The 115343-nt window shown below is 59.1% G+C and carries 100 protein-coding genes (2 of these 100 cut by a window edge); 71 read left to right on the top strand and 29 right to left on the bottom strand.

Annotation, left to right across the window (positions count from 1 at the left end; all coding sequences use genetic code 11):
• Positions 1 to 581: the 3' portion of a tRNA (guanosine(46)-N7)-methyltransferase TrmB gene (gene trmB / locus ACSEXW_RS02980; RefSeq protein ID WP_438444610.1), read on the top strand. It extends 127 nt beyond the left edge of the window; 581 of the gene's 708 nt are visible here — the last part of the coding sequence; the start codon falls outside the window, past its left edge; the stop codon is at positions 579 to 581.
• A gap of 76 nt (positions 582 to 657) precedes the next feature.
• Here trmB and ACSEXW_RS02975 read toward each other — a convergent pair whose 3' ends face one another.
• Positions 658 to 1179, bottom strand: a complete 522-nt coding sequence (locus tag ACSEXW_RS02975) for a phosphatase PAP2 family protein (protein ID WP_438444609.1) — start codon at positions 1177 to 1179, stop codon at positions 658 to 660.
• Positions 1180 to 1421: 242 nt separating this feature from the next.
• Between ACSEXW_RS02975 and ACSEXW_RS02970 the strand changes: the two genes are divergently transcribed.
• From ACSEXW_RS02970 to rplT, 5 genes are all read left to right on the top strand, one after another.
• The gene (locus tag ACSEXW_RS02970; RefSeq protein WP_438444608.1) at positions 1422 to 2600 is read left to right on the top strand and encodes a glycosyltransferase family 4 protein; all 1179 of its coding nucleotides are present in this window, start codon (positions 1422 to 1424) and stop codon (positions 2598 to 2600) included.
• Between the two features lie 417 nt (positions 2601 to 3017).
• Positions 3018 to 4250 carry a glycosyltransferase family 2 protein gene (locus ACSEXW_RS02965; RefSeq protein ID WP_438444607.1) on the top strand — a complete coding sequence of 411 codons (1233 nt, stop codon included), beginning with the start codon at positions 3018 to 3020 and terminating at the stop codon, positions 4248 to 4250.
• Between the two features lie 298 nt (positions 4251 to 4548).
• Positions 4549 to 5040 carry a translation initiation factor IF-3 gene (infC, locus tag ACSEXW_RS02960; protein ID WP_438444606.1) on the top strand — a complete coding sequence of 164 codons (492 nt, stop codon included), beginning with the start codon at positions 4549 to 4551 and terminating at the stop codon, positions 5038 to 5040.
• A gap of 127 nt (positions 5041 to 5167) precedes the next feature.
• A complete protein-coding gene (gene rpmI / locus ACSEXW_RS02955) occupies positions 5168 to 5368 on the top strand; it encodes a 50S ribosomal protein L35 (RefSeq protein ID WP_438444605.1) in 201 nt (66 codons plus the stop codon).
• Positions 5369 to 5419: 51 nt separating this feature from the next.
• Positions 5420 to 5779: a 50S ribosomal protein L20 gene (rplT, locus tag ACSEXW_RS02950; protein WP_438444604.1), complete on the top strand. Its 360-nt coding sequence runs from the start codon at positions 5420 to 5422 to the stop codon at positions 5777 to 5779.
• Positions 5780 to 5863: 84 nt separating this feature from the next.
• Here rplT and ACSEXW_RS02945 read toward each other — a convergent pair whose 3' ends face one another.
• The gene (locus tag ACSEXW_RS02945) at positions 5864 to 6898 is read right to left on the bottom strand and encodes a LacI family DNA-binding transcriptional regulator (protein ID WP_438444835.1); all 1035 of its coding nucleotides are present in this window, start codon (positions 6896 to 6898) and stop codon (positions 5864 to 5866) included.
• A gap of 244 nt (positions 6899 to 7142) precedes the next feature.
• Here ACSEXW_RS02945 and ACSEXW_RS02940 point away from each other — a divergent pair, with 244 nt between their 5' ends.
• From ACSEXW_RS02940 to ACSEXW_RS02895, 10 genes are all read left to right on the top strand, one after another.
• Positions 7143 to 9866: a GH36-type glycosyl hydrolase domain-containing protein gene (locus tag ACSEXW_RS02940; RefSeq protein WP_438444603.1), complete on the top strand. Its 2724-nt coding sequence runs from the start codon at positions 7143 to 7145 to the stop codon at positions 9864 to 9866.
• A 32-nt stretch (positions 9867 to 9898) separates the two neighbouring features.
• On the top strand, positions 9899 to 10807 hold the full coding sequence (locus tag ACSEXW_RS02935) for a hypothetical protein (RefSeq protein ID WP_438444602.1): 909 nt from the start codon (positions 9899 to 9901) through the stop codon (positions 10805 to 10807).
• A gap of 583 nt (positions 10808 to 11390) precedes the next feature.
• The gene (gene ilvB / locus ACSEXW_RS02930) at positions 11391 to 13136 is read left to right on the top strand and encodes a biosynthetic-type acetolactate synthase large subunit (RefSeq protein ID WP_438444601.1); all 1746 of its coding nucleotides are present in this window, start codon (positions 11391 to 11393) and stop codon (positions 13134 to 13136) included.
• On the top strand, positions 13133 to 13624 hold the full coding sequence (gene ilvN, locus ACSEXW_RS02925) for an acetolactate synthase small subunit (RefSeq protein WP_438444600.1): 492 nt from the start codon (positions 13133 to 13135) through the stop codon (positions 13622 to 13624). Before ilvB ends, ilvN begins: the two co-directional genes overlap by 4 nt.
• Before the next feature lie 645 nt (positions 13625 to 14269).
• Complete coding sequence (gene ilvC, locus ACSEXW_RS02920) at positions 14270 to 15262, top strand: ketol-acid reductoisomerase (RefSeq protein WP_438444599.1); 993 nt, start codon at positions 14270 to 14272, stop codon at positions 15260 to 15262.
• 136 nt (positions 15263 to 15398) lie between these two features.
• Positions 15399 to 16946 carry a 2-isopropylmalate synthase gene (locus ACSEXW_RS02915; RefSeq protein ID WP_438444598.1) on the top strand — a complete coding sequence of 516 codons (1548 nt, stop codon included), beginning with the start codon at positions 15399 to 15401 and terminating at the stop codon, positions 16944 to 16946.
• Between the two features lie 264 nt (positions 16947 to 17210).
• The gene (bcaP, locus tag ACSEXW_RS02910; protein ID WP_438444597.1) at positions 17211 to 18626 is read left to right on the top strand and encodes a branched-chain amino acid transporter BcaP; all 1416 of its coding nucleotides are present in this window, start codon (positions 17211 to 17213) and stop codon (positions 18624 to 18626) included.
• Positions 18627 to 18795: 169 nt separating this feature from the next.
• Positions 18796 to 19878: a 3-isopropylmalate dehydrogenase gene (leuB, locus tag ACSEXW_RS02905; protein ID WP_438444596.1), complete on the top strand. Its 1083-nt coding sequence runs from the start codon at positions 18796 to 18798 to the stop codon at positions 19876 to 19878.
• Positions 19879 to 20699: 821 nt separating this feature from the next.
• Positions 20700 to 21248: a peroxiredoxin gene (locus tag ACSEXW_RS02900; RefSeq protein ID WP_438444595.1), complete on the top strand. Its 549-nt coding sequence runs from the start codon at positions 20700 to 20702 to the stop codon at positions 21246 to 21248.
• A 145-nt stretch (positions 21249 to 21393) separates the two neighbouring features.
• Positions 21394 to 21711: a glycine cleavage system protein H gene (locus ACSEXW_RS02895; protein ID WP_438444594.1), complete on the top strand. Its 318-nt coding sequence runs from the start codon at positions 21394 to 21396 to the stop codon at positions 21709 to 21711.
• An 87-nt stretch (positions 21712 to 21798) separates the two neighbouring features.
• Here ACSEXW_RS02895 and ACSEXW_RS02890 read toward each other — a convergent pair whose 3' ends face one another.
• From ACSEXW_RS02890 to ACSEXW_RS02880, 3 genes are all read right to left on the bottom strand, one after another.
• Entirely contained in the window at positions 21799 to 23799 is a 2001-nt protein-coding gene (locus ACSEXW_RS02890) for a glycoside hydrolase family 15 protein (protein ID WP_438444593.1), read from the bottom strand.
• 133 nt (positions 23800 to 23932) lie between these two features.
• Positions 23933 to 26926 (bottom strand): 1,4-alpha-glucan branching protein domain-containing protein, encoded by a 2994-nt coding sequence (locus tag ACSEXW_RS02885; protein WP_438444592.1) that lies wholly within the window; start codon positions 26924 to 26926, stop codon positions 23933 to 23935.
• A 19-nt stretch (positions 26927 to 26945) separates the two neighbouring features.
• Positions 26946 to 27455 (bottom strand): DUF4912 domain-containing protein, encoded by a 510-nt coding sequence (locus ACSEXW_RS02880; RefSeq protein ID WP_438444591.1) that lies wholly within the window; start codon positions 27453 to 27455, stop codon positions 26946 to 26948.
• A gap of 197 nt (positions 27456 to 27652) precedes the next feature.
• Here ACSEXW_RS02880 and ACSEXW_RS02875 point away from each other — a divergent pair, with 197 nt between their 5' ends.
• The 3 genes from ACSEXW_RS02875 to ACSEXW_RS02865 all read left to right on the top strand — a co-directional run bounded on the left by ACSEXW_RS02875 (position 27653) and on the right by ACSEXW_RS02865 (position 31017).
• Positions 27653 to 28078: a hypothetical protein gene (locus tag ACSEXW_RS02875; RefSeq protein WP_438444590.1), complete on the top strand. Its 426-nt coding sequence runs from the start codon at positions 27653 to 27655 to the stop codon at positions 28076 to 28078.
• 163 nt (positions 28079 to 28241) lie between these two features.
• On the top strand, positions 28242 to 29135 hold the full coding sequence (locus ACSEXW_RS02870) for a YitT family protein (protein ID WP_438444589.1): 894 nt from the start codon (positions 28242 to 28244) through the stop codon (positions 29133 to 29135).
• Between the two features lie 127 nt (positions 29136 to 29262).
• Complete coding sequence (locus ACSEXW_RS02865; RefSeq protein ID WP_438444588.1) at positions 29263 to 31017, top strand: methyl-accepting chemotaxis protein; 1755 nt, start codon at positions 29263 to 29265, stop codon at positions 31015 to 31017.
• Positions 31018 to 31100: 83 nt separating this feature from the next.
• Here ACSEXW_RS02865 and ACSEXW_RS02860 read toward each other — a convergent pair whose 3' ends face one another.
• The gene (locus ACSEXW_RS02860) at positions 31101 to 31313 is read right to left on the bottom strand and encodes a cold-shock protein (protein WP_438444587.1); all 213 of its coding nucleotides are present in this window, start codon (positions 31311 to 31313) and stop codon (positions 31101 to 31103) included.
• A gap of 83 nt (positions 31314 to 31396) precedes the next feature.
• Positions 31397 to 31597 carry a cold-shock protein gene (locus tag ACSEXW_RS02855; RefSeq protein ID WP_438444586.1) on the bottom strand — a complete coding sequence of 67 codons (201 nt, stop codon included), beginning with the start codon at positions 31595 to 31597 and terminating at the stop codon, positions 31397 to 31399.
• A gap of 279 nt (positions 31598 to 31876) precedes the next feature.
• On the opposite strand from ACSEXW_RS02855, the gene ACSEXW_RS02850 reads away from it, so the two are divergent.
• A complete protein-coding gene (locus tag ACSEXW_RS02850) occupies positions 31877 to 32509 on the top strand; it encodes a LysE family translocator (protein WP_438444585.1) in 633 nt (210 codons plus the stop codon).
• A gap of 73 nt (positions 32510 to 32582) precedes the next feature.
• Here ACSEXW_RS02850 and ACSEXW_RS02845 read toward each other — a convergent pair whose 3' ends face one another.
• On the bottom strand, positions 32583 to 33080 hold the full coding sequence (locus ACSEXW_RS02845) for a hypothetical protein (protein WP_438444584.1): 498 nt from the start codon (positions 33078 to 33080) through the stop codon (positions 32583 to 32585).
• A gap of 191 nt (positions 33081 to 33271) precedes the next feature.
• Here ACSEXW_RS02845 and ACSEXW_RS02840 point away from each other — a divergent pair, with 191 nt between their 5' ends.
• The 6 genes from ACSEXW_RS02840 (at position 33272) to ACSEXW_RS02815 (ending at position 38650) form a co-directional block, all read left to right on the top strand.
• Positions 33272 to 33562: a hypothetical protein gene (locus tag ACSEXW_RS02840; protein ID WP_438444583.1), complete on the top strand. Its 291-nt coding sequence runs from the start codon at positions 33272 to 33274 to the stop codon at positions 33560 to 33562.
• A gap of 26 nt (positions 33563 to 33588) precedes the next feature.
• Positions 33589 to 33912 (top strand): hypothetical protein, encoded by a 324-nt coding sequence (locus tag ACSEXW_RS02835; RefSeq protein ID WP_438444582.1) that lies wholly within the window; start codon positions 33589 to 33591, stop codon positions 33910 to 33912.
• Between the two features lie 15 nt (positions 33913 to 33927).
• Entirely contained in the window at positions 33928 to 34734 is an 807-nt protein-coding gene (sigI, locus tag ACSEXW_RS02830; protein WP_438444581.1) for an RNA polymerase sigma factor SigI, read from the top strand.
• Positions 34731 to 36098, top strand: coding sequence for an anti-sigma factor domain-containing protein (locus ACSEXW_RS02825; protein WP_438444580.1), 1368 nt, complete (start codon positions 34731 to 34733; stop codon positions 36096 to 36098). Before sigI ends, ACSEXW_RS02825 begins: the two co-directional genes overlap by 4 nt.
• 189 nt (positions 36099 to 36287) lie before the next feature.
• Positions 36288 to 37601 carry an ATP-binding protein gene (locus tag ACSEXW_RS02820; RefSeq protein WP_438444579.1) on the top strand — a complete coding sequence of 438 codons (1314 nt, stop codon included), beginning with the start codon at positions 36288 to 36290 and terminating at the stop codon, positions 37599 to 37601.
• 32 nt (positions 37602 to 37633) lie between these two features.
• Positions 37634 to 38650, top strand: coding sequence for an aldo/keto reductase (locus ACSEXW_RS02815; protein WP_438444578.1), 1017 nt, complete (start codon positions 37634 to 37636; stop codon positions 38648 to 38650).
• Positions 38651 to 38679: 29 nt separating this feature from the next.
• Here the strand turns inward: ACSEXW_RS02815 and ACSEXW_RS02810 are convergent, their stop codons facing one another.
• On the bottom strand, positions 38680 to 39237 hold the full coding sequence (locus tag ACSEXW_RS02810) for a hypothetical protein (RefSeq protein ID WP_438444577.1): 558 nt from the start codon (positions 39235 to 39237) through the stop codon (positions 38680 to 38682).
• 152 nt (positions 39238 to 39389) lie between these two features.
• Here ACSEXW_RS02810 and ACSEXW_RS02805 point away from each other — a divergent pair, with 152 nt between their 5' ends.
• Positions 39390 to 40334, top strand: a complete 945-nt coding sequence (locus tag ACSEXW_RS02805; RefSeq protein ID WP_438444576.1) for a Gfo/Idh/MocA family protein — start codon at positions 39390 to 39392, stop codon at positions 40332 to 40334.
• On the opposite strand, the gene ACSEXW_RS02800 is transcribed toward ACSEXW_RS02805, so the two are convergent.
• Complete coding sequence (locus ACSEXW_RS02800) at positions 40313 to 41344, bottom strand: helix-turn-helix transcriptional regulator (protein ID WP_438444575.1); 1032 nt, start codon at positions 41342 to 41344, stop codon at positions 40313 to 40315. The two genes, ACSEXW_RS02805 and ACSEXW_RS02800, sit on opposite strands and share 22 nt — an antisense overlap.
• A 132-nt stretch (positions 41345 to 41476) precedes the next feature.
• On the opposite strand from ACSEXW_RS02800, the gene ACSEXW_RS02795 reads away from it, so the two are divergent.
• Both ACSEXW_RS02795 and ACSEXW_RS02790 read left to right on the top strand, forming a co-directional pair.
• On the top strand, positions 41477 to 42364 hold the full coding sequence (locus ACSEXW_RS02795; RefSeq protein ID WP_438444574.1) for an SDR family oxidoreductase: 888 nt from the start codon (positions 41477 to 41479) through the stop codon (positions 42362 to 42364).
• A 78-nt stretch (positions 42365 to 42442) separates the two neighbouring features.
• Positions 42443 to 43030, top strand: a complete 588-nt coding sequence (locus ACSEXW_RS02790; RefSeq protein ID WP_438444573.1) for a sulfite oxidase-like oxidoreductase — start codon at positions 42443 to 42445, stop codon at positions 43028 to 43030.
• A gap of 55 nt (positions 43031 to 43085) precedes the next feature.
• Here the strand turns inward: ACSEXW_RS02790 and ACSEXW_RS02785 are convergent, their stop codons facing one another.
• Entirely contained in the window at positions 43086 to 44336 is a 1251-nt protein-coding gene (locus ACSEXW_RS02785) for a S41 family peptidase (RefSeq protein ID WP_438444572.1), read from the bottom strand.
• Between the two features lie 176 nt (positions 44337 to 44512).
• Here ACSEXW_RS02785 and ACSEXW_RS02780 point away from each other — a divergent pair, with 176 nt between their 5' ends.
• The 4 genes from ACSEXW_RS02780 to ahpF all read left to right on the top strand — a co-directional run bounded on the left by ACSEXW_RS02780 (position 44513) and on the right by ahpF (position 49702).
• Entirely contained in the window at positions 44513 to 45811 is a 1299-nt protein-coding gene (locus tag ACSEXW_RS02780) for a hypothetical protein (protein WP_438444571.1), read from the top strand.
• A gap of 57 nt (positions 45812 to 45868) precedes the next feature.
• On the top strand, positions 45869 to 47023 hold the full coding sequence (locus ACSEXW_RS02775; RefSeq protein ID WP_438444570.1) for an oxalate decarboxylase family bicupin: 1155 nt from the start codon (positions 45869 to 45871) through the stop codon (positions 47021 to 47023).
• Between the two features lie 543 nt (positions 47024 to 47566).
• The gene (ahpC, locus tag ACSEXW_RS02770) at positions 47567 to 48130 is read left to right on the top strand and encodes an alkyl hydroperoxide reductase subunit C (protein WP_438444569.1); all 564 of its coding nucleotides are present in this window, start codon (positions 47567 to 47569) and stop codon (positions 48128 to 48130) included.
• A gap of 42 nt (positions 48131 to 48172) precedes the next feature.
• On the top strand, positions 48173 to 49702 hold the full coding sequence (gene ahpF, locus ACSEXW_RS02765; RefSeq protein WP_438444568.1) for an alkyl hydroperoxide reductase subunit F: 1530 nt from the start codon (positions 48173 to 48175) through the stop codon (positions 49700 to 49702).
• Positions 49703 to 49797: 95 nt separating this feature from the next.
• On the opposite strand, the gene ACSEXW_RS02760 is transcribed toward ahpF, so the two are convergent.
• On the bottom strand, positions 49798 to 51396 hold the full coding sequence (locus ACSEXW_RS02760; RefSeq protein ID WP_438444567.1) for a DUF5050 domain-containing protein: 1599 nt from the start codon (positions 51394 to 51396) through the stop codon (positions 49798 to 49800).
• Positions 51397 to 51534: 138 nt separating this feature from the next.
• Here ACSEXW_RS02760 and ACSEXW_RS02755 point away from each other — a divergent pair, with 138 nt between their 5' ends.
• Positions 51535 to 51687, top strand: coding sequence for a hypothetical protein (locus ACSEXW_RS02755; protein ID WP_438444566.1), 153 nt, complete (start codon positions 51535 to 51537; stop codon positions 51685 to 51687).
• 314 nt (positions 51688 to 52001) lie between these two features.
• On the top strand, positions 52002 to 52673 hold the full coding sequence (locus ACSEXW_RS02750) for a C40 family peptidase (protein WP_438444565.1): 672 nt from the start codon (positions 52002 to 52004) through the stop codon (positions 52671 to 52673).
• 222 nt (positions 52674 to 52895) lie between these two features.
• On the opposite strand, the gene ACSEXW_RS02745 is transcribed toward ACSEXW_RS02750, so the two are convergent.
• Positions 52896 to 53513 carry a nitroreductase family protein gene (locus tag ACSEXW_RS02745; RefSeq protein ID WP_438444564.1) on the bottom strand — a complete coding sequence of 206 codons (618 nt, stop codon included), beginning with the start codon at positions 53511 to 53513 and terminating at the stop codon, positions 52896 to 52898.
• A 291-nt stretch (positions 53514 to 53804) separates the two neighbouring features.
• On the opposite strand from ACSEXW_RS02745, the gene ACSEXW_RS02740 reads away from it, so the two are divergent.
• Positions 53805 to 54470, top strand: a complete 666-nt coding sequence (locus ACSEXW_RS02740; RefSeq protein WP_438444563.1) for a TVP38/TMEM64 family protein — start codon at positions 53805 to 53807, stop codon at positions 54468 to 54470.
• Between the two features lie 63 nt (positions 54471 to 54533).
• Here the strand turns inward: ACSEXW_RS02740 and ACSEXW_RS02735 are convergent, their stop codons facing one another.
• Positions 54534 to 56273: a glycoside hydrolase family 2 protein gene (locus tag ACSEXW_RS02735; RefSeq protein ID WP_438444562.1), complete on the bottom strand. Its 1740-nt coding sequence runs from the start codon at positions 56271 to 56273 to the stop codon at positions 54534 to 54536.
• A 148-nt stretch (positions 56274 to 56421) separates the two neighbouring features.
• On the opposite strand from ACSEXW_RS02735, the gene ACSEXW_RS02730 reads away from it, so the two are divergent.
• The gene (locus ACSEXW_RS02730) at positions 56422 to 57261 is read left to right on the top strand and encodes a helix-turn-helix domain-containing protein (RefSeq protein WP_438444561.1); all 840 of its coding nucleotides are present in this window, start codon (positions 56422 to 56424) and stop codon (positions 57259 to 57261) included.
• A 17-nt stretch (positions 57262 to 57278) separates the two neighbouring features.
• Here ACSEXW_RS02730 and ACSEXW_RS02725 read toward each other — a convergent pair whose 3' ends face one another.
• Positions 57279 to 58511: a multidrug effflux MFS transporter gene (locus ACSEXW_RS02725; RefSeq protein ID WP_438444560.1), complete on the bottom strand. Its 1233-nt coding sequence runs from the start codon at positions 58509 to 58511 to the stop codon at positions 57279 to 57281.
• A gap of 61 nt (positions 58512 to 58572) precedes the next feature.
• On the bottom strand, positions 58573 to 59073 hold the full coding sequence (queF, locus tag ACSEXW_RS02720) for a preQ(1) synthase (protein ID WP_438444559.1): 501 nt from the start codon (positions 59071 to 59073) through the stop codon (positions 58573 to 58575).
• A 163-nt stretch (positions 59074 to 59236) separates the two neighbouring features.
• Between queF and ACSEXW_RS02715 the strand changes: the two genes are divergently transcribed.
• Positions 59237 to 61282 (top strand): molybdopterin-containing oxidoreductase family protein, encoded by a 2046-nt coding sequence (locus ACSEXW_RS02715; protein ID WP_438444558.1) that lies wholly within the window; start codon positions 59237 to 59239, stop codon positions 61280 to 61282.
• Between the two features lie 117 nt (positions 61283 to 61399).
• Here the strand turns inward: ACSEXW_RS02715 and ACSEXW_RS02710 are convergent, their stop codons facing one another.
• A complete protein-coding gene (locus ACSEXW_RS02710; RefSeq protein ID WP_438444557.1) occupies positions 61400 to 61537 on the bottom strand; it encodes a hypothetical protein in 138 nt (45 codons plus the stop codon).
• 182 nt (positions 61538 to 61719) lie between these two features.
• Here ACSEXW_RS02710 and ACSEXW_RS02705 point away from each other — a divergent pair, with 182 nt between their 5' ends.
• The 6 genes from ACSEXW_RS02705 (at position 61720) to ACSEXW_RS02680 (ending at position 66556) form a co-directional block, all read left to right on the top strand.
• Positions 61720 to 62877 carry a metallophosphoesterase gene (locus ACSEXW_RS02705; RefSeq protein ID WP_438444556.1) on the top strand — a complete coding sequence of 386 codons (1158 nt, stop codon included), beginning with the start codon at positions 61720 to 61722 and terminating at the stop codon, positions 62875 to 62877.
• A 28-nt stretch (positions 62878 to 62905) separates the two neighbouring features.
• Entirely contained in the window at positions 62906 to 63886 is a 981-nt protein-coding gene (locus ACSEXW_RS02700) for a 2-hydroxyacid dehydrogenase family protein (RefSeq protein ID WP_438444555.1), read from the top strand.
• Positions 63887 to 63977: 91 nt separating this feature from the next.
• A complete protein-coding gene (thyX, locus tag ACSEXW_RS02695) occupies positions 63978 to 64670 on the top strand; it encodes an FAD-dependent thymidylate synthase (protein WP_438444554.1) in 693 nt (230 codons plus the stop codon).
• 22 nt (positions 64671 to 64692) lie between these two features.
• Positions 64693 to 65178 (top strand): dihydrofolate reductase, encoded by a 486-nt coding sequence (locus ACSEXW_RS02690; RefSeq protein WP_438444553.1) that lies wholly within the window; start codon positions 64693 to 64695, stop codon positions 65176 to 65178.
• A gap of 248 nt (positions 65179 to 65426) precedes the next feature.
• Positions 65427 to 66293 carry a YitT family protein gene (locus ACSEXW_RS02685; RefSeq protein WP_438444552.1) on the top strand — a complete coding sequence of 289 codons (867 nt, stop codon included), beginning with the start codon at positions 65427 to 65429 and terminating at the stop codon, positions 66291 to 66293.
• Between the two features lie 92 nt (positions 66294 to 66385).
• Positions 66386 to 66556, top strand: coding sequence for a hypothetical protein (locus ACSEXW_RS02680; protein ID WP_438444551.1), 171 nt, complete (start codon positions 66386 to 66388; stop codon positions 66554 to 66556).
• 111 nt (positions 66557 to 66667) lie between these two features.
• Here the strand turns inward: ACSEXW_RS02680 and ACSEXW_RS02675 are convergent, their stop codons facing one another.
• From ACSEXW_RS02675 to ACSEXW_RS02640, 8 genes are all read right to left on the bottom strand, one after another.
• Positions 66668 to 67780 carry a Ger(x)C family spore germination protein gene (locus ACSEXW_RS02675; protein ID WP_438444550.1) on the bottom strand — a complete coding sequence of 371 codons (1113 nt, stop codon included), beginning with the start codon at positions 67778 to 67780 and terminating at the stop codon, positions 66668 to 66670.
• Complete coding sequence (locus tag ACSEXW_RS02670; RefSeq protein WP_438444549.1) at positions 67777 to 68862, bottom strand: GerAB/ArcD/ProY family transporter; 1086 nt, start codon at positions 68860 to 68862, stop codon at positions 67777 to 67779. Before ACSEXW_RS02670 ends, ACSEXW_RS02675 begins: the two co-directional genes overlap by 4 nt.
• Before the next feature lie 42 nt (positions 68863 to 68904).
• A complete protein-coding gene (locus tag ACSEXW_RS02665; RefSeq protein ID WP_438444548.1) occupies positions 68905 to 70245 on the bottom strand; it encodes a spore germination protein in 1341 nt (446 codons plus the stop codon).
• 133 nt (positions 70246 to 70378) lie between these two features.
• Positions 70379 to 71335, bottom strand: a complete 957-nt coding sequence (locus ACSEXW_RS02660; protein ID WP_438444547.1) for an NAD-dependent epimerase/dehydratase family protein — start codon at positions 71333 to 71335, stop codon at positions 70379 to 70381.
• Positions 71332 to 72567 (bottom strand): MerR family transcriptional regulator, encoded by a 1236-nt coding sequence (locus ACSEXW_RS02655; RefSeq protein ID WP_438444546.1) that lies wholly within the window; start codon positions 72565 to 72567, stop codon positions 71332 to 71334. The genes ACSEXW_RS02660 and ACSEXW_RS02655 overlap by 4 nt, the downstream gene beginning before the upstream one ends.
• Before the next feature lie 142 nt (positions 72568 to 72709).
• Positions 72710 to 73462: a MerR family transcriptional regulator gene (locus ACSEXW_RS02650; protein ID WP_438444834.1), complete on the bottom strand. Its 753-nt coding sequence runs from the start codon at positions 73460 to 73462 to the stop codon at positions 72710 to 72712.
• A gap of 91 nt (positions 73463 to 73553) precedes the next feature.
• Complete coding sequence (locus tag ACSEXW_RS02645) at positions 73554 to 75266, bottom strand: NAD(P)H-hydrate dehydratase (RefSeq protein ID WP_438444545.1); 1713 nt, start codon at positions 75264 to 75266, stop codon at positions 73554 to 73556.
• Positions 75267 to 75284: 18 nt separating this feature from the next.
• Positions 75285 to 76052, bottom strand: a complete 768-nt coding sequence (locus ACSEXW_RS02640) for a sulfite exporter TauE/SafE family protein (protein WP_438444544.1) — start codon at positions 76050 to 76052, stop codon at positions 75285 to 75287.
• Between the two features lie 76 nt (positions 76053 to 76128).
• Here ACSEXW_RS02640 and map point away from each other — a divergent pair, with 76 nt between their 5' ends.
• The 7 genes from map to ACSEXW_RS02605 all read left to right on the top strand — a co-directional run bounded on the left by map (position 76129) and on the right by ACSEXW_RS02605 (position 84619).
• Positions 76129 to 76875 (top strand): type I methionyl aminopeptidase, encoded by a 747-nt coding sequence (map, locus tag ACSEXW_RS02635; protein WP_438444543.1) that lies wholly within the window; start codon positions 76129 to 76131, stop codon positions 76873 to 76875.
• Between the two features lie 99 nt (positions 76876 to 76974).
• Positions 76975 to 78606, top strand: coding sequence for a sensor domain-containing diguanylate cyclase (locus ACSEXW_RS02630; RefSeq protein WP_438444542.1), 1632 nt, complete (start codon positions 76975 to 76977; stop codon positions 78604 to 78606).
• A gap of 155 nt (positions 78607 to 78761) precedes the next feature.
• Positions 78762 to 80576 carry a sensor histidine kinase gene (locus ACSEXW_RS02625; RefSeq protein ID WP_438444541.1) on the top strand — a complete coding sequence of 605 codons (1815 nt, stop codon included), beginning with the start codon at positions 78762 to 78764 and terminating at the stop codon, positions 80574 to 80576.
• Between the two features lie 25 nt (positions 80577 to 80601).
• Positions 80602 to 81369, top strand: a complete 768-nt coding sequence (locus tag ACSEXW_RS02620) for a response regulator (protein ID WP_438444540.1) — start codon at positions 80602 to 80604, stop codon at positions 81367 to 81369.
• Between the two features lie 154 nt (positions 81370 to 81523).
• The gene (locus ACSEXW_RS02615) at positions 81524 to 82870 is read left to right on the top strand and encodes an ABC transporter substrate-binding protein (RefSeq protein ID WP_438444539.1); all 1347 of its coding nucleotides are present in this window, start codon (positions 81524 to 81526) and stop codon (positions 82868 to 82870) included.
• A 27-nt stretch (positions 82871 to 82897) separates the two neighbouring features.
• Positions 82898 to 83779 (top strand): carbohydrate ABC transporter permease, encoded by an 882-nt coding sequence (locus ACSEXW_RS02610; RefSeq protein ID WP_438444538.1) that lies wholly within the window; start codon positions 82898 to 82900, stop codon positions 83777 to 83779.
• Positions 83780 to 83791: 12 nt separating this feature from the next.
• A complete protein-coding gene (locus tag ACSEXW_RS02605; protein ID WP_438444537.1) occupies positions 83792 to 84619 on the top strand; it encodes a carbohydrate ABC transporter permease in 828 nt (275 codons plus the stop codon).
• Positions 84620 to 84712: 93 nt separating this feature from the next.
• Here ACSEXW_RS02605 and ACSEXW_RS02600 read toward each other — a convergent pair whose 3' ends face one another.
• Both ACSEXW_RS02600 and ACSEXW_RS02595 read right to left on the bottom strand, forming a co-directional pair.
• Positions 84713 to 85492: a helix-turn-helix domain-containing protein gene (locus ACSEXW_RS02600; RefSeq protein ID WP_438444536.1), complete on the bottom strand. Its 780-nt coding sequence runs from the start codon at positions 85490 to 85492 to the stop codon at positions 84713 to 84715.
• A 30-nt stretch (positions 85493 to 85522) separates the two neighbouring features.
• A complete protein-coding gene (locus tag ACSEXW_RS02595; protein WP_438444535.1) occupies positions 85523 to 86320 on the bottom strand; it encodes a helix-turn-helix domain-containing protein in 798 nt (265 codons plus the stop codon).
• Positions 86321 to 86593: 273 nt separating this feature from the next.
• Here ACSEXW_RS02595 and ACSEXW_RS02590 point away from each other — a divergent pair, with 273 nt between their 5' ends.
• Complete coding sequence (locus ACSEXW_RS02590; protein WP_438444534.1) at positions 86594 to 89677, top strand: S-layer homology domain-containing protein; 3084 nt, start codon at positions 86594 to 86596, stop codon at positions 89675 to 89677.
• A 262-nt stretch (positions 89678 to 89939) separates the two neighbouring features.
• Positions 89940 to 91421 carry an ATP-binding protein gene (locus ACSEXW_RS02585; RefSeq protein ID WP_438444533.1) on the top strand — a complete coding sequence of 494 codons (1482 nt, stop codon included), beginning with the start codon at positions 89940 to 89942 and terminating at the stop codon, positions 91419 to 91421.
• Between the two features lie 73 nt (positions 91422 to 91494).
• On the opposite strand, the gene ACSEXW_RS02580 is transcribed toward ACSEXW_RS02585, so the two are convergent.
• Both ACSEXW_RS02580 and ACSEXW_RS02575 read right to left on the bottom strand, forming a co-directional pair.
• On the bottom strand, positions 91495 to 91803 hold the full coding sequence (locus ACSEXW_RS02580) for a dehydrogenase (protein ID WP_438444833.1): 309 nt from the start codon (positions 91801 to 91803) through the stop codon (positions 91495 to 91497).
• An 88-nt stretch (positions 91804 to 91891) separates the two neighbouring features.
• A complete protein-coding gene (locus ACSEXW_RS02575) occupies positions 91892 to 92344 on the bottom strand; it encodes a cupredoxin domain-containing protein (RefSeq protein ID WP_438444532.1) in 453 nt (150 codons plus the stop codon).
• 148 nt (positions 92345 to 92492) lie between these two features.
• On the opposite strand from ACSEXW_RS02575, the gene ACSEXW_RS02570 reads away from it, so the two are divergent.
• From ACSEXW_RS02570 to ACSEXW_RS02485, 18 genes are all read left to right on the top strand, one after another.
• Entirely contained in the window at positions 92493 to 93458 is a 966-nt protein-coding gene (locus tag ACSEXW_RS02570; protein ID WP_438444531.1) for an aldolase catalytic domain-containing protein, read from the top strand.
• Positions 93459 to 93637: 179 nt separating this feature from the next.
• Entirely contained in the window at positions 93638 to 94237 is a 600-nt protein-coding gene (gene uptA / locus ACSEXW_RS02565) for an undecaprenyl phosphate transporter UptA (RefSeq protein WP_438444530.1), read from the top strand.
• Between the two features lie 152 nt (positions 94238 to 94389).
• Positions 94390 to 94785 (top strand): GntR family transcriptional regulator, encoded by a 396-nt coding sequence (locus ACSEXW_RS02560; protein ID WP_438444529.1) that lies wholly within the window; start codon positions 94390 to 94392, stop codon positions 94783 to 94785.
• Positions 94786 to 94787: 2 nt separating this feature from the next.
• Positions 94788 to 95501, top strand: coding sequence for an ABC transporter ATP-binding protein (locus ACSEXW_RS02555; protein WP_438444528.1), 714 nt, complete (start codon positions 94788 to 94790; stop codon positions 95499 to 95501).
• Positions 95498 to 96292: an ABC transporter permease subunit gene (locus tag ACSEXW_RS02550; RefSeq protein WP_438444527.1), complete on the top strand. Its 795-nt coding sequence runs from the start codon at positions 95498 to 95500 to the stop codon at positions 96290 to 96292. The genes ACSEXW_RS02555 and ACSEXW_RS02550 overlap by 4 nt, the downstream gene beginning before the upstream one ends.
• Positions 96293 to 96304: 12 nt before the next feature.
• Positions 96305 to 97225: an ABC transporter ATP-binding protein gene (locus ACSEXW_RS02545; RefSeq protein ID WP_438444526.1), complete on the top strand. Its 921-nt coding sequence runs from the start codon at positions 96305 to 96307 to the stop codon at positions 97223 to 97225.
• Positions 97226 to 97305: 80 nt separating this feature from the next.
• Positions 97306 to 98448 carry an ABC transporter permease gene (locus tag ACSEXW_RS02540; protein ID WP_438444525.1) on the top strand — a complete coding sequence of 381 codons (1143 nt, stop codon included), beginning with the start codon at positions 97306 to 97308 and terminating at the stop codon, positions 98446 to 98448.
• A gap of 169 nt (positions 98449 to 98617) precedes the next feature.
• Positions 98618 to 99184, top strand: a complete 567-nt coding sequence (locus tag ACSEXW_RS02535) for a thioredoxin family protein (protein WP_438444524.1) — start codon at positions 98618 to 98620, stop codon at positions 99182 to 99184.
• Positions 99185 to 99216: 32 nt separating this feature from the next.
• A complete protein-coding gene (locus ACSEXW_RS02530) occupies positions 99217 to 99843 on the top strand; it encodes an MBL fold metallo-hydrolase (protein ID WP_438444523.1) in 627 nt (208 codons plus the stop codon).
• Positions 99844 to 100044: 201 nt separating this feature from the next.
• Positions 100045 to 100305 (top strand): hypothetical protein, encoded by a 261-nt coding sequence (locus tag ACSEXW_RS02525; protein ID WP_438444522.1) that lies wholly within the window; start codon positions 100045 to 100047, stop codon positions 100303 to 100305.
• A gap of 92 nt (positions 100306 to 100397) precedes the next feature.
• Positions 100398 to 101714: an erythromycin esterase family protein gene (locus ACSEXW_RS02520; protein WP_438444521.1), complete on the top strand. Its 1317-nt coding sequence runs from the start codon at positions 100398 to 100400 to the stop codon at positions 101712 to 101714.
• A 220-nt stretch (positions 101715 to 101934) separates the two neighbouring features.
• Positions 101935 to 105165, top strand: a complete 3231-nt coding sequence (locus tag ACSEXW_RS02515; RefSeq protein ID WP_438444520.1) for a glycosyl hydrolase — start codon at positions 101935 to 101937, stop codon at positions 105163 to 105165.
• A gap of 18 nt (positions 105166 to 105183) precedes the next feature.
• Positions 105184 to 106173: an ABC transporter permease gene (locus tag ACSEXW_RS02510; protein WP_438444519.1), complete on the top strand. Its 990-nt coding sequence runs from the start codon at positions 105184 to 105186 to the stop codon at positions 106171 to 106173.
• 13 nt (positions 106174 to 106186) lie between these two features.
• Positions 106187 to 107053, top strand: a complete 867-nt coding sequence (locus ACSEXW_RS02505) for a carbohydrate ABC transporter permease (protein ID WP_438444518.1) — start codon at positions 106187 to 106189, stop codon at positions 107051 to 107053.
• Between the two features lie 138 nt (positions 107054 to 107191).
• Positions 107192 to 109492 (top strand): helix-turn-helix domain-containing protein, encoded by a 2301-nt coding sequence (locus ACSEXW_RS02500; RefSeq protein ID WP_438444517.1) that lies wholly within the window; start codon positions 107192 to 107194, stop codon positions 109490 to 109492.
• Positions 109493 to 109668: 176 nt separating this feature from the next.
• Entirely contained in the window at positions 109669 to 111237 is a 1569-nt protein-coding gene (locus tag ACSEXW_RS02495) for an extracellular solute-binding protein (RefSeq protein ID WP_438444516.1), read from the top strand.
• A gap of 731 nt (positions 111238 to 111968) precedes the next feature.
• On the top strand, positions 111969 to 114155 hold the full coding sequence (locus tag ACSEXW_RS02490) for a glycoside hydrolase family 88/105 protein (RefSeq protein ID WP_438444515.1): 2187 nt from the start codon (positions 111969 to 111971) through the stop codon (positions 114153 to 114155).
• Positions 114148 to 115343, top strand: the 5' portion of a protein-coding gene (locus tag ACSEXW_RS02485; protein ID WP_438444514.1) for a glycoside hydrolase family 28 protein. It continues 178 nt past the right edge of the window; only the first 1196 of its 1374 coding nucleotides appear in the window; it begins with the start codon at positions 114148 to 114150; the stop codon falls past the right edge of the window. Before ACSEXW_RS02490 ends, ACSEXW_RS02485 begins: the two co-directional genes overlap by 8 nt.

The following is a 115343-nucleotide window of genomic DNA, read 5'->3' as shown; positions in this document are numbered from 1 at the left end:
CGGAGCTTGGCATGGGCAAGGGGCGTTTCATTAGTGAATTGTCGGTCCGCAACCCGGACGTTAATTATATCGGAGTGGATATGTTCGATGAGCTGATCAGAAGAGGAGCGGAGAAGGCGCGGCTGGCTCATGGAGACCTGCCCGAGGGAGCCGGGATTCCCAATCTGCGGCTAGCCCGCTTCAATATCGAATATATCGAGGAGATGTTCGCCACCGGCGAGATCGAGCGGATCTATCTGAACTTCAGCGATCCCTGGCCCAAGAACCGGCACGCCCGCCGGCGTCTGACCCATATGAATTTCTTAAGAAAATACAAAGAAATTCTGAATTCCAGGGGAGAGATCCACTTCAAGACCGACTCCCGGTCCCTGTTCGAATTCTCCTTGAATTCCTTCGCGGACGAGGGGCTCCGCATGCGGGACATCTCCCTCCATCTGCACCAGGACGGACTGCGGGAAGACATGGTGCAGACCGAATATGAGCTGAAATTTTATGAGCAGGGCATGCCGATTTACCGCTGCGAGGTTGTGGTGGGGGAAGAGGCGCTGCGGGACCATCTGGCCGTTCTAGGCAAACGCTAACATCTTAAACTTTCCTTAAACGAGACGAGAGCGGCTTTTAATAAAGCCGCTCTCTTGGTAATATATTGGAATCAGCTTAGATTACCGTGCAGCTCAGCAAAGCGGCCAAAGTTCCGAGGAAGGCTCCCGCGGCGCAGTCCGAGGGATAGTGAAGCCCCAGATACATCCGGGACAGGGCTACGGTTAAGGCCAGCGGCAGCAGAACGAGGGACAAGACCGGAGCGGCGGCCATGAAGGGCACCGTTACGGAGAAGATGGCTGTGGTATGGCCGGAAGGAAATGAATGATCGGTCAGCGGTTTTTTGCATATATTGGTGTCAGGAAGGACAAGGTAGGGCCGCAGCCGTGGATACTTCTTCTTAATGACCGCCACCGGAATATGGCTCAGGGCCAGCGCGATGAAGCTCTGCATGGCGACGACATTCCAGGGCTCGCTTGCGAAGATCGACAGGCATAACGTAATGAGCAGCGTGGCCGTCGCTCCGCCCAGATGGGTGATGCGGTTCAGCCACCAGTCCAGCCACCCGCGGGGACGGCCGTTCACGTAGTGGAATACGGCAAGCTCGCGATATTGCAGCCAGGTCACGACTCGGCTCATGCTATGAACCTCCTTCTTTTGTCTTATACGGGACTTCAGGCATTGATGCCGTTGGATATTTTCATGATAGCGGGTTAATGTTATAGCAATATCAACGCAAGCAGGAGGAATTGTTAAGATTTCTTCTATGGATCTTCATGCCCGGTTTATAGACGGTTTACACAACAGGGATACAATGGTCGTGCGAATGGCAATAAGGGCGGGATCTTGCTGGTACATACCAATCAAAGGGGGTAGTGCTCTTGAAGGTCGCAATATTTACGGATACCTTTCTCCCGGATGTGAACGGAGTGGCTCGGACGCTCGGCAAGTGGGTACGGTATCTGGAGAGCCAAGGCGCGACTTGCCGTGTATTCGCACCCCAGAGTGAAGGCGGAGCAGGAACGGATTACAACAACACCATGGTGGAACGGTTTTACAGCATTCCCTTTTTATTGTACCCGGAGTGTAAGTTGGCTATCCCGAACCCGATTACGATCAAGAAGACGCTGATGGAATTCAAGCCCGACATCATTCACTGTGCGACGCCCTTCAACCTGGGGCTGTACGGACTGCATTACGCGAAGAAGCACAAGATACCGGTCGTCGCATCGTATCATACGCATTTTGACCAATATCTGCAGTATTACAAGATCCAGTGGGTGGAAGGGATGCTGTGGCGTTACTTGGGCTGGTTCCATCAGACCTGCCGCAGAATCTACGTCCCGTCCATGTCCACCCTCCACTATCTGGAGGAGCGGGGCTTCCATAACCTGGAGGTTTGGAGCCGCGGCGTGGATGTGAGCCGGTTTCATCCCGATGTGGACCGCCAGGCTGTCCTGGAGAACGCCGGCGCCGATCCTGACAAGTTTACGATGCTTTATGTCGGCCGTCTGGCTCCGGAGAAGAGCGTGGATGTGCTGATCGACGCCTACAACAGGCTGCCGGACCGGATCCGGGAGCAATCGCAGATCATTCTGGCCGGCGACGGACCCTTATTCAAGGAGCTGACCGAAACCTATAAGGACCGGGCCGATATGAAATTCCTCGGATTCGTGCAGGGACAGGAGCTCAGCAATCTGTACGCCGCATCCGATCTGTTCGTCTTCCCCTCCGCCACCGAAACCTTCGGGAACGTGGTCCTGGAGTCCATGGCGTCCGGCACGCCCGTGATCGGAGCTGCAGCAGGCGGCGTTCAGGATACGGTCAGGCACATGCAGACGGGCTGGCTGTGTCCCGTAGGGGATGCCGAGGCCTTCGCAGGCGCCATCGAATCCCTATTCGACAACCCCGGACTCCGCAGCAGCATGGCCAAGGCCGGGCGGGAATACAGCCTGCTTCAATCCTGGGACTCCATCTTTTCGCGGCTCTTGGACAGCTATAGACAAGTTTTGCCCGTCACCCGGGAGATGTCGAAGCCCGAGTTGGCCGCCGCGAAGTAGGGCGAAGCTCCTATGTTCGGGATTGATGATGTGCCACCCCGCAACAATTCGACGCCGGTCCGTCCGTTCCATTATCATCGTGGAGCGGGCGGGACCGGCGGATTTGTGTCACGGGTACCGATAACTTATAATGGGAATCGGGACTGGCAAATCGGTCCAAGCCCTGTGCCCTCGAATGAAACAGGGCGGAAGACGAAGAAACTAGAGAAAAGTGCGTCCCGATGCGAATGCCGGAGGTTTTTCCCATTTGTATTCCCTTTATTGCTCCTATATCGGCTATAAGGAGTTTTAATGGGTTTTTACAAATCTCTGCAAAGAGAGGAAAATCATTAACGGCGTAGCGTCAGACGGATTAGCCATGACCCACTATATAGAGATAGCAATGGGGCTACACCAAAAAAAGGGGGATTTACCGAAGTGGACCGCATACTGTATGTAACACAAATCGTTTTGGCGTTAATCGGCTTGTACCAATTGCTCCTGACTTTCTTCGGATGGTTCCGCAAGAAAACGAAGAAGTCCTTCGCTCCCCAAAAGTCGTTCGCCGTACTCGTAGCGGCCCACAACGAAGAACAGGTCGTTGGCGCGCTGATCGAGAACCTGAAGAACCTGAACTATCCGAAAGAGCTCTATGACATCATGGTCATCTGCGACAACTGTTCCGACGGTACCGCAGACATCGCCAGAAGCATGGGCGTCATGGCCTTCGAGCGCCGCAACCCGAATCTCCGCGGCAAGGGCTATGCTATCGAATGGATGCTGAAGGAGCTGTGGAAGCTTCCGAAGAGCTACGACGGCGTGGTCATGTTCGATGCCGACAACCTGGTGGAACAGGACTTCCTGATTCACATGAACGATGATCTGTGCTCCGGTTACCGTGTGGTTCAAGCTTATCTGGACACCAAGAACCCCCACGATTCGTGGATTACCTCGGCTTACGCCATTTCTTACTGGTACTGCAACCGCCTGTGGCAGCTGCCCCGCACGAACCTGAAGCTGGCCAACTATCTGGGCGGAACCGGCATGTGCTTCGAGACCGACCTGCTGCGCGAGATGGGATGGGGCGCTACCAGCCTCGTAGAGGACCTGGAGTTCACCATGCGCTGCGTGAAGCAGGGGATCTACCCGTACTTCGACTATGACGCCAAGGTCTACGACGAGAAGCCGCTGGGCTTCAAGGCCTCCGCTCGCCAGCGTCTGCGCTGGATGCAGGGACACTTCGACGTAGCCCGCCGCTACTTCTTCCCGCTGCTCTGGCAGGGACTGAAAGAGGCCAACTGGGCCAAAACCGATACCGCCATCTATGCGCTGAACGTGTACAACTTGTTCCTGGGCGGCTTGATCACCATCGTTCTGTATGCCGACCAGTTCCGTCCTGGCGACCCATACTTCACTTCTTTGTTCGAGAATGCGCCCTGGTTCTTCGGCGTCCTGTATGCCATGAACCTGCTGGTGTTCCCGTTGTCCCTCCTGATGGAGAAGGCGCCCAAGAAGATCTGGAGGTCGCTCATCACCTTCCCGGTATTCCTGATCTCCTGGTATCCGGTGACCTTCTATGCCTTCTTCACCCAGAACAATAAGCAGTGGAGCCACACCCAGCACACCCGCGTTATCCGTCTGGAGGAAGTGCAGAGCAAGCAGGCAAGCTGATTCCAAACAGCATTCCGGTTTGGCAAATCTCATGTTTGACATCCAGATGTGCATGTGGTAAGATCTTATAGTGCTATTCAAGAAGAAGCGCCCGCTTCTCACCTGACCGACACGAGGTGAACACCCCGGAACGTTGGCTGGTTCTTAGTCACTTAAGTTAACGACATGTACGTTACTTATGACATAAGACAGGATGTGGGCGGATTACGGCCCGCATCCTTTTTGTTTTGTACAAACCAGGTTAACCCAGATTTAGGTGAGAATTAATCGGAGGTGGAAGGTTATTAGCAAGGAGCATATGGTTAACGAAGAGATCCGCGCCAAGGAAGTTCGATTGATCGGATCTGAAGGTGAACAGCTGGGTATCAAGCTTTTCCGTGAAGCTCTTCAGATGGCGCAGGACGCGAATCTCGATCTTGTGAATGTCGCCCCTACCGCCAAGCCCCCGGTTTGCCGGATCATGGATTACGGCAAGTTCCGGTATGAGACACAGAAGAAAGAGAAGGAAGCTCGTAAGAATCAGAAGGTGGTTGACCTGAAGGAAGTTCGCTTCAGCGCCACCATCGATGAGCACGACTTCCAGACCAAACTCCGCAACGTCCTGAAGTTCCTGGAAGAAGGGGACAAGGTGAAGTGCAGCGTACGTTTCCGCGGCCGGGAGATCACCCACTCGGAGATCGGCCTGCGCGTACTGGAGCGTGTCGCGGCGGAAGCCGAATCTCTCTGTGTTCTGGAGCGGAAGGCGAAGCTGGAAGGCCGGAGCATGATCATGATCCTGGCGCCGAAGTGACCGCAAGGTTCCAGTGCGGCGCTTAGCGTTCCTAGCGGAACGGGATGAATGACCGATGCACGAGCAAAAAACCGGGAAACGCCAGTTCCGACTGACTGGCCAATAATTTGTAGGAGGACTTACGCACATGCCTAAGATGAAAACACACCGTGGCGCCGCCAAGCGTTTCACAAAAACCGGTACCGGTAAAATCAAGAGAAACAAGGCCTTCAAACGCCATATCCTCGAGAAGAAGAGCTCGAACCGCAAAGCTGGTCTGGGCAAATCTGCCATCGTTTCCAAGGGCGACGCTAAGCGGATCGAGCAGCTGCTCGTTTACGTGAAGTAATTCCCGCATTCTTCGTACCAACGTACTTAATCATTTAGGAGGCTGACCACTATGGCAAGAGTCAAGGGCGGGTTCGTCACCCGTCGTCGTCATAAAAAAGTTCTGAAATTAGCGAAGGGCTACTTCGGCTCCAAGCATCGTCTGTTCCGCACCGCGCACGAGCAAGTTATGAAGTCCCTGATGTACGCGTTCCGGGATCGCCGTCAAAAGAAACGCGACTTCCGCAAGCTGTGGATCGCCCGGATCAACGCCGCTTCCCGCCAGAACGGCTTGAGCTACTCCAAGTTCATGCATGGCCTGAAGCTGGCCGGCATCGATGTAAACCGCAAGATCCTGGCCGAGCTGGCCGTTACGGATGCCAAAGCATTCGCAGACCTGGCTGCAACCGCCAAGACCAAAATCAACGCTTAAGATTCCTTAAGCGCCATAAGAGACAGGCAGGGAGTTCGCTCCCTGCCTGTTTTTTTATTTGGATCGCAGCCGGCAAAGGAATCATCAGGACCGCTCGGAGCCGGCCGGCCGGCCGCCTCCGCAGGATCCGCGCACGATCAGCTCCGGCTCCACCACCACGGCACTGGCGCTGATCTGCCCATGGATCAGGTCGTAGAGCATCATGGCGGCCAGCTTGCCGATCTTGTCCTTGTCCTGCTTGACGGTGGTCAGGGCAGGCGAGGTATAGCGCGACGCCTCAATGTCGTCACAGCCGATGACGGCCATATCCTCCGGCACCCGGAGGCCCTTCTCCTTCAGCGCACGGATGACTCCAAGCGCAAGCAGGTCGGAGGCGGCGAACAGCGCCCGCGGCGCCGGCCCGTTCTCCAGCATGCGCTTCATCGCGCAATAGCCGCTTTCCTCGTAGAAATCGTCCCCCCTGATGAACCACTCCGGACGGACTCCGAGTCCCCAGCTTTCCAGTGCCTTCACTAAACCGGTTTCTCGCATTCTGGAGATCTCTGACTGAGACGTGCTCCCGATATAGCCGATGTCCCGGTAGCCCAGCATGTAGAAGTGCTCCACCACCTTGGCCGCAATCTTCTCGTTATCCGACATGATATGGCCGGAGGAGGCGCCGGTCAGCACCAGATCGACGCCGATACAGGGAATGCCGCTCCGGTCCAGCTCCCCGATATCCGGCTCCAGGTTCTGGCCGGAGATGATGATGCAGCCGTCCACATGGAAGTGCCGGCACCGGGCCAGATAGTCCTCCCCCTTGGGGTGGAACTTCTCGTTGGAGAAGAAGAGCAGATCGTAGCCCAGAATCCCCATCTGCTTCTTGAAGGCGTTCAGCACCTCCACGAAGAACGGGTGGGTGAAATCCACGTTCAGCTTGCCGGCGAAGATGACGCCGATCAGATTGGAGCGCTTGGTGGCCAAGGTCTTGGCCGTATTGGAAGGGATGTACCCGTTCTCCTGCATGATGGCATGGACCTTGCTCTTGGTCTCCTCCGAGATGTCGCTGTAATTGTTGATGATCTTGGAGACGGTGGAGACGGAGACGCCGGCCAGCTTGGCGATGGTTTTGATGTTCATGGTCATGGGGGTCACCTGCTTGATAGGAAATGAATAGCTCCAGTTTACGAAAATTTTCGTAAAAGAGCAAGCGTTTCCGCTACTATCCGACAACGACCTACTCCAGAGAATCAGATGGAAAGTCCCATTTTTCGCATTTTATCGAACTTTTCATCGTTCATACAATGGCTTCTTTACAAAAACAGGGTCCGTAAAGCATAATAGGATTACGAAACCGGTTTAGTAAATAGGAGGAGAAGAGACGATGAATCAACCGAAAGGCTGGACCTTTATGAACGAAAACGGGAGCTTTGCCCTCCGGACGCCGCAGGACACCCAATACTTGTATTTCCCGCTGGTGAACGAAGCAGGGATGATGTCTTCGGTGACCCCGACCCTGCACGGGGATGCGAAGACCGGACACAACACTTTCCTGACGCCCCCGGTATCCGTGGAGGATCTGCATAATTCCCGGGCGTCGCGGAATTTCTGGGTCCATATCGAAGGAGAGGAGGTCTGGTCCGCCGCCGGCAGCTCTCCGAAGCAGCACGCGGAAGCCTTCAGCGGGAAACGGGAGGATACGCTGCTTGAAGCCGGCTTCCTGTGGCACAAGATCACCCGCACCCACCCTGCACTGGGGCTGACCGCCGAGATCACCAGCTTCGTGCCGAATACGGACGATGCTGTGGAGTACATGCGGGTGAAGCTGACGAACGGCGGCAGCCGGACCCTGACCGTCACGCCGACAGCAGCCATCCCGATGTATGCCCGCTCGGCGGATGACCTGCGGGACCACCGGCACGTCACGTCCCTGCTGCACCGCATTGCGGTCGGCGAATACGGCGTCCATGTGCAGCCCTCCCTGTCCTTCGACGAGCGGGGGCACCGGGTGAACCGCGTGACCTACAGCGTCCTCGGAGCGGAGGGGGATGGGACGGCTCCGGTAGGATTCTTCCCGGTGCTGGAGGATTACATCGGCGAGGGCGGCAGTCTGGAATGGCCGAAGGCTGTGGTGACCCATGCCAAGCCCCATGCGGCCGCAGGCGATTCCGCCGAAGGGTACGAGTCCGTGGGGGCGCTCCGGTTCCGGGAAGCCGATCTGGCGCCGGGAGAGTCCCGCACCTATGTCCTGGCTCTGACCGTGGAAGAGGACCGTCCCGACGAGACTCGGCTGGCCCGGGACTATCTGTCGGAGGCCCGGTTCGGGCAGCTCCTGGAGGAATCCGTCGTCTATTGGGAGGCGAAGCTGGGCAAGCTGGCGTTCCGGTCCGGTGACCGGGACCACGACCTGTGGATGAAGTGGGTCACGCTCCAGCCGGTGCTCCGGCGCCTCTTCGGCAACTCCTTCCTGCCCTATCATGATTACGGGCGAGGCGGCCGGGGCTGGCGGGATCTGTGGCAGGACTGCCTGGCCCTACTCTTCACGGAGCCGGCGGAGGTCCGCCACCTGCTCCTGAACAATTTTGCAGGGATCCGGATGGACGGCAGCAACGCCACCATTATCGGCAGCAAGCCGGGCGAATTCATCGCCGACCGGAACAACATTCCGCGCGTATGGATGGACCACGGGGCATGGCCCTTCCTGACCGTTCTGCTCTATCTCCACCAAAGCGGGGATTTGGGCTTTTTGTTGGAGGAGCAGCCGTATTTTAAGGACATCCACATCAAGCGGTGCAAGGACAAGGACCTGGAGTGGAAGCCTCTGGACGGAAGCGTGCAGCGGACAGCGGACGGGGAGATCTACCGGGGAACCGTGCTGGAGCATCTGCTGCTGCAGAACCTGGTTCCGTTCTACCACGTGGGCGAGCACAACATCATCAAGCTGGAGGGAGCCGACTGGAACGACGGGATGGACATGGGGACGAAGCGCGGAGAGAGCGTGGCATTTACCGCCTTCTATGCCAGTAACCTGATGGAGCTCGGCAAGCTGCTGCGGGAGCTGGAGAGGAGAACGGGGCTTGCGGAGATTCAGGTCTCCGAGGAGATGGTCCTGCTCTTCGATACGTTATCGGCCCCCATCGACTACGGCTCCATCGGGGAGAAGCACCGGCTGCTGGACGCTTACTATGAACGGACCGGGCATACCGTGAGCGGTCGCAGAACGGCCTTGAAGATCGGAGATGCGGCCCGGGACCTGGAACAGAAGGGCCAATGGCTGGCTCGTCATCTGCAGGAGCAGGAGTGGATCGCCCAGGAGGAGGGCATCGGCTGGTTCAACGGTTATTACGACGACGACGGAAACCGGGTCGAGGGGGTAACGCCGGATGGGGTGCGCATGACCTTGACGGGGCAGGTCTTCCACCTGATGGGGGGGACGGCGACGGAGGAGCAGGCGGCGCAGATGGCCGCAGCGGTGAACCGGCATCTGAAGGATCCCCGGATCGGCTACCGTCTGAATACGGACTTCGGCGGCATCCGGCAAAATCTGGGCCGCGCCTTCGGCTTCGCGTTCGGGCACAAGGAGAACGGAGCCATGTTCAGTCACATGGCCGTGATGTATGCCAATGCGCTGTACAAACGGGGCTTCGTCCGCGAGGGACATGACGTGCTGGATTCCATTTATCGGCTGAGTGCGGATTTTGAGAGGAGCCGCATGTACCCCGGGGTGCCTGAATATATCAACGAGAGAGGGCGGGGCATGTACCCGTACCTGACCGGCTCGGCCAGCTGGCTCCTGCTGACGGAGCTGACGGAGGTATACGGCGTGAAGGGCGGGTATGGCGATCTGCTGCTGGACCCCAAGCTGCTTCGCACCCAGTTCGATGCGGAGGGCAAGGCGGGGGTCGTCACCCTGTTCGCGGGCAAAATGCTTCGGATTGTCTACAGCAATCCGAATGGGGCCGATGCCGGCGCCTATACCGTACGGTCCGTCCGGCTGAACGGATCGGGGGTGGAGACGGAGCAGCGTCCCGAGGGCTGCGCGGTCAAGCGGGAGACGCTTCTCGCGGCAGGGGGAGAAGCCGTTGACGTGGAGGTTGAGCTGATCTGACAGCCGGCATGAGCCGATAAGGAGGAAGCGGGATGAGAGTATGGCAGGAGAGAGCGTGGAACGGACCGCGGCATGTGCTGTCAGGCGGGGGACTGATCGTGGAGCTGGCGCTGCCTGGAGCTTATCGGCGTCCGCGGTTTGACCGAAGCGGCTTCATCACCCAGGTGACGGAGGTGAAGTCGGGCCGGCGCTACTGCGCCTACGAGACCAATGACGGCAGCCTGGAGCGAGGAGGGGCCGGAATCTGCAGCGAGTTCGGCATCTTCGAAGCCCTCGGGTATGAGGAGACCCGGCCGGGAGAGTGGTTTCCCAAGCTGGGTGTCGGTCTGCTTCAGAAGCAATCGGAGGAGCCGTATTCCTTCGCGGGAGATTATCCGCTTCAGCCCTTCCATTGGACCGTGCATGCGGAGACGGAGCGGATCACCTTCGAGACGGAGCCTGTGGAATGCCGGGGCTATGCCGCCGGGTATAAGAAGACGGTGTCGGTGCTGGACTCCGCCCTGCGGATAGAGTACGAGCTGCGCAACGCCGGAGCCCGCCCCATTCATACCTGCGAATACGCCCATAACTTCCTGTCTCTGGACGGCTTGCCCGTAGGGACGGCATATGAGCTGGAGCTGTCCTTCCCCCTGGAAGTGACGTTGATGGAGCCGGATTATTCTCCGGTCATCCTACGGCCGGCCGCTAGCGGAATGCGCTGGAACGGAACGCCGGAGCAGGAATTCTACTGCAGGCTGGGCGGTATGGAAGGACGGTCTCCGGTCGGCTGGGAGCTTCGTCATGCGGAGACGGGTGCCTGTGTCGGGGAGGAATGCGATGCCCCCGCAGCCATGCTGGCCTTATGGGGGACGGCCCACACCGTATCCCCCGAGCTGTTCGTGGAGCTGCGGCTGGAGCCCGGTGAGACTGTCCGGTGGACACGGACGTACCGCTTCGGTTAAGCTCCATGCTGAAGGGACGGATTCTCCAGATCCGAAGGGGGACTTCACATAGCGGGGGCGGATTTCTTGAGATTTGTCCTTGTGTAGTGGACGAACGTCTTTGTTTCGAAACGGTTTCATAAAATGTTTAACAGAGAGTATTGACTTGCTCTCGAAAGATGCATATAATAATCAACAAATCTTTCGAAAACAGGAACATGGCAATGATGAGGACGAAGTGATAAGGGCTCTTATGTCCAGAGAGCAGCGGGCTAGCTGAAACCAATGCCTTAATCCCTTATTAACGAGCTCACCTCGGAGCTGTTTCCCTGAACAGCATGTACGGAACATTCACCGGGCATGGTTAGTAGGGGAAAACGGATGGACACACGTTATCGTGTCGAAGTATAAGGATCTGTAGCATGCACAGATCCCGTACTTGCTAAGGCCGCCATCGCGAGATGAGCGGCAAACCCTGGGTGGTACCACGGAAGTTAACCCCTTTCGTCCCTTGAACGGCATTATTGCGCGTTCGGGACGGAAGGGGTTTTTTGGTTATGATCGAAGAAACCAGCTTGCTCCACAATTTGAGGGGAGGATCACTATGAGTATCGAGAATCCGACGAAGGTGCTGAAGGATGAACTGAGAGAACGGCTGCTGAAGCCGGACGTGATTTCCGGATCGGAAATCCTGCTCCGCTGCCTGCTGCTCGAAGGTGTGGAATGCGTCTTCGGTTACCCCGGAGGAGCCGTTCTATACATTTATGACGCCATGCACGGCAATCCCGACTTCCATCACCTGCTGACCCGCCACGAGCAGGGCGCCATCCATGCCGCCGACGGCTACGCCCGCACCACCGGCCAAGTAGGCGTGTGTATCGCCACCTCGGGCCCGGGAGCCACCAACCTGGTCACCGGCATCGCCACGGCGTTTATGGACTCGGTTCCGCTGGTCGTTATTACCGGCAACGTAGCCACCTCGCTGATCGGCACCGACGCCTTCCAGGAGGCGGACATCACCGGCATCACCATGCCGATCACGAAGCACAATTATCTGGTCCGCGACGTTAAGGACCTGCCGCGTGTGATCCACGAGGCTTTCCATATCGCCAATACCGGCCGCAAGGGTCCCGTATTGATCGACATTCCGAAGGACGTATCCGCCCATATGGCCGAGTTCAAGCCTGCGGACGCCAAGGTCAATATCCGGGGCTATAACCCGACGACGGACCCGAACAAGAAGCAGGTGGACAAAATTCTGTCCGCCATCGAGCAGGCGGAGCGCCCGGTCATTCTGGCCGGCGGCGGCATCGTCTACGCCGATGCTTCGGCCGAGCTGCTGGAATTCGTCAACAAGACGCGTATTCCGGTGACGACGACCCTGCTGGGTCTGGGCGGCTTCCCCAGCGGCCATGAGCTGTGGATGGGCATGCCGGGCATGCACGGTACCTACACGGCTAACATGGCGATCCAGAACTGCGACCTCCTGATCTCCATCGGAGCGCGCTTCGACGACCGGGTGACCATGAAGCTGGAGGGCTTCGCGCCGAAGGCCAAGATCGCCCACATCGATGTGGATCCTGCCGAGATCGGCAAGAACGTCCCCACCGACATTCCCTGTGTCGGTGACGTGAAGTACGTGCTGCAGTACGCCAACACCAAAGCGAAGGCGGCCAACTCCCAAGCCTGGATCGAGGAGATCCAGAAGAACAAGACGGAAGTGCCGCTGCGATACAAGGATTCTGACGAAGAGCTGAAGCCCCAATGGGTCATTGAGCTGCTGAATGAAACCACCAAGGGCGACGCCATCGTGACCACCGACGTAGGCCAGCATCAGATGTGGACGGCGCAGTATTACAAGTTCAACCGTCCGCGGTCCTTCGTCACCTCGGGCGGTCTGGGGACCATGGGCTTCGGCTTCCCATCCGCCATCGGCGCCCAGATGGGGAACCCGGATACGCTGGTCATCTCCATCAACGGAGACGGCGGCATGCAGATGTGCTCCCAGGAGCTGGCCATCTGCGCCATCAACAAGATTCCGGTCAAGATCGTCGTCATCAACAACCAGGTGCTGGGCATGGTCCGCCAGTGGCAGGAGATCATCTACGAGAATCGTTACAGCCACATCGACCTTGCCGGAAGCCCGGACTTCGTGAAGCTGGCGGAAGCCTACGGCGTGAAGGGCCTTCGGGCGTCGAACAAGGAAGATGCACGCCGGGCATGGGAGGAAGCGATGGCCACGGACGGACCGGTACTGGTGGAGTTCGTCGTCCGCAAGCACGAGAACGTGTATCCGATGGTTACGCAAGGGAAGACAATCGGCGAGATGTTAATGGGGGATGAGGAATGAATACGACCAAGCATACCATATCCGTCCTGGTCAATGACCAACCCGGAGTCCTGCAGCGGGTCTCCGGCCTGTTCGGCCGCAGAGGCTTCAACATCGAGAGCATCACCGTAGGCGAGTCCGAGGAAAAAGGCCTTTCCCGTATGGTCATCGTGACCACGGGAGACGATAAAACGTTGGAGCAGATCGAGAAGCAATTATACAAAATCGTCGATGTCATCAAAGTGGTGGACCTGTCGTCCAACCCGATGGTGGCCCGGGAGCTGGCGCTGATCAAGATCAGTGCGGAGCCAGCCGTCCGTCCGGAGATCGTAAGCATCGTCGAGACCTTCCGCGCTTCCGTCGTGGATATCGGCCCGAACAGCATGATCGTCCAGGTCGTCGGCGATACGGAGAAGATCGACGCCATGGTCGAGGTGCTGCGGCCATACCGGATCCGGGAGCTGTCCCGTACCGGGGCCACCGCCATGATCCGGGGCTCGGCGAAGTAATACGAGCGAAGCTTGAAATAACCGAAAGTGGAGAGCGGGCGTAAGGCTCAGCGAAACGCGTTAGGTTATAGGGTTTGGGTTTTGAGGTTTTGGTTTTGAGGTTTTGGTTTTGAGGTTTAGGTTTTATGGTTTGAGGGATTGAGGATATGCGGGGGAGAGCGGGCGTAAGGCTCAGCGTCTACCCCGCCCAAGAACAAGAGCTTCACGCGGCAACGCGTGAGGCGGCTCACAGCAGGCAGTACCACCCCAACCTCGAGAGTAGCAGGCAGCAGGGGCACCACGTAGAGGGAGAACGCAAAGGTTAAGCGGGTCTCCACCCCGAACCTGGCCGCCGCCGGCAGTCGGCAGCCAGGTTCCGGATGGGGACGACAAGCGAGGTCAGCGCCAACCCCACCTTCGAAGACGGCCCAGGTCACGCCAACGCAACGTTTCCGGGGAGCCGGGGCGGGTGAGCGCCCGGCACCTCCCCCTTGGCCAAGGGGGAATGAGGGGGATCGAAAAAACTGCTTTAACGCTTTACATGATTAGAGTATAATAAAAAAAAAGCATCCTGTCCGGAGCGGACGCTTGAGAGGACGGAAACGCCCTGCTCCGCTTCTGAAGCGCCCGCTTCGGAGGGACCCAATTATAAGGAGGAACTACCCCATGGCAGCAAACATCTACTACGAAAAAGACGCAGATCTTAGCTATCTTCAAGGCAAAACCATCGCCATCATCGGCTACGGCAGCCAAGGCCATGCCCAAGCCCAAAATCTTCGCGACAGCGGCCTGAAGGTCGTCATCGGCATTCGTCCGGGCAAATCCGCCCAGACCGCCCAGAACGACGGCTTCGAGGTGCTGAGCGTATCCGAAGCAGCCCGCATCGCCGACGTCATCCAGATCCTGCTGCCGGACGAGACCCAAGCGAAAGTCTACGCCGAAGAGATCGAGCCGAACCTGAAGCAAGGCGCGGCCATCATGTTCTCCCACGGCTTCAACATCCACTTCGGCCAGATCGTTCCGTCCGCCGACAAGGACGTCTTCCTGGTCGCTCCGAAATCCCCGGGCCACATGGTGCGCCGTACTTATGTGGAAGGCTTCGGCGTACCGGGCCTGATCGCGGTATACCAAGACGCTACCGGCAAAGCCAAGGAAATCGGCCTTGCTTACGCCAAGGGTATCGGCTGTACCCGTGCCGGCGTTTTCGAAACCTCCTTCCGTGAAGAGACCGAGACCGACCTGTTCGGCGAGCAAGCCGTTCTGTGCGGCGGCACCTCTGCACTGGTCAAAGCAGGCTTCGAGACTCTGGTTGAAGCCGGCTATGCTCCGGAGATGGCATACTTCGAGTGCCTTCACGAGCTGAAGCTGATCGTCGACCTCATGTACGAGGGCGGTCTGGCGGCTATGCGCCACTCCATCTCCAACACCGCGGAGTACGGCGACTACGTAACCGGCCCCCGAATCGTAACCGAAGAGACCAAGAAGGAAATGAAGCGCGTGCTGTCCGACATCCAGCAAGGCAAGTTCGCCCGCGACTTCATCCTGGAGAACCAGTCCAACCGCGCATTCCTTACTGCGATCCGCCGTCAAGAGTCCGAGCATCAGATCGAAACCACCGGCCGCCAGCTGCGTGAAATGATGCATTGGATTAAGAAGTAATCCGCAGGATTGCACCTGTGATTACTAATTGAAGAGGGTTTAAGCAATGAAGGCTTCGGGTCGGTGGCGAATCGCGCAGATTTCCACCGGTCCGGGCATTTTGCTTTTCACCCTCCAGACCCGGAGGTGAATTGGGATGAGAAAAATCTATATCTTCGATACGACCCTGCGGGATGGCGAGCAGTCTCCCGGCGTCAACCTGAACACCCAAGAAAAGGTGGAGATTGCGCTCCAGTTGGAGCGCCTGGCGGTAGACCGCATCGAAGCCGGCTTCCCCGCGGCGTCGCCCGGTGACTTGGCCGCGGTCAATGCCGTAGCCCGCGCCGTGAAGAATTCAACGATCATCGGTCTCTCCCGTTCCCGGGAGCAGGATATCGATGCCGCATGGGAGGCGCTGAAGGACGCGGAGGACCCGTGCCTGCACCTGTTCCTGGCGTCCTCGCCCATCCACCGGAAGTATAAGCTCCGGATGGAGAAGCACCAGGTGCTGGAGACCGCCGAGGCGGCCATCAAGTATGCCAGCCGATATTTCAGCAAGATCGAATTCTCTCCGGAGGACGCCGGCCGGACCGAGCTGGACTTCCTGTGTGAAGTGACCGAGATGGCCATCCGCGCGGGGGCTACCGTGGTGAACATCCCGGACACCGTAGGCTACCTGACGCCATCCGAGTTCGGCAACATTTTCAAGACGCTGAAGCAGCAGGTGCCGGGCATCGAGAAGATCCAGCTGTCCGCCCACTGCCACGACGACCTGGGCATGGCGACGGCTAACGCCCTGGCTGCCGTGCTGAACGGAGCCGATCAGATCGAAGGCACCATCAACGGCATCGGCGAGCGCGCCGGCAACACCGCGCTGGAGGAAGTGGCCATGGCGCTGGAGACGCGCCAGGACTTTTTCCAGGCCAAGACGGGACTTGTGCTGAGCGAGATCGCACGGACCAGCCGTCTGGTCAGCAAGCTGACCGGCATGGTTGTGCCGGGTAACAAAGCCATCGTCGGCGCCAACGCCTTCGCGCATGAATCCGGCATCCACCAGGACGGCATGCTGAAGGAGAAGACCACCTACGAGATCATCTCCCCGGAGACCATCGGCCTGAAGGAGAGCAAGCTGGTTCTGGGCAAGCACTCCGGCCGCCATGCCTTCCGCGAGAAGCTGGTGGACCTGGGTTACGAGCTGAACGAGGAGGGCGTCAACGCCGCGTTCGCCAAGTTCAAGGATCTGGCCGATAAGAAGAAGGAGGTAACGGACGAGGACATCCGGGCCCTCTTGGAGGAGAAGATCGTCTCTACCCCCGAGATGTTCGCGCTGGAAACCATCCAGGTCTCCTACGGCAACCAATCCGTCCCGACGGCGACGGTCCGCATCCGTACCCTGGACGGACAGACGCTGGACGAGGTGGCCATCGGCAACGGCTCCGTAGACGCCATCTACAAGGCCATCGATAAGGTGACCAAGGAAGAGGTGGAGCTGGACGATTACTCCATCAAGTCCGTCTCCCACGGCAAGGATGCCCTGGGTGAGGTGCACGTTGTGCTGAAGCAGAACGGGCTGTCCATGAAGGGACGAGGCATCAGTACCGACATTCTGGAGGCCAGCGCCAAGGCTTACATCCATGCGGTGAACCGCCTGATCGACAAGCGCAGCAACCAGACGGCCAACCGCAACAACGTCAGTCTCATCTAATCGGGCTTCGGCTCATGAAAAGACGCTCTTTTGTCCATGATAGGACAGAAGAGCGTTCTTTTTTTGCGGGCAGGAAATCAAATCCAATAAATTAACCGTGGAATTGACCATTGAATTAACAATCTGTGAATTAATGGTGAAAAATGTCGACGGTATGATTTATATCACTGTATCAATGGAGGCAATCTTAGAAAATAGCATCATACCAATTGACGGTTTAATGCGATACAGCATCAAAACGTTGAACGAACAGGGGAGACATTCATGAATTTATTCCGCAGAAAAAGCATCGAGGCGCTGATCGGAGGAGGGGATGGCAAGACCTCGCTGAAGAAGGCGCTGGGCGCCATGGACCTGACTCTTCTCGGTGTAGGCGCCATCATCGGAACAGGCATCTTCGTTCTGACCGGCGTGGCCGCGGCCAAGCATGCCGGACCGGCTCTCGTCTTGTCCTTCATTCTCGCAGGCATCGCTTGTGTATTCGCAGCGCTGTGCTATTCCGAATTCGCTTCTTCCGTTCCCGCATCGGGCAGTGCCTATACGTACAGCTATGCCGCCTTCGGAGAGATGCTGGCCTGGATTCTAGGCTGGGACCTGATCCTGGAGTACGGAGTGGCGTCATCGGCCGTCGCCATCGGCTGGTCCGGTTATTTCCAGAGTTTATTGAATGGATTCGGCATCCATCTGCCCCATGCGCTAACGAGTGCTTATGACAGCGCAGCGGGAACCTACTTCGATCTCCCGGCAGCCGTCATCGTTCTTCTGATCGTCCTCCTGCTGACCCGCGGGGTCCAGAAGACCGCCAAGTTCAACTCGCTTATGGTCGTCATCAAGCTGGCCGTGGTGCTGCTCTTCATTGGAGTCGGCGTATGGTACGTCAAGCCGGAGAACTGGACGCCGTTCATGCCGTTCGGCTTCGATGGAGTAGCTTCCGGCGCCAGCGCCATCTTCTTCGCCTACATCGGCTTTGACAGTGTCTCCACCGCGGCGGAGGAAGTCCGCAATCCGCAGCGCGACGTGCCCATCGGCATCATCAGCTCGCTGGCCGTCTGTACGCTTCTGTATGTTGTCGTTTCCTTCATCCTGACCGGCCTGGTTCCCTACAGCCAGTTGAATGTGAAGGATCCGGTTGCCTTCGCCCTGGAATTCATCGGCCAGGATTGGGCGGCTGGACTCGTCTCCCTGGGAGCTATCGCGGGGATCACCACCGTGCTGCTGGTTATGCTGTACGGCCAATCCCGCCTGTTCTTCGCCATGTCCCGTGACGGACTGCTGCCGAAGGTGCTCTCCAAGGTCAACACGAAGACCCAGACTCCGGCCATCAACACCTGGATCATCGGCGGGATCGTCACCTTTATCGCGGGCTTCATGCCGCTCGGCAAGCTGGCTTCTCTGACAAGCATCGGCACCCTGTTCGCATTCGCCACCGTATCCTTGGGCGTTCTGGTCATGCGTTATACCCGTCCGGATCTGAAGCGAGCCTTCCGCGTGCCTGCAATATGGTTCGTCTCCTTGGCCAGTGTGGTTTCCTGCGGCTACCTGATGCTGCAGCTGGAGGCCTTTACCTGGAAAGCCTTCGTGGTATGGCTGATCATCGGCCTGATCATCTACTTCGCCTACGGCTACCGCAACAGTGTGCTGAACACGCCGGAAGGCCAAGCGACTCTCGAATCGAAATAGGAACCTTTCAAGCCCGGCTGCATACAGCCGGGTTTTTGTCATATCGTTCTATAGGTATAGCCTATAGAAATCATAGATATCATATCTTTGTAAACGACAGGATCTTGTGCCACAATAGAAGGAAGATCAAGACCATTGAGCAAGTGACGAGAAGAGGAGTGTTCCAACCATGGCGGAAGTCAAAAAGATTGCCGTAATCGCAGGCGACGGGATCGGCCCGGAGGTTATTGCGGAAGCGGAGAAGGTATTGAAGAAGACAGAGGAGCTGTTCGGCTACCAATTCGAGACCGAGCACGGCTTGTTCGGCGGGATCGCAATTGACGAGCGGGGAACTCCATTGCCAGAGGATACTCTGGCGATGTGCAAAGGCGCAGACGCCGTCCTTTTGGGCGCCGTAGGCGGACCGAAGTGGGACAACAACCCGAAGGAGCTGCGTCCTGAGACCGGTCTGTTAGGCATCCGCAAGGCTCTGGGCCTGTTCTCCAACATCCGCCCGGCGGTCATCTTCGACTGCTTGAAGGATGCGTCCACCCTGAAGCCTGAGGTGCTGGAAGGCACCGACCTGATCGTGGTCCGCGAGCTGACAGGGGGCATCTACTTCGGAGACAAGCTGCGCCGCGAGGGCCCTAACGGCCAAGAAGCCGTCGACACCTGCGTGTACAGTGTGAAGGAAGTGGAGCGCATCGCGCGCCAAGCCTTCGAGATCGCCCGCAACCGCCGCAAGAAGGTGGCCTCCGTCGACAAAGCCAACGTGCTGGAGACCTCCCGCTTATGGAGAGAGACCGTCATCCGCGTTGCAGCCGACTACCCGGACATTGAGCTGGAGCACGTGCTCGTCGACAACTGCGCGATGCAGCTTCTCCGCCGTCCGTCCAGCTTCGACGTCATCGTCACCGAGAACATGTTCGGCGACATCCTGAGCGATGAGGCAGCCATGCTGACCGGCTCCATCGGCATGCTCTCCTCCGCCTCCCTGGGCGAAGGAAGCTTCGGCCTGTACGAGCCGATTCACGGCTCCGCGCCGGACATCGCCGGCAGAGGCATCGCCAACCCGATCGCCACCATCCTGTCCGTGGCCCTGATGTTCCGACTGACCTTCGGCTACCACGACGCGGCGCAAGCCATCGAGACTGCCGTCAAGGAAGTGCTGGATGCCGGCCACCGGACCGGGGACATCGCCACCGACAAGTCCAAGGCCATCGGCACCACTGCCATGGGCGATCTGATTGTTGCAGCGATCCGCAAAGCGTAAGCATGCAGTTAATCCCGAGGGGAACGCCCCTCGGGATTTTTTTGGGTTGTGGTGGGATCCGTACCTAGAGCGAAGAACCCACGTATGGGGTCCGGCGTTGAACCAACGGCGAATCTGCCGTTGGTTTACTCGAACAGCCCAGTGAGTGCGTATGCTCCACCAACCAACGGCATAAATGCCGTTGGTTTCCCCGCGTATGGGGCCCGGCGTTGAACCAACGGCGAATCTGCCGTTGGTTTGCTCGAGCGGCCGGGAGAGTGCGTATGCTCCACCAACCAACGGCATAAATGCCGTTGGTTTCCCCACGTATGGGGTCCGGCGTTGAATCAACGGCGAATCTGCCGTTGGTTTTACTGGAGCGGCCGGGAGAGTGCGTATGCTCCTCCAACCAACGGCATAAATGCCGTTGAATTCGCAGCGTATGGGGCCCGGCGTTGAACCAACGGCGAATCTGCCGTTGGTCTAATCGGCTTAGTGGTAGATGGTAGATATCCTGCTGAGATCATTGAAGGAAATCGGAGCCGATTTTCTGGCTGTATTCTGGGCGTGATCTGCACTTAAGGGCGGAGACGGAGAAGCTAGCGGTTAGACGAGAAACTAACTGTGACCAATTTCACAAACGGTCACAGTTTATTCACAATTTAATAATAATTATAAATAAATACACGCTACTTGAATTGACTTTCTACATTCTGAGTGATAGGATTTGAAATGTAAACGGCAATGTACATATTTTCCCATGCAGCCTCTAAGGGACGCTAATGAAGCCGGCATTTATATGCAGGCACACATCATCTTATATTATCAGGAGGTTATTCAAAATGGCAGAACGTTTGGTAGGCAAGCAAGCACCGGATTTCACTATGGCAACCGTGGACGGCAGCGGAGAAAGCTTCGGCAAGGTATCCCTGTCCGATTATAAAGGCAAGTGGCTGGTCCTCTTCTTCTACCCGCTGGACTTCACCTTCGTATGCCCGACCGAGATCACTGCGATCTCCGACGCGGCTGACGAGTTCAAGAAGCTGGACACCGAGATCCTCGGCGTCAGCATCGACAGCGTCCATTCCCACAAGGCGTGGATCAAGACCGCCAAGGAAGACAACGGCCTGGGCAAGCTGAACTTCCCGCTGGCCTCCGACATCACCAAGTCCGTCTCCAAGGACTACGGCGTCCTGATCGAAGAAGAAGGCATCGCCCTGCGCGGCCTGTTCATCATCAACCCGGAAGGCGAGCTGCAGTACCAAGTGGTGCACCACAACAACGTGGGCCGCAGCGTCGAAGAAACCCTCCGCGTGCTGGAAGCTCTCCAATCCGGCGGCCTGTGCCCGATCGGCTGGAAGAAGGGCGACAAGCACCTGGTTGCGAAGTAAGAATCTTGCCCATAATCAAACGGTTGGACCGGATACCCGGCCAACCGTTTTTTTCTGTCCAATTCGGTCCTGAGGTTGCGTCCGGTCATGGAACCTGCTAGGCTCATACTAAAAAAAGCAAAGGATAAAAGGAGGAAGATTCCCTATGGAGAGTCAGCTTGCGGGCAAGCTGTGGGTGCGCCGGGAGGGTGGCCGGGCCGTAATCGGCTTGACGGAGGCCGCGGCGGATGATTTTGGCATGATCCTCTACGTGGAGCTGCCGGAGCCCGGTGACCGGATCCGGGAAGGACGGCCGTTCCTGCTGGTGGAGACGGCTTCCATGGAGGAGGAGCTGTCCGCTCCCTTGACCGGTACGGTTGTGGAGGTGAACCGGCAGACGGAGGCCCAGCCGGACCTGATCCACCGTTCGCCGGAGGCTCAAGGCTGGCTGGTTACGATTGAGACGGACGGAGAGCGTGCTTGACGCTGCCTGCGGCGGAATTACCGAAGCCGCACGCCAAAAGCAGCCGACTCCTCCGAACAGGAGCCGGCTGCCGGTGCCTCCCGGAGATCAGTTGAAGCCGGGGCGGGTGGGGGATGACGTATCCTTCAAGCCGCTTAGCTGAAGATACTTATTCACGTACTTGACCACCGTCAGAACGAAGGTGGCATGGGACCAGGTCAGAGGAGCAACGGAAACGGGGCCCCCGTCGAAGGGATCCAGCTGCTCGGGAAGAATGCCGCTCTCCATGGCGTGGGCCACGGTCCATTCCAGCGTCCGGCGCGGGCTCTCCAGATCCTTGATGGACTTGGCCGTCTCGATCTCCCACTCGGCGGTCCACAGGGTGCAGATGATCCACGGATTGCCCGGCACCCGGTCGATGTCCGAGCTCCGCTGGAAGTAGTAATCGTGGTGGTAGCGGGCGATGCCGCCCACCTCGGTCTTGATGCGAAGCCCTTCCTTGATGGACGTCATGGTCCGGACCACCCGCTCGTCGTTCGCTGGCAGCACGCCGAATTCGAAGATGCCGTAGATGCTGCTCTCGAGAGTAGGGTCCTTCACCCAGCGGCCGTCCTCCCGGTACAGGCCCCGTACGAAGCGGCCCAGCTCCTCGTCCCACAGATGCTCCAGCATGGCGGCCTTGATCTTCTCCGCCGCTTCGATGAAGCGAACGCTCCGGTCATCATCGCCGAAGAGGCTGCAGAACTTGGAGGCCGCAACCAGCCCTCCGTACACGGCGGAGCAGGTGAAGGTGAAGATGCCGTAGCGCTCCTCCCACAGATCATAGCTCGGCTTGGGCAAACCCAGCTCCGGTTCGATGAAGGAAGCCAAGAAGCGGGCGGAGCGCCGGATGAGAGTACGGAACAGGGATTGGGGCAGCTCGATGTTCCCGTGCTTGGCGAAATCCTGCCAGAGGGCGAACAGGACCAAGGCCGTCTCGTCCTCTTGGATCGGAAGCCGGGTCTCCCCTTCATAGATGTAGGGATGCCAGCTGGAGCCTACCGTGCCGTCCGGGTTGTACTTATGATGGAGATAGCCCTCCGGTGACAGGGCATCCGAGCAGAATTGGAAGAAGGGCGCCACCATGCCCGAATACCCCGCCATGGACATGGAATAGGCGACCAAGGCGCCGTCCCGCGGCCACATATAACTGTAGTGGTCCCGGTTGTGATGCAGAATGTCCGTGTCGTTGGCCGCAATGATGGCCCCTCCGGCATCCATCTGGGTCCGGACGATCAGGAGGCTCGTCTTGAACAGCTTGGCGATGTCGGGGCCCAGGTCTGCATAGAAGCGCTCCGACTTGTTGACCCAGCGCTGCCAGTAGATCTGTACCCGGTCCAGCAGCTTGCCCGGATGGTTGTCCTTCACGTACTTGTCCAGTTTCTTGACCTCTTCCAGCGTCTTCCCCGCACTCATCCAGTAATAGAGAACCGCCTCTCCGCCGGCCGGCACCATGGTTCGGAAGCTGATAGTACTGTCCACCGAGCCTTGGGAGATGGGATTGCCGGAGAGGGCCCCGTCCTCCGCATCCCTCCAGGTGCCCTCGGCACCGTGGAATCTTTTGACCCCCGTCGTGTATTGATAGATCCCCTCCGACCCCGTCAGTCCGTTAAACATGAAGTACCGGTCCTTCTTGTAGTGAAAGACCGTGTTGTTGGGCGGATAATAGGCGGCCGTATCCCCGACCTCCGTCTCATTGATCATCATGTCCTGCTGGAAGAAAAACCGGATCTCCCGTTCGGTATCGAGAAGGTTCGAGATCACGATCCTCTTCATGTAGAGGCTCTCGCGCTGATGCACTCCGTCGTGGATGGTGAGCGAGATTCCCAAGCCGTCGTGGACCGCCTGCATCTCCGTCACCAGCGAATCCTCCGTGTAGGAGTGACGCTTCCGCCATTCGGGGGCCGACAGCCAGGCGAATTGTCCGTCCACCCACATGCCCGTCCTGCACTGGTAACCGCCAACATGGTTAAGCTGGCCCACATACGGATAATAGATGTCCCGGATGTAGGAATGATGGTCGAGATTGATCAGAAAATGTCCGTTGCCGATCGCATATTGTCTGGGCATGTCGTCACATCCTTTCTATGAATCTACTATGACTCAGGATGGACTGGAATTGCAAGAAAAATCCGACGTTTCCCACAAAATCATCCATGGGAAACGCCGGATGGCGTTGGGGAGCCGGCAGGTGGCTCCCGAATTACCGATAGGCCGGGGCGGAACGGTTCTCCGGCTGGTTCTCTGTCTCCGTGAAGCCGATCGGCTCGTTGGCGTAGACGAAGGGCTCCGGAACGTGATGCAGGCTGCGGTATACCTCCCGGATCTCCCGGGCGATGGTGGGCCAGGCATATTGCTTATGCAGCTTGGAAAGCGCGCGCTCCGCCATCCGCTTGCCCAGCTCCGGCGAGAGGAGCAGCTCCGAGACGTGGTAAGCCAAGGAATCCACATGGCCCGGAAGTGCCTTGTAGCCGTCTTCACCATGGTCGATGATCTCGGCCAAGCCTCCCGTGTCGGAGACGATCAAGGGTTTGCCGTATCTCATGGCTTCCAGGGCGACGATGCCGAAGGGCTCATAGTGGCTCGGCACGACCACCACATCGGAGGCCGCATACAAGGTGTCCTTCCAGTCGTTATCCACGAAGCCGACAAAGCGGACCCGATCCCCCAAGTGGGCGGCCATCTCTTGGAGCTCGTCCTGCATGGGACCGGACCCGGCGATGATGAAGAGGGCGTCCGGCACCCGGGACAGGATGGAGGGAGCGGCGTGCAGCAGAGTTTGGACCCCCTTCTCATGAACCAGACGGGCAATGCAGAACACGGTCTTGGCATGGGTGACACCGGCCGCTTCCTTGGCCCGGCGGATCTCCTCGTCTCCGAGAAGCCGTTCGGGTAAATCTTGATCGACGCAAGCGCCGTTCGGATAGACAAGCAGCTTGTCCTCCGGCAGGCGGAAGACCTGCTCCAGCTCCCGCTTCATATACTGGCTGCATACGAATACCTTCGAAGCCTCGTAGGTAAGATGCCATTCGATGCTGTGGATGCTTTGCTGGAGCGGGTTGTTCAGCCTGCCGTGGTTGCGGCCCCACTCGGTGGCGTGAATGGTGGCGATGAGCGGAATCCCGAAGGAATACTTGATCTCCCGTGCGGTATGGTACACCATCCAGTCGTGGGCGTGCAGCAGGTCGATCCGCCCGCCGCTCTCCCGGTACCGGACCAGATAGTCCGTCATGGCCAGGTTCATCTCGAAGGTCCAATGGTAGAAGTCCGTGTCCCCCGACCAAGCCGGCAGCACCCGGTGGATGAACACGCCGTCCTTCTCCTCGAAGAAGGGGGCTCCGTAATGGGAGGTGGTGATCACATGGACCGCTTCTCCCAGATCAGCCAAGGTCCGGGACAGATCATGGACCGCACGGGACAAGCCGCCTACGTTCTTCGGCGGGTATTCCCAGGCCAGCATGAAGATATTGGCCCGGTCCCGGGTACGCTCCATCAGTGCTTCCCAATCGGCCCTGCTGCCCAGATGAGGAACCGGCGCAAATTCGAAGACGGACACGTAGTCAGCGTAATCGATGGCGGGGAAGCAGTTGTCCTTCTCCTCCAGCCGCTTCAGGAAATCCTCGTCCACCTTGCCCTGCTCGATCATGCCGCAGAGCGTATGGAAGCAGCCCAGATGGTCCTTGGTTCTTCTGCAGGCGTATTCCACCACGGTCTTGGAATCCATGATGAAGGCCCAATCGCTGCTCTGGGCCAAGAGCAGCTCCCGCGCGGCCTGGTTCAAGGCCCGCTTCAGCCGCGCCGTGGGAAGCTGCCGGGTACCGTGCAGCTGCTGGTGCCGGGTGGCCAGCCGGATCATCCGTTCCTCCGCCTGATGCAGATGGCGGTAGATCCAGTCGTTGTTGCCCTGAAGCCAGACCTCGTAGCTGGAGTTCCGCCCCCAGCTGCTGGCGGCCGGCTGCCCGGTGTCGGCTACCGGATATTCCTGCAGATACTCCGACGGCGTGATCATCTGAATGATGTCCTGGTCGAAATGGATCTTGCGGCACAGGAATTCGATGAACATCGGTCCCTCGTACCACCAATGGCCGAACAGCTCGGCATCGTAAGGAGAGATGACGATAGGCTTGCGGTCTAGGTGGTAGTTCCAATGCTCGGCCTGCTTCTGCCGGTTGAACAGGAAGTTGTCCGCGTGCTGGCCGGCCCGTTCGGCGGCCCATTCGGGATTGTACGGCTCCCGCTGCTGTGTGTCCCGACCGGTAATGCGATGGTACTTGATGCCAGTGTTCACCCGCTCGAACGTCGGCAGGACGTGCGGGCGGATATGCTCCCATTCCTTCAGGTCGTTCCAGCCCAGATCCCAGCCGATGTCGCGGTAATATTCCCGGTAATTGAAGTCTCCCGGGTATCCGGTCTGCGAGCTCCATACCTGCTGGGAGGACTCCGGATCCCGGGCGAAGGCCGACACGCCGTACGGCGTCAGGAGCGGAGCATACACCTCGCGGTTGGCCCGGGGAGAGGCATGCTGGAGCGCGGTGGTATCGGTGAAGAAATATTCGATGCCGCAGGACTTCAATATCCGGTCGATCCCCGGAGCGTAGGCGCACTCCGGCAGCCAGATGCCGCGGGGCGGACGGCCGAAATGCCGTTCGTAATCCGTCACCGCAGTGGTGATCTGCGCCCGGATGGCCTCTTCATGCTTCATGAGCGGCAGGAAGCCGTGGGTGGCGCCGGAGGTCACGATCTCGAGGACACCCAGCTCCTGGAACTGCCGGAAGCGGGAGATGACATTCCGCCCGCAGGCATGGAAGACCGCGCGCAGCTCGCGAAACCGGACCGCATACATATGGGCGAGCGGGAGATACGTATAATTCCGGCGAAGCCGCAAAATCTCTCCATCCGCCAAATCGATCAGCTTGTTCAAATGCTTCTCGTATCGCTCCTGCATCAGAGGATCGGACATGAGGGAGAGCAGCGTGGGGGTCAGCGACATGGTGATGCGGAAGTGAACCCCGTCGTTGACGAGACGGTCGAACGCTTCGATCAGCGGGAGGTAGGTCTCCGTCATCGCCTCATAGAACCAGCGTTCCTCCATAACGTCATCCCGGTCGTGATGCCGGATGTATGGCAAATGGGCATGAAGCACCAAAGCCAGATACCCTTTGGGCTCCTGCTTCCAATGGTCAATGTTGGCGTTCATATAAAGCCTAGCCTCCCGGTCACTTGGCGTATTCTTCGTAAATGCTGAAATTCTCATGGAAACGGGGCATAATGCGTCTGCCGCGGTGAATCCCGTCGCGAGCCTCCTCTATGACCGGTAGGATCGGTTCGCCGTAGACTGCCGAGTAATCACGGGGAGTGATGACGGGGGCCGAACGGAGCAGGGGGATGAACTGCCGCTCCCAGGTGTAGACGCCGAAGTCTGCTATGTAAGTGGCGTTGGCGTTCAGATTGTGCATGTACCAGCTGGAGGACTCCGGGTTCGTTTCGATATCGAAATGTCCGTTGTCGTTGCTGCCGTTGAACATCACACAGGTGACGTCATACAGGCGAATGACCTTGGGCAGTGTGCCCCAATCGCAGCCAAAATGCTGGGAAGCCATCCACCGCTTCCGGTCGCTGACCTCCCAATACACATACAGGGTATGGGCGTCTACCGCCATCAGCTGCAGCAGGTCCTTGTTCAGACGGTCATGGACCTCATAACCTTCTGTTGGAATACGGGACATCGTTCGGATCACCTTCTTCCTTTCAAACGTTTTCATGGATAGCCTTGGATACAACCCTATTAGAGTTTACAAATTTCGAGCATCTTATTCCTCCGGACAGGGAAGTTTTGCCGGAAGGAATTACAGGAAGCCGGCACGAATACATATGGGCAAAAGAGTGATCCGTCATAGGGGCTTTTGAAACGGAGGGGAACACGATGAGCTTTTGCTGCGGCGCCAGCATGATCGGAACCAAAGGAACCTTGAAGCATATCCGGACCCGGATCCACAACGTGCCCATCCTGCTCTGTCCGGTCTGCAGCCGGGTGGATGTTCACTATCTGGCCTGGCAGGAATACGAGATCCTGGCGGAATACGCCCATGGAGACGGAGCCCTCGATGTGGACTTTGAGGACTATACCGAGATGCTGCCGCCTGACCTGCTGTACGCCAACTGCGTCAGCAACGAGGAAACGGAGTCCCCGCAGGACGTGGTCCGGGGGCAGATCGACAATGCGCTGGACCTGCTGGTCTTAAGCGCCCGCACCGGCGATGCGGAGTGGAGCGAGCAGCTTCGAAGAAGGCTGAAGATCCTTGGCCAACGGGCCGCCAGACTGCAGAAGAAGGCCGGACGGGCGGAATAGCCCCGATAATAGCTGCCGAAGCTTCAATATCCTTAAGATCACCCCCATTCGGACGGAATGTCCGTACAGGGTGATCTTTTTTTGTCGCTGCCCATAAACTGTACTATACTTATGGGAACAGATGGGTCCGTGCGTCGGTCCATCAGAGAGAGGGGGAACCCATATGATCAAACCGGCGGTAAAAGCTCGGCCCCCGGTCCAGCACAGACGCTTGACCCGGGCCAAATTCCTAAGGCGCGCCGTCTTTGTCACGATCGGCTCGGCATTGGTGTCGGTTGGCCTGGAGCTTTTTCTCGTGCCCAATAACATCATTGACGGAGGCGTCGTGGGGATCTCTATCATCCTGGCGTATCTGACCAAGCTGCCCATCGGGCTCTTCCTGCTGCTTCTGAATCTTCCGTTCCTGTTCCTCGGCTACAAGCAGATCGGCAAGACCTTCGCCCTCTCCACCCTGTACGGGGTTACGGTCATGTCCATCGGCACCTATTATCTGCACCCGGTGGAGGTGCTCACCACCGATCCGCTGCTCTCAGCCGTCTTCGGCGGCGTCATCGTAGGCATCGGCGTTGGCCTGGTCATCCGCTCCGGAGGCTCGCTGGACGGAACTGAGATCGTGGCAATCCTGTTCAGCAAGAAGACGCCGTTCTCCGTCGGCGAGATCGTCATGTTCTTCAACCTGTTCATTCTGGGCAGCGCCGGGTTCGTGTTCACGCTGGACCGGGCCATGTATTCCTTGATCGCCTACTTCATCGCCTTCAAGATGATCGACATCACCATCGAGGGCTTCGACGAATCCAAGTCCGTCTGGATTATCAGCGACCGCAGCAAGGAGATCGGGGATACCATCCTGAGCCGTCTCGGCCGGGGCGTGACCTATCTGAAGGGCGAGGGCGGATTCACGGGGGACGGCAAGAAGGTCATCTTCTGCGTCATCACCCGTCTGGAGGAAGCCAAGCTGAAGGCCATTGTGGAGGAAAAAGATCCCGCCGCCTTCCTAGCCGTCGGCAACATCCATGATGTCAAGGGCGGGCGCTTCCGCAAGAAGGATATCCACTAATCGTACATAAAGTGACACGATTCGACGTTTTTTAAGCGTCCGCTAAACGGGGGTTCAGGTATCCCTCAGCTTCCCCCATTATGCTTATACCCATGAGATCAGCATGAGGAAACGGGGGATTCAGGGTATGAGGATGGGATTGCGGAATTGGAAAACGGCTTACAAAATGGGACTGTTGGTGAGCATCCTGGTGGCGCTGAACCTGCTGACGGGAGTCCAGAGCTTCCGGCAGCTGGATGCGGCGGTGAGCGACGTGGATAAGATGTACCAGGACAGCGTGCTGCCGATCAGCTCGCTGAACAAGCTGCAGAATGCCAGCCGGGTCATGGAGAAAACCTTCATGGAATTCGGGCGGCCGGGGGCGGCGGCAGATCTGTCGAAGCTTCAGAAGGAGCTGGAGACCCAGCAGACGGAGCTGAGCGAATTGCTTCAGGAGGTGGGAGGATCGGGACTGGACACCAAGGAGGAGGAGCTGGTGAAGACCATGCGCGACTCTCTGGAGCAGTACGCCACCACCATGGTGCCGATCATCCAGCAGAACGCGCAGAATAACGCCGGCGGAACGCAGACTGGCGGGGTGCCCGGTGCGCAAGGGGACAGCGGCTCCAATCCGTTCGAAGCGGGGGAGGAGATCCTGGCCAAGCTCTCGGATGCCATCGTGGAGATGACCGAATATAACGCCTCCAAGGCGGATGCGGCGGCAGAGGACATCCGGATCCACACCGCCGATGCGTCCCGGAAGAGTCTGATCATCACCATCGCTGGGGTCTTGGCGGCCGTGGCGGCGGGCTGGTTCATCTCCCGTCAGATCTCGGATCCGATCCGCCGGATCAACCGGGTAGCCAACCGGGTGGCCAAAGGGGATTTGCGCACGGAGAAGCTGAAGCTTGACCGCAAGGATGAGCTGGGCGAGCTGGCCGGCTCCATCGACACGATGGTGGACTCGTTGAAGGACCTCCTGCAGAGGCTGGACGGTTCGACGGATGTGGTGGGCGGCATGTCCCGCAAGCTGCAGGAGCAGGCGATCCGCACGGAGAGGGCGGGAGCCGCCATCTCGGATTCCGCACGGCTCACCGATCAGGGCTCCCAGGAGCAGAACGTGAAGATCCGGTCCATGGTCTCGACGCTTCAAGAGATGGCGGCCGCCATTCGGATGACGACGGCCACCGGCGAGGAAGCGGCTACGGCTGCCACCCGTTCCGCCGAAGCTGCTGCCAAGGGACTTCAGGTCATCGGCCAGTCGGTGAACGATATGGAGGAGGTCAGCCGGGATATCCGGCACGCCTCCGACCGCATGTCGGAGCTTGATAGGGAAGCGGGGAAGATATCGGAGATCGCAATTCTGATCTCGGAGATCGCCAATCAGACCAACCTGCTGGCCCTGAATGCCTCCATTGAAGCGGCCCGGGCCGGAGAGCATGGGCGCGGCTTCGGCGTGGTGGCGGCGGAGGTCCGCAACCTGGCGGAGCAGGCGAAGGTATCGTCCGAGCATGCGGCGGAAGCCGTGAAGCTGCTGCAGAAGGGCACCCGCCAAGCGGCGGCCGATATGCGCAAGCATGCGCAGAAGGCGGAGCATGGGGTGATGGCGGCGCGGGAGGCTGGAGCCATGTTCCGCGAGATCGCGCAGGAGGTGGACGCCGTCACCGAACGGATGACGGATCTGTCCGCCGCCATGGAGCAGGCTTATGCCGGCTCCGAGGAAATCGTCAGCTCCGCGGAGAATCTGGGAATCCTCGCGTCCCGGTCCGCCATCCAGTCGGAGCAGGCGGCCGGACAAGCGGAGGAGACCGTTGCCGCCATGAAGGAGATCCGGAGCTTCTCCGAGCAGCTGAAGGAGGAATCTGCTGAACTCGAGCGGCTAATGAAGAACTTCGCGCTATAAGGCCGCCTGCACGTATCGGACGGCGTCCAAAAAAGAAGCACGGCTACCCAGGGATCTGCCCGGGAGCCGTGCTTCGTTTTGGTTTACTGCTTCTTTTGAAGGGGACTTGTATTCTCCACGATGGAAAGCATCCGTTGGCTCTTCGACATGATAGCGTGGCATTGGGGGCACGTCGGGGTAATTCGGAATGCGAAGTTATCCCGCATCCACCCGTTGCAATTCTCATTGCTGCAAGACCAGATGTCCGTGATCTCCTCCGGAACATTCTCGAGCGGCCTTTTCCGTGAATGGTACAAGTTGCATCCCTCTTTCTCCTGCGGATTGGCGGTGCGTATAAGAAAAGCCCCAAACGCGATGTTTGGGGCTTGGGTGGATGATATTACAGCTTAACTACGTTAGCTGCTTGCGGTCCGCGGTTGCCTTGAACCACTTCGAACTCAACGCGTTGGCCTTCGTCCAAAGTCTTGAAGCCGTCGGTTTGGATCGCGCTGAAGTGTACGAATACGTCGTTGCCGCCTTCCACTTCGATGAAGCCGAAGCCTTTCTCTGCGTTAAACCATTTCACTGTTCCTGTTTGCATGGGTGTAGCCTCCAAATAGTTATTTATATGACCTTTATTCTGTGTAGAAAAAGAAATCACATATTGTACAAGGTTATAACACTGAAAATCATAACCCTCTACAATATGTGAGTTCAGGTCAAAATTTCATTAAGGTAACTTTATCACATCCGAAGGATCAATGCAAGCTGCATGTGAAGAAAATGCCACAATTTTTTGGCTGGATGGGTAAAAAAGGGTGTGATAAGATGTAGGGAAAAAAACGGGCGGTCCGAATGGGCGGGCGGGGAGGCTGATCTGATGCTGGGCATCGAACACTACGGTTTATTCTTGGTATCGGGGATTCTGTTGAACATTACGCCGGGAAGCGATACGCTGTACATCTTCGGAAGATCGCTGTCCCAAGGGAAAGCGGCGGGGATGATGTCCGTGTTCGGCATCATCTCGGGGGCGATGCTCCATACCCTGTTCGCGGCCCTGGGGCTGTCGGTGATCCTGATGCACTCGGCGGTCGCCTTCTCCGTGATCAAATGGGCGGGGGCGGCCTATCTGGTCTATATGGGCATCAAAGCGGTCCGTTCCAAGACGCCGATCGGCGGGGTGAGCGAGGGCAGGCCTAAGGAGGAGCTGCGTAGAATCTACCTTCAGGGGCTCCTGACCAATCTGCTGAATCCCAAGGTCGCCCTGTTCTATCTGGCCTTCCTGCCGCAGTTCGTCAGCCCCGGCCATGGCTACGGCCCCCTGCCCTTCCTCCTGCTGGGCTTGACCTTCATTACGACGGGCACGCTCTGGTGCAGCTTCCTGGTGGTCGCTTCCGACTTGGCCCGGCGGCATCTCCTGAAGGGCAAGATCAGCCTCTATCTGAACAAGGTGACGGGGCTGATCTTCATCTCCCTCGGCATCAAGCTGCTGAGTGCAACCCGCAACGGCTGATCCGGCCGCCGCGTCTAGAGCCTCCAGTCTGCCGCTTAACGGCAGGCCGGAGGCTCTTGTGACATCGGGGCCACTAGCAGCCGCAGCCTGTGCCCGGAAGTACTCCTGCGGCCAGGTAGGGCTTAGGCAGCCTGGAGCCGGCCGGACCGGCGGTCCACCGGAAGCTGCGGATGATCCGGGGAGCGTCCTCGTTCACCATGCGCTTCATCAGCCGGATCTGTTCTCCATACTTCTCCGTGTCATAATCCCCCGTGTCGGGATCCACGAAGGCGTAGGGGAGCTCCTCCGGCAGCATGCAGGCCGCCACCAGGCCGCCGCGTGCGCCCAGAAGGAGCAGGGGGGAATCGGCGTAGAGCCGCTTCCAGCGCTTCGTGGACATCCGGAAGACCAGCACCGTAAGCACGTCTCCGTAGCGGATGCCTTTGTAGCGGAAGATCAAGTGCAGAGCGTACTCCGCTCCCATCTGTTTCCCGGAGCTTCTAACGGTCAGGTAAGGCTTCCACCAGGCGGGAAGACGGAGGGAAAATCCGAATGTCCGGTCCCGGTAGACCATAAAATCTTGGGGAGGCATGATCCATCCACTCCTTTTTTTGCCATAGGCTCCTTACCAGGCTATTCGGCATTGGAGGGAGGGGTGACTTAAAGCGGCAGGTCCCACCAAATTTTAACAAAAACCGCTTCCATGGAGCACCACCCTGACCTGTGGTATAATGAGTACTTGACATGCCAAATCTTAAGGACCTGTCTATGGGAGGGATATCCATGCCCTATGTTCTTCAACATAAGGATACGGGAGAGCTGTTCTCCTGTTTTTTGACCAATATCTACGATTTTCGCTATTACGGTGTGAAGGTATGGGAGGACCGGGAGGCGGCGCAGGCCGAGCTTGGGACCATTACGGCGGAGCACGGCTATGACCAGCCCTGGGAATGGGAGCCCGTCGAGCTTGGCGAAGACCGGGTGAAGATGGGCAACGTCAAGCTGAACAACAACCCGGACAAGCGCATTTATCTGACCCCGGAGGGCAAGCTGGAAGCGAGAAGCGCTACATAACGCATCTGATGAAGGAGAGGACGAACATGACCTACGAAGAATTCGTGACCGAATACTTGGAGCTCCTGCGCGAGCTTCCGGACGATAGTGAAGAATCCATTATGGTGACCGGCTTCCTGAACGAACAGATGGCGGTGAATGATTTCAAGGTTCCCCTGGAGGAGCTGATGGTGGTGCTGAAGGCGGTCCGTCCGGCCATCGCCGGCTATCTGGACCTGATCGGCTCCCGCGATTTCAAGAAGCTTCTCCGCTCCGAGATGCCCCTGGAGGAGGCCTTGGCCCGTCTGGGGAAACCCAAAGATTATTTCGACTTACCCCCGCAATCCGATGGGGTAGAGCGAACCCTTTAGTGTGAGGTGGAACTTTTGATATTAGTTCTCTTAAAGCGTTTCTTGGGCAAAAGCCATTCTCACCGTTCTGATGCTTACCCAGGCTTGACTCCGGAGGAACTGGTGCGGCAGATTCAACAGGGCGACATTCGATTGCGCAACCATTTCATTACCGAATACCAGCCTTATGTGGCCAAAGTGACGAGCCGGTTCAGCAAGCGGTACATCGATCCGGCCCGGGACGATGAGTTCGCCATCGCGCTGGCGGCGTTCAATGAAGCGATCAACCAGTTCTCGGCCCAATCGGGCCGGTCCTTCCTGAGCTTCTCCGAGACCGTCATCCGCCGCCGGCTCATCGACTACGTCCGCAAGGAGCAGCGGTTCTCCCAACAGGTGCCGTACAGCTCCTTCGAGGTGGAGGACGACGAGGAGAACATCGTTAACCCCGTCGAGGTCCACCAGGCCATCCGCCAGTACGAGCTGCAGAAGGGCATGGAGGAGCGGAGAAGCGAGATTCTGGAGCTGAACCGGGTGCTCTCGGACTTCGACATCAGCTTCTCCGATCTGGCCGATTCGTCGCCCAAGCATTCCGACTCGCGGGAGACGCTTATCGGCATCGGGATCATGCTCTCCAACGACAGTCAGATGATGCGGACCCTGCTGGGCAAGCGCATGCTTCCGATCAAGGAGCTTCTGGAGGTGGCCGACGTATCCAGGAAGACCCTGGAGCGGAACCGGAAATACATCATTGCGGTAGCCATCATTCACAATGGGCCTTATCCATACTTAAGAGATTATCTGCGCATTACCAAGGCGGAGCAAGAGGGGAGAAACGATTCATGAACAAGGGCGTCGTGATGGAAAAAACCGACAAATCAATCATCGTAATGACGCCGTCCGGAGAGTTCGAGCGGATTCCGGCCAAGAACCGGAACTGCCAGGTCGGCGAGGAGATCCTGTATGCCGCCCGCCCGTCCGGTGCACGCCAGCCCGCCTTCGCCGCCATGTCCGTCTTCGTGGCCGCCGTTGTATTCTGCATGATGCTGTTCACCGGCATCCCGGCCGCTTTTGCAGATAAGTCGGTGGTGGCATACGTCTCCATCGACATCAACCCCAGCGTGGAGCTGGGGATCGACAAGCACGAGAAGGTCCGCGAGATGCGCGGTCTGAACGACAAGGGGCTGGAGGTGGTCCAGGGCCTGAACTACAAGGGCAAATCCTTGGATGATGTAGCCGACAAGCTCCTTCAGAAGGCAGAGGAGATGAACATCTTCACCCAGGGCGAAGGGGACATCATCATCGCCAGCACGACGGTGAAGGAGACCTCCGCTCTGACGGACGAAACGGTCAGCGAGCAGCTGAAGCAGCAGGTGCTGGCCCACGTGGTGGCGAAGCATCCGGATACGGCGGACAAGATCGAGGTCACCGCGTTCTCGGCTCCTGCAGAGGTCCGGGAGACGGCTAAGGATACCGGCTTGTCCGTGGGCAAATACAGCGTGTATCTGAACGCCAAGAGCACCGGACGAGACGTGAAGGTGGAGGATCTGAAGCAGGACTCCATCCACAACCTGGCCAAGGAAGCCGGCGGATTGAGCAAGCTGGTGGATGCCACGAAGCTGCAGAAGGACAGCATCAAGGAGCTGCTGCAGGAGGAGAAGAGCGGCAGTCTGGATAGGAAGGTGCAGGACAAGAAGAAGGAGGACGAGAAGAATAAGAACTCCTCCGTCAAGCCGTCGGGCAAATCCGGCAGCACGCCGGGCAAGTCCTCCGCCACACCGACGCCTTCGAAGCAGGCTCCCACTCCGACTCCCAAGCCGTCCTTGAAGCCCAGCGATGCCTCCAAGGCGACGGACAGGAACGATGACAGGAAGAATCAGGATAAGCCCAAGGATCCGAGGGGCGACGATAAGAACAACGGAGATTCCAAGGACGATAAGACCGGTAAACCGGGATCGTCCTCGGCTCCTTCTCCGGGAAGCGGTTCCGATCACGGCAAGGGCAAGGATCAGGATCCGGGGAAAACCAAGGATGAGGACCGCAGAACCGGCGGTCCTTCGGCGGATTCCAAAGCCCCGACTCCCAAGCCGGACAACGGCAACGGAAAAGACAAGAAGGATAACAAGGACGACAAGGATAACAAAGATCGTAAGGACCTTAAGGATAAGGATAAGGATAACAAGGACGACGACAGGAAGGACAGGAACTGATCCATATGTGATTCATCGATCCCAGGAGAACCATCCTGGGATTTTTTGCGAGATTTAGTAGATTTTCTTGAAAAATCGGTGAGATTAAAATCGAAATCTCTTAACAACTATGCTAAAATCAACAATTGGAGGGCCTGAACGCGAGATTAACCGGCCAGCCGGCTGGCCGCCGGAGAAGGGGAATCCCACATGTCGATTGCAGAGGAACTCTACTTGGAAGCTCTAGCAGATTATGTCTTGCAGGATCATTCTCAGAATAAGATGCCGGATCCCGGGTTGACGGAGCGGTTCTCCTCGGTTTCCGTGACGGACATTGTGGAGCTGCACCGGGTCTCGACCCGCCGGATCGCGGAAGGCAAGCCGGAGGACCAGGCGCTTCGGATCTACGATGCGTCGCTTCGGTTCCTGACCGATTTTCTCGCCCATTGCAACAAATCCGTATATGCTGCACCGTCCTCTTTGGTGCTTCTCAAGAATAAATATGAGAATGTCCTGCAGCATATGGACAGCGGCATCGCATTATTCAACGAATCCGGGCGTTTGACGTTCATCAACATGAACATGGCCCGGCTTATCGGGCTCCCCCGCAAGGCGCTGATCGGATTCCGTCTCATCGATGTCATGCGCAACCGCATGGTCCCCCGGAAGATCCGCAAGTCCATGCTGCATCTCTACCGGGAGATGGTGGATTATCGGACTCCATACCATGAGATCACCACCGGACAGGGTAGGCATCTCCTGGTGACCGTTACATATGAGAATGAGCTGGACGGCGACGTCCTGATCAGCGTGAAGGACGTGACCGAATACAAGAGGATCGAGCAGGCGGCGTACCAGAACGACAAGCTGGCCATCCTCGGCAAGATCTCTGCGGCCATCGCCCACGAAATTCGGAATCCGCTTACTTCGATCCGCGGCTTCGTCCAGTTCCTGAAGCCGGAGCTGACCCGGATGGGCAAGCATGAGTATGCCGACATTATTCTGGATGAGATCGACCGGGCCAATTCCATCATTCACGAGTTTCTGAATTCCTCCAAGCCTACGGCACCTCTGAAGAAGCCGGTGCTGGTCCATGCCTTCATCAAGGACGTCATGCTCCTGTTCGAAAGCGACGCGCTGCTGCACCAATGCAGGATCGAGGTCGGCCCCATCGACCAGACTCTGACGGTGGCCGTGGATCTCAAGCAGGTGAAGCAGGTGCTCATGAACATCGTCAAGAATGCGGTGGAGGCGGTGGCGCAGAGCCGCGGGCCTGAGGGCCGGATCCAGATCCTGGCGGTGCATGAAGCCCCCTGGATCAAGATAACCGTCTCGGACAACGGGGACGGCATGGATGCGGATACGGCAAGCCGGCTGTTCGACCCGTTCTTCACTACGAAGGAGGCCGGCACCGGATTGGGACTGTCCGTCAGCTACCGGATCATCAAGAACCACGGGGGGAAGATTGACGTCAGAAGCCGGCCCGCACAGGGCACCACCTTCAGCATCTGTTTACCGGAGTAACCTACATCTGAAGAACGAGAGGGGCATGCACGATGAGATACCGGGAGTTTGGAGCCATAGGCTATCGCGTTTCCGCATTGGGCTTCGGAGCCATGAATTTGCCGGGCGTGCCTTATGAACAGGCGGAAGCGGCGCTGAATTACGCTCTGGATCAGGGCATCAACTATATCGACACGGCTGCTGGCTACCGAAACAGCGAGGAAATTCTGGGCCAGGCGGTCTCCCACCGCCGCAAGGATTTTTTCCTGGCCACCAAGACGGCCCAACGAAGCTACGATGCCGCCAAGGCGGAGATCGAGCGGAGTCTGGAGCGGATGAAGACCGATACCATCGACCTGCTCCAGATCCATTACGTGAACTATCCTCAGGAATACCAGAGCGCCATGGCGGAGGACGGCGCCTACCGGGCGGCCGAAGAAGCCAAGCGGCAGGGTATGGTTCGCCACATCGGCATCACGGGCCATAGGCCGGAGCTCTTGGCCAAGTGGGTCCGTTCCGGCAAGTTCGACCAGACTCTGTTCCATCTGAATCTGGGCCAGCCCTTTGCCGCCAGGGATCTGATCCCGGCTCTGAAGGAGATGAATATGGGCCGCGTTGCCATGAAGCCCCTATCCGGCGGCTTCTTCCAGCCTGTAGAGAAGGCGCTGCGCTATCCCTACAGCCAGGACGTGCACGTGATCATCTCGGGCATGGTTAGTGTGGAGGAGGTCCGGATGAATCTGGCTGCCTTCGAGCAGGAGGTGGAGGAGGCGGAGCGGCTGGAGCTGGAGGCTCTGGCCGGACAGCTGGGAGCCCACGACTGCCGGCGGTGCAATTACTGCACGTGCCCGATCGGGATTCCGATTCCCGACGTCATGATCTCCAGCCGGCTTCGGGAAGTATACGGCCTCCTGCCGAAGGGAGACGGCTTCTACCAGAAGCATAAGGACAAATTCTTCTCCTGCGCCGATTATGAGCCGTGCCGGGAGAAGCCCCTCTGCGAGGAGAAGTGCCCGTACCATCTGCCGATGGCGACGGTGGTCCGGGATGCGGTTGGCTACTTCAAATAAAGGGAAAAAAAGGACTGTCAGCCTGTTGATCAGGCTTCCAGTCCTTTTCGTACTTGGGTGGTTCGGGGTGCTTGAAAGGCGGGATCCAGGGTGGAGAGATCCTCCATCCGGATGACCAGACGGGTAACCTCGTCGGTCGTGTAGGACAGGCTGCTGACCCGGTCCTTCAGATGAGCAAGCTCGATGGCGAACCGGCTCTTCTTGCGTCCGTGCTTGCTCAGGTCGTAGAGCAGAACGGTCAAGGCGGCGGACGAGGCGGGAAGCGGGTCTCCTGTATGAACGGGAACCCCTTCCAGGGAGAACAGCAGCTTGCGCTTGTTCCATTGAATCGCGCCGGGGTCGGCTTCGATCACCAGGAATCCTTCGCCTTCTTCCTGAGCGGTCCGATAGAGACGGACCTTGGAGGTGCGGCGTCCGGGCCGCAAGGTCTGGGTGGAAGACCAATCGGGCAGGAAGGGAACCAGCAGGATCGGGACCGCCGTAGCGGCGTACAGCAGGTATGCGGATTGCAGCAGAATAGCCAAGCCTATGAGCAGTACGAAGATGATGAGTCCAACCATAACGGCTAAGCCGTTCTTGCTTTTCATGTATGTGGGCCTCCCCGTGTGCGTTAACGACAGACGATAAAATTATTTTAGCACATGCCGACCCCTGTTTAAAGCTGTTGAATGTTGTCAATGGGTCCGTTGTCATAATCCCGGCACTCGAATGGCCGGTTTATTGGAAGGAGAGGGAACGTATGGGTAAGATCAGAATCGGAATCGTCGGGCTGGGGGATATTGCGGAGAAGGCATATCTGCCGGTCCTGGCCTCCCACGCGGGTGTGGAGATTGCGGGTGTGGCCAGCCGGTCGGAATCGACGGTGGAGCGGGTGGGTGCCCGCTACCGGATTGAGAACCGGTACACGGAGCTTGACAAGCTCCTGGCCCTGGAGCCGGAGGCGGTATTCGTCCACAGCCCCACGGAGACCCACCACGAGATTGTTCTCCAGTGTTTGCGTGTGGGAGCGGCCGTGTATGTGGACAAGCCGCTGTCGTATGAGATTGGCGAATCGGAGGCCATGGCGGAGTACGCAGACAAGACCGGCCGGCTGCTGGCGGTAGGCTTCAACCGGCGGTTCGCTCCTCTGTACCGGCAGGCCAAGGAATATCTGGACGAAGCGGGAGGGTTCGAGCTGTGCGCCGCGGACAAGCATCGGCCGAGGAAGCAGAAGGGCACGGCCAAGGTCACCTTGTACGACGACCTCATCCACATGGTGGATCTGGTGTCCTGGCTGTGCGGCAGTCAGGACCGGCTGGAGGAATACCGTCAGTCGGTGGACGGAGACGGTCGGCTGGTCTATGCGGCGGGCCGCGTACCCGACGCTTCCGGCAGCGGCAGCGCCTCCTTCAGCATGGCCCGCGGCGCCGGGCTGGACCTGGAACGGCTGGAGCTGCACGGCGGCGGCCGGAGTGCCCAGGTGGTGAATCTGGAGCGGGCGGTGTTCGCCTCCGCAGCCGAGGGAACCCGGGAGACCGGCTTCGGCAGCTGGGACTCCGTCTCGTACCGGCGGGGGTTCACCGGAGCCGTGGAGCACTTCCTGGCTTCGCTGGCCCGTCCGGAGACCTGTGAGCTCCGAGCGGACCGGGTGATGGCGTCCCACCGGCTGGTGGAGCGTATGCTTCAGCGCGCCGGGCTGTCGTAAGCGGCCAGAATGGAGGCGGCCGCCTCCCGAATCCGGGTGCGGAGCTCCTCGGGCTCCAGCACCCGCACTTCCCCGGCGAAGGGGAGCAGGATGGAGGCGGCCGATTCCAGCGTATGAAACCGGACATGGATTCGAAGGAATCCTTGTCCGGTTTCTTTCGTTTCGGCCACCTGCAGGAAGCGGGCGGCCCGAAGCCGGGGAAGGAGCGAAGCGTCGGCCTGCAGCACGGCGGGGTAGACCGGCAGCTGCTCCTTGAAGCGGACGACGGACGCGTCCCAATAAGCTGCCAGGTCGAAATCCTCCGGGGGGCCGGAGGCGCTCTCCGCCAGCAGGGCGGCTTCGCGGATACGGGACACCCGGTAGGTCCGGACGGCGGAGGCTGCGGGAGCGGGCGCCTGAGCTTGGGCCTGGGCCTGTGCCGGCAGGTCCGGATCCTCCACATAAGCGACCAAGTACCAGATGGTGCCCTTGATGACAAGCCCCCAGGGGTGAAGGATCCGTTCCGACGCTTCCGCCTGTTCCGTCCCGTAGCGGATCCGGACCTTGCGCCCGGCCCAGATGGCCTCCTGAAGCAGCCGGAGGAATGCGGCGGCATCGGACGGCATGGCTCCGTCATACCAGCCGGCCCCGTCCACGTGAATTCTTCGCCGGACCTCCTCGGCTTCCTTCCGCCAATCGGCGGGAAGAGCCGCCAGCAGCTTGCGGGAGGCCCGGGCGAAGGCCTCGCTCCAGGCCGGATCGCTTGACGGACCGGCCAGCTGGGGGAGCAGCAGCGTCCGGACATCGTCCTTGTTGATGCCGGTCAAGAGGGATCTGTACCCGGGGGGCAGGTACCAGCCGCCGCCGGTTCCGCGGTCGGCCATGACCGGGATGCCTGAAGCGGACAAGGCCTCCATATCCCGGTGGATGGTCCGCTCGGAAACCTCCAGACGACTAGCCAGCTGGCGGGAGGTGCAGCGGTCGGACTGCTGGAGCAGCATAAGCAGATGAAGAAGCCGGTCGGCGCGCATTAGGGTTTCTCTCCTATAGGGGATCATGATGCTGTTATCTTACCATACGAATATGACAAAAGGTGTCATGAACTCATGATAAAGTGATCTTGTTAGAACTTCTAACCCAACACTTGAACGGAGGCGGTAAGAATGAAGCCCTTAGCAGGACAAGTCGCAGTGGTGGCGGGAGGAACCCGTGGAGCGGGCCGGGCCATCTCGTTGGCATTAGGTGAAGCGGGAGCTACGGTGTACGTGGTGGGACGAAGCACACGCGGAGCCCCGTCCCCGATGAACCGGCCGGAGACCATCGAGGAGACGGCCGAGGGAGTGACGGCCCGCGGCGGCGTCGGAATTGCCGTCCGTGCGGATCTGACCGTAGAGGAGGAGGTGCGGGCCCTGTTCGACCGGGTGCGGGAGGAGCAGAACGGCCGCCTGGACATTCTGATCAATGACCTCTGGGGAGGCGACCCGCTGATGGAATGGGGCAAGCCCTTCTGGGAGCAGAAGCTCGGCAACGGGCTGCAGATGCAGCGGCAGGGTGTCCAATCCCGCCTGATGACCAGCTACTACGCCGCTCCGATCATGATAGCCCGGGGGAAGGGACTTCTCATCGAAGTGACGGACGGAGTAGGCTACGGCTTCCGGGGCAGCTTGTTCTACAGCCTGGCCAAGATCTCCTCCGTCCATCTGGGGGAGGCACTGGCCGCCGAGCTGGGCCCCCATGGGATCACAGCTCTGTCGATTACCCCTGGCTTCCTCCGGTCGGAGGCTATGCTGGAGCACTTCGGCGTGACCGAAGAGAACTGGCGGGACGCGACGGAGAAGGAGCCCCACTTCATCGCTTCGGAAACGCCGGTGTATATCGGCAGGGCCGTGGTGGCCTTGGCAACCGATCCGAAGGTGGCCGAAAAGGCGGGCCGGTCGCTCAGCACCTGGGGATTGTCGGAGGAATATGACTTCACCGATGCGGACGGAAGCCGGCCTCATTGGGGCAATTATTTCAGGGCGACTTTCCCGGGGGAGAAAGGCAACATTTGACAGATACTTCGGATGCGATCTCACGGGCAGAGGGTTATAATACCAGTAGAATCGTTTGTCGGGAGGGGAGCCTGAAGCATGCTGGATCATACGACGAAGGACAAGGACCGTGTACCGCCGGGGCAGCGGCTGACCGAAGGGTTTCCGGTGCTCCATTACGGGGAGGTCCCTTACTACCGGGACATGAGCAAGTGGGATTTCCGCGTGTTCGGCCTGGTGGAGGAGGAGCTGACGATCTCCTACAAGGATTTTATGGTGCTGCCGCGGCAGGCGTTCAAGAATGATATTCACTGCGTAACCACCTGGTCCAAGCTGGACAATGTGTGGGAGGGTGTGGCCGTTTCCACGGTGATGGAGAAGGTGAGGCGGAAGCCGGAGGCCCGCTATGTCATGCTGCACGCTGAGGGAGGCTGGACGACCAATCTGCCGCTTGAGGATTTCCTGGCGGAAACCAGCTTTTTCGGGATCAAGCATAACGGAGAGCTCCTGACTCCCGAGCACGGGTATCCCGTCCGGATGGTCGTCCCACACCTCTATTTCTGGAAGAGCGCCAAGTGGCTCCGCGGGGTGGAGCTGATGGCTCATGACAAACCGGGCTTCTGGGAACGCAACGGCTACCACATGTACGGAGATCCGTGGCGCGAAGAGAGATATGATTTTGATTGAATGACAATAGAGCAGAAGGCCCGGGGATACCCCTGAGCTTCCTGCTCTATTTTTGTTAAAGGGGTGCCTGGATAACATATTCCAAGCTAAAATCCCGTCCTTCGATCCATTCTTGAATACTAGGTTCGATGAGGACATTCGGCATCAAGGAGGAGGGATCGCCCTCCGAATTTCGAAAGTACTTGGTTGAATATTGACCATGAAGGCCGGAGTATGGCAATTCGAATACTTCGATTTCTCCATAGGAATTCGGCTTGCCTCCGGTTGGTTCTCCGATCAGGATGGCGTTGACCCGTTTGCTAAGATCTATGGCATTCAACATTCCGGAAGAAAAGGTGCTTTTACCGATGAGGACGAATAGACTCCCCGGTTTGGTAAATCCATATGTTAGAAGGGTATCCATCAACGGAGCCATCACACTCGAATTTCCTCCTGAGTTATTGCGTAAATCAATGATGATTTTATCCACTCGGCCATTGTTGAGTGTCTGTTGTACCGATTGATTGAAGTCCTGCATCGTTTGATCCGGACTATTCCGGCAATGATTATACTGGATGTATAGGACCCGGTCCTCATCTCTGAGCTCATACCAATAATCGCGATGGTTATTGATGTAATTCAAAGGGTAATGATTGCTTTTGCTCTTGTACACGGCATAAGCGTTGGTTTCATTCTGGATGGGAACCGAGCTTCGCACATCTAGATTCAAGATATGTCCATCTCCACTTTCAAGGGTGAATACGGCGGTACTAGGATGTTCGATTATCGAAAGCCCATACATGAGTGAGCTGTTGCGAAGAAATTCGGGAACCTTGGATTTTACCCATTGTTCGTTCTCATGCGGGATAACCGTCCTTAATTTGGTTATAACTTCATCGATAGGTTTCCCGTCTATGGCAACAAGCTTGCTGCCGAGCAGTTCCTTTTTATCCTCCGGTACACGAAGCAGGTAGATTCCCTCTTTTAACCACAGGAAATAAAGCTGAAAGGATTCGGTCTCCATCGGATACAAGGCGGTGTGAGCATCGCCGATGGAGGCAGTCAACATCATAAGTGCCGCCATCCTTTGGCTTTCATTCATATCAGACAGGGTATCTCTTATTTGAGCGGCTTTTTCCAGAAAGGACTGCTCGGAGATGTTTTGAAAAGGAAACCGATGTTGTTCTTTGATCGTGGATACTAACAGGTCTAAATCATCCCGCCAAGAGGATTTGTTCCAATCCTGAGATGGATTCAGGGGTAAGGAGCTTCCACTGCAGGCAATAAGTAGAAGGATCATTATGAATCGAACCCATACCTTTTTCATGACTTGACTCCTCAATAAGATCACTTATCCATATGCCTATATCTTACATCATCATCAAGTAACATATATTGGATTTATTGTGAATATGAAGATGGGATTTCTGCAGAATGATAAGGCAGCAAGGAATTGGAAATAGTAGAGGGTAATCCAAGAAATACCGGGAGGATACCCATACCATGCCGCATCGGAAGTTCCAGTCCCGTGACATCCGTCCCCGTTATGCCAAGGGGCAGATCTCCGTATTCGGGATCAACTCGGTCTATCCCCGCACACCTTGGATTGCCGCTTGGTGGTCGGCGGCCTTTCCGGGATTCGGTCACATGTTCATCGGGAAGTATCTGCACGGCTTCGTGCTGATCCTCTGGGAGCTTGTGGTGAACAGCCAATCCCAGCTCAATATGGGCATCGCCCTATCTTTCCTGGGCCGGTTCGAAGAGGCGCGGTCCCATATCAATCAGGAATGGGGACTGCTGTATATCGCCGTATATGCCTATAGTATCTGGGACAGCTACCGCAGCGCGGTGGAGATCAACAAAAGCCACATCCTGGCCGAGGTCGAGGATGCGCCGATCGCCCCTTCGGATGTCAGCTTTTTTGAAGTCAGCATCCTGGATAAGAAGAAGCCCTGGGTAGGCATGCTCTGGTCCGCCTTGTCGCCCGGGTTGGGCCAGTTGTATGGCGGCAGCACGATAGTCGGCACCTTCATCTTGGCCTGGTGGATCTATATCTGCTATAAGGCTCAGGCCGTCCGAGCCCTGCTCTACTCGTTCCTGGGGGATTTCGCCAGCTTGAAGGACTTGGTGGACTGGCAGTGGTTTCTGTTCCTGCCTTCCATGTACGTTTTCGCCATCTACCAGGCCTATGCAGCGGTCAATGAAAACAATACGTTATTCGACATCGAGCAAATCCGGTATCTTAGAGTGAGGGCTGCACACATGGAACAGCTAGACCGCAAGGAAGGTCCCACCGTACAGATCATTGCCACATTCGAGCATTCCCCCTTTGTGGAGATGGCCATCCATGATCTCGAAAAGCTGGGGGTGCCGCCGGAACATATCGTTGCGCTGCCTATGGAGAACCTGGAATCGGAGACGCATGTCATTGACTCGATCCACCGGGTCGACGGGAGAAGCATTCTGGACGGGGCGATGATGACCGGAACGATCTTTGCGGTTCTGGGCGCCATATACGGATTCGTCTGGTACTGGGGGCCGATCATCTGGGGGCTGCTGGGCTTGGCGGGCGGCTTTCTCTTGGGCTTGGGTATGGAACTGGCACTCTCCAAAAAGAAGATCCGCGTCTTCGCGAACCGGAAGAGTGAGGTGGTGCTGCAGATCACCAGCACGGCTGCTCTGCAAAACCGCCTGATTCAAGTTTTGAAATCCCGGAAGGCCAACGGGTTCGTGGTTATGCCACGCGAATTGCCAGACAGGGCCGATTCTGCTCATGCCGAAGCTCTTTCTCTCATACCCTGATTCTAGGCACGATTACGATGCGTGATCATGGAAGGGACCGGAGAAGGGGAGGATTGGATGAATCAGGACGGTTGGAAAGGACCCATCCCGCAGCCCATTCGGAAGGACGGCGCCGGCTGGTGGGATCTGGGACCGCGGGATGTGATGAGGGACCTGGAGAACCCCGACATGCTGGTTTCGCCGGCCACGGATGCGGGGATGCTTCCGAATCTGAAGTTTTCGTTCTCGGATACCAACATGCAGCTGAACCACGGAGGCTGGTCGCGGGAGGTGACCGTCAGGCAGCTCCCCGTGGCAACCACGCTTGCAGGAGTCAATATGGCGCTGACTCCCGGCGGGGTGCGTGAGCTGCATTGGCATCAGCAGGCGGAATGGGCGATCGTGCTTGTAGGGAGCGCGCGTGTGACGGCCGTCGACCAGAATGGAAGGAACTTTATTGCCGACGTGGGGGTCGGGGATTTGTGGTATTTTCCTCCCGGAATCCCGCATTCGATTCAGGGGTTGGCGGAAGGCTGCGAGTTTCTGCTCGTCTTCGACGACGGGAATTTCTCGGATCTCCATACGCTGTCGCTCTCCGATTGGTTCGCACACACGCCTACGGAGGTGGTAGCGTCCAATTTCGGCGTGCCGGAGCAGGCTTTCGCCCAGCATCCGAAGGGGCAGCGGTATATTTTCCAAGCTCCTGTCCCCGGTCCGCTGGAATGCCAGGCGGTGGAGGACCCGAATGGAACGGTCCCCCTAAGCTTCACCCACAAGCTGCTTGCGCAGGAGCCGATTATCGCTCCGGGAGGGACGGTTCGGATCGTGGATTCATCCAACTTCCCCATATCGACCCGGATCGCCGCGTCCCTGCTGGAAATAAAGCCGGGCGCCATGCGGGAGATGCACTGGCATCCCAACAATGACGAATGGCAGTATTACATCTCGGGCAAGGGGCGCATGACCGTATTGGCCCCCGAGGGCACGGCCCGCACCTTCGATTATCGTGCCGGGGATGTGGGCTATGTGCCGTTTGCATTCGGGCATTATATTCAGAATACGGGAGACCAGAGCCTGTGGGTGTTGGAGATGTTCCGCAGTGACCGATTTGAGGACGTCTCGCTGAACCAGTGGCTGGCTCTTACTCCGCATGATCTTGTGCAGAACAACCTTCATGTTGGTTCGGATTTCACGAACGCCCTGCATAAGGCGAAAAGGTTCATCGTCAAATAGCAGCAGCCGGAAGCCGGAGCGGGGCTCCGGTTTTTCTATACATGGAAGTTCACAAAATGTTCACATATGAGGAGGTTTTCCCGGTCCCTATAATGACGTAGAATCAGGGTGCGTGGTGATTGAAGGCCATGGATGGCCCTATGATCCACCGTGCAGCTGAAGACGGAATGATAGGCTAATATTGGCCTTGAATGACGCTTCAGGGGCTATTACCGGTTGAGCGTGGGGAATGAGGGCCATGGAGGGCCCTTATTCCACCATGCAGCTGGCGATTCTACATAACCGTTATCGCATAAGCGTGTCCCGGGAGGTATGAAATCTGTCCCGATTAGGCCAGATTATAACGTGGCGGATCCTCGCACCGGACGCGGGCGTTGGGGCATCTTTTTCATCCAATCTTCATAAAACCTTCATGAAGGTTTTATCGTCTCTTCATGGGAACTTCATGAACGGACGTAAGTCCCGATGGTATCATCATCTACATAAGCAAGCGCAACAAGAACCTGCTTCCCAACAAACCCACTTTTGAGGAGGAAATGTAACATGTCTCTGATCGGAACCGAAGTACTGCCCTTTAAAGCACAAGCCTACCACAACGGCAAATTTATCGAAGTCACGGAAGCGGATCTGAAGGGGAAATGGAGCATCGTCTGCTTCTACCCGGCGGACTTCACCTTCGTCTGCCCGACGGAGCTGGAGGATCTGCAGAACCAGTATGAGACTCTGAAAGGTCTCGGCGTGGAGGTGTACTCCGTGTCGACGGATACCCACTTCACCCACAAGGCATGGCATGACAGCTCCGAGGCCATCGGCAAAATCACCTATGTGATGATCGGTGACCCCTCCCATACGATTTCCCGCAACTTCGATGTGCTGATCGAGGCGGAAGGACTTGCCGACCGCGGCACATTCATCATTGATCCGGACGGCATCATCCAGACCGTGGAGATCAACGCCGGCGGCATCGGCCGCGATGCCAGCACCTTGGTAAGCAAGGTGAAGGCCGCTCAGTACGTCCGGAACCATCCGGGCGAGGTATGCCCCGCCAAGTGGCAGGAAGGGTCCGCCACACTGAAGCCGAGCCTGGATCTCGTCGGGAAGATCTAAGGGACCAGAAGAGAAGACAAGAAGGCAAAGGAGCATGGAACTATGGTACTGGACGAAGAGATTAAGGGACAACTAAACCAATATCTTCAGCTCATGGAAGGCGACGTGAGAATCAAGATCAGCGCGTCGGACGATGCGGTTTCGGCCGAGATGCGGGCCTTGGTCCACGAACTCTGCGCCATGTCGTCCAGGATCACCGCCGAGGAGGCTAATCTGCCGAGAACGCCCAGCTTCAGTGTGAGCCGACCAGGGGAGGAGACCGGCATTACCTTCGCCGGGGTTCCCCTGGGCCATGAGTTCACCTCTCTGGTGCTGGCCCTGCTGCAGGTCAGCGGCAGAGCGCCCAAGGTGGATCCGGACGTGGCCGAGCAGGTCAAGCGCCTCCGCGGCGAATTCCGCTTCGAGACCTATGTCAGCCTGAGCTGCCATAACTGCCCCGATGTGGTTCAGGCGTTGAACGTGATGAGCGTTCTGAATCCGGGTGTGTCGCATACCATGATTGACGGCGCCGCGTATCAGGCCGAAGTGGAGAGCAAGAGCATCCTTGCGGTTCCGGCGGTTTACTTAAACGGCGAATTTTTCGACAGCGGCCGGATGACGCTGGAGGAGATTCTGGCGAAGCTGGGTACGGCTCCCGATGCTTCGGAGTTCGAAGGCAAGGAACCGTATGATGTTCTCGTCATCGGAGGCGGTCCGGCCGGCGCCAGCGCGGCGATCTATGCGGCGCGCAAGGGGATCCGGACGGGTCTTGTCGCCGAACGCTTCGGCGGACAGGTGATGGATACGGTGGGCATCGAGAACCTGATCGGGGTCAAGTATACCGAAGGACCCAAGCTGGCTGCCAGCCTGGAAGAGCACGTGAAGGAATATCCCGTGGACATCATGAAGCTTCAGCGCGCCAAGCGTCTGGAGAAGAAGGAACTGATCGAGATCGAGCTGGAGAACGGAGCGGTTCTGAGGAGCAAGACCGTAATCCTGTCGACCGGCGCACGCTGGCGCAATGTGGGCGTACCCGGAGAAGCGGAGTTCAAGAACAAGGGGGTTGCTTACTGCCCCCATTGCGACGGGCCGTTGTTCACCGGGAAGGATGTAGCAGTCATCGGAGGAGGCAACTCGGGGATCGAGGCGGCTATCGATCTGGCCGGTATCGTCCGTCATGTCACGGTAATGGAATTCATGCCGGAATTGAAGGCGGATGCCGTCCTGCAGAAGCGTCTGTACAGCCTGCCCAACGTCACGGTCTTGAAGAACGTGCAGACCAAGGAGATTACGGGAACCGACAAGGTCAACGGCATCTCATACACCGAACGAGATACGGGTGAGGTTCGGCACATCGAGCTGCAAGGGGTGTTCGTGCAGATCGGTCTGGTACCCAACACCGACTGGCTGGGGGATACCGTGGAGCGGACCCGTACGGGTGAGATCGTCGTCAATTCGCAAGGGGCCACGAATGTACCCGGAGTGTTCGCGGCAGGCGACTGCACGAACAGCCCCTACAAGCAGATCATCATCTCGATGGGCTCGGGGGCCAATGCCGCTCTAGGCGCATTCGACTATATGATCCGGAATTAATCGCATATTCGCCAAAAAGCTGCCGGCTATCCTTATAGCGCGGCAGCTTTTTAAACCGAAGAACGAGGCCGTACATGGCCTCGTTTGGCGTTTTTTTAGGGCAAATAGAGGAGAGAGTGATCTCTCGCGGACCGAAGCAGCAGGGCACCGTCGGTGGGCAGGAGCTGCGCTATGGGATCGCTGACAGACAAGAGCAGCCGGCCTGTGGCGTCGAGCACCTGAAGGCCGTAAGCTTCCTCCTGATTCAAGCGGCAGACCAGCTTGCCTCCGGCCGTCTGTACCTCGTCCAGCAGCGCTTGGAGGATTAACGGGTCCTGACGGTCCGGATCCGCCTGATACAGGCGGTACTTCCTACTGTTCGTTTCAACCGGAGTGGTGTAATAGACGCTGCCGTCCAGTACATCGAACCAGGCAACGGGCAGTTCGGACAGCTTACGTTCTCCCGTTCCGTCCAGGCCGGAGGAGTAGAGGGCATGGTCCCCATCCTTGACGTAATACAACCTGCCGCCGCTGATTCGGAACTGGCTGACCTCGGTATCGACCAGCTTGACCGTCTCATTTGTCTTCAGGTTGATGCGGATGATGCGGTTCGGATCGTCATAGCTTCCGGATGCGGCAGAGGTCGCGAGGATGTACGCCTCCTCGCCGATAACGGTGGTGGAGGAGCTGCCTCCGACCGATACGCTGGTGCTGGTCTTCGTGACGTGCCTTCCATACATCAATCCGGACCGCCCGGCCGGCAGGGCGGAAGCTCGGTCCTTCCCCGGCGGGATCAGAGTCAGGTTGTTCCCGGAGGGCGGGACGGCAAGGCTGGTCATGAGTGTCCCGTATGGCGTCGTCCGAAAATCCAGATAGCCCGCATATTTCTCCTCGGCCTTCCCGTCCTCTCCGATCCGGACATAGACGTCGTTCCCCATGGTGGCTCCGCCATGATGGTAGACGAACCAGAGACCGTCCTCGCGAAGCTGGAACGAATGGGCCTTGATGATCCCGTAAACGGAGGCCATGTCATAGGAATAGAGCGGCTCTTTGGCGGCAGGCTCGAGGACGGGGGATCGGTAGAGCTGATTGACGGCGCCCGAAGCTTCCGTGAAGTAGAGATAGCCCCGGTAGAAGGCCGCATGGGATTCAGCCGTCTCGGCGGGAAGCTCCAAGGGCTTCAGCTGGGGATTATGGGAGGTAATCGCCAGCCCGGTGTCATCGCTCCACTCATAATTCCATCCGAAGGAATCGTGGGCGAACCGCCAGGTCAGCGGGAAGTAGGTGACATCCCGGAAGCTCAGCAGCGGATAAGGCTCCGAAGCATTGTCGACGGTAGTACCGTTCACCTTCACCGGGAAGTCCGAAACCTCCGCTGTGTAGGTGCTCTTGTTCCGGCTTTCGGTCTGATCGGCCTGGTAGGAGGAGGTTACTTGCGCCTCTTGAATGCGGAGCCCATCCTCCGTAGACCATACCGTTTCCAGCCCCAGCAGCCGGGAATCGTACCAGGTCATTGGCACATAAGTGATCTCATTGTAGACCAGGAGCGGGTATTTCCGGTACCGGTTATCGACCGTATGCCCGTTCAGCGTCACGGTGTATTCCGGAAGCGTAACTTTCACCGTCCTTGCAGCCGCATGGCCCCATTCTCCCGGCGTGAGCAGGCTGATGCCGAGAAGAACGGTCATGGCTCCTCCGGCCAGCATCTTGCGCATGGGGTTCATCTCCTCTCATTGGTTGGTTACGAAACCTATAGACGCGATTTTCCAGAATATTGTTTCAGTGTAAACGGATGCGGCATAGGAGAAACTATACGGGAAGTTATGCCCCAAATCCGGAGGTCCGACAATCCGATGAAGATTGAAACGAACGATTACCAGATTGCCCCCCTGGCCGCTTCGCAGGAAGCGGTCGAGGTTATCCGGGAAGCGGAGGATGTCATAGCCCAACTGACGGGAAACCGGGTGACCCTCATCGCTTACGAAAAAAGGGAGGAGACGGAGTAAGCTACGACCCTCTCCGCATAGAAAAAGGGAAACGGCGCTACCTCGGATCCGGGGTAGCGCCGTTTCGTGACGGAATTGTGTCCACATTTGTCCACAGGGTTATCCACAGCTGAGGATGAATTTCAACAGGATCCGCCTGGATTCTACAAAACATGCCCCTTTATTCACAAATGGGTTATCCACAATCCTGGAAGATCGTCCATCCTTATTCATTCGTGACGGACCGGTCCTATAAGTCCATAGGGCGATTGGGAATAATTACTCGCTGAAATGGCTCCCTCCATTAGGTATACTTGGCATACAGGAGGGATTCTATGAATAAAAAGCTAATCTCGCTATCTGTTGCCGCTATGCTCACACTCGGAGGATCCGCTTCCGCCTTCGCCTCCACAGGCACTGTGGAGCGCGGTGTCAATTTCCGCTCCGCCCCGTCTACGTCCAGTACCGTATATAGCTTATTGCCCGCAGGAACGCAGGTCAACGTCATCGAGAAGGTGAACGACTACTGGTTGAAGATCAGCTACGGCGGGAAGACCGGCTATGTTTCGCCTTCATACATAACCTACTCCGCGCCGGCACCAGCACCAGCACCATCCACGGACAGCAGTACGACCGCAGCGAAAGTCATTGAGCGGGCCAAGAGCCTGACCGGCATCACCCACTACGAATACGGGGTGAACCAAGCGCCGACGCTGATGGATTGCTCCGCCTTCACGAAGTATGTCTTCGGGCAGGAGGGGATTACCCTCCGTTGGGGAACGGCCTACCAGAAGGATGCCGGCGTCTATGTGTCCAAGAGCAATTTGAAGCCGGGCGACCTGGTCTTCTTCCGGGTCGGCAGCTCCACCTCCATCGGACATGTGGGCATCTACTTGGGCAATGGTCAAATGATCCACAACTCTCCGTCTGCCGACGGCGTGCAGATCATCTCCATCACCTCCGGTTATTGGGCCGACCGCTATGTGACGGCTCGCCGAGTGCTCTAACGGAATAAAAATAGGACAAGACCCGGAGCATCCGCTCCGGGTCTTGTCCGTCTGGAGAGCCGCTTCCCGCGCGGTGCTCCGGATTGTATCCACAATTGTCCACAGACTTCTCCACAAGCGGACAGGGATGATGTGCAGTGAAACGCTAGGTTTGGCCGCGTTATACACATGCCCACAAGGCGGTCCATACACATGGAACCGGAGGATGCGCTTCCTCTTGTATCAGAGGAACCGGACGAATTCTCCCAGGGGCTTGCGGTATCCGCGGGGGCGAAGCTGCTTCTTGCTGTCCTTGCCGATGGTGATCAGCATGACGGGAACCAGGTGCTCCGGAATGTCCAGCGCCTGGCGGAGCGCCTCCGGATCGAAGCCGATCATGGGGCACGTGTCCCAGCCCTTGTCCTTGGCGATCAGCATGAATTGCATGGCAGACAGGGAAGCATTGCGGATGGCCTCATCCCGTTGAAAATCCTCCCGGCCCTCATACATGGACCGGATCATCTCCACCGTCTCATCGAATTCCTTCTGATCGATGACGCCGAGCGTGAGCAGCCCTTCGTAGATGGTGGCGGCTTGACGGTAGGCCAGCTTGTCCCCCAGCACGGCGATGACGGCGGAGGCCGTATGGACCTTGTATTGGTTCCAGGCGGCTTGGCGAACGGCTTCCTTCTTGTCCGGGTCGGATACGCTCCAATAATGGGCATGCTGCAGATTGAAGGCCGATGGGGCAAGACGGGTCAAGGTGAACATATCCTCCAGCTCGGATGGGGGCAGCTCGATTCCCTCCTGGAAGTTCATAGCGGACCGGCGGGATTGGATCAGATCGGTAAAGGCGCTCATAAGATATCCTCCTGTTGATAAGTTCCATTATGATAATAACTTTTAAAATGTTTACAACTAATTAAAAGTAAGTTATTTAGGAATACTATACCACCCGCATCCGGAAGAGTCAAGAAGTTGTCTCCCCCGATGAATGGATGAGGGGCTCCCTGTGATGGTATGATGGAGATACGGGGCTGGATGAACGTCGCGCATAATGCGCCGGAGGCCCGCATATGATCAAGTTACCCTGCGGCGGCACGGTGTCCGGAGTGACCCGGCGGTCCGCCCTTCACGAAGAAGGTGAAGACGTTGAGAAAGCACCTGAAGTGGATCACGTTCCTGGCGGTCTTGGCGCTTCTTCTGCTTCTGTTCCGGTCCGGGACCTTGTCCCGGCTGCTGACTGCGGACCCCGAGGTGCTGAAGGAGCAATCCCAGGGCAGCACGCTGATGCTCCTGGCGATTACCCTGATGCTGATGGTGGTTCAGAACCTTTTTACGGTGATCCCGCTGTTTCTCCTGGTTACCGTCAACATCACCTTGTTCGACTTCACACGCGGTTACATGTGGAGCTGGTTCACCAGCATTGTGGGGGGGCTGGCAGCCTTCTATATGACCCGGTACTGGGTGCACGAATTTTTGACCCGGCTGGTCAATGAGCGGATGCGGCAGGCCATCGAGGAGAACGGCTTCTGGATGGTTCTGGTCGGACGGCTGCTTCCGCTGCCCTCCAGCGTGGTCAACGTTGCGGCCGGCATCAGCAGCGTGGGCTGGAGAAGCTTCCTGTACGCCACCGTGATCGGGAACATGGTGTATATCTTCACGCTGTCGTTCATCTCGGAGAGGATTTTGTCCATTCCCCTGGAGGGAGGGACCTATGCGGCGGGGGGCGTGATTCTCGTAGCTCTGATCGTTTACCGCATCTGGAAAAGAAGAAAGCGGAAGTCCCTTTCGACTTCCGACGATGCTCCGGCATGACACAAGCACAATGAAGCACCGCACGGGACATGGCGTCCGTGCGGTGCTTCGTGTTTAGAGGCATTAGATCAGGGTGGAGCCCCAATCATAGTGATCCGTCCGTCCGGTATAGATTCCCTTGACCACCCGGTAAGCCAGCTTGGGCTTGCGGTATTCGTTGACGAGCCCCTTGTTGTTGAAGCTGCGGGCCCGGTCCCGGAAGTAGCTCCTGTCGCTGCGGACATCGCCCCGGATGTCTGCGAACTGCCAGATGTAGGTGCCGCTGACCAACGGATCGGCTCGGAAGATCTGCAGGGCCCGGCTGACGATATGGGCCTGGTAGTCCTCGCTGAACAGCCGGGGCTCCCAGCCCGTGTCCCCGTAGATGCCGGCGCCGCCGAATTCGGTCATCAGCACTGGCGTATCCTCGGCGCCGTACTCCCGGCAGCGCTCGTGGAAGGCTTCCAGCAAGCCGGCGAACCGGTCCACATGGCCCTGGTACCAGCCGTTGTAATAGTTGATCCCGATGACGTCGAACAGACCGAGGCAGATGTCCTCCAGCGGGTGCATGGTGGCGTAGGTTACGGGGCGGGAACGGTCCTTGCAGCGGACCAGACCGGTCAGCTTCACCGACAGATCGTAGGCCTCCTGCGAACGGGTGTCGATCTCGTTGTGAACGGACCAGAACAGGATGCACGGATGATGCAGATCCCGCTCGATCATCTCGTCCATCATGGTCAGCGCCCGCTCCACCAGGATGGGATCGGCCGTGTCCACCTTGGGCAGGAAGGCGCCCCAGATGGGAATCTCGCTCCAGAAGAGGACTCCGCGCTCGTCGAGGAGATCCAGCCAATACTCGCTCTGCGGGTAGTGGGATCCCCGGATCGTGTTGCAGCCCATCTGCAGGATGATGTCCAGGTCCTTCGTCATCAGCTTGTTCGGGAAGGCGAAGCCCCACTCCGGATGCTCCTCGTGGCGGTTGACCCCCTGCAGGTACAGCTCCTTGCCGTTGAGCAGGATCTTCTTGCCTTTGGTCTCGATGGTCCGGAAGCCGATGCGGTCCGTCCAATCGTCTGTTCCGGCGACGGCCCGGATCAGGTAGAGCGCCGGGGCGCTTGCCTCCCAACGCCGCAGGCCGCTCCACTCCTGGGAGACCTGAAGCGTTGCGGTTCCGCCGGCCGGGAGCGTCACCGTCTCCGAATGGAAGGCGGCTCCATCGCGGAACAGAGTGACCGGCACCTCCGCCGATGCAGCCGAAAGCGATTGCAGGGACACGCTCACCTGGACCTGTGCTGTGCTCTCCCCCGTCATCTCGTAGGTGATGCGGAGTCCGCCGATGGACACGTCCGGAAGCTGCTGGAGCTCCACAGGCCGGATGATACCGCCGTAGTGGAACCAATCCACCGCATGGGTGGGCAGCGTGTTCTTCTCCAGGGTGCTGTCCGTCCGGACGACCAGCTCGTGCTCGCCGGCCTCTTCGTTCGGCATGGTGAATCCGAAGGGCGTGTAGCCTCCGAAGTGGTGGCCCAGATGCCGCCCGTCCCAATACACATCGGCGTGGCCCATGACGGCGTGGAAGATCAGACGCAGGTGGCCGGCCTCCTCGCAGGTGACCCGGGTGCGATACCAGGCCACACCCTCGTAGTCGTACTTGCCGAGCTCATTATTCCAGCAGGCCGGGACCGGCATCCGGTCTGCGCCGCCGGGAAACCGCTCGTGCCAGCCCTCGGCCAAGCCTACATTGCTCTTGTCAAAAACGAAGTCCCACAAGCCGTCGAGCAGCCGGCTCGAACGAAGCCGGTGCTGCTGAAAGGTCCGGATCATCGCATTCATCTCCCGTAAAGTCGTGGTCTCGTGCGCCGACAGGCTCACGTACACTTGGAGTGTAGCATTGGCAGCATGGAGGGACAATGGTAAAATGAATCCGGAATGTTTGTCAAAAACGCTTCTGTGAATGGGAGGAAACGCCAGGATGGACAAGGACTATTCCCGGGGAAATCTGGTTGCGCATATCCATTGGGTGCTGGCTAAGCCGCCGGTTCCCGGCTGGGAGGATATCCGGCAGAACACCGCCGGCCATACCTTCTACTACATTCACAGCGGCAGGGGCGTGTTTACGAGGGGAGAGGACGAGTATCCGGTTGAAGCGGGGATGACGGTCTACATGTGGCCGGGCCTGACTCTCTCTATGCGATCCTCGGAGGCTCAGCCGCTGCGGATCACCATGCTGCTCTTCGACTGCGTCACGCTGAGGATGGAGGAGGGAGGAAGCTGGGGGCCACCGGAGCCGGTGGGCCGGCTGGCCCTTCCCTTCCTGAATCTTCTACGGGGGGAAGCAGTCCCGCGCACTGGAGGGCTTTTCCAGGAGGCAGAGTCGTATTGGGTGCCGGGAGACCCGGGCAAGGAGGGATACGTGAAGTCCATCTGGCTTCGGGTGGTTCAGGAGCTGCATGATGCGGCCGAGGCGGGGAGGGACGAAGGACGGGAGGCGGGGCTAACCGGCGTGCTTCAGCAGGTCAAGGAGCACCTGGACCGTCATTATTCTGCGGATCTGCGCATCTCATCGTTGTCGAAGCTCTACGGCTTGTCTCCGGCCTACCTGCGCCGGACCTTCGCGGAGCGGTACGGCGCCAGTCCCAAGGAATATCTGGACCGGCTCCGGAACGAGCATGCTCTCCGGCGGCTCCGGTACACCGGCGATTCCGTCTCGGAGATTGCGCGGGCCTGCGGATATCCGGACGTGTACCAGTTCAGCAAGGCCTTCCGCAAGCGGAACGGCATGCCGCCGACCGAGTGCCGGAGGGAGCGGTAAGCTGGCGCCGCACGGACTTAGCGTCTGCGCAGGGTGAAGAGGGCGCTCCCTACGGCCAGGCTCTCCGCCGCCAGGATGATGACGGCCATGGGCCAGGCGGTGTCCTCTCCCCATAGACCGACCAGGGGGCTGACCAGCCCCCCGATGATATAGGAGAGGACCCCGAGCAGGGCCGAGGCGCTGCCGGCGGAGCGGGCGTAGCGCTGGAGCGCCAGCGAGGTGCCTGCTGCTGCGACGACGCCTACGCTCCCCACGGCCAGGAAGAGGGCAGGGAGGATCAGCGGCAGCCCCGCGCCGGTCCAGAGGGCGGCCGTCAGCAGGATGCCGCCGCAGAAGGCCAGGCCGATGCCCGCCGACATGAGCCGGGACTCCTCGATGCGGCGGACCAGCCGGCCGGTCAGCTGGCTGGCGGCGATGATGCCGAGCCCGTTGGCGGCGAAGATCAGGCTGAAGCCCTGGGGCGATACGCCGTACAGCTTCTGCAGCACGAAGGGGGAGCCGGCGATGTAGGCGAACATGCCGGCATAGACCATCCCCTGGGAGACGGCCAGCCCCATGAACCACCGATCCGCCGCCAGGCTGCGGAAGGCGGCCAGCGTGCTGCCCAAGCCGGCGGGGGTCCGTTTATCCGGTGACAGGGACTCGGGCAGCAGGAGAGTGACGGCCGTCATCATGGCGCCTCCGATGAGCGTCAGCGTCACGAAGACCCCCCGCCACGACACCCAGTTCAGCAGCTGCCCGCCGAAGACGGGGGCCAGGATGGGCGCCGCCCCGTTCACCAGCATGAGCAGGGACAGGAAGCGGGTCAGCTCCTTGCCGGCGTACAGATCCCGGGCCACGGCCCGGGACAGCACGATGCCGACGGCGCCCGACAGGCCCTGGATGAGCCGAAGGGCCAAGAGCACCCAGATGCTGGGGGCGAAGGCGCACAGCATCGAGGACAGGGTGTAGGCGGTCAAGCCGATCAGAAGCGGCTTGCGCCGCCCGTACACGTCGCTGGCCGGACCGGCCAGCAGCTGTCCCAGAGCCAGACCGATGAGGCAGAAGGTCAGGCTAAGCTGGGTCTGGGACATGCCTGTCCCCAGGTCCGCCGCCAGCGCGGGCAGGGAGGGGAGGTACATGTCCAGCGATAGGGGGCCGAAGGCGGAGAGAGAGCCCAGCACAAGGACCAGGCTCCACCTTTTGCGGCCGGCGGGGGTTAGGGATTCCTTCTCGGAGGAATCGGCAGCGGTGATATCCATCAGGTTCATCTCCCTCCATATAGCAAAAAGATGGCCCAACCGCAGGCCATCTCTCGCTCGTAAATTTCATTTACCGGTTGTCGACCTTCTCCGGGTACAGGTCGTGGTTCATGAGGCGGTGCTCGGCCATGGCCTCGAACTTGGTGCCGGGGCGCCCCCAGTTGCAGTAGGGATCGATGGAGATGCCGCCCCGCGGGGTGAACTTGCCCCACACTTCAATATAGAGGGGATCCATCAGCTTGATGAGGTCGTTCATGACGATGTTGACGGCATCCTCGTGGAAGTCGCCGTGGTTGCGGAAGCTGAACAGGTAGAGCTTGAGCGACTTGCTCTCCACCATCCGGATATCCGGAATGTACGAGATATACAGCGTGGCGAAGTCCGGCTGTCCCGTGATGGGGCACAGCGTCGTGAATTCCGGACAGTTGAACTTGACGAAGTAAGCCCGGCCGGGATGCTTATTATCGAAGGTTTCGAGAACCGAAGGATCGTAATCGTAGCTGTAGCGGGTGCCTTGGTTGCCTAGCAGGGTGATGTCTTTCATCTCTTCAGGGGTTCTGCCGTGGGACATGGGGAAGCTCCTTTCGCATGCGTTGTAAGCCTTGGAATGCCTAGACTATATCATATCCGCCGGGTTTTGGCTATGCGGGAGCGCACGGCTTGGAACTGGTTGAGATCGGGACCGATCTGTGATAGGTTGGGTTCATAGAATGTAACGGGGAGAGAGACTTGAGATGAAATCTGCCGTGAATCAGCCGACGGGCGCGTTCCGTTCCGTATGCTCGCTGGATTGTCCCGACCAATGCGGTCTTATCCTGCACAAGGTGGACGGGAGGATCGTCCGAATCGAGGGGGATCCCGACCACCCGGTCACTCAAGGAGCCATCTGCAACAAGGTCCGCCACATGGGAGAGCGGATCTATGATCCGGCCCGGCTCCAATATCCGATGAAGCGCATCGGCCGGAAGGGAGAGGGCCTCTTCGAGCGGATCAGCTGGGAGGAGGCCATCGCCACCATCACGGAGCGCTGGAAGGAGCTGATCGTTACCGACGGGGCGGAGGCCATCCTGCCCTACAGCTTCTACGGCAATATGGGCCGTCTGGGGACGGAGGGCATGGACCGGCGGTTCTTCCACCGGCTGGGCGCAAGCCGTCTCGGCTATACGATCTGCCAGGCCGCCGGCTCCGAGGGCTACAACTATACCATGGGCGCCAACCTGGGGGTGGATCCGGAGGACACGGTTCACAGCAAGCTGTTCGTCTTCTGGGGCATCAATGCGGTCAGCACCAACATGCACCAGGTCATGCTGGCGGAGAAGGCCCGCAAGAACGGCGCCTACGTGGTGGTCATCGACGTGCACAAGAACCGGACCGGCAAGTGGGCCGACTGGTTCATTCCGGTCCGGCCGGGCACGGACACCGCGCTGGCGCTGGGGCTGATGCACGTCCTGTTCCGGGAGGGACTGGCGGACGAGGCGTTCCTGAAGGAGCATACCGTAGGCCATGAGGAGCTGCGGGAGCACGTGAAGGCCTATGATCCGGAGCATGTCTCCTCCATCACCGGCGTACCGGCGGACGATATCGTGAAGCTGGCCCGGATGTACGGGACGACGAGCCCGTCCTTCCTCCGGATCGGCAACGGTCCCCAGCACCACGACAACGGAGGCATGTGCATCCGGACCCTGGTCTGCCTTCCGGCGGTCACGGGCGCCTGGAAGGTGCGCGGCGGCGGGGCGGCCAAGGGCAACAGCGGCTATCTGGAGCACAACATGGCGGCGCTGCAGCGGCCGGATCTGCTGACGGAGAATACGCGGAAGATCAATATGAACCAATTGGGGCGCGCGCTGCTGGAGCTGGAGAAGCCGGTCCGTTCCCTGTTCGTCTACAATTCCAATCCTGCGCTGGTGGCTCCTGAGGCCAACAAGGTGCGGGAGGGGCTTTTGCGGGAGGATCTGTTTACGGTGGTCCACGATCTGTTCCTGACCGAGACCGCCCGTTATGCGGATCTCGTGCTGCCCGCCACCTCCTCCTACGAGAATACGGATCTCTACAAATCGTACTGGCACCATTACATGCAGCTGCAGGAGCCGGTCATCGCTCCATACGGCGAGAGCAAGTCCAACGTGGAGCTGTTCCGGCTGTTGGCTCAGGCTATGGGCTTCGAGGAGCCGGCGTTCCGCGATACGGAGGAGGACATGATCCGTCAGGCGCTGGACCATCCGGCGAACCCTTATCTGGAGGGGCTCACCTATGAAGCGCTGGCGGAGCGGACCTATGTGAAGGCGGCGGTCAAGCCGCTGTTCCCGGGGCGTCTGCCTACTCCGAGCGGCAAGATCGAGCTGTATTCGGAGACGATGGCGCGCAAGGGCTTCCCGCCGCTGCCGACCTACGTGCCCTTGTCAGACGAGGAGGAGGCGCTGCCCTTCCTGTTCATCCCGGCGCCGAACCACAACTATCTGAACTCCACCTTCTCCAACAACGCCAAGCACTCCGCTCTGGAAAAAGAGCCCCGGCTTCACATGCACGAAGCCGATGCGCAGGAGCGGGGCATCGCGGACGGAGACCGGGTCCGGGTCTGGAACCGCCGGGGCGAGTGCGAGCTGGCCGCCTCCGTGGGAACGGACGTGCTTCCGGGCGTGGTGGTGACCCAGGGCCTGTGGGCGGACCGGCCGGGCATGAAGGCGCTGGTCAACGCCCTGACGCCGGACCGGGAGGCGGATATGGGCGGCGGCGCCGTCTTCTTCTCCGGGCGGGTCCAGGTGGAGAAGGCGTTAGGTTAAGCGGGCGGAGGCCGTACCCGGATCCTGGTGAAGGACCCGGGTACGGCCTTTCTTCATGCAGAAAACCTCCGTTGCCCGTCCGGGGACGGGCAACGGAGGTTCTGGGGCCGCACGGCATCAGGTGGAGGGCTGATTCGGCTGGTTCCACTTGGCCTCGTTCTGCGTCTGGTGCCGCGTGCTGGACTTGGTATCCGCGGCATTGCTGGACTCGGCGGCCATAGCCTGCATCTTTTGCTTCTGGGACTTCTTCGCCATGAGCGGTTCGCTCCTTCGTGGAGAATAGTGACATGCAGATCTAGTATGCCGCGCCATGAACGCCATAAGCATGGAAAATCCCTGCAACGCCGAAGGGGCAGGGACGTATTTTTCTTCAGGGTGAGATTGTGAGAGAATAGAGGAAGTCCCGATAACGCCATCATAAGGAGAACACGGAAATCATGAGCATGCGGATCGTTGCAATGATCATTACGGCCCTGCTTGTATACTTGGGCTTGAATGCGTACGTGGGCTGGAACGGCTCGGTGCTGTGGTCCGAGCTTCTGCCCGGGGTTTCGCCGGCTTGGTTCTGGACCGTCTACGCGGTGCTGGCGCTCTCTTACATCGGAGCCATGGCGCTTCGGCGGCTTCTGCCGTACCGGGTGTTCGCCTGGCTGAAGATCATCGGCTCCTACGGCATGGCGGTGCAGTTCTATGCGCTGCTGACGCTGCCGGTGGCGGATCTGGCGGTGTGGATCCTCCGGTGGAACGGCATATCGGCGGAGGCCTCCGTCCGTATCGTTGGGGGAGCGGCTGCGGTCCTGCTGTTGGGCCTTCTGCTGTACGGCACGCGTAATGCCTGGAGCACCGTCTTGCTCCGCTACGACCTGCAGGTGGATAAACGTGCGGGAGACGGCAGGCGGGAGCTCCGCATTGCGGTAGCCTCCGACATCCATCTGGGCACAGTAGTGGGCAACGGGCATCTGAACCGGCTGGTGAAGAAGATGGAGGAGCTGAAGCCCGACATCATCCTGCTGCCGGGAGACGTGCTGGATGACAGCCTGGAGCCCTTCATTCGGGAACATATGGCCGACGCCATGAACCGCCTGCGCCAAAAAGCGCCCCTCGGAGCCTACGCCTGCCTCGGGAATCATGAATACATCGGCGGACACGTGCCGGACTATATCCGGCGGATGAAGGACATCGGCATCGAGGTGCTGACGGACCGGTCGGTGGTCGTGGACGGCAGCTTTGTTGTGGCGGGGCGGAAGGACAAAGCCGTGGAACGGATCCAGAAGGAAGGGCGTCTTCCGGTCCGGGAGCTTCTGGCAGACTTGGATCACAGCCTGCCTATCATCCTCTTGGACCACCAGCCCTACGGGCTGGGCGATGCGGCGGAGGCCGGCGTGGATCTGATGCTGTCCGGCCATACCCATCGGGGGCAGATGGCGCCGAACCATCTGATCACCCGCAGACTGTTCGAGCTGGATTGGGGCTACCTCCGGAAGGGCGCCATGCATGCGGTGGTCTCCTCCGGCTACGGCTTCTGGGGTCCGCCGATCCGGCTGGGCAGCCGTTCCGAGGTCATCGACATCCGTCTGACCTTCCGGACCGAATAGACGAGAGATGAAGAAGGAGTCCTGGAACATGACGAAACAAAAAGTGTTTATCACCGGCCGGATCCCTCCGGTTGCATACGAGACGCTGGCCGTTGACTTCGAGGTGCGCATGCATGACGATACAGTGCCGCTTCCGAAGGAGGATATCATCCGGGGATTGGAGGGCTGTGACGCCCTCCTGTCCATTTTGTCCGATCCGATCGACGCAGAGGTGATCCGCTCCTGTCCCGGTCTTCGGATCATTGCCAATTACGGAGCCGGCTTCAACAATATCGACGTGGCGGAAGCCACCGCCCGCGGCATTCCGGTGACGAACACGCCGCAGGTATCCACCAACGCGACGGCGGATTTCACCATGGGGCTGGTCATCGCCATCGCCCGGCGCCTGGTGGAAGGCGATCGTACCACGCGGGAGGGCCGCTTCACGGGCTGGGCTCCCTTGTACCACCTGGGTGTGGAGGTCACGGGCAAGACGCTGGGCATCGTAGGCTTGGGCAACATCGGCAAGGCGGTCGCCAAGCGGGCCCGGGCCTTCGACATGGAGCTGCTGTACCATAACCGCAACCGGCTGCCGGCAGAGGAGGAGCGGGAGCTGGGCGTGCGATACGCGCCGCTGGACGAGCTGCTCCGGACGTCGGACTTCGTCAGCCTGAACCTGAGCTACCACCCGTCCTTGAAGCATATGATCGGAGCGGAGCAGCTGCGGAGTATGAAGTCCACCGCCTATCTCATCAATGCGGCACGGGGACCTCTCGTGCATGAGGAAGCGCTTCTGGAGGCGCTCGAGCGCAAGGTTATCGCCGGGGCGGCTCTGGATGTGTACGAATTCGAGCCGCAGGTGACTGAGGGATTGAAGAAGCTGGACAATGTGATTCTGGCGCCCCATCTGGGCAATGCCACGATTGAGACGCGCACCGCCATGGCGAAGCTGGCCGCCGACAACATCAGCGCCGTGCTGAAGGGCGGGCGCCCGCTGACCTGCGTGAATCCGTCCGTCTATACCGGATAATCCGGCCGACCTGAAAAAAAGCGTCGATTTCTTGGGGGACTTTCATCTATAATGAGAATAATTTGGCTAGAATATGGGGGAGTTTCGATCAATGGGTAGCCAGAAGCGAATGAACGTCGAATTATTAAGCTATACGCCCAATGCACGCAAAATTGCCTTCACGGCGATCCGGACCTGCTACAGCCCCAGCGAGCCCAGCGACCTGTTCGAGGGGGCGGAATACGAACGGTACCAGGAGCAGCCGGCCTCCGACGGCCAGGAAGGCAGCGATGCGGACCGGCTGTTCCGGCATATCATCAACTCGGGGCATACCTCCACGCTGGAGCATATCAGCTTCACCTTCGCCATCGAGGGGGTATCCCGGGTGTTATTGGCCCAGCTGACGCGCCACCGGGTGGGCTTCGGCTTCTCGGTCCAGTCCCAGCGCTACGTGTCGGATGCTTCCGACAAAAAGAAGGGCGGCTTCCAATACGTGGTGCCGCCGAAGATCGGGGCCATCGGCGAGGCGGCCGCCTATTACGAGCAGCTGATGGGAACCCTGCAGGAGGCTTACGACAAGCTGGTGGAGCTGGGAGTTCCCAAGGAGGACGCCCGGTTCGTGCTTCCCAACGGGGCAGCCACCAACATGACGATGACCGCCAACCTGCGGGCGCTGCTGTCCTTCTACAGCAAGCGCAAGCCGGGCCGCGGCGCCCAGTGGGAGATTGCCGAGCTGGCCGAGGAGCTGCGCCGCAAAGTGGTGGAGGCCGAGCCTTGGCTGGACGCTTATTTCGAGCAGGCTTAGTGAGAAGGAAGGACGGGAGAGCATGATTACCTTCGTGGTGGCCATGGACCGGAATCGCGGCATCGGCTTGAACAACAAGCTGCCGTGGCATCTGCCTGCAGATCTGAAGTTCTTCCGGCAGACCACGACGGGGCACCCCGTGCTGATGGGCCGCAAAACCTATGAATCCATCGGCAAGCCTCTTCCCAATCGGACCAACGTGGTCCTGACCCGGGATCCGGACTATCAGCCGGAGGGGGTGCTCGTGCTCCATTCGCCGGAGGAAGCCGTGGGCCAGTTCCGGGACGAGGAGCTCTTCGTCATCGGAGGTGCGGAGATCTTCAGACTGCTGATGCCCGTTGCGGACAAGCTGGTGGTGACGCACATCGACCACACGTTCGAGGCGGACACCTTCTTCCCCGGGTTTCGGGAGGAGGAGTGGAGAGCCGTATCACGCACGCCCGGTGTAACCGATGAGAAGAATCCCTATGCCTTCGAATTCGTAATCTATGAACGGGTCCGAGCCTGAATGGACACCCGGTGCAGGCCGGCTGAACGGTTATCCATGCGATAACGGCTCAGCCGGTTTTTTGATGAGGAACGGATGATTCGATCTTTTTTTCAACCGGAGAAGAAGGATAAAAAAGCTCGTTCATTCCATGCCATGCTGCGTGAGGTTTATCATAGTAGGACTTGGATGATAAAAAATATAATCAAAACGATAAATTTATTTGATTGTAACCCTACATCATCCACCCAAAAGAAGGGAAACCTACCATGTACATTCGCAATCAGGCCTTATCGCTATCTACGGAGGTCCTCTTGAAAAGAGTACGAGAAGTCGCCGTCATCATCCTATCCGCTGCCTTGGTGGCCTGCGGACTCCGGCTGTTCCTGATCCCCCACCAGCTTCTGAGCGGCGGGGTCGCCGGGGTCGCCTCCATCATCGGGTATGTCTCGGATCCCAAATATATCTCCTTCGTCTATTTCGGGCTCAATCTTCCGATTCTCGTCTGGGGCTGGGTCGCCGTCGGCAAGCGTTACGTGATGCTGAGCGTGCTGTCCGTCGTCACCACCACCTGGCTTCTGGAGGTGATCCCGCTGGTGAAGGTCACCTCGGACCCGATCCTGGCCGGCATCTTCGGCGGCATACTGATCGCAGGAGGCATCGGCTTCTCGCTTCGGGCAGGCGGCTCCACCGGTGGCTTCGACATTCTGGGCTCCATCATTACCCGCAAGCGCGACATTCCGATGGGGACCATATTGTTCGTCTTGAACGGGATCGTCATCCTGGCGCTGGGCTACTTCAAAAATTGGGACCTGGCCCTGTACTCCATGCTCTGTACCTTCGTGAAGGGCAAGGTGGTGGACATGATTCACATCCGCCACGTGAAGGTCACCTGCTTCATCATTACGAAGGAACGGCAGCAGATGCTGGACCGCCTGACCCAATTGCCCCATGGCGTGACCGTGGTGAATACGGAAGGCGGCTACAGCCACGAGAACAACACGATGATCATGACCGTGACTACCCGGTATGAGCTGGCGGAGCTGCGCAAGGCCATTAACGATACGGACCCCAAGGCCTTCGTCAATGTAGTGGAAACCGTGGAAGTGATGGGCCGGTTCAGAAGGCTGGGCTAACGAAAGAGGGAGGCCGGGACCGGAAGCTTTACAACCCCTCGGCTCAAGAGGTATAGTGAAGCAAGAACGGAGAAGACGAGGAGGTGCCGGCTGTGGCGAACAAGATCTCCCTGGCGGAGGCCGTGAAGATGAAGCTGGCTCAGAAGAAGGCCGAGGCGGCTGCGGGCTCGAAGCAGCAGAAGAACGGTCCCCAGGCGAACCAGACCATGAGGAACCAGATCAACAAGAAGCCCAACAACCAGAAGCGGCGCACCGGGGTATAACCCGGGCGGCCGCAATTCCACAGAAGCCAGACCGGGCGGCGTGAGCCGCGGTCTGGCTTTTTTTATATTCGATATCTCCAGTTCGACTGGGGGTTCAGGGAAAGGCAAAATTCATTCAATGGTGCCGGTTCCACGCAGGCGCACGTCCACCGTCACCTTCAGGGGGGCCTCCGGATACTGCTCCAGCCACCTGTCCCAGCCGGCATGGTCCACATACCGGTGGGCCCTGTAGTTCAAGCCGAACCCGATGGGGTCGACGCCGGCCTTCTGCAGCTTCAAGATGAGATGCTTCACGCGCTGGGCCGCTTCCTCCTCCGCCAGCTTCTCGTACCGGGCCAGGCTGGAGGTGCCGTCCATCCCCTGCACCTCCTCCACGATGCCGGCCAGCGTCACCTTGACGGAGAGCTCGGGCTTTCCCCCGCTGCCGGGTTGGGCCTTGTAGGAGCTCTTCAAGGTATCGATGGAGAGCACCGCTTTCCGGCCGGCGTCCTGGACGGCAAAGTCGATTTTGCCCACGTTCTCGTAGAAGGAATTGAAGATCTTGGTTTCCTCGGGATTCAGCTCCAGCACAATCTTCTGCTTGTTGAACAGCGCCACCCGGTTGACGGAGATCTGTCCATTCTCCCGGGCCTGGATGACCGGCATGATCGGGTCCAATCCTCGCTCATGCACGCGTCTTCCGAAGTCGAACAAATACTCTGAGGTCACATAGGCCGTCTCCGTGCCCGTCTGTCCGAAGATCAGGAAGATCTGGTTGGAGGGCAGCCGTTCCGTCTTGGGCTGCTGCTTCAGCACATCATAGGCCGAAGGCCGGCCAATGCCCATCCAGGCGATCTGCTGGATGTCCCGCCTGCGGAGGAACCAATCCAGCATGTCCTGGATGCCCGGCTCCTTCTGCAGCAGCTTCTCTCCGAAGATGATGGCCTTGGTGTGGCCGAAGTCCAGCTCCTTGTCCACCTTGGACTTCATGATCCGCACTGCCTCGGTAATGCTCTTGCTCTCCTCCTGTACGATCAGGGAATCGTTGGCGCCGAACTCCTCCAAGGCGTTGGGAATGGCCAGCTTGATCATGACCTTGTATCTCATCTGCTTGTTCTCGGGAACATCGAGACCGATGGAGACGACGAAGAAGCGGCGGTCGATATCCTTGAAGCCGCAGCCCGGCAGGAGCAAGAGCAGGCAGAGGGCCGCCAGCCCAAGCGGGCGCAGGTTGAGAAGGTTCATGCTTTCCGCCTCCTTACCGCGAACCATAGGGTTAAGACGAAGAAGATCTCCAGCGCCAATCTGATGTTGATCCACATCTCGCCGAACCGGAAGGTGCCCTCGTCCGTTAAGGTGCGGCCTGTGAGATGGGTTGCGGCAAGGAAGAGAACTCCCATGCCGACCCATGTCCAGAGCGTGCGCTTGCGTCCTGCTTGCGGAGGGAGGAGAACGCTCTTGACGAGCTCCAGGGCCACGTGCCAGACCATAATGATGCTGGCGAAGGTGACCTCGCCATAGAGACTGTAGAACACATACATGACCCGCTCGATGAAGCCCAGCTCCACCCTCATGGCATCCGTGGCGGACATCCATGGAAACACGTACGTCTGAACCCCGTCCGATCCCAGATAGCCGACGGGGATAAAGAAGCTGGTACAAGCCACGGCAAAGCCTACCGGGAGCAGCAGAAGCAGCCACTTCATCGAAGACTTGGGAAGAATGCGGTTGAAGACCACCAGGTTGGCGTACCCGCTGAACAGAAAGGAGATGGCGGCTATGGAGCTGATGTCCGGAGGCTTCCGGTAGGACTGAAGCACGGACAGGACGGAGTCGTAGCGCATGCCTGCGCTGAACAAGGACTTCACCAGGATGAAGCTGATGAGAGGAGTGCCTATCAAGAGCAGCATCTCGATTAAGAACAGAATGCTGGTCGACTTGAACCGGGCGGCGAACAGGACGGCTACCGTGAACAAGGTATAGATGACGGTCTCCGGAATGTCCGGGTTGATGAACCTCATCGTATACCGGGCGTAGACCAGGAGCTGCAGGAGACCCGCACTGAACCAGACGGCGGCGAACAACAGGAGAAGGGGCTTCCCGATCCATGCCGGAAGGGTGCGGGCATAAATCTCGGGGAGCCCTTCTCCGGGGAAGGCCTGCATGCAGCGGATGCCGGCGAACATCAGGACGGCACCGACCGCAATGCCGGCGGGTATGGCCATGACGGCGCCGTCGAAGCGCTCCCGGATCAGGAGCTTCGGAACGTAGGCCACGACGTTGACCAGCATGTTCACGAAGATCAGATAGTACAGATAGCGTTTCAATGGGATCCCCCCTGGCTCCAGGGTATTAGGTCGGCGCCGGCTCTAGCTCCGCTGCTTCCTGCTGTCCGACTTGGCCTCCATGAACAGCTTCAGATAGGGCTGGCCGAAGACCTCCTTGTTGGTCAGGTAGGCGACCAGCATCACCAGGACCAGGAGGATGCCGACGATTCCGAAGAAGGTGGCCATGATGAGAAACAGATACTTGGTGAACCGGATGCCCACCGTCATCGCATTCACCGGAACCACGAAGTTGGAAATGGCGACGGAGGCCACGATGATGATCATGATATTGCTGATCAGCCCCGCTTGGGTGGCGGCTTGACCCAGAATAAGGCCGCCCACCGTCGTGGCGGTGGAACCGATGGCCTTCGGCAGCCGGATGCTGGCCTCCATCAGCATCTCCATCATCAGGAGCATGAACATGACTTCAATGTAGGACGGATAAGGAACGGGAGCCCGGCTGCCGGCGATGGACAAGGCCAATTGAACGCGCAGAATCTCCGGGTTGAAGGAGGTGATGGCGACATAAACGGCAGACAGCATCAAGCTGATGATGAGGCCCGCGTACCGCAGGACAACGATAACCCGGCTGGGCCAGTAATGCTGATAGATGTCATCCATCGCCGCCATAAAATCGTAGAAGACGGTCGGCAGGATGAGAACGAACGGGGTTCCGTTCAGAACGAATACCACCTTGCCGTGCATCAGATTGTGGGCAATCCGGTCCGGCCGCTCCGTGATCATGAGGGTCGGAAACAGCTCGAACCTCACGCCAGTAAGCTCCCGGTGGAGCTCTCCGACGGATTGAACCATATCGGTCCGGATGCGGGCCAGCGCCGTTTTCACTTGATCCAGCAGCTTGGGGTCCACGGTATCCTGATCATAGATCATGGCCGCCATCGTCTTGGACACTTTGCCGACCGTCAGCATCTCCACCTTCAGGCTAGGCTGGGGATATCGGCTCCGAATCAGATTCAGATTGACGGAGAGCGCCTCGCTGAGCGCAAACTTGGGACCTTGGACCGTAGCCTCCACAGTCGCCTCCGAGACCCGGTCATTGCGGACCTGCAGGACATCCAGCAGATACAGCCTGCCCCCTGCCGCGCACAGTGCCTTTCCCTGAAGCATAGCGGACGCAATGTCCGGACCGGGCTCGATCTGTTCCACTCCGGACAGACACAGAGTCTCCCGTTCATATTGGCTGAAGGAGCCCGCCTGCACATAGGGGGTGATGAACTTGGCTTCCAGCGTCTTCTCGTCCACCAGGGTCTTGATATACAGGAAGGCGGCCTCCTCCTGCCCGTGCTGAAGCGTGAGCGAGACAAAATCTGCGGAATCTCCCAGCATCCGCTTGACCGATTCGATGGCTTGAACGGCTTCCATGGTTCGATCCCTCCAGACAGGCCAAGATTCACCACGTAGTGTAAGCCCCGGGGGCAAAAATATACCCGGCCATGGAAAAAATAGGGCGGCCGGCCTGAACTCGCGAACAAGTCCGGCCGGCCGCCGCATCCGGTCAGCCCGCTATTCGGGGGGAGGAAGCCGTTTCTTCAAGCAGCCAGCGTGCCGTGCGCTCCAGGCCTTCCTCCAGGCTGATCTCCGCCCGCCAGCCCAGCAGCTGCCGGGCCTTCGAGCAGTCCAGGGCGCTGCGCAGCAGATCGCCCGGCCGGGAGCCGGCAAGAATCAGATTCTCCCTGCGGCCCATGGCCCGGGAGACCAAGTCGTAGATCTCAGCCATGTACCGTTCCTCTCCGCTGCCGATGTTCAGCACCTCGCCGTCTCCAGCCTGGAGTGCCGCCAGATTGGCCCGGCATACATCTTCGACATACACGTAATCGCGGGTGGTGCCGAGTGGCTGCTCCGGAGCCGTGAATAACGTGGAGGGCTGCCCGGCGGCCAGATTATGCATAAAGATCGGAACTGCACCGCATTCGCCTTCGGGGGCCTGGCGGGGACCATAGACGTTGGCGTAGCGCAGCGCGACGAACTCGAGACCATGGGTCCGGCGGTAGAACCGGAGGTATTGCTCCACGGTATACTTGCTGATGGCGTAAGGAGACTGGAGGGCGGGACGGGCTTCCTCCGGTGTGGGGATCTCCGTCTCTTCGCCTGCCAGCGCGCCTCCGGTGGAAGCGAAGATGAACCGCCCCGTTCCATACCGGATGCACAGATCGAGCAGCCGTAGGGTGCCCGCCACATTCACGTCGGCGTCCAGGGAGGGACAGGCCACGGATTTGGGCACCGATTTCTGTGCCGCATGATGGTTGACGACGTCGGGGCGCTCCCGCTCGAAGACGGCCTCAAGCCCGTCGGAGCGAACGTCCAGCTTGTAGAACACCGCGCCCGCCGGCACCTGCTCCCGCTTCCCGGTGCTCAGATCGTCGACCACCACCACCTGGTGCCCTTCCTTCAGATACCCTTCCGCTACATGGGACCCGATAAAGCCGGCTCCGCCGGTTACCAAAATTTTCATTGTATCCTCTCTCCCTTCACTGCTTCGAATAGTCCGGTTTCCTTCTCAATCCCGATTGCCCCGGTGTGGCGGATCCGTTCCTCCAGCATCCGGTGAAACTCATGCAGACGCGCTCCTCCCAGCACCTCCCGCACATTGCCCGAGGTAGAGGTAACGTAAGCCAGCAGGGGCTCCGCTTCGGTGACGCGAAGCGCATCCTCGTACCGCAAGAGGCGGATGGCACCGAACCAGGGGGCCAGCTGCCGCGCGCCGTTGTCCAGACCGAAGCCGAGAGCCAGATCCGTATCGGACAGGACCAGCCTGGAGTCGAAGCCGGAGAGCAGGGACTTCAGTCCCTTCAGATGGCTCTCGCCGATGGTAGCGGCGTACAGCTTGCCGCCAGGCTTCAACACCCGGTGAAGTTCCCGGAACGCCGCCTCCCTGTCCTCCGCATGGTAGAGCATGTGGTTGGCCAGCACGGCGTCGAAGCTGGCGTCCGGGTAAGGCAGCCTCTGCACATCCGCCTGCTCGAAGCGGAAGCGTCCGGCCCGGTCCCCGAGGCGCTCCCGGGCATCCTCCAGCATGCCCTCCGAGCGGTCGGTCAGGAGGATCTCCCATCCGCCGGGGATCCGGTCCAGATTCCGGTGCCAGAGGCTGGCATCCCCGCAGCCGACCTCCAGAATCCGGCACGCCTCCGGCAGCTCCAGCCGGTCGAAGAGCCAGAGGTGCCAGCTGTACGGATTCACGCTGAACCCGTCGTGCAGCCGGATGCGGGTATGCAGATTCCGGGCGTCCCGGTACTGGTCCGCCCACCGTTCCTCCCGGTTCACCACTTGGATGATGGAGATGAAACGGTCCCAGCCCGCACCACCGCCGGAGGCGGAGGGAGCGTCACCGGCCTCCATCGCTTCCAGGGTTTCTCCGACCGCCCGGTGCAGGAGACGGAGGTGCTCCATTTTGCTGCGGATGATGGTTCTCTGGATGCGGAGGGATTCCTTCAGATCCTCGCCGGGGCCGTCCCGGTCGATGACGCCCTTGATCTCCTCCAGGGAGAAGCCGATGTAGCGCAGGGTCAGAATCCGCTGTAGACGAGCGAAGTCCTGTTCGCTGTACAGCCGGTATCCGGCCTCCGTCCGGGAGCTGGGCCTTAAGAGACCCACCTTGTCATAGAACCGCACCGTCCGGATGGTGACTCCCGCCCGTTCGGCAAACTGGCCTGCCGTCATCCACTCCGGATGAGCCTGTCGCTTCATTGCCATCGCCTCCGCTTTCCCGTCTATCCGTATTGTATAAGATGACCATACGTCACCCTCAAGCGTTTTTTTGGGGAAAAATACAAAGAAGCCGTGCTCCTATTGCTCCAGGGGAGCAAGGAACACGGCTGTCGGCCGGGCATCAGCGGGCCGCGTAGGCCTCCGCCGCCAGACACAGGTAATAGGATAGCCCCGTCTGCTGGGCCTCCAGCATGCCGCGGTGGAAATCATCCTGCAGGAAGAACCGCATCACTCCGGCGAACTCGGCCGGCGTATTCATCGGCTGTCCCCTACGGGCTCCGTAATCCAGATGGTCCCGGATCAGCTCGGCCACGCGGTCGCTGTCATGCTTGGCGCCGTCCCGGAGAGCGCCGGCCATTCCGCCCATGAAGCGGGAGGCCTCTGCCGCATCCTCGTTCATCTCCTCCACCTGCAGGGGAGGGCTCCCCTCCAGCAGATCGTAGCCATACTGATCCTTCAAGTACGCCTGCTGCTCCGCCAGCGCTTCCTTCCACTCGGCTTCGCTCTTGAAGCCTTCGAACAAATCCTTGGGTTCCATAACCGCACCGTCCTTCACGCTTGTGATGGTATGGTCCAGAGTCTGGAGAAGCCGCTCCATTCGTTTGATCCGGCGAAGGAACAGCTTTTTCTGCCCGGCGAGCAGGGTGGCCCGGTCCTTCTTGCGTTCCAGCAGCGCCTTGATGTCGTCCAGCGGGAAGTCCAGCTCCTTATAGAAGAGAATCTCCTGCAGGCGCTCCAGCTCTTCGGGCCCGTAGAGCCGGTATCCCGCCTCCGTGGTGGAGCAAGGGGGCAGGAGGCCGATATGATGGTAATGGTGCAGGGTCTTGACCGTAACCCCCGCAAGTGCCGACAGATCCTTCACGGTATAGAGCAGCGTCTTCATCTCCTTTCCGATATTCATCCTACAGCCTCCTGTTACCGGAGGGTCAAGGGGGCGGCAAAAAAAGAGCTGTAAGCCTTCAGGCCTACAGCTCGGCAAGCAGATCGCCGGCGATGAGGGAGGCTCCGCCGGCGGGGCGCCGGGCCGCGGCACGGTCTCCGGCCGCGCCGTGAAGGTAGACGCCGAACGCGGCAGCCTGTTCGGCGGGGTAGCCCTGGGCGAGCAGGGAGGCGATGATCCCTGCGAGCACGTCGCCGGAGCCGCCGGTGGCCATGGCCGGGCCGCCGGTGGCGTTCACGTATGCGGCGCCGTCCGGGCCGGCCGTGACGGTGCGGGCGCCCTTCAGCACGAGGACGACCCCGTGCTGCTCCGCGAAGCGGAGGGCCAGGCCGATGCGGTCCTGCTGGACCCCGGCCGTGGTGGTTCGCGCCAGGCGCGCCATCTCCCCGGGATGTGGAGTGAGCACGGTGGGCGCGGTCCGGCGGGGCCAGAGGGCCAGGCCCTGGGCGTCCGCCAGCATGTTCAGGGCGTCGGCGTCCAGCACCAGCGGACCGGTGACGCCTTCCCAGACGGCGCGGAGCCACTCCGTGTCGCCCGGCCAGCGGCCCAGCCCCGGGCCGGCGACGGTGGCGTCCCGTCCGGCGGACAGGGCCGCCAGATCTGCACCGGAGGTGCGGGACCAGGGATTGGCCGCTTGGGGCGGAGCGGCGGGCGGAGTGGGCGGGAGAGCAGCGGGGCCGGGAAGACCGCCCCTATCGGCCGGAACAGACACGTCCGCTTGAGCCGACTCGGCCACAGGAGCGAGCATGGCCTCCGGCACCCGTCCGGCGGCCAGAGCGGCGGCACTCTCGGGCATGGCCCAGGTGGCCAGCCCGCAGCCGGCTCGGAGCGCGGCAGAGGTGCAGAGCATGCCCGCTCCCAGCATGCGGGGGGAGCCGGCCGCCGCCAGCACGTGGCCGAAGGTGCCCTTGTGCGAGTCGGCGGCGCGCGGCCGTTCCGGGTCCAGGCCCAGGGCGTCCGCCACGGTGTCCGGTGCCACAGCCCGCACCCGGATCCCGGCTTCATCCGCCAGCCGGGACGGAATGCCGATGGGGGCCACGGTCACGCTTCCGGCGGCTTCGGCGCCGGGGTACTGGGTCAGCCCCCGCTTCAAGAACGCCAGGGCCACCGTCCGGTCGGCCCGGATGCACGGCTCGTGGACGGCGCCGGTGTCGGCGTCCAGGCCGCTCGGGATGTCGGCTGCCACGATGGGCAGCCGGCTGGCGTTGGCGGCGCGGATCAGCGCCGCCGCCGGCTCCCGCGGCGCTCCCGCCGTGCCCGTGCCGAGCAGCGCGTCGATGATGCCGGAGTACCGGTGCCAGGGCACCGGTGCTCCGGCTTCCGACGCGTCGAAGCACGGGACGCCGAAGCGCGCCGCCATCGCGGCCTGCTGACGGGCCTCGCCCGTCAGCGAATCGGCGGCCGTCGTCAGGGCCGCCTCCACCGCCACGCCCGCCTCCAGCAGATGGCGGGCGGCCGCCAGACCGTCCCCGCCGTTGTTGCCTTTGCCGGCGAGCACGAGCCAGCGCTCCCGGCTCCAGGCGGCACGGTCGCGGCCGAGCTTCTCCCGGAGGAGGCGGAGGATAGCCTCCGCAATGGCGCGGCCGGCATTCTCCATCAGCACCAGAGCCGGAATGCCGATTCCATCGATGGTGAGCCGGTCCAGCCGGCGCATCTCCTCCGAGGTGACGATGTGGAGGGGGGAGCAGACTTCAAGCCCGGCGGGCTGCGGCTTTCCTTTATGTTCGGTCGGTTGCATAGGGGGATCCCTCCTTTTTTATCCGATCCACAGATCCCACAGCTGCTTGCCGATCAAGAGAGTGGTGACGGAGAGGAAGAGGGGCTTCACGTAGGTGCTGCCCTTGCGGATGGCGACCTGGGAGCCCACCAGCGCCCCGGCGACCATAGCGAGTCCCATCGGCAGCCCGTAGTACACGTTGACCGACCGCAGGGCAAAAAAGGTGGCCAGGCTCCCCAGATTGCTGGCCAGATTCAACACCTTGGAATTGGCGGACGCGCCGACGAAGTCGAAGCCCAAGAGAAGAAACAGGAAGATCAGGAAGGAGCCGGTGCCGGGGCCGAAGAAGCCGTCATAGAAGCCGAGCAGCAGGGACCCGAACCCCAGGACCAGCGCGTTTTTCATCGTCCAGCCGGCGAATTGGCTTTGATTTCCCCAGTTTTTCTTGCATAATGTATAGAGGGTGACCGCAATGAGGAGACCGACTACCAGCGGCTTCAGGAAGGTGGCCGGAATCTGCTTGACCGTGAAGGCGCCCGCCACCGAGCCGATCAATGAAAGCGGAAACAACGCCGCGACGGTGCGAAGTTGAATCTTGCCAGAGAAGAAGAAGGAAGCCGAGCTGGTCAGGGAAGAGAGCGTCCCTGCCAGCTTGTTCGTGCCTAGGACTAGTCCCGGAGGCAGCCCTGTGAACAAGAGGGCGGGGACGGAGATCAGACCGCCGCCTCCGACGACGGAATCGATGAATGAAGCGGCAAAGCCCGCCCCGATGAGAAACAACAGCATGACAAGATCCGGATGCTCCACGATGATCGCTCCTTGATGGGGAAAGATGGGTAAGCAAGTATGACAAGAGTATAGCGTATAAAGGGGTCAATCGGACATGATCATTTTGAAAACGAAGGAACAAATCGGCAAGATGCGGGCCGCAGGCAGGCTGCTGGCGGCCTGCCATCAAGAGATCGCCCGGAGGCTGCGGCCGGGTCTGACCACCTGGGAGATCGATCAGTTCGTCGAAACGTATCTGACCGCTCACGGCGCCACTCCGGAGCAGAAGGGCTACCATGGCTATCCCTATGCCACCTGTGCCTCCGTCAATGACGTCATCTGCCACGGCTTCCCGCGGAAGGAAGCGCTGAAGGAAGGGGATATCGTCACCATCGACATGGTGGTGAACCTGGACGGCTGGCTGGCGGATTCGGCCTGGTCCTACGGCGTCGGCGCCATCAGCGACGAAGCCTCGAGGCTTCTCCTGACCACGAAGGAGGCGTTGTACCGGGGGATTGCCAAGGCGGTTGCCTGCAACCGCATCGGGGACGTGGCCCATGAGATCGAGACCTATGCCGAATCCTTGGGGTATTCGGTGGTGCGTGATTTCATCGGCCACGGCATCGGCACCAGCATGCACGAGGCCCCCGAGGTTCCCCATTACGGTCCGCCGGGGCGGGGTCCGAAGCTCCGGCCGGGGATGGTCTTCACCATCGAGCCCATGCTGAACGTGGGCTCCTTCCGGACCAAGGTGGATGCGGACGGGTGGACCGCCCGGACGGTGGACGGCAGCCTGTCCGCCCAATTCGAGCACACGTTGGCGATTACGGACGAAGGGACGGTCATCCTGACCGAACTTTAATGTTTGGACCGAACTTTAAATTGCCCCTTGGATGGACAGGTCTTATAATGATCCTATCATTCATGCGCAACTATTCCGACATCAAAGAGGGTGAGCCTGATGCTAGACAGCCTGTCCCGGATCTTAGGCCTGCATACCTTGAAGATCAGGCTGCGCTTCTGGGTGTCCTCCATCATCGTGATGCTGGGTCTGTTGATTCTCGGCAGCACCTATCTGCAGGAGGCCACAACCCGCACCCGCGATACGAACCGGCAGTTGATCGAGACGGCCGACATCCAGCGGCTGTCAATCGAGAATTGGATCTCCGACCATGCCGCCCAGATCCGGTACCTGGCTAAGATGCTATCCGGTCCGGAGAAGAACAGGGAGCAGATCGCCCAATGGTTCTCCACCTTCATCGGCTCCCAAGACCAGTTCGCGGCCGTCGTCTATGTGGACAAGACCGGCGTAACCGCCGTGGACTCCGATGGGTCGCCTGGCGTGAACGTAAGGGAACGGGAATACTTCGAGGCCGCCCGGCAGGGCAGGGAGCTCGTCACCGATATCATGATCGGCAAAACGTCGGGCAAGCCGATCGTCCTCTTTTCCAGTCCCGTGTCGGACAAGGAGGGCCGGTTCAACGGCTTGGTGTTCGGGAGCATCCGGATCGAGACCCTGGAGAAGCTGATGGATCTGTACGACTTCGGCGACTCGGGCGAAACCTATCTCCTGGACCGGTCGGGACGCTTCATCACCAGTCCCCGCCACTACCCGGTGAGGAGTCTGGAGGATACCAACCATTCGGAGATCTATGAGCGGGCGTCCAGCGGTCAGGCGGAGGAATCATCTTACCTGAATTACAGAGGCGTCCAGGTCATCGGCGAGGCCATCTGGATCAAGGATCACCAATGGATCATCGTAGCGGAGCGGGAGCATGCGGCGGTGTTCAAGCCGCTGTACCGGAATATGTGGACCACCTGCGGCATCGTTCTGGGGGTTCTGGGTCTTAGCATATGGCTGATCCTGGCCCTGACCCGGCGGATCGAACGTCCGATCCGGTTCCTCCTGGTCGGCACCAAGATCATGCGGGACGGGAATTACGACTACCGCATCGCGCCGGAGGAGATCGAATCGGCGCCGGTGGAGCTGAAGCAGCTCTGCGATACCTTCAATCTGACCGCCCAGAAGCTGAAGTCCACCATCCAGATGCTGGAGCAGTCCGCCGTCATCGACCAGCTGACGGAGGTGTACAACCGCCGCTTCATCATGAACGAGGGGAACATGCTCCTGGAAACCTGCATCCGCGCGGAGCAGCCCTGCTCGGTGCTCATGATCGACATCGACTTCTTCAAGAAGGTTAACGATACCTACGGCCATCTGGTCGGCGACCGGGTCATCATCCACGCCGCCTCGATCCTGATGTCCTGCATCCGTTCCTGCGATATGGTATCCCGCTACGGAGGAGAAGAATTCCTGATCCTAGCCCCCAACACAGGGGCCGCCCCCGGGGGACTTCAGTTGGGCGAGCGGATCCGGCAGGAATTCGAGGACCATCCGTACCGTGAGGAGGCTCTCTCCATCCCGCTTACCGTCAGCATCGGAGTCAGCGACTACCGCAGCGGGGGAAGCTTCGGCAAGACGGCCTTGGAGGATATGATCTCCCGGGCCGACGAGGCCTTGTACAAGGCGAAGCGCAGCGGGCGCAACCGGGTGGAGAGCCTGGAGGCCGCCGACGAGACCGGACGGAAGTAGGAAGCAGATCAGGTCCGGACCATGAACGCAGGAACTTTATGGAACCCGCAAGGGTTCCTTTTCCTTTTGACGAAATCTCCTTCCATATGCCATTCTAGAGCGGTAGAGAAGTATGACCGGACCAAGCTCCACTATCCGAAAGGAAGGTGAACGGCATGCGCCGTCCCTCATTCCGCTACCTGCCCAGAAGCCTGAAGAACCGGCTGATCGTCTTGTTCCTGGTCTTCATTCTGCTTCCGTTCGTAATCTTAAGCGCTTACAATTTCGTGTCCGTCGAGGCGGAGCTGCAGCAAAGCGCCAGCGACCGGGACCGGGACAAGCTCTATTCCCTGAAGCAGAGTCTGCAGGACCAGATCGGCATCATGGTCAAGACCTGGCCGATGTTCGAGCAGGACCGGGCTTTTTCCGACCTGATGCGCAATCCCGATGCCTATGAGTGGAGCGACCGCAAGGGCCGGGTGGAGAGCAAATTCAGCAGCGTGGCCAACGGGACTTTCCTCTCAGGGATGCAGGTCTTCTACACGCTGTTGGATCTGAAGGGGAACGCCTACACGTCCTATTACCCGAACGAGCCGCTGGATTATGACAGTCTGCTGCACATCCCGGGGTTCCAGCGGGTTCTGAACGGTCCGGAGAGCAACGCCTGGGTGACGCAGGATCTGAGCGACGTGAAGCGGGACCTGAACCGGAGCACCCAGATGGTCTCCTTCTATGCCCTGCTGAAGGACAGCTACTATCCCGCACACGGACTGCTCCGCATCAGTATGGATTATGAGGAGTGGTTCCAGCGGGTCACCCGCAGCGTGACGGAAAGCCGGGACGAAGGCGCCTTCTATGCCCTGGCCGAGGGGGGAGGCCGAACCCTGCTCGTCTCCGACCCTAAGCGGCAGCTTCCGAAGAAGTCTCTGGATGATGCGCTGCACGCGGCGGATGCCCATAGCGGCGCCAACTGGCGCGACCAGAAGGCGGGTATGCTCTATACGAGCGCCTATATTCCTATGCTGGACTGGTATCTGATCAAGGGAACGCCGCTTCATGAGCTCTTCGCCGAAGTGGACCGGATGAAGACCCGGTATTATACGGTGCTGGCCGGCTGCGTGCTGGTGTTCGCCGCCTTGACCATCGCCTTGTCCTCCGGCATCACCCGACCCTTGTTCCGGCTTCAGCGGAAGATGGAGGCTATGGCCGGCAGCGACCTGAAGACCGTTCTGCCGGAGACGAGCAGCACGGAGGAGATCCAGTCCTTGACGCGAAGCTTCAACCGAATGGTCCAGGATATCCACGGGCTGGTGAACCGGCTGAAGCTGGAGGAGCGCCAGAAGCAGGCGGTCCGCTTCCAGGTACTGCTCTCCCAGATGAACCCGCACTTTCTCTTGAATACGCTGAACACGGTGAAGAGCATCGCCATGCAGGAGGATCAAGACGAGATCCATGACATCTGCGTGTCGCTCGGCAAGCTCCTGGAGTCCGGCTTGAACCTGGACGTGGACCTGATCCACCTGAAGGAGGAGCTGGGACTGGTCAGCGCCTATATGCAGATTCAGAATGCCCGCTTCGGCAACCGCTTCGAGACGGTATTCGACCTGGATCCGTCCCTTCAGTATGCGCTGGTGCCGAAGATGTCCCTGCAGCCCTTGGTGGAGAATGCCATCGTCCACGGCTTCGGCAGTACGGTGCGGGAGGGGAATATCCGCATCTCAGCCGTCATGGAGGGCAAGAGGCTGCTCCTGGCGGTGGAGGATGACGGCATCGGCTTGGAGGCGGCCAAGGCCCGGCCGAAGCGGCGCGCCCACTCCGGCGTAGGGCTCAGCAACCTGAGGGAGCGGCTTCATCTTCTGTATCAGAGCCAGGCCGCCTTGACGCTGGAGGAGCGGGAGCAGGGAACGTCGGCCCGGCTGGAGCTTCCGCTCCTGCTTGCCACCCCTTACCAGACGGGCGGGCAGGACCGGCAGCCGCAGGATCACTCATGAGATGGAGAAGAGGAGAGATGCTTCCATGAGAACGGTACTCTTGGTGGAGGACGAAGAGCAGGCGCGGGGATATGTCCGCAAGGTGCTGGAGAAGCTGAACGCCGGATTCGCTGTAGCCGGCGAGGCGGAGAACGGAGAGCAGGCGCTGGAGCTCATCCGGCGGCTGTCGCCCGATCTGGTCATCGCGGACATCGACATGCCCGTGATGGACGGCGTGGAGCTGCTCCGGAAGGCCAGGAGCGAGGGCTTCGAAGGCCGTTTTCTCATGCTGACCTGCATGAGCGACTTCGAATATGCGCGTCAGGCGCTGGAATATGGGGCCTCCGGCTACCTTCTGAAGCTGTCCCTGGATCCCGGCAAGCTGCGTGAATCGTTGTCCCGCATCGAATCGGAGCTGGCGGGACGCGACCGGCTGAAGAAGCTGGACAAGGTCTGGTCGGATATGCCCCGCAAGCCGGAGGAGGGGTACACGGACCATCCCGAGATCAACAAGGTCATGGCGTTCTTGAAGGAGCATTACGCGGAGGACCTGAGCCTGAAGCGGCTGGCCGAGCTGGCCTGCATGGAGGCCAGTTATCTGAGCGATCTGTTCAAGAAGAAGACGGGGGATACGCTGACCCACTACCATCAGCGTCTGCGGGTGGAAGCGGCTGCCCTTCTGCTTCGGGAGTCCTCCTTGTCCATCTCGGAGATCGGAGAGAAGGCCGGATTTTCGGGGGACAGCTATTTCATCAAGATCTTCAAGCGATGGATGGGCGTCACCCCCAGCGATTACCGCAAGTCCGCTCCGTAAAAGATCTGTCCGGCAGTCCGCAGCAGTCCGCATGCCCATGCCCCAGGATCCAAATATCGTTGCATGATTCCCCAAACCGTGTATCTGCCCCGCTGGAGGACGGGATGCTATGATGAGCATGTAGACCAGAACATAAGGCGAAGGGGATGGAATAATGAACAAAGCCAAGTGGTTCACAGGCGGCTTAAGTCTCTTGATGGCGGCAGGCGTAACGGCAGGCTGCGGGTCCTCGGACAGCGGCGCTTCAGGAAGCAGTGCTTCTCCCGGTACGGCCAGCACGGCGGCGGCTACCCAAGCGCCGAAGAAGACGGTGCAGCTGAAGATGTGGGGCGGGGTCCCTGCGGAATCGGGGCCGCAGGCCGTCGTGGACGCATGGAACAAGCAGAATCCGGACATCCAGGTCACCTATGAGCGCTTCGTGAACGACGACCCGGGCAATCTGAAGCTGGATACGGCCCTCATGACCGGCCAGGATGCGGACCTGTATGTGAACTATACCTACTCCCGTCTCCAGAAGCGTAAGGAATCCGGATTGGCGCTGGATCTCTCCGCCTTCAAGGACTATAACATCGATGAGAAAATGGGCCCCGATGCCAAGCTGTGGACCATCGACAACAAATACTACGGCCTGCCGACCAAGAAGAATCTGAGCTTCATCTGGCTGAACAAGAACGCCCTGGATGAAGCGGGCCTGCCGATTCCTCCCCTGGATTGGACCTGGGACGACATGAAGACCTACGCAGCCAAGCTGAAGAAGGATAAGCGCTGGGGCCTCCTGATTCACGAATCCAACTACATGGGCCAGGTGGATGCGGCAACGGCGGCCATCGGCTACACCAAGGCGGACGGCACCTCCAACCTGAACAATCCGCTGGCCTCGAAGGGCTTCGAGATCAGCTTCGATATGATGGCGAAGGATAAATCCATGCCGATGTATGGCGAGCAGATGACCTCCAAGATGCCGACGGACACCATGTTCCTGAAGGGCGAAGGGGCCATGCTGTATGCGGGGGAATTCATCTTCCGCAACGCCAACAACCTGAAGGATTACCCGCGCAGCTTCAAGATCGCCTTCGCCGCCCTGCCGAGGCTGTCGAAGAATGAGACCGAGTTCAAGTACCCCGCCGGATTGGGAGACGTGGTCTCCATCAATGCCAAATCCCCGAATAAGGAAGCGGCGTGGAAGTTCCTGAAGTGGTACGCGGACGGGGGCATGCTGCCCATGGCTTCCGGCGGACGGCTGCCGGCCTCCAAGGATGCCAACGTGGACGAGGCCGTGAAGCTTCTGTTGGCCGGCGTGGAGACCACGTACGATCAGGATTCGCTGAAGAAGGTGGTCTTCGGCAAGTTCCCGACCTTCGTGTCGACGCTGGAGCAGCAGGTCATCGATCTCCGGAAGGAAGAATTCGAGAAGTACTTCCTGGGCAAGCAGGACCTGAAGAATACGCTCGAGAACATGGCGAAGCGGCATAACGATTTCCTGAAGCAGAATAAGAAATAAGATTTGGTACCGGATGGAGGAACTCTTATGGGTGGAAGCTGGATGAGCCGGCAGAGTAGAATGGGCTATCTGTTTATTCTGCCGAACATGCTGGGCGTCATTGTCTTTTTCTTAATCCCTGCCGTCTTCTCGCTTGGCCTGACCATGACCAATTACCAATTCGCCAACCCGAACTACCGCTTCATCGGCTTGGACAATTTCACCCGGCTGTTCGCCGATGAGAAGTTCATCATCGCCATCAAGAACACGCTGCTCTACCTGGCCGCCGTGCCGGTCTCGCTCATCGTCGCCTTCCTGGTGGCGGTGGCGCTGAACCGGAGCGTCTTCCTGAAGAGCCTGCTCCGCTCCATGTATTTCATGCCGTACATCACCAGCGGCGTAGCCGTCTACTTCGTCTGGATGCTCCTGTTCCAACCGAGCCAAGGACCGATCAACGGGTTCCTCCGGGCCGTCGGCATCGACAGTCCTCCGGGGTGGTTCGCTTCGACGGACACCGCTATGTTCGCCTTCATCATCATCGCCGTCTGGGCCACCCTGGGCTACAATATGATCATCTATATGGCTGCGCTCCAGGAGGTCTCACCGGAGCTCTTGGAGGCCGCCCGCATAGACGGGGCCCGGACCTACACCCTTATCCGGCATGTGATCTGGCCTCTGGTCAGCCCGACGACCTTCCTGCTCTTGATCACCGGTCTGATTGGAGCCATCAAGGGCTTTGGCGTCATCTACGCCATCACCCAGGGGGGACCGGGCTCCAGCACCACCGTTATGTCTCTTCTGATCTATAAGACCGCCTTCAGCTATTACGAGATGGGCTATGCTTCGGCCATCTCCTGGGTGCTGTTCGCCTTCGTGCTGCTGATCACCCTGGTCCAGTGGTACGGCCAGAAAAAATGGGTTCACTACTAGGAGGGGGCAGCCATGGAGACGAAGTCCTTACTGAACAAAATCGTGCTGACCTGTATGCTGGGCCTGCTCGGTCTGGGCATGATCCTGCCCTTCCTGTGGATGATCAGCACGTCCTTCAAGACGCCGGCCGAGGTATTCGATTACAACCGCTGGATTCCCACGACGCTCGAATGGAAGCACCACATCAAGGTGTGGAGCGGCAAAAGCAGCTTCCTGCCCTACTATCTGAACTCCCTCAAGATCGCCTTCATCAGCATGGCGGGGGCTACGTTCCTGTCTGCCTTGGCCGCCTACGGCTTCTCCCGGATTGAGTTCAAGGGCCGTGACGCCATGTTCCTCTTGTACCTGTCCATGATGATGATCCCGCCGCAGGTGCTGTTCGTGCCGAAGTTCATCATGTTCGATTGGATGCACATCTACAATACTCATCTGGCCTTGATCCTTCCCGGCCTGTTCACCATCTTCGGCGTGTTCATGCTCCGCCAGTTCTTCATGGGCATACCGAAGGAGATCACCGAATCGGCCTTCATCGACGGGGCGGGGCATGGCAGGATCTTCCTCCGTCTGGTCCTGCCTTTGGCGAAGCCGGCTCTGGCCACCCTGGCCATCCTGGACTTCTCCTGGCACTGGAACGACTTCGAGAATGCCCTCGTGTTCCTGACGGACCGGAAGCTCTATACGGTGCCGCTGGGGCTGCAGAACTTCGTGCTGGAATTCAACGTCGATTACAACGGAATGATGGCTGCGGCGACGGCGGGCATCCTTCCCATGCTGCTGGTCTTCCTGATCGGACAGCGCTTTATCATCCAGGGGCTGTCCGGTACGGCCGTCAAAGGCTGACAGGCCTGGCGGCCGCGCATACGGGCCTGAACATAACGAACGCCGACTCGATCCGAGTCGGCGTTTGTTTTTTTGCGCACCAGACAGGTTGCCTTAGTCCGGCAGCATATACAAGACCACGGGCAATTCCGAGACACTTTTGTCCAGCTGCTTCCGGCATTGGGTCGGCGTCCAGATGGAGAGGGCTTTATACTCCTTGGCCATATGGGCCTGATCGCAATAGCCGGACATCAGGGCGGCCTGGACCGGGTTCATCTGCTTCAGATACTTCATGGACCGCCGGAACCGGACGATGCGGCTGTATTCCCTTGGCGTCATGCCCAAGGTCTGTACAAAGTCTCTTTCCAGCTGCCTCTTGGATATGGACAGCTCTTGAACGACGGATTCGAGGGAGAGCTCCGGACGGCTCTCGAGCATTTTGGATGCATGGCAGATCCGGTCCATCTTGTAGCGATGCACGTACGGGCTTTGTTCCGCGTACCGCAGCAGCCGCAGCTCCGCCATACCGGCCCTGTGGCAGGGCGGAGCCTGAATCAGCATCTCGCACAACCGCCGGAAGAAGGGGACATCGGTCAATGGAGTGACCTCGGCACATACAAGAGGGAACATTCCGGTCAGCCGATGGAAGAGCTCCACCTCCATGGAGACGATAAGAGCTGTAGCATCGTTCGAAGTGCCTACCAGCGGATGCTTATTCATCCCCAAGGCCACTACGTCCCCTGCCCGAAAGCAGATGCCGTTATAAGAACCGGTGCCTTCCAATATGAAGGTGATGGAGATGGAGGTGGTAGCCAGGATAGGGCTTTCGCCGCAGCCCATCGTATAGTGGACAAAATGCAGAATCCCGAACGGATGCATGGGACGCGTTTGCATGTGCGTATACCTCGCGAATGGTGGATTGGGTTAATAGCCGGTTCCTTCGTAGCCGTGAAGAAGCCTGTTCGCAACGGGCTTATGCGCAAAATCGACGTCGAAGTTCTGAAGGACTTGAGTCGGCGTCCAGATGGAGAGCTTCTTGTATTCCTTAGTCATGTGGGCCTGGTCGCAGTAACCGGACTTCAAGGCTGCTTGGACAGGGTCCAGGCTTCTCAAGTACCTCAAGGATCTGTGGAACCGTCTGATCCGGTAGTATTCCGTAGGCGTCATCCCCAGGAACAGGGAGAAGTCCCGTTCCAGCTGTCTCCGGGAGAGGACGAGCTCCTGTGAGATGGCGTCCAAATCGGGCTGCTGGTGCTTCGACAAGAGCGATGCGGCATATTGAATCCGAGCCAGCTTGGCGCTGGAATCATAGGAATTTTGCTCCGCTAACTTCCATAATCTCAGCTCGGCAATGCCTGCTTGATGGGACTCCGGCGCTTGAGCCAGCAGTTCGCACAGATGTCTGAAGAAGGGGATATCGTTCAGCAGAATAACCTGGGCGCATTCGGCGGGCAGCATCCCCGTTAACCGGTAGAAGAGGCCCATATCCATTTCGGCAATGAATACCGATGCATGTTGAGAGCTTCCGGTCATCGGTTCCTTGTTCATGCCCATGGCGATCACATCGCCGGAACGAACGGCAAGATTCCGGTGCATGCCGCTTCCCTGGAGGATGAAGTGGATGGCAATGGTGGTATCGGCCGGTATGGCGCTTTCGCCTGCTTCTATATGATGGTGGACAAAATGCTTCATGCCGAAGTTGTGCATGGGAAGGTATTTCATGGAGACCGCTCCTCGGGTTTGGGATCACAAGGGTGCTTTTAAGCAGACCGATTCGGTATCCGCATTTTTTTTGAGTATAAAGAACCATTTTTGGTCTATTATAGCAAGATTCTTGCGCTTGTCTTGTATAAAAACGACATCGGCCGGTAGTTGCCCATGATAACAGAACACGTGAAGATAAGGGGCAACCTGTCGTTTACTTACAATATTATTTTACTGGAATTTCTTAAGCTGAACTATGAAAATCTCGTGAATGGAAAAGGAGAGTTATCGATGCTGTCAAAAATGAACCGAAGCAGAATCAGTTTACTGCTGGTGCTCAGTATGATCATGAGCTTCATGGTCCCGGCATGGGCCATGGGTGCAACAACTGTAACGTTAAGCGATATTGGGAGTTCGTATGCCGCGAAGGAAATCCAGTATCTTGTGGACCAGGGCATGGTCTCAGGCTATGAGGACGGCACCTTCCAGCCCATGAAGCCCATGACGCGTGCGGAGCTGGCCAAAGTACTGGCCAAATCCAAAGGATTGAAGGAGGACCAAGCTGCTGCCGCCAAGTTTACGGACGTGGAGCCGGGAGCTTGGTATACAGGCGTAATCGGGGCCGTCGTGAAGGCCGGAATTGCCGAAGGCACCTCCAGCAGCACCTTCTCTCCGAATGCCTTCGTAACCCGCCAGGAGCTGGTGATCTTCTTTATCCGCGCCTTCGGTTGGGATCAGCAGGCCAAGCAACCGGCAGCCGGCGGTTTGAAATTCACCGATGCCGCTCAAATTGCCGATTGGGCGAAGCCTTATGTGGCTTTTGCATATAAGATCGGCTTTATTGCCGGAATCAGCAGTCCGGACGGAACGGTGAGCTTCCAGCCGGCTGTTCCTGCGGAGCGCCAGGCTCTCGCCAAGCTGGCTTATGAACTCATCCTTCATGCATCCAAATACGAAGACGCGGCGAAGACGCTTCCCGGCTACACCCCGAAGCCGTCCGACAGCAGTGTGACCCCGACACCGACACCGACGCCGTCCGCTACCACAACACCTGCGGGCAGTGGTTCCCCGACGCCGACCCCGTCCGCTACTCCGTCCAGCGGAGACAGCTCCGGCGGTTCGGACGATTCCAGCTCGACGCCGACTCCTGTCACGCCGACGCCGGCGCCGAGCGGTTCGGCAACGCCTACACCAACACCGACGGGCTCGGCGACCCCGACACCGACAGGCTCTGCAACGCCGACACCGACCGGTTCTGCAACGCCGACACCGGTGCCGACGCCGAGCACACCTGCATCGATCCATGATACTCTTTCTTTGTCGGATTCCATCCTGACCATCTCCGACTTGAGCGCCGAACAGGTGACCGCTTCCTTTAACGGTGACGACGTTACGAAGACGGCGGTTTGGACTAGTGCAGATTCCCACGTGGCAACCGTAACGGAAGGCCGGATTGTTCCGGCAGGCCCGGGAACGACCAGCATCACTGCGGTGTATGGCGGCCGTTCCGCCAGTGTCGTCGTTCAGGTGGAGGTGGATCCTTCCGGCTCCAAGATTCTGACGAATTTGACGACGAGCGCTTCGGACATCACCTTTACGGACAGCAATCCGTCTCCCCAGACCGTGACCGTTACGGCCCATTACAGCGACGGCTCGACGGAGGACGTAAGCGATCAAGCGAGATGGACGGTGAATGAGCGGGACATCGTTACGGTTTCCAATGGCGTGTTCACTCCTCTGGAGTCCGGCACTTCGGAGGTATCGGCTATGTTCGGCGGTTTGATCCTGGAATATGCCGTTGCCAACAATATCAGCTTGGCACCCGATACCCTGAGCAGCCTGCAGATCACCTACCCTTATTTGGGAACGGATGATGCTTATCTCAATCAGTCCGGCCAACTGGTGTTGAATTCGGCGGGGAACAAGGAGGCTGTGCTGTATGCGGTCTACGGGAATGGAGCCCGCAGGAATGTTAGTACCAGCGCCGTATGGACCAGCTCCGATGCTTCGGTTGTAGAAGTGACTTACGGATATGGCAGCTACGTGGATATCAGCAGCGTCAATACCTCCGGTACGGCCACCATCACAGCGGAATATGGCGGCAAGACTCTAATCATTCCGGTCCTGGCGAGATTCGTCCATGACTTGAAATTCCAGTACGTGGATGATAATGGAACCGCTGTGGATGTCGGCAGCGAACCCGGTCTGGCCAACGCCATCACCTTCTATACGACGGGAATGAAGACCCTCAAGATGATTGCGGTGTTTGAGGACGGCTCGTCCGAAGATGTCACCGCCATGGCAAGGTGGCAGCCTTCCAACCGTCCGGATGTGGTGAAGCTGGTGTCCAACGGGCGGGTTCAAGCTTTGGCGAACGGGGATGCCATGGTGGACGTCAACTTTTCCAATTTCGGCACCTATATCTACATGCACGTCCGTACTCCAGGACTGCATCTTGAACCGGTTCACCGGGAAGTGATGGATTCGACAGGCCATCTCAGCTTGTACCAAACCCAGAGTGAAGAGATGAAAGCCTACTATACCGAGAATGACACCGTAACGGATGTCACGAATTTGCTCACGGATGTTCAATCGACGGATTTGAATGTGGCCGTGACTCAATCCTCCAATGGTACCTTAACCGTAGTCGGCGGCAATGCGGACGGCTCCACGACCGTTCAGGCAACTTACAATGGCCACTCGGTGACGCTCCCGGTCGTGGTGAAATCGGCGAAAGATTTGAATGTCGTGGGCATGGTGAAGGATGACGGTAATCAAGATGTCCTGATTTATGCGTATGACGGGACCTACCATACCGAATATCAGCCGATGCGGATACTGGCCACCATGGGAGACGGGTCGGTCAAGGACGTGTCCTCGCTGGCCCAATACGAGTATACCGGCACGAACGTCGGCAGCAAGCAAATCGAAGGCCTCTTCCATGTTAGCGGAACGGGAACCGCAACGGTGACCCTGACTTACTTGAATGTGTCCAAGACGTTCACGCTGAAGGTGGTAGCTCCCACCGCAACCTATGCCAAGGCGGTATATGCTTTCGCCACGTCTTCGGCAACGGATGCCACGGCGGCTCAAGAATTTGAGCGTAACAATAATGTCTATCCGATCATTGTGGATTCATACCTGAACGTCGAATTCAATGCTGAGCTGGCAGCTTCGCAATCCATGGCCATCTATACGGATACGAAGCTCTCCAATGACTGGACCTCTGTACCCAGCACCAACGGAAAAACTCTGCGTATTCCGATGAATCTGCAGGCCATTCCGGCTGGGCTTCATTCCATCACCATCACCGGCTTGAAGGATGCCAATGATCAGCTCCTGTGGCCGGTAACCGTATTCTTCTACAAGCCGTAAGCAATCGGCCCTGTCATCCGGCAAGGGTGGCAGGATCTTTTCCTGTTCCAGTTCAATAGTCCTGATATGCGGATCGCCCTCACCCAGCCGTCTTGGCCAAGTGCAGGGCGATCTTTGTTCTGGGGCCGTAACCGGAAGCCGGAATCCGATTTTTCTACAAAAAATTATGTATGATTTTGGAATCCTAGAGGAATTTGTGGAAAAGTGCAGAAATATCTAACATCGGCCCGCATAAACCCTTGCTGTCAGGAGGAAAGTCCTAATGGCACATCCCGCCGTTCGTTGGAAGTTGATCTTGTTCCTGTTGGGCTTTTTATCCCTCATAATCGGCATATTGGAGCTGGTAGGGTATCTGGGGCCCCTTCTATCCGGCACGCCGGAGAAGTGGAATTGGACTCGGAGGAGTCTCGTCTTCTCGGCCGCCTGGGTGCTCTCCGTTGCCGGTGCTTGGACACTGGGACGTTGGGTGGCCCAATCGACCGGCCGCAAGCACCGTACCGCCCTGGAGAGGCTGTTCCGATTCTGCGAGAGCGTGGGCATGCCCGCAAGCGAACGCCCCTTATCGAATGACGCCTTGCTCGAGTCCGAGCATCTGCACGCGCTGGCGGACGTTCTGGAGACCTATTCGCAGCGCCATCTCCAGATGCTGGAAGACCTTCGGAAGTCGAACGGGTTCTTATATTCCATCATTAAGGAAAGCCCCGCTCCCATCTACATCATGGATATTGAGGGCCGCATCATCCAGGTCAATCCTGCCTTCGAGTCGCTATACGGCTATTCGGGGGAAGGGATCCTCGAGAGCCACATCCTTCCGGAGCGTCTGTCAGGAGAGACGGAGAAGCTGATTCAACACATTCAATCCGGCTCCGAGATTAACGGCTATGAGACCTTCCGCCGAACATCCGAGGGCAAGGAGGTTCAAGTAAGCCTGACCATCTCGCCGATCCGTGGAGACGCAGAGAGGCTGGAAGCGCTGGCCGTCATCAGCCGCAACATAACGGAGCGCAAGGAGACGGAGGAGAAGCTCCGCCGTTCAGAGAAGCTATCGGTCGTCGGACAGCTGGCCGCCGGGGTAGCGCACGAAATCCGCAATCCGCTGACTACTCTCCGGGGCTTCGTACAGCTGTTCCGGCAGCGGGACATCGGCAAGCCGGTCCACTTGGACTTGATGCTGGAGGAGCTGGACCGGATCAACCTCATCGTAAGCGAGTTTATCGTCTTGGCCAAGCCCCACCTGAACCAATACCTGATCAAAGACGTTAAGGCCCTGCTCCAGGATATGATCCGGATCATGGAGCCCCAAGCCCATCTGTCCAACATCATTCTGGAGACCCGGTTCGACGAGGGGCTGCCCAAGATCCGGTGCGAAGAGAACCAGCTGAAGCAAGCATTCCTGAACATCATCAAGAACGGCATGGAGGCCATGCCCGGGGGAGGAGTCATCTCCTTGGAGGCACGCAGGGCGGAGCAGGATTGCGTGCTGATCCGGATCCGGGACCAGGGAACGGGAATACCCGAGGAGGTGCTGTCCAGGCTCGGCGAGCCGTTCGTGACGAGCAAGGATCACGGTACGGGCCTGGGCATCATGATCAGCCAGCAGATCCTGGCCAATCACCGCGGGCAGATGATCATCCGAAGCGAGTGGGGGAAGGGCACGTGCGTGGATATCCTGCTGCCCGAGGATTTCGAGCGGTGGATGGAAGAGGCGGCGCCCGCCGAAGCCAAAGCGGGGAAGACATCCTGATGCAACAGGAGTCTTCCCCGCTTTGGCTTTCCTGTGTGTATCGTCTTCGGCCGGATGCATCCGGAGAGGAGCATCAGCCGCCGAAGGATTCCCGGAACGCTCTGGACAGCACCTCGGTCTCCACGCCCCAGACCGGAGCGATCTCCGGCGCTACATGCTCTTCGAACCAATCCGCCAGCACCTTGCGGTTGCTTCCGTTGTCGGCGATCCACAAGAGATTCAGCATCACTTTCTTGACATACAGCTCTTCCGCCTGCTGGATCTGCTCCGGCGGGATGTACCGCTTCAGCCGCTTGACGGTGCGGTACAGCTCCTTCCCGCAGGAGCGCCGGATTTGCCGCGCGTTCGGCAGCGGCTTCTCGTGCTTGCCTTGATTATTCATCTGCACCTTGGTCCCACCAGCCCCTATCCGCCATTCCTTCGCTAGCATTGTATGCAGGCGGGGCAGGTTAGGCAACAACCCGGCAGGGTCAATCGACGACGATATAGCCGATCATGGGACCGCTGTGGTCCTTATCCATGTGGGTCAGGCAGATGATCCGGTAGGTGCCCTCCTTGGACGACTGAAAAGGCACGACGGTCTCCTTGCCCTTGCGCACCTCGCCCTTGATGGTGGTGCCCTCAATGTAAAAAGGGTGACTCTCCCCGTTCACACCGTAGAGCACCAGCTTGACCTTCTCATCCTTCTCCACGAAGACGGTCCCGGGATTCCAGCCGTAGGCTTCGATCTTCCGGCCGTCAGCCGTCGTGCTCTCGAATTCGCCGGTCACCATATGGATGACCCGGTCTCCCTCGGGAAGACCTCCGACGGGCTCAATGCCGCCACCGGTCCAGCTGTAATAGGCGATGGTGCCTGCCAACAGCAGGAACGCCGCCGATATAAAATGCAGGACCTTGCGTTTGACTACGATCACTCTTGCCATTTCCGTCCCTCCTTGCAGATGTACTCCCGGATCTTCCTTGGTGCATGCATATGCTTCGGCTTGTCAATCTAGTACAGGCTGGGTATACTATCCTGTAAACATTCCCATGAATGAATGCCAAGTAAAGAGCCATGGAGGCGATTGCCAAATGACGAGGGACAATGTAAAGATCCTGGATTGCACGATCCGGGACGGAGGTTTGGTCAACAATTGGGAGTTCAGCACGGAGTTCGTAGCCGACCTGTACCGGGGTCTCTGCGAAGCAGGTGTGGAATATATGGAGATCGGCTACAAAAATTCACCGAAGCTCTTGAAGAGCGACGGTGCCGGCCCCTGGCGCTTCCTGGATGAAGCCTTCATCCGGGATGTCATTCCGAAGAAGGGCTATACCAAGCTGTCTGCTCTGGTCGACATCGGCCGAGTGGATGAGAACGACATTCTCCCCCGGGAGCAGAGCTCTCTGGACCTGATCCGGGTCGCCTGCTACATCAAGGATGTGGATAAGGCGCTGGAGCTGGTGGAGAAATTCCACAGCCTGGGCTATGAGACCTCGCTCAACATTATGGCGCTGTCCCACGTGCTGGAGCATGAATTGGTGGAGGCGCTGGCCGAGGTGGAGAAGAGCTCCGTGGATATGGCCTATGTGGTGGATTCCTACGGCAGCCTGAACCACAAGGACATCGAATATCTGGTCGGCGTCTTCAAGAAGCACCTGCCGTCCAAGACCATCGGCGTCCATACTCACAACAACCTGCAGCTGGCCTTCTCCAATACGATTACCGCGGCGGAGCACGGAGCGGTCTTCCTGGATTCCTCCCTCTTCGGCATGGGCCGGGCGGCGGGCAACTGTCATACGGAGCTCCTGGTCAGCTACATGAAGAATCCGCGCTATGAGCTGCGTCCCTTGCTGGGCGTCATCGAGAAGCATATGCTGGCCATCCGGGAGAAGTGGGAGTGGGGCTACATCATTCCGTACATGATCGCGGGCGCGCTGGACGAGCATCCCCGGGTGGCTATGGCCGTCCGGAACACGGATGAGAAGGACAAGTACACCGAGTTCTACGACCAGCTTACCTCGGTGGAGACGGCCGCTCCGTCCAAGAAGAGAGAGTAGGGCAACGCACCCCCGGGCAAAAAGCTCCCGGGGGTGTTTTTATAACGGCTGTCCGAGCATCCGTTCCCGTAAAAACAAATCGTTCGATTGGGGTATAGCTTGTATTGTGGTAGAATAGGATAGTCTGGGAGTCTAAACGAGTGCCCCGCATAAGAGGGCGCGGAAAAGGTAGGGTGAAGATGGGAGAGATTGTGCATCAAATACTGGACATGATCACGGGGCTCGGTTACTGGGGCATCCTAATCGGCCTGGCCATCGAGGTCATTCCGAGCGAGATCGTGCTGGCGTATGCCGGATATCTGGTATTCAAAGGTGAGATTAATGCACTCGAGGCGGTCATATTCGGCACCATCGGATGCCTGCTGCAGCAGATCGTCTTGTACGCCATCGGGCTCTACGGGGGCAGACCCTTCGTGGACCGGTACGGCAAATACCTGCATCTGAAGCCCAAGCATATCGACTTAACGGAGCGGTGGTTCCAGAAGTACGGAGCGGGTGTCGTGTTCACCTCCCGGTTCATTCCCGTCATCCGGCAAGCCATCTCCATTCCGGCGGGCATCGCGAGGATGAACCTGTTCAAGTTCTTGGCCTATACGGGACTGGCCTCCATTCCCTGGGCGATTCTGTTCATCTCGCTAGGCAAGTCTCTGGGCGAGAACTGGGAAGACATCGACGAGAAAGCAGGACCTTACACGCAGCCGATCTTATGGGCGGCCATAGGCTTAACGGTCTTATATATTCTGTACAAGGTATGGGCGCGGAAGAGAACGGTCAAATAATGCAGAGGCAGGTTGGAACGGGTTTACCCGTTCCGGCCTTTTTTGTTTTGGGCCTTATTTTTTTGAACTGTACCCATTGCATTAAGTGTATTAAGTGATATAATACACTTAAGTAATTGGAGCCGGGGAACCGGCAGCAAGGGGGAAGGCCCATGGAATTGCAGCTGGTTGGCCCGCTGAAGTTTAGGATCGACTTCAGCCAACCGTTATATGAACAGATCCTGAACCAGGTGAGAAGCGCCATTGCCAAGGGGGAGATCGGATTGGGAGATAAGATGCCGTCGGTGCGGGAGCTGGCCCAGGTGCTTCGGGTGAATCCGAACACGGTCATGCGGGCGTACCAGGAGCTGGAGCGGGACGGATTGACGGAGAAGCGGCAAGGGCAGGGTACGTATGTGACGTCGTCCCGCGATCGGGTGCAGGACTTCCGGTCCGACCTGGCGGAACGATACGTCGGGGAATTTCTCATCCAGATGGCGAGTCTCGGCCTGAGCTTGAATGACGTAGTCCACATCATACAGAAGCATGAGCCGGAAGGAGAGCATTAAGCATGGAGACGCCCATCATCAAGCTGACGCAAGTGACGAAGCGCTATGGCGCGAAGAAGGCGCTGGACGGACTGGAGCTGGCCATCCCGCCTGGGCGGATTACCGGAATTCTGGGTCCTAACGGCTGCGGCAAATCCACCTTGTTCCGTACGCTGACGGGCTTGGTGTTCCCGGAGGAGGGAACCGTGGAGGTGCTGGGGCAAGCGCCGGGCTGGAGGACCAATGCCGGCATTGCCTACCAGCCTGACAGGGGCCGCTGGTATCCGAATCATACGGCTGCCCAGGCCATCGAGTGGGGCACCAAGCTGCTGCCGGGCTTCGATCCGCAAGCAGCCCTGCGGCTCGCGGAGCTCATGGACGTGGACCCGGATATGAAGCTGGCCGGCATGAGCCGCGGGCAGGAGGCACGGGTACTGCTCCTGCTCTGTCTGGCCCGCCAGGTGCCGTTGATCCTGCTCGACGAGCCGTTCGCCGGCATCGACGTACTGTCCCGGGAGGCCATCGTGTCGGGTCTCCTGGATTACCTGGAGGGGAGCGGTCAGACGGTTCTGATCAGCACCCATGATATTACCGAGGTCGAGGGCCTCTTCGATTATGTCGTGATGCTGAACCAAGGGCGGGCCATCTGGTCCGGCGATGCCGAGCAGCTCCGGGAGGAATACGGTTCTCTGCATCAGGTGTTCAAGACACTGTACAAGAAGGAGTGGAAGCGATGAACGTGAACGTATCCCCCAACGCCTCTTCGGTGTGGATGTCCCTGTTGAAGCACGAGCGGAAGTGCGGCGGCAGCTGGCGCAAAGCGAATCGCGGCCGATTGTCCCGGTCCTGGCGGCTGGCGTATTGTTTTCTGGTCTTCGCCGTCTTTTTGGGAGCGGCCTCTTACTTTGCATATACCGATGATCTACGTCTCCAGGGACTTTGGTTCGCCGGCACCGGCTTCCCGTACATGATCTTCTTCCTCGGGCACGGCATGATGAAGCGGGAATGGGAGAACGACACCTATGGCTGGTGGCTGACCCTGCCTTATTCCCGGCAGACGCTGGTCTCGGCCAAGTGGGCGGCAGGCTGGCTCCGGGCGGCGAGGATCTCCTTGATCGTATTCGCAGCAGGATCCCTGTATGCCGGTGCGGTTGTCCTGGTCCTGCCCCATTACGTTCTGGCGGATTGGCTGGATTTTGTGCTGACGGGCATCAATTGGCTGATCCTGCTCCTGGGCTACGCGCCTCTGCTCCTGAGTCTGGGGCAGCTGACCAATGTGGTATTCTGGACCGCCTGGAAGCCCTTGGGCCCGGTTCTCCTGGCCGGCAGCATGGTCTGCATGGGCTTGCTGTACTCCACCTTAAGCGGCTCCTGGACCCCGGCCTTCGATCAGCTCTCCGGCGATGTGCCGGCCACCTTCTTCCCCTTTCCCTGGGAGGTGGCAGCCGGAATCCCGGTGAGCCTCCTCTTCGCATGGTTGATTCTTCGGCTGACCTCATATCTGTTGGAACGCAAGATTACTCTATAGGAGGTTTCCCCTATGACTCCGATCCTGGAAGTGACACAACTGCGCAAGGCTTACGGCAAGAAGCAGGCTCTCGAAAATGTGACCTTCGCCCTCGAGGAGGGCTCCTCCTTCGGCTTCCTCGGCCCGAACGGGGCCGGCAAGTCGACGACCATGAAGATTCTGACCGGCATCACCAAGGCGGACAGCGGCACGATCAGGCTGCTCGGCAGGGACATCAGCGCCAACCCGGCTCTGGCATCCGAGCATATCGGCTACGTCCCGCAGGAAATCACGCTGTATGAGAAGCTGAGCGCTTATGACAATCTGCTCTTCTTCGGCCAGAGCTATGGCGTCAAGGGAGCGGAGCTCAAGCGGAAGATTGCGGAGGTGCTGGAGCGCACCGGCCTCTCCGACCGGGCCCGGGATGAGATCCAGACCTTCTCGGGCGGCATGAAGCGGCGCATCAACATCGCGGCGGCCCTCCTGCACCACCCGCGCCTCCTGATCCTTGACGAGCCGACGGTAGGCATCGATCCTCAATCCCGGAACCACATCTTCGGCCTGATCCGCGATCTGAACCGGGAGGGCGTCACCGTGATCTACTCCACGCACTATATGGAGGAGGTGGAGGCGCTCTGCGACCGGGTGGCCATCATGGACCGGGGGACGGTCAAGGCCGAGGGGCCGTTGGGCTCCCTCCTGGAGCAGTACGGACGCAAGGCGATCTACCTGGAGGCTCCGGAGCTGACGGAAGCGCCGTCGCTGCCGGAGGTGACGAAGGCCGAGAAGGAAGGCTCGGGCTGGATTCTGGAGACGGAGCAGGTATCCCGCACCATGCAGGCATTGATGGAGCTCGGTTCCCGGCTCCGCTGGAACGTGAAGCAGCTGGAAGTGGTCCGCCCCTCCCTGGAGAGCGTCTTCCTCCGCGTGACCGGAACCGCCCTTCGGGATTGATCGCAGCCGTCCGTTTGATGATTCGCATGGCGCCTCTGCAGGAATGCAGATTAACCCTATAGAACGAAGGAGTGAACCTTATGTTGGCCCTGATTATCAAAGAATTGAAGCTCATCCGCAAAGACAAGCGAAGCTTCATCTTCCTGCTCCTGATGCCCGCCGTATTCATCTTCATGTTCGGGACGCTGTTCAACAATACGGATAACAGCGCGCCCATCACCGTTCGTATGGTGGACCAGGATCATTCCGCCGCCTCGGCGGCCTTCCTGGAGCAAGCGGGCCGCATCGTAAAGGTGAAGCAGGAGGACCCCGCCGATCTCGACAGCCTCCAGTCCAAAATCAAACAGGGACAATTCTCGGCCCTCCTCATCATCCCCCAGGGCTTCGAGCATGCCCTGAAGTCAGATCAGGCGGCGGAGCTGACCCTGATCGAGGATCCGTCGGCAGCCGCCGAGCTGATGCCGGTGCGGGCCATTCTTGACAGCCTCTCGAAGCAGTACCGGGAAGAGAAGCTGGCGGGGCTATTGGCCTCGAAGGGGGAATCCGACGTCAAGGTGAAGGCGGACCTGGCCTCCCCCATCACCGTGAAGGAGATCAGCACGGATTCCGATCATTTCAACCTGCTGGACCAGGTGGTGCCCGGCATGACGGTGATGTTCGTCTTCTATATCATGATTACGATGGCCCGCCGTTTCTTTGATGAGAAGAAGACCGGACTCCTGGCGCGCATCACGGCCACCCGCGTGAAGCCGCTGGAATATCTGGTCGGTATGTGGATTCCGTTCCTCCTTACGATCATCGCGCAATGCTGCATTCTCTTCGCCTTGGGCCACTTTGCGTACCATCTGGAGCTGGGCAGCCTGCCCGCCTTGGCGGTGATCGTGCTGGGCTTGGCTATCTGCGGCTCGGGCCTCGGCCTGGCCTTGTCCTTCCTCGTCCCCGGCGAGGGCGCGGCCATGGTCATCACGCAGGTCTTTTCCATGGGAGGCGCCATGATCGGCGGGCTGTGGACGCCGTCCTATCTGCTGCCCGAGGGCGTTCAGGCGGCCTCCCGCTTCCTTCCCCAATATTGGGCGCAGCACGCTCTGCAGGACATCATCGTACACGGGGCTCTGCCCGGAGATATCCTGGGTCCGCTGGCGGTGCTCTTGACCTTCGGCCTGGCTGGTCTGACGGCTGCGTTCCTTCGTCTGCCCGCCTTCCTGCGCTCGGCTGCCAACTAGAACTAACGGCCCGGTCCTCCCCCAGGGAGGCCGGGCTTCGGCGTGTCCACGGATGCGGACCGGGATCCGCCGGGGACTCCACTTTTTTTGGAAGCGGGCGGCGCTTCTGGTATGATGGAGCAAGAGCCGTGCAACAGCGGCATCCCATGAACACGAGGAGGAACCGGACATGAGCAAGAACCTGTACGCCAAGCTGGGCACCGGATTGAAGCCGCAGCAGTTTATCGACGGCATGGAGAAGAACAAGGAGAAGTTCCAGGAGTGGTACGACAGCTTCCGGTGGGAGGACGAGGGGGACCAGGCCTACTTCGACTCGCTCCGCAACCGGGACGACCTGCGCTGCCTGATCCTGGCCGCTGACTGGTGCGGCGACGTGGTCCGCAACATCCCCGTGGTGTTCCGGGCGTTGGAGAACAGCGGCATCCCGACGGAGGTCCTGATTCTGGAGCAGAACCCCGAGGTGATGGACCAGTTCCTGACCATGGGCGGCCGTGCCGTTCCCATCGTCATCTTCACGGACGCAGGCGGCTTCGTGCTGGGCCATTGGGGACCGAGACCGAAGCACGTGCAGGAGGCCATGGTCGCCTTCAAGCAGGCGAACCCGGACCGGGAAGCGCCGGATTATCAGGAGAAGCTGGCTGAGACCCGCGCCGAGATGGGACGCCGCTACGGCGAAGGCACCGGCTATCATGCCGTGATCGTGAAGGAGCTGCGGGACCTGATCTCGTCGTTCTAATCGTTATACAGGAAGAGGAGCGCGCAATCATCATGATGAAGATCGAGACGGTTCCCTTGGGTCCCCTTGGAACCAACGCTTATTTGTTGACCAACCCGGAGACGGGCAAAGCCGTGGTCATCGACCCCGGCATGAATCCCGGACCGCTGCTGCGCCGGGTGCAGCAGCTGGACGTGGAGGCGATCTTGCTGACCCACGCCCATTTTGACCATATCGGGGGAGTGGAGGAGCTGCGGAAGCTGAAGGGCTGTCCGGTGTACCTCCATGACCTGGAGGCGGACTGGCTGACGAATCCGAAGAAGAACGGCTCGCTCATGTGGCCGGAGGTCGGAGGTCCGGTCACGACGGATCCGGCGGAGTACGCGCTGGACGAAGGAATGGAGCTGAAGTTCCTGGGCGAGACCTTCCGGGTGTTCCATACGCCGGGCCATTCCCCGGGCAGCGTCAGCTTCCTGTGCGGAGACGTGCTGTTCAGCGGAGACGTGTTGTTCAAGCTCTCCGTGGGCCGGACGGATCTGACGGGCGGCAGCCACAACGATCTGATGGATTCCATCACGAACAAGCTGTTCAAGCTGAACGACGGAGTCCAGGTGTACCCCGGGCATGGTCCCCGGACCTCCATTGGCTTCGAGAAGGCCAATAACCCGTACGTCGAATAAATCGGGCGCTAGAATCCGCTCGGGCGGACAGGCGGGCGGGGGAGACGTCCATACGGGCAGGAGTCCATTTTTGGGAGTCTGGGTGAATACCGTGTTCCCCGGTGTCAATCACCCATAGACTGTTGGTGTAATCAAGAGACCGGCGGAACCGGAACCCGCACCCGGCCGCACGGATTCCAACATTCCAAGGAGGAAACCCTGATGGATTACATGCATGGCAACAATATGCCCCCGGTCGTTTCGCCCGCAACTTCTCCGAATGCAATGCCGAACATGATGCCGCACATGATGCCGCACGTAAACGTATTCGAGAACAAGAACGTCACCGAGAACATCTATCTCTATCCGTACGCCAAGCCGGCCCCGGTTCACCACGGCTATGACATGACCTTCGTGCTCGTTCTGTTCATCCTCCTGGTCATCGTAACCCGCGGCTTCCATCACCATCACGGCAAGTGCTAATCTAGGCCGCGCCGGCCGCAAGTCCCCCGGATCCCATGGTCCGGGGGCTTTCTTTTTTGCCTCCAAACTGTAACAAACCAGGGAGACGGAGTATGATAGAGTTACCGCATGACATTATCTGGAAACGGTGGGCGATGGGTATGCTTCTTGCGGATAAGAAGGGTCAGCTTCGGTATCGGATATTCATCATGACAGGCCTGGCGGTCCTGCTTCTGTGGACAGGCTCCCGGCTTATGGGGAACCGGGATGGTCCAGCCGAAGCCCCTCCGCATGCGGTGCTGAATTTCTCGGGAGACGTAGGAAAGAGCGGATTATCCTTGCTGGACCGGGATGTCTCGAAGAACGATCTGATCCTGGCGGGCGAAGGGCATGCGATTCAGGCCAATACCGAGCTGCAGCTTCAACTCATCCGCTATTTGCATGAGAAAGCCGGAATACGATATATCGCTCTGGAAATGGGGTACAGCGGCGCTTCTCTGTTCAACGAATATTTGTCCACCGGGGACGAGGCCCTCTTGGAGCAACTGATGTCCGCGACGAAGGGTACTGCTCACTGGAATCGGAGCCAAGCCGACTTCTGGCAGGATCTGCATGCGTACAATCAATCTCTCCCGGACGGGGAGAAGCTCCGTCTGGTAGGCGTAGACGTGGAGCACAGTCTCGGACATTCGTCCATGTATCTCGCCAAGCTCCTGAAGCGGCAGGACCTGCCGGCGGCGGTGAAGGCGGATATGGACCGCGTCAACGAGCTGGGCCGGTCCGGTTCGGGCTCGTATGGACCAGGAGAGGAGATCGGCCGGTTTCTACTGGAGGCAACGGACCGTAACAAGGAGGTCTACCGAACCCTCCTGGGGGAGGAGCTTGATGGCTTCAGGCTGATGGCGAACAATATGATCCGGGTATCGGAGTTCAAGAAAGCGAAGGATCCGGAGGCGTTCCGCATCCGGGAGAATGCGATGTACCAGAGCTTCGTGCAGCAGATGGGCCGCCTGCCTGAGGGCAAAGTCTTCGGGCAGTTCGGGGGAGATCATATCCTCCAGCATGAGCGTTCGGCAGGCCGGGAGCCCTTGGCCTCCATGCTCAGCCACCGGACGGATTCCCCGTTCCGCGGCAAGGTGCTCTCCATTCCCTACGAGTATGAGAACTGCCGGCGCATGGATCCCAAAAGCGGCCAATCCGTGCCGGTCTTATCCCAGGTAACGGACTCGACGCTTCGCGAACAACTTCAGCTAGTGCCGGGGAACGGGCCGGTCCTGTTTCGGCTCTCGTACCCCGGATCCCCTTATGAACGCACTCCGGCACACCTGAACGGAACGGACCAAGGGGCTACGACGGACTATATCCAATATCTCCTGCTGATCCGCAACTCGGAAGCGGCCCTTCCCTACGGCACTCCGGGGGAATCTTAGGAGTATATGCTTGGCAAGGCTAAGGCTGGACGGCTTTTTCGTCCGGCCTTTTTTGCATGCGCAGCAGGCATGCCGCAAGCCTCCGCAACAAAATGTTAGGCGGCAAAAAAGTGTTACAAGGCCGCATCGCGAGGTGCAAGAAATGATTCTTGCCGGGAATCCGGCACCATTCTACATTGAGGGTAAGACAAGAGAGCGTCATCCATGGGGAGGGACTTGAGTGGACTTACAGCAGTTTCGAAATCCCGATGCACAATATAGAATCCAACCGTTCTGGTTCTGGAACAGCGACATGAGGGAAGAGGAGATCGTCCGGCAGATTGAGGAGATGCACGACAAAGGAGTCGGCGGCTTCTTCATCTGCCCCCGGCAGGGGCTGCAGGTGCCGTATTTGTCCGAGGCTTGGTTCAAGCTCGTTCAGGTGGCGGTGCATGCAGCCAAGGCCAGAGGCATGCACGTCTGGCTCTACGATGAGTATCCGTATCCCAGCGGCATTGCCGGCGGTGAGGTCACGCTCCTGCATCCGGATGCGAAGCACCAGACGCTGGAGGCTGCGGAGCTTCAGGCTGCCGGCGGAGACCGGGTGGAGCTGGAGCTTCCGTGGGCCAAGGTCATCTACGCCAAGGCGGTGCCGGTTACGGCATCCGGGGAGCGGCTGTGGGAGTCGGCGGTGGACCTCCGGTCCTCCATCGGCAATATTCAGGCGGATCCCGTCTTCCAGAAAACCGGCTTGACCACCTATAACCAGAAGCGGTTCTTCACCTACCGGACGGTCTACCGGCTGGATTGGGAAGCTCCTGGCGATTACCCGGAGTGGGAAGTGAAGGTGTATCAGGAGAAGGAGATCGAGGACTTCAAATATTACGGCACCTTCGTCGATCCGTGCCATAAGGAAGCCATGGCCACCTTCATTAAGCTGACCCATGAGCGGTATGCCCAATCCATCGGGGAAGAATTCGGCAGGACGGTCAAGGGCATGTTCACTGACGAGATCGGCCTCCTGGGCCGTATGCCCTGGACCCCGCGGCTGCCCGCCTACTTCCTGGAGCGTAACGGATACTCCATTACGGAGCATCTGCCCGCCCTCTCCAACGCGTCTTATCCTGATGCGGCCGGGATCCGGTATGACTACTACCAAGCCCTTCATGAGCTGTTGACCGACTCCTACCATAAGCAGGTATACGATTGGTGCGAGGCCCACGGATTGCAGTATGTGGCGGAGGTGCCGTCCATCCGGATGACGACTCAGCGCTTCAGCCATGTGCCGGGCGGAGACAGCTGCCACGAGAAGCTGGGCCGGTCTCTGGAATGGATTCTCCGCCGGTATACGGCCAGCTTCCGCGACAATCCCAAGATGATGAGCTCCATTGCCAGACAGCTGGGACGGGAGCGGAATCTGGACGAATGCTTCCACAGCGTCGGCTGGTCCATGAATCTCCAGGACGCCAAGTGGATGATCGACCGGATGGCGGCTTTCGGCACCAACATGTACACCTTCCACGCCTTCTTCTATACGTTGGACGGCTTGACGCAGCATGACGCGCCGCCTTCCCAATTTTATCAGAATCCCTACTGGGCGCACTTCCGGCAGCTGGGCGATTACGCCGGACGGATCAGCTACATGATGACCCAAGGGGTGGCGGACATCCGGATCGCCATGCTGGATCCGACCACCTCCTATTGGACCCAGATGTCGAACCCGCTGCATCACTTCGACTACGGAGGGACGGATCCCGTAGAGAAGGAACGGCTGGAGAGAATGAAGGAGGAGTGGCGCAGCTTAAGCGTCTATCTCCTGCAAGCCCGCAGGGACTATGACCACCTGGATGCGGAGCTGCTGGCTGAAGCGGCGGTGAAGGACGGCAAGCTGGTCATCGGCAAGGCCGTCTACTCGGTGCTGCTGATACCGCCGGTAACGAACCTGGAAACGAAGGCGTGGGACACCATCAAGCGCTTCCTGGAGGCAGGGGGTACGGTGATCGCCACCGGAAGTCTTCCGCGGGAACGGCTCGGACCGGACCATACTGTGCCGGAGGAAGCGGAGGTTTGGCTGGGTGGCGGTCAAGCGGAGGCCGAGCAGACGGTAACCGTCCGGGGCATAGGGAACGCCTATCGGATCCTCCGCGGCACTGATGCTCCGGAGGAGAGTGTGCACCGGATGCTGGGTACGCTCCTGGACCAGCTGATGCCGAGCGCGGCAGCGCTGCACTGCGGCGAGGATTGCCGGTCCTTCCTGCTCCAGGGGCGGTACGGCGACGACGGCGGCTACACCGTCTTCGCCAGCAATCAGGAAGGGGAAGCCCGGAACGCCCGCCTGACGGTCTATCCGAAGCTGGTCTGGCCGGAATCGGTCTCCGAAGAATCGGAGGTGCTCCTGGCGGAGCTCCTGGATTTGGAGACCGGGGCGGTGACGCCGCTTCAGACCGAACAGAATGAGGAAGGGGTCAGCGTCCGGTTGCCATTCGCTCCCTATGCGTCCCGCATGATCCGGTTCATCCGGAAGCCGGCGGAGAGTGAGCAGCCGGCCTGTGCCGGAGCGGCGCCATGGACCTGGGAGGTGGAGGCGGAAGGTCCTTGGAGCCTGCAGGCTCAGGAGCCCAACTCGCTGCGGTTCGAGAGCTTCGAGCTGTCGATCGGCGGTATCGGAAGCAGAACCAGCGGCAGGGTCCAGGCCAAGACCTTCATTGACCAATGCGCCGACCTGGCGGAGCAGGCCCTGTTCCCGGTGGCCTTCGGCCAGATCTTCGGCACGCCGAAGAAGCTTCGGCTGCAGTACCCGCTGGATTGCCGCTACCGGGCGGAATTCACCGTAGAGAAGCTTCCGGAAGCGGCGCTGCTCCTGATGGACCGGTCCGCCATTCTCGGGGAATGGGAGCTGCTGGTGAACGGCAAGAGCTTCAAGCAGGCAGACTTCGCGGCCCGTCCGCTCTATGACCAGGCGAACCTGGTCTGTGAGGTGACCGCGGCGCTTCGGGAAGGCAGGAATGAGCTGGCGGTACTGGTGACCGTCGGACAGGATTGGGAAGGCGTGGTGGATGCCATTCATCTGCTCGGCGGCTTCGGGGTCCGGCCGGAAACGGAGACATCGGCCCCGGCGCTTATCCCTTCTCCGGAAGCGGCACCTTCCTTGGCCGCCGAATGCTACTACCCGGGCTACCCCTACCATGCCGGTACGTTGATCTTCAGCCGTCCGGTTGAGATCGCCACCGTTCCGGAAGCACCGGAGTTCGAGCTCCGGTTTACGGGCTGGGATCCCCACGACACGGTGGAGGTTCTGGTGAACGGCCGGCCGCTAGGCGTCCGCCCCTGGTCCCCCTACGTGTGGACGGGAGACTCCGCCATTCTGAAGGCTGGCGCCAACGAGGTGACGGTCCGGGTTACGGGGACGCTGATCGGACTTCTGGAAGGCAAATATTTCGACTATCAAGCGCACCGGGTCGTACCCGTCTAGATGAAAGGAGCCATTCCTATGGAAAAAGCAGAAAAACCGCCATTGGCCCTGAACACCCGGGCTCCGGGAGCCGCACCTGCGGCTTCCGGCAAGCTCCGCAAGTTCCGCAAGCTGGGCAAGGATATCGTGAAGAACCGGTACCTGTATCTTCTCGCACTGCCGGGATTCTTGTTCTTCATCATCTTCAAGTACGTGCCGATGTTCGGCATCGTGATTGCGTTCCAGAACTACTCCCCCTTCCAGGGCATTGCAGGCAGTGATTGGGTAGGCTTCCAGCACTTCCAGCGTTTCTTCTCCAACCCGGATTTCATGCTGTTGTTCCGCAATACCATGGGGATCAATCTGCTGAACCTGGTCCTGTTCTTCCCGCTGCCGATCATCGTGTCCTTGTTCCTGAACGAGATCCGGATTGAAAGCTACAAGAAGCTGATCCAATCCATCGTCTACATGCCTCACTTCCTGTCCTGGGTCATCATCTCGGGCTTGACCTTCCTGCTGTTCTCCAAGGGAACCGGTCTCGTCAACCAGCTTCTGGTCTACTTCGGGGCCGAGAAGATCGACGTTCTGACCAATCCCCATACCTTCTGGATCATGATCGTCGTGCAGTCGATCTGGAAGGAAGCCGGCTGGGGCACCATCATCTTCCTGGCCGCCATCGCCAGCGTCGATCCCGGCTTGTACGAAGCGGCCCGCATGGACGGCGCAGGGCGCCTCCGCCAGATCTGGCACGTGACGCTTCCGGCCATCCGCGGCGTCATCATCACCATGCTCATTCTCCGCCTGGGCCATATGATGGACGTCGGCTTCGAGCAGATCTTCATGATGTACAACGGCGCCGTATCCCAGGTGGCGGAGGTTTTCGATACGTATGTGTATACCGTGGGCGTGAAGCAGGGCCAATTCAGCTACAGCACGGCGGCCGGTCTGTTCAAGTCCGTGGTGGGCTTGACACTGGTCATCCTGTCCAACAAGCTGGCCAAAAAATTCGGCGAAGAAGGCGTCTACTAGGAGGGCATCCGCTATGATCCGAAGCAAATCCGACCGCGTCTTTGACGCCATAAACGTATTGGTGCTGGGCTTGTTCGCCTTAATCACCTTTTTCCCCATCTATTATGTCTTCGTCGTATCGTTCACGGAGCCGACGGAGTTTCTGACGAAGTCCTTCATCATCTTCCCGGAGCATTGGTCCTTGGCCTCATACAAGTACCTGCTCGGCACCAAATCCTTCATCCGGTCTCTTGGCAACAGCGCCTTCCTGGCGACCGTCGGAACCGCGCTCAGCCTGGCTACGACGGCTGCACTGGCTTATGCCATCTCCCGGAAGCGCCTGCCAGGCCGCAAGATTTTCAGCATCATGATCCTGATCACCATCCTGTTCAGCCCGGGGATCATCCCCAACTACCTCTTGGTCCGGAACTTTCACCTGATCAATAACGTGTGGTCGCTGATTCTGCCGGCACTGGCCAGCGGATGGAACGTCATTCTGATGAGAAGCTTCTTCGACAGCATCCCGGCAGAGCTGGAGGAATCGGCGTCCATTGACGGCTGCAACGACATCTCCACCTTCTTCCGGATCATTCTTCCGCTCTCTCTGCCGTCGCTGGCCACCTTCGGCTTGTTCTACGCCGTCACCTACTACAACTCTTACTTTACGGCCATGCTATACTTGAACGATGCGGCGAAGTGGCCGATCCAGGTGCTGCTGCAGAACATGCTCTTGAACGCCCAGAGCAGCGACTTGGCCCAGGATGCCTTCGTGGCTCCGCCTCCTGCGGAGACGCTGAAGATGGCCGCAGTGGTGGTGGCAACCCTGCCGATCCTATGCGTTTATCCGTTCCTCCAAAAGCATTTCGCCAAAGGAGCGATGGTCGGCTCTGTCAAGGGCTAACGGCAGGGTTTGCAGCTTAGTCGATTTTAATCCTGCAATGAAGCGTAGAAAGCGATTTCGGTGGATCCTGCCATCGAAATCGTTTTGTCGTTCGGTTATAATGACGGGAGTGTTTAGTTCGCCTGGGAGGGTATCGCAATGCGCAAGCACAGAGGCACATTTTATCGAAACAGTCTGATCCTTATCCTACTCATCGCCTCCGTTCCCGGGCTGGTGACGGGACTTGCCATCTATTGGACCGTGTCGGGGAAGATCGAGAGCGAGCTGCAGCGGCTGCATCACAACAAGATCATCCAGCAGGAGAAAAATGTAGAAGCCCAATTCGCCACTCTGGAGATGACCTTCGCCCATTGGGCCTTCGATCCCAGCCTGAGCTCCAGATTGAAGGAGCTGGATTTCGTAACGAAATATGACCAGGTCCAGGAGCTGTACCGGACTCTCCTGATTATCGAGGGCTCCAGCTCCCTGCTGAAGCAAGCCGAGCTGTACCTGAAGAACCCCACTCCCGTGCTCATGAACAAAGAAGGGTACCGGTTTCAGAACGGTACGAATCTGGATCCCTACGAAAAGATGTTGAAGCAGGGCAAGACCATCTTTTGGCTTCCCTCTATGGCTGCCAATCCGGACCAAAATAAGGAAGCGCATACATCCTTAACCTTGGTGAACAAGCTGTCCCATGCTTCCTCCGAGCCGTACGGCTTGCTGGTGGCCACGCTTGATCCTGTGCGGCTGGAGGAGCTCCTCCAAACGATGAATCCGTACGGCGAGGGCTCCACCCTGCTCCTGAGCGGCGACGGAGCTTGGAGCATCTCCTCCGGGGGATGGGTCTCGGACTTCGATCACGCGCTGGAAGAGGAGTACTCGCGGCGGGGCGCCAAGGACGGAACCTTCCTCTTCACCTACGGGAAAGCGGATTATTCGGTATCCGCCAGCCAATTCACCCGTCTCGGCAACAACTGGGTGATTCTGTCCGCCGCGCCGATGACCGGCATTACCTCGCCGGTGCTGTTCATCTCCAAGGTCATTCTCTTCTTAAGCATAGCGGGGCTTCTCTTGGCGCTGACCCTCTCCTGGTTCGCCTCCAACCGGCTGTATTCCCCGATGGAGCGGCTGTTCCGCAAGCTGACGGGGGATGCGGAGCGGGAGGCCGGGCACAATGAGTTCGAATGGATCGAGATGAAGTGGGACTCGCTCACGGAAGAGAGGGAAAGTCTCAGAGCCACGCTGGACCGCAGCATGCCGCTCCTGCGGGAGGGGTTCCTGATGCAGCTTGTCCAAGGATATCTGTTCGCCCTTCCGGAGGATGAGGTGATGGAGCGCCTCCAGCAGTTCGGCGTCACCCTGGAGGGACGGCTGATGGCGTCCTTGGTGGTCGAGATCCGGGGGTTGAGCAAGCCGGATTCCCGCTTCGTCCGGGGCGATGAGGAATTGGTGGCCTTCTCGGTCGGCAATATCGCCAAGGAGCTTGCCGCCAATATGGGCGTCCACTGTGAGACGCTGAATTATCATGATTCCACGCTGGGCCTGCTCCTGCTGCTTCCCCGGGACCGGGAGGGGACGCCTCATTCCCTTATGCAGGAATTCGGCCATGAGCTGCTGCGGATTCTCGAGACGGTCCTGAAGCTGGAGGCCACCGTCGTGCTGGGGCATACGACGGAGCAGATCAGCCATGTGCCGTATCTGTTCGAGGAAGCCCGGCATCTCTTGAATTTCCGGGATCTGAACGATGCCAAGGGTGTCATCGAAGCGGGCCAATTGGACCAGAACAAGGCTCAATTGGAGTATCCCTACAACTTCCTGCTGGAGAAGGAGATCATCCATGCCCTTCGGACGGGCGCCGGGGACGAATCCATGTCCCTGATCCGCCAGTTCGTTCAGGAGCTGATGGCCGCCGGCATGAAGAAGCTGGTCATCCAACAGGGCTTAAGCCAGCTGCTCGGAAGCATTCAGCATGCCATGCTGCAATCGGGCGTCAACCCCATCACGCTGTTCGAGGGCATCAACCTGTACCAGGAGCTGAACCAGCTTCAGGAGCCGGGGGAGATGCTCGCCTGGATGGAGAAGCGGGTCGTCGGATGCTACATCGAGGAGATGATGGGCCGCCAAGGCATCCAGCTCCAGCAATTTGTCGAAGGCGTGCTGAAGTATATTCAGGATCATTACCGGACGGAGCTGTCGCTGGAGTCCTGCGCCGACCGCTTCGGCACCACGCCCTATACCTTGAGCCGGGCCATCAAGCAAGTGACCGGCATCAATTTTATCGATTATGTCACCAACCTGAGGATGGAGCAGGCCAAGGAGCTGCTGCGCACCACCACGATGAAAATCAACGAGATCGCCGAGCAGGTCGGCTATCAGCCCACCTACTTCAACCGCATCTTCAAGAAGGTCGAAGGCGTTCCTCCGAGCCAATACCGGGAGATGGCACAGAAGGAGTAACTGCCCGCAACATCAGGCGCGGCGCGGGTTTGCAAGAAATGGGGGGTCTGCAACAAAGGATAAGGCCCCCCGAAATCCGCTGCAAGAAAGTTTGGTTGCCGGGAAGTCCGCCATCCCTTACGTTGGTATCACGGTTCGAACAACGGCCGAGTTAACTAAAGGGGATGAATTCGAAAATGATGATGAAAGGTAAAAAGAAAGCGTTCTTAGGTCTCGCCGCCGCTATGCTGGCCGCCTCCTCGCTTAGCGCCTGCGGCTCCAAGGACGACTCGTCCGCGTCGAGCAGCACGGCGCCTACACAAGCCGCCAAGGAAGATGCCACTCCGGTCAGCGTGAACATTATGACGATTCTGCTGAGCGCCAACCCGCCTGCGGCAGACAACAAAATAAAAGAAGCCATCGAAAAGGCGACCAACTCCAAGCTGAACATCCAATGGGTGTCGAGCAACAGCTATCCGGACAAGCTGAACGTGACCCTGGCTTCCGGCGACATTCCCGAGCTGATCTACATTCCGGACCCGTTCACCTCCGTATTCCGCAATATGGTCCAGCAGGGGGCCTTCTGGGATCTAACCAACTACATCAAGGACTATCCGAACCTGAGCAGCAAGATCTCCAAGACCGCATGGGACCTGACCAAGATGGCGGACGGCAAGAACTACTCCATTCCCCGTCCTCGTCCGACCGAAGCCGATACGTTCTTCATGTTCCGCAAGGACTGGCTGGACGCGGCGAACCTGAAGGTTCCGACGACCGTCGACGAGCTGTATAACGTGATCAAGTCCTTGACGGAGAGCGATCCGGACAAGAACGGCAAGGCGGATACCACAGGCTTCGCCACCTTCATGACCAACGGCGAGAAGCTGAGCGACCCGATGGGCCAGCTGGAGAACGTCTTCCACAAAGCCAACGGCGACTGGAAATTCGTGAACGATCAGTTGACGTTCAAGTCCTTCCTGCCGGAAGAGCGCACCGCGCTGGAGTTCATGAACAAGCTCTACAAGGAGAAGCTGATTCCGGAGGACTTCGCCTCCATGAAGCCGTCCCAAGTGAAGGATCTGGTGAAAGCCAACAAGTCCGGCGTATGGGTGGATAAGTCCGGTACCATCGTGAACGACTACCTGAACGATCTGAAGAAGATCGTGCCGACCGCCAAGGAGCTGGACTTCATTCCGGCTACCAACATCAACGGCTACAACCCGAAGGGACCGGGCTTCGCAGGCGTGCTTGCGATTCCGAAGTCCGTGAAGGAAGACAAGATGAAGCGGATTCTGAAGCTGGTGGACACGTGGATGAATGACGATGTGTTCGGAATCCAGCAATACGGCTTCGAAGGCGTTCACCACAAGGTGGAGAACGGCAAGAAGGTCATTACCGATACCAAGAAGCTGACCGACGACGGCGGTCCGGATTTCAACCAGATCGTATACGTCGCCGATCCGTACGCCTCCTCCATCAAGGTTTCCTTCGAGCCGGCTACTCAGGAGCTCTTCAAGAAGATCCAGGACGAGCGCGCCAAGACCAGCCAGGCGGACATCAGCATCGGCCTGTATTCCCCGACCGCCATGCAGTACCTGCCTGAGCTGCAGAAGAAGGTCCTCGACATGAAGACCAAGGTCGTGCTGGGCAAGGAATCCCTGGCCGCATGGGACGAATTCGTCAACAAGACCAAGGCCGAGCCGAATGTGGTGAAGATGACCCAAGAAATGACCGAAGCCTATAAAAAGCGGATGGCCGCCAAATAAGCGGGCCGGACCCGACTCCCGCGCTTTCAAGGCGCGGGAGTTTTTTGTGCACGGGTAAGAGGAGAGGCGAGCTCCGGATGCCTTCTGTGTTGCAGCAAGCGGAGGTGTCGGCAGAGCGTGCTGTTCCCGGATCCAGTGGGGGTTTGTCTGCAGACCGCGAGCGAGCTCTAGTGGAGGTGTGTCGGTAGACGGCGTGCGAGTTTCCCGGCTCCAGTGGAGGCACTGACAAACCGTGCTACTCCCCGCCCCAGCTATGGAAGAAGCAGCTTGTTTGGGGGCTAGGGGAGGTCGGAGCGGCTAACGGTTGCCACAAGAGTTATTTACCCGCGGATGCACGATTATGTGTTGTAACGGTTGCCAGAATCGCTATTTCACATTTATCGGCACAAAAACAGGGTGATTTGCAAAAATAAGCTCTGTAGCAACTGTTAGAGTTCTAGATCGCCAATGGGTGAGCAAATAAGCTCTATGGCAACCGTTACACGTCTGCCAATGTGCGATAACGCTGGGTTCCGGCGGCCGCAGCCTGCAATCCTCGAGACACCGGAGAACGCAGGATCACGCTAGTCCGGTCATCGGACCAACCGACATTAGATGGGTGCCCACTCCTCCGGCTCAATGGAGAAAGCCGATGTACCGCAGGGCGTCGGCCTCCCCCTAACTTAAGCTGAAATAACACCGTGAGCTTCGGGTGATTTGTATAGAGAGACAAGAAGGAGAGAGGAAACCTTATGGGATATTTTGAATCGAACGACTCGGTGTATTCCAAATGCCGCACGGATGTGAAGGCGGTGCTCGAGACCATCGCGGGACGCTATATCGGAGACAATCCCGCCCATCCGTTCGTCAACCGTCTGTTCAGCAAGAACGGCTTCACCCGCCTGCACGACTACCGGTATGAGATGGACCTGACCCGGAAGTGGGAGCATATGCCGAACGGACGGTTCGTCTATGTCTGGGGGAAGCTGTGGAGCGATCAGGAGACGGAGCTGAATCTGGGGGCAAGCTGCTTCAGCCCGGTGAAGGTGTGGGTGAACGGGGACAAGGTCTTCGCCTCCAACATCTCGGATGAGATGGCCCCGGCCCGTAAGAACCCCTTCCGCGCAGCGGTCAGGAAGGGCTGGAACGACTTCATCCTCCAGTTCGAGAAGACGGCCAACGGCTGCGGCGGGATCTTCGGTACGGCCTCCTACAAAAATTTCCCGCTGCACTTCGTCATGCCTACACCGGAGCGGGAGGGCCTGGAGGGCTGGATGTACTCCGAACCGACGGAGGTGGAGTACGCGCAGCTTGCTGCGGAAGCCCTTAGCGAGCGTAACGGGCTGGTGGCCTGGTACCCCGAGACCGGCTGGGATGAAGCGAGTCTAACGAAGGGAGTCCTGTCGCGGATCTTCGGTGAGGATCCGGGACGGACGGCCTTCGCGTGGACCACGCTGAGCAGCCGGTCCTCCGGACGAGGCACGGTCCGGCTGGAGGGAGAGCACCGCGGCTCCGTCACGCTTATTCTGGACGGAGCCGTCCTCCATACCGCCCATGGCAGCGGGAGTCTTTCTGTGGAGGCGGAGGTAGGCTTCGGAGAGCATGAGCTGATCGTCCGCTCCGTCAGTCCCGGCTCCGGCGGGGATTGGGGCTTCACCCTCCGGCCAGCCGGCGGGGAGGAGTTCGCGCTAACGGCACCGGTTCCGGTACGGGGCTTGAAGGACTGCTGGCTGTACCTGGGCACGTTCGGGGAAGGGAAGGAGCCTGCCGTTGCGGAGCTCCACAAGCTGAACCGGGTCCATGACAACGGGCGGGGCGGCACATACTGGAGAGCCGATCTGCCGGATACCTGGGTCCGGCCCTATCTGGAGAATACGCTGTTCGGGAAGTGGAACTACCCGCTCGGGGTGACGCTGTACGGCTTAATGGAGACGGGGGCTTCCATCGGACGCCGGGATTATGTGGATTATGTGCTCCGCCATGTGGATCAGAGCGCGTCCTATGACGAATATTCCCTGTGGGACGGCAAGCAGTATGGAGCCGCCGGTGTGAATAACCAGCTGGCGCTCATCGACAGCCTGGACGACTGCGGCTCCTTCGGCGCCACCATGCTGGCCGCCATGGCCTACGGGGACGTGGACGGAGGCCGGAAGGTGGCTGCTCGGATCGCGGAATATATCAGCCGCATCCAGGACCGGCGTCCGGACGGGGCGCTGTACCGGGTGCGGGGAAGCGTGGACTTCATGCAGGACACCCTCTGGTGCGACGATCTGTACATGAGCGTCCCGTTCCTGTGCCGATATACCGGACTGACGGGAGACCCCGCCTATCTGGACGATGCGGCCAACCAAATGCTGCTCTACAAGAAGTATCTCTATATGCCAGAGCAGCAGATTATGTCCCACATCTATGACTTCAAGACGGACCGTCAGACGGAGGTGGCGTGGGGCCGGGGCAACGGTTGGGTGCTCTTCTCCCTGGCGGAGCTTCTGACCGTTCTTCCGATCGGCCACGGCTTGCGGGAGGAGCTGCTCGTCTTCTTCCGGGAGCTGTGCGAAGGCTATCTCCGTCTGCAGGGCGCTGGCGGCCTGTGGCATCAGGTTCTGACGGATCCCTCTTCCTATGAGGAAACCTCCTGCACCTCCATGTTCTTGTATGCCTTCGCCCGCGGCATCCGCAACGGCTGGCTGGAGGCGCCCGCCTCGTATGTTCAAGCGGTGATCCGGGGCTGGGAAGGGATGACCCGGACCAGCATCGACAAGTACGGGAACATCTACGGGGTGTGCAGAGGCTCCGGCTACTCCTTCTCCGGCCGGTATTACCGGGACGATCTGTCCTGGCTTCTGAACGACACCCACGGCATTGGCATCGTCATGCTGGCGGGGGTGGAGGTTCTTCGTCTCTCCGCCTACCTGAAGGGAGAGCAAACAGATGTATAAGCCAGCCGTCAAGGAATTTCCGGTGGAATATTACGGAGCCGTCGGAGACGGAACGACCCGGAACACTGCAGCCCTCCAGCAAGCCATCGACGCGGCTGCCGCCGCCGGAGGAGGAAGGGTCGTGCTGTCGGAAGGGGTCTACGAGTCCGGCGCCCTGTTCTTGAAGTCCGGCGTGGAGCTGTTCGTGGCCGAGGGGGCTACGCTCCGTGCCGCGGTCGATGAGGAGGCGTATCCCGCCATGTGGACGCGGGTCGCTGGCATCGAGATGGAGTGGCACAGCGCCTTGATCAACATCTGCGGACAGAGCGGCGTCAAGGTCGGAGGCAAGGGTGTCATCGACGGACAAGGCGATTATTGGTGGCACAAGTATTGGGGGGCGGACCGCCTTGGCGGCATGCGCGGTGACTATACTGCGAAGGGGCTCCGCTGGGCCGTGGATTACGATTGCCGCAGGCCCCGCCTCCTCTTGGCCTCGGATTCCAGCAAGGTGGAGATCAGCGGACTGACCATGGTCCGGTCGCCTTTTTGGAATGTGCATATCTGCTATTGCAACCAGGTCACCGTATCGGACTTGAACATCGGCGACAGCGGGGGACCCAGCACGGACGGCATCGATATCGATTCCTCCTCCAACGTGCTGGTGGAGGACTGCCACGTGGACTGCAACGACGACAACTTCTGCATCAAGTCCGGCCGGGATGCAGACGGCCTGCGGGTGAACCGGCCCAGCGAGAACATCATCATCCGCCATTGCAGCATGGGACGGGGCGGGGGAATCACCATCGGAAGCGAGACCTCCGGCGGCGTCCGTAATGTGTTCATCCACGATATCGCCGCCAACGGGACGGAGAACGGCTTCCGGCTGAAGTCCGCTCGGACCCGGGGAGGCGTCATCGAGCAGATCCGGGTTCGGAACATGCGGATGGTGGATGTGAGGAATCCGTTCAGCTTCCTGCTGAATTGGAATCCCAGCTACAGCTACGCGCAGATTCCGGAGGATTACGAGGGCCCCTTGCCGGAGCACTGGAGGGTGATGGCGGAGCCAGTGGTGCCGGAATCCCGGGGAATCCCGGTGTTCCGGGACATCGAGATCCGCGATGTGACGGTCCATAGTCTCTTCGAGTCGGAGAAAGGGGTTTCCGAAGGCAGGAAGCTGGTGTCCCGGGCCTTCGAGGTAGAGGGATATGC

Origin of the sequence: Oryzibacillus soli (assembly GCF_051594765.1) — a bacterium.
Lineage (GTDB): Bacteria > Bacillota > Bacilli > Paenibacillales > NBRC-103111 > Paenibacillus_AR.
Note: the sequence above shows the minus strand (reverse complement) of the source record. Positions and strands in the feature narration are given on the sequence as shown.

Excerpts from the sequence above, each read along its gene's own strand:
- ACSEXW_RS02975 (WP_438444609.1), bottom strand. The coding sequence starts at position 1,179 with ATGAGCCGAGTCGTGACCTGGCTGCAATATCGCGAGCTTGCCGTATTC.
- infC (WP_438444606.1), top strand. The coding sequence starts at position 4,549 with ATGGTTAACGAAGAGATCCGCGCCAAGGAAGTTCGATTGATCGGATCT.
- rpmI (WP_438444605.1), top strand. The coding sequence starts at position 5,168 with ATGCCTAAGATGAAAACACACCGTGGCGCCGCCAAGCGTTTCACAAAA.
- rplT (WP_438444604.1), top strand. The coding sequence starts at position 5,420 with ATGGCAAGAGTCAAGGGCGGGTTCGTCACCCGTCGTCGTCATAAAAAA.
- ACSEXW_RS02945 (WP_438444835.1), bottom strand. The coding sequence starts at position 6,898 with ATGAACATCAAAACCATCGCCAAGCTGGCCGGCGTCTCCGTCTCCACC.
- ACSEXW_RS02940 (WP_438444603.1), top strand. The coding sequence starts at position 7,143 with ATGAATCAACCGAAAGGCTGGACCTTTATGAACGAAAACGGGAGCTTT.
- ACSEXW_RS02935 (WP_438444602.1), top strand. The coding sequence starts at position 9,899 with ATGAGAGTATGGCAGGAGAGAGCGTGGAACGGACCGCGGCATGTGCTG.
- ilvB (WP_438444601.1), top strand. The coding sequence starts at position 11,391 with ATGAGTATCGAGAATCCGACGAAGGTGCTGAAGGATGAACTGAGAGAA.
- ilvN (WP_438444600.1), top strand. The coding sequence starts at position 13,133 with ATGAATACGACCAAGCATACCATATCCGTCCTGGTCAATGACCAACCC.
- ilvC (WP_438444599.1), top strand. The coding sequence starts at position 14,270 with ATGGCAGCAAACATCTACTACGAAAAAGACGCAGATCTTAGCTATCTT.
- ACSEXW_RS02915 (WP_438444598.1), top strand. The coding sequence starts at position 15,399 with ATGAGAAAAATCTATATCTTCGATACGACCCTGCGGGATGGCGAGCAG.
- bcaP (WP_438444597.1), top strand. The coding sequence starts at position 17,211 with ATGAATTTATTCCGCAGAAAAAGCATCGAGGCGCTGATCGGAGGAGGG.
- leuB (WP_438444596.1), top strand. The coding sequence starts at position 18,796 with ATGGCGGAAGTCAAAAAGATTGCCGTAATCGCAGGCGACGGGATCGGC.
- ACSEXW_RS02900 (WP_438444595.1), top strand. The coding sequence starts at position 20,700 with ATGGCAGAACGTTTGGTAGGCAAGCAAGCACCGGATTTCACTATGGCA.
- ACSEXW_RS02895 (WP_438444594.1), top strand. The coding sequence starts at position 21,394 with ATGGAGAGTCAGCTTGCGGGCAAGCTGTGGGTGCGCCGGGAGGGTGGC.
- ACSEXW_RS02890 (WP_438444593.1), bottom strand. The coding sequence starts at position 23,799 with ATGCCCAGACAATATGCGATCGGCAACGGACATTTTCTGATCAATCTC.
- ACSEXW_RS02885 (WP_438444592.1), bottom strand. The coding sequence starts at position 26,926 with ATGAACGCCAACATTGACCATTGGAAGCAGGAGCCCAAAGGGTATCTG.
- ACSEXW_RS02880 (WP_438444591.1), bottom strand. The coding sequence starts at position 27,455 with ATGTCCCGTATTCCAACAGAAGGTTATGAGGTCCATGACCGTCTGAAC.
- ACSEXW_RS02875 (WP_438444590.1), top strand. The coding sequence starts at position 27,653 with ATGAGCTTTTGCTGCGGCGCCAGCATGATCGGAACCAAAGGAACCTTG.
- ACSEXW_RS02870 (WP_438444589.1), top strand. The coding sequence starts at position 28,242 with ATGATCAAACCGGCGGTAAAAGCTCGGCCCCCGGTCCAGCACAGACGC.
- ACSEXW_RS02865 (WP_438444588.1), top strand. The coding sequence starts at position 29,263 with ATGAGGATGGGATTGCGGAATTGGAAAACGGCTTACAAAATGGGACTG.
- ACSEXW_RS02855 (WP_438444586.1), bottom strand. The coding sequence starts at position 31,597 with ATGCAAACAGGAACAGTGAAATGGTTTAACGCAGAGAAAGGCTTCGGC.
- ACSEXW_RS02850 (WP_438444585.1), top strand. The coding sequence starts at position 31,877 with ATGCTGGGCATCGAACACTACGGTTTATTCTTGGTATCGGGGATTCTG.
- ACSEXW_RS02845 (WP_438444584.1), bottom strand. The coding sequence starts at position 33,080 with ATGCCTCCCCAAGATTTTATGGTCTACCGGGACCGGACATTCGGATTT.
- ACSEXW_RS02840 (WP_438444583.1), top strand. The coding sequence starts at position 33,272 with ATGCCCTATGTTCTTCAACATAAGGATACGGGAGAGCTGTTCTCCTGT.
- ACSEXW_RS02835 (WP_438444582.1), top strand. The coding sequence starts at position 33,589 with ATGACCTACGAAGAATTCGTGACCGAATACTTGGAGCTCCTGCGCGAG.
- ACSEXW_RS02825 (WP_438444580.1), top strand. The coding sequence starts at position 34,731 with ATGAACAAGGGCGTCGTGATGGAAAAAACCGACAAATCAATCATCGTA.
- ACSEXW_RS02820 (WP_438444579.1), top strand. The coding sequence starts at position 36,288 with ATGTCGATTGCAGAGGAACTCTACTTGGAAGCTCTAGCAGATTATGTC.
- ACSEXW_RS02815 (WP_438444578.1), top strand. The coding sequence starts at position 37,634 with ATGAGATACCGGGAGTTTGGAGCCATAGGCTATCGCGTTTCCGCATTG.
- ACSEXW_RS02810 (WP_438444577.1), bottom strand. The coding sequence starts at position 39,237 with ATGAAAAGCAAGAACGGCTTAGCCGTTATGGTTGGACTCATCATCTTC.
- ACSEXW_RS02805 (WP_438444576.1), top strand. The coding sequence starts at position 39,390 with ATGGGTAAGATCAGAATCGGAATCGTCGGGCTGGGGGATATTGCGGAG.
- ACSEXW_RS02800 (WP_438444575.1), bottom strand. The coding sequence starts at position 41,344 with ATGCGCGCCGACCGGCTTCTTCATCTGCTTATGCTGCTCCAGCAGTCC.
- ACSEXW_RS02795 (WP_438444574.1), top strand. The coding sequence starts at position 41,477 with ATGAAGCCCTTAGCAGGACAAGTCGCAGTGGTGGCGGGAGGAACCCGT.
- ACSEXW_RS02790 (WP_438444573.1), top strand. The coding sequence starts at position 42,443 with ATGCTGGATCATACGACGAAGGACAAGGACCGTGTACCGCCGGGGCAG.
- ACSEXW_RS02785 (WP_438444572.1), bottom strand. The coding sequence starts at position 44,336 with ATGAAAAAGGTATGGGTTCGATTCATAATGATCCTTCTACTTATTGCC.
- ACSEXW_RS02780 (WP_438444571.1), top strand. The coding sequence starts at position 44,513 with ATGCCGCATCGGAAGTTCCAGTCCCGTGACATCCGTCCCCGTTATGCC.
- ACSEXW_RS02775 (WP_438444570.1), top strand. The coding sequence starts at position 45,869 with ATGAATCAGGACGGTTGGAAAGGACCCATCCCGCAGCCCATTCGGAAG.
- ahpC (WP_438444569.1), top strand. The coding sequence starts at position 47,567 with ATGTCTCTGATCGGAACCGAAGTACTGCCCTTTAAAGCACAAGCCTAC.
- ahpF (WP_438444568.1), top strand. The coding sequence starts at position 48,173 with ATGGTACTGGACGAAGAGATTAAGGGACAACTAAACCAATATCTTCAG.
- ACSEXW_RS02760 (WP_438444567.1), bottom strand. The coding sequence starts at position 51,396 with ATGCGCAAGATGCTGGCCGGAGGAGCCATGACCGTTCTTCTCGGCATC.
- ACSEXW_RS02755 (WP_438444566.1), top strand. The coding sequence starts at position 51,535 with ATGAAGATTGAAACGAACGATTACCAGATTGCCCCCCTGGCCGCTTCG.
- ACSEXW_RS02750 (WP_438444565.1), top strand. The coding sequence starts at position 52,002 with ATGAATAAAAAGCTAATCTCGCTATCTGTTGCCGCTATGCTCACACTC.
- ACSEXW_RS02745 (WP_438444564.1), bottom strand. The coding sequence starts at position 53,513 with ATGAGCGCCTTTACCGATCTGATCCAATCCCGCCGGTCCGCTATGAAC.
- ACSEXW_RS02735 (WP_438444562.1), bottom strand. The coding sequence starts at position 56,273 with ATGATCCGGACCTTTCAGCAGCACCGGCTTCGTTCGAGCCGGCTGCTC.
- ACSEXW_RS02730 (WP_438444561.1), top strand. The coding sequence starts at position 56,422 with ATGGACAAGGACTATTCCCGGGGAAATCTGGTTGCGCATATCCATTGG.
- ACSEXW_RS02725 (WP_438444560.1), bottom strand. The coding sequence starts at position 58,511 with ATGAACCTGATGGATATCACCGCTGCCGATTCCTCCGAGAAGGAATCC.
- queF (WP_438444559.1), bottom strand. The coding sequence starts at position 59,073 with ATGTCCCACGGCAGAACCCCTGAAGAGATGAAAGACATCACCCTGCTA.
- ACSEXW_RS02715 (WP_438444558.1), top strand. The coding sequence starts at position 59,237 with ATGAAATCTGCCGTGAATCAGCCGACGGGCGCGTTCCGTTCCGTATGC.
- ACSEXW_RS02710 (WP_438444557.1), bottom strand. The coding sequence starts at position 61,537 with ATGGCGAAGAAGTCCCAGAAGCAAAAGATGCAGGCTATGGCCGCCGAG.
- ACSEXW_RS02705 (WP_438444556.1), top strand. The coding sequence starts at position 61,720 with ATGAGCATGCGGATCGTTGCAATGATCATTACGGCCCTGCTTGTATAC.
- ACSEXW_RS02700 (WP_438444555.1), top strand. The coding sequence starts at position 62,906 with ATGACGAAACAAAAAGTGTTTATCACCGGCCGGATCCCTCCGGTTGCA.
- thyX (WP_438444554.1), top strand. The coding sequence starts at position 63,978 with ATGGGTAGCCAGAAGCGAATGAACGTCGAATTATTAAGCTATACGCCC.
- ACSEXW_RS02690 (WP_438444553.1), top strand. The coding sequence starts at position 64,693 with ATGATTACCTTCGTGGTGGCCATGGACCGGAATCGCGGCATCGGCTTG.
- ACSEXW_RS02685 (WP_438444552.1), top strand. The coding sequence starts at position 65,427 with ATGTACATTCGCAATCAGGCCTTATCGCTATCTACGGAGGTCCTCTTG.
- ACSEXW_RS02675 (WP_438444550.1), bottom strand. The coding sequence starts at position 67,780 with ATGAACCTTCTCAACCTGCGCCCGCTTGGGCTGGCGGCCCTCTGCCTG.
- ACSEXW_RS02665 (WP_438444548.1), bottom strand. The coding sequence starts at position 70,245 with ATGGAAGCCGTTCAAGCCATCGAATCGGTCAAGCGGATGCTGGGAGAT.
- ACSEXW_RS02660 (WP_438444547.1), bottom strand. The coding sequence starts at position 71,335 with ATGAAAATTTTGGTAACCGGCGGAGCCGGCTTTATCGGGTCCCATGTA.
- ACSEXW_RS02655 (WP_438444546.1), bottom strand. The coding sequence starts at position 72,567 with ATGAAGCGACAGGCTCATCCGGAGTGGATGACGGCAGGCCAGTTTGCC.
- ACSEXW_RS02645 (WP_438444545.1), bottom strand. The coding sequence starts at position 75,266 with ATGCAACCGACCGAACATAAAGGAAAGCCGCAGCCCGCCGGGCTTGAA.
- map (WP_438444543.1), top strand. The coding sequence starts at position 76,129 with ATGATCATTTTGAAAACGAAGGAACAAATCGGCAAGATGCGGGCCGCA.
- ACSEXW_RS02630 (WP_438444542.1), top strand. The coding sequence starts at position 76,975 with ATGCTAGACAGCCTGTCCCGGATCTTAGGCCTGCATACCTTGAAGATC.
- ACSEXW_RS02625 (WP_438444541.1), top strand. The coding sequence starts at position 78,762 with ATGCGCCGTCCCTCATTCCGCTACCTGCCCAGAAGCCTGAAGAACCGG.
- ACSEXW_RS02620 (WP_438444540.1), top strand. The coding sequence starts at position 80,602 with ATGAGAACGGTACTCTTGGTGGAGGACGAAGAGCAGGCGCGGGGATAT.
- ACSEXW_RS02615 (WP_438444539.1), top strand. The coding sequence starts at position 81,524 with ATGAACAAAGCCAAGTGGTTCACAGGCGGCTTAAGTCTCTTGATGGCG.
- ACSEXW_RS02610 (WP_438444538.1), top strand. The coding sequence starts at position 82,898 with ATGGGTGGAAGCTGGATGAGCCGGCAGAGTAGAATGGGCTATCTGTTT.
- ACSEXW_RS02605 (WP_438444537.1), top strand. The coding sequence starts at position 83,792 with ATGGAGACGAAGTCCTTACTGAACAAAATCGTGCTGACCTGTATGCTG.
- ACSEXW_RS02600 (WP_438444536.1), bottom strand. The coding sequence starts at position 85,492 with ATGCAAACGCGTCCCATGCATCCGTTCGGGATTCTGCATTTTGTCCAC.
- ACSEXW_RS02595 (WP_438444535.1), bottom strand. The coding sequence starts at position 86,320 with ATGAAATACCTTCCCATGCACAACTTCGGCATGAAGCATTTTGTCCAC.
- ACSEXW_RS02590 (WP_438444534.1), top strand. The coding sequence starts at position 86,594 with ATGCTGTCAAAAATGAACCGAAGCAGAATCAGTTTACTGCTGGTGCTC.
- ACSEXW_RS02585 (WP_438444533.1), top strand. The coding sequence starts at position 89,940 with ATGGCACATCCCGCCGTTCGTTGGAAGTTGATCTTGTTCCTGTTGGGC.
- ACSEXW_RS02580 (WP_438444833.1), bottom strand. The coding sequence starts at position 91,803 with ATGAATAATCAAGGCAAGCACGAGAAGCCGCTGCCGAACGCGCGGCAA.
- ACSEXW_RS02575 (WP_438444532.1), bottom strand. The coding sequence starts at position 92,344 with ATGGCAAGAGTGATCGTAGTCAAACGCAAGGTCCTGCATTTTATATCG.
- ACSEXW_RS02570 (WP_438444531.1), top strand. The coding sequence starts at position 92,493 with ATGACGAGGGACAATGTAAAGATCCTGGATTGCACGATCCGGGACGGA.
- uptA (WP_438444530.1), top strand. The coding sequence starts at position 93,638 with ATGGGAGAGATTGTGCATCAAATACTGGACATGATCACGGGGCTCGGT.
- ACSEXW_RS02560 (WP_438444529.1), top strand. The coding sequence starts at position 94,390 with ATGGAATTGCAGCTGGTTGGCCCGCTGAAGTTTAGGATCGACTTCAGC.
- ACSEXW_RS02555 (WP_438444528.1), top strand. The coding sequence starts at position 94,788 with ATGGAGACGCCCATCATCAAGCTGACGCAAGTGACGAAGCGCTATGGC.
- ACSEXW_RS02550 (WP_438444527.1), top strand. The coding sequence starts at position 95,498 with ATGAACGTGAACGTATCCCCCAACGCCTCTTCGGTGTGGATGTCCCTG.
- ACSEXW_RS02545 (WP_438444526.1), top strand. The coding sequence starts at position 96,305 with ATGACTCCGATCCTGGAAGTGACACAACTGCGCAAGGCTTACGGCAAG.
- ACSEXW_RS02540 (WP_438444525.1), top strand. The coding sequence starts at position 97,306 with ATGTTGGCCCTGATTATCAAAGAATTGAAGCTCATCCGCAAAGACAAG.
- ACSEXW_RS02535 (WP_438444524.1), top strand. The coding sequence starts at position 98,618 with ATGAGCAAGAACCTGTACGCCAAGCTGGGCACCGGATTGAAGCCGCAG.
- ACSEXW_RS02530 (WP_438444523.1), top strand. The coding sequence starts at position 99,217 with ATGATGAAGATCGAGACGGTTCCCTTGGGTCCCCTTGGAACCAACGCT.
- ACSEXW_RS02525 (WP_438444522.1), top strand. The coding sequence starts at position 100,045 with ATGGATTACATGCATGGCAACAATATGCCCCCGGTCGTTTCGCCCGCA.
- ACSEXW_RS02520 (WP_438444521.1), top strand. The coding sequence starts at position 100,398 with ATGATAGAGTTACCGCATGACATTATCTGGAAACGGTGGGCGATGGGT.
- ACSEXW_RS02510 (WP_438444519.1), top strand. The coding sequence starts at position 105,184 with ATGGAAAAAGCAGAAAAACCGCCATTGGCCCTGAACACCCGGGCTCCG.
- ACSEXW_RS02505 (WP_438444518.1), top strand. The coding sequence starts at position 106,187 with ATGATCCGAAGCAAATCCGACCGCGTCTTTGACGCCATAAACGTATTG.
- ACSEXW_RS02500 (WP_438444517.1), top strand. The coding sequence starts at position 107,192 with ATGCGCAAGCACAGAGGCACATTTTATCGAAACAGTCTGATCCTTATC.
- ACSEXW_RS02495 (WP_438444516.1), top strand. The coding sequence starts at position 109,669 with ATGATGATGAAAGGTAAAAAGAAAGCGTTCTTAGGTCTCGCCGCCGCT.
- ACSEXW_RS02490 (WP_438444515.1), top strand. The coding sequence starts at position 111,969 with ATGGGATATTTTGAATCGAACGACTCGGTGTATTCCAAATGCCGCACG.